Below are 113,826 nucleotides of genomic sequence, written 5' to 3'. Positions count from 1 at the left end.
GGATGACGTTGCGGTCGTGGAGCACATGGTTGTGCTTGAGATTGTGCAGCAGGGCGGCCGGGGCCGATTCCGGGTCGCTGGTCAGGAAGATCGCGGTGCCTGGAACCTGGGCCGGCGAATGTTCGCTCTTGCGCTCGATCGAGCTGACGAAGGAGGGGAGCGGAATATCGGTGTGGCGGGTCTTTTCCATCAGGATCGCGGTGCCGCGACGCCAGGTCCACATGATGACGGTGAAGGCGGTGGCGATCAGGATCGGGATATAACCGCCGTCGTGGATCTTCAAAAGGTTGGCGCCGAGGAAGATCAGTTCGAGCACGACCAGCGGCGCGAGCGCGATCACAGCGACCGGGAACGACCAGTTCCAGCGGGCACGAACGAATTCGAAGGCCATGATCGAGGTGACGACCATCGCACCGGTGACGGAGATGCCATAGGCGGTCGCCAGCGCATCCGAGGTCTTGAAACTCAGGACGAGGAAGATGACGCCGATGAACAGCACCGCATTGACCGACGGCACGAAGATCTGCCCGGTATTGGTTTCCGACGTGAAGAGGATTTCCATGCGCGGCAGGAAGCCAAGGTTGATGCCCTGACGCACCATCGAGAACGCGCCCGTGATGACCGCCTGGCTGGCGATGATCGTCGCGGCGGTCGCCAGGATGACGACCGGCAGCAGCGCCCATTGCGGAAACATCAGATAGAAGGGATCGGACATCGTCTCCGGCTTGCCGAGGACGAGAGCGCCCTGCCCGAGATAGTTCAGCGTCAGCGCCGGAAACACCAACGCGAACCAGGCCCACTGGATCGGGCGCCGGCCGAAATGGCCAAGATCGGCATAGAGCGCCTCTGCACCGGTCACCGTCAGGAAGACCGCGCCGAGCACGACGACGCCGTAAAAGCCCTCATGCAGCAGGAAGCTGACGGCATAATAGGGGTTGAAGGCGGCAAGGATGCCGAAATCGTCGGAGATATGGGAAATGCCGGCGGCGGCCATGACGATGAACCAGATGGCGGTGATCGGGCCGAAGAATCTGGCGACGGCGCCGGTGCCGCGCGATTGCACGACGAAGAGCAGCGCCAGGATCACCACCGAGATCGGCACGATATATTCCGCCAAACTCGGTGTGACGAGCTTCAGGCCCTCAACGGCCGAGAGTACCGACAGCGCCGGCGTGATCATCGCATCGCCGAGGAAGAGGGCAGCCCCCATCAGGCCGAGCAGCATCAGTATGGCGGTATGGCCGTTGGCGGTCTTCATCAGAAGAGCAAGCAGCGACAGCGTGCCGCCCTCGCCTTCGTTGTCGGCGCGCAGCAGAAACAGCACATATTTGATGGTGACGATGATCGTCAGCGCCCAGATCATCAGCGAGATCAAGCTGATGACCTCGAAACGGGTGACGCCGTCATGGGCGACGGGCTTCAGCGCCTCGCGAAAAGCATAGAGCGGGCTGGTGCCGATATCGCCGTAGACGACGCCGACGGAACCGAGCGCAAGATAGAACAGCTTCTTCGGCGTCATCTGGGATTCGTTCGGATGGCTCTCTGCGGACATGAAGTTGCAACAGGCTCCTCAGAGCCAGCCTTTCCAGCGGAAAAAGAAAAAGGGGATGACGGCTGATATCACCATCAGGGCCAGCGAATAAGGATAACCCGCGGCCCAGGCCAATTCCGGCATGACCTGAAAATTCATACCATAGATGGAGGCGACCAGTGTCGGCGGCAAGAACACCACCGAGGCAATCGAGAAAATCTTGATGATCGAATTCTGCTCGATGTTGATAAGACCGAGCGAAGCGTCGAGCAGGAAGGTGATGTTGCCTGCAACGAAGGCGGCATGCTCCGACAGCGACTGGATATCGCGCGAGAGAGTGCGGCAGAGTTCCTTCGTCTCGCGGTCCTGCTGGACCGCCGGGATCGTGTGAAAGAAGGTGAGCAGGCGGGACAGCGAACCGAGGCTGTCACGCACCTTGCTGATCATCCGGTGATAACCGGCGATATCGCGCAGCTTTTCCTCGAGGTAGTTCGAAGGCTTGCGCGTCTTCTTCGCCCGGTCGCCGAAGACATGCATCGACAGGATGTCGAGGCGCGCGACCGAGATTTCGAGAATCTCGGCGGTGCGGTCGACGATCGTCTCCAGCAGCTTGGCGAGAAGGGCAGCGCCGCTGCGCCAGTTTTCCGGCAGCCGGTGAAGGGCAGCGATGAACAGCGCAAAGGATTTGGGATGGGCATAGCGGATGGTAACCAGCCGGTTTCCGGCCAGGATGAAGGCGACATCGGTCAGCGTCGGCGCGTCGGTATCCGCCTTCCAGAGCAGCGAGGCGGTCATGAAGACGGCGTCGTTTTCGACGTAGAGACGGGCGGAGGGCTCGATATCCTTGAGATCATCACGGGTCGGAACCTCGATGCCGAGCACCTTCTCGACATAAAGCTCCTCGTCGCGGCTCGGCTCGATCATGTCGATCCAGACGACATCCTCGGGGAAGGATGCGGGATGCGACAGATCGCGAATCTCGACCGACCTGCAATTGGAACAGTAAGCGGTGATCACCGGCAGCCTTTCCATGCGGCCGCCAGCGCGGCAACGCGAGGGTCGCTCGTCCCAGGTCCCAGCGGAAGCGGATCAAAAAAGGTCATACAACTCCGGCTGCATCCAGCCTTAAAGGCCGGCATGCGCATTGTGCTCCACCGCATCGCAGCGATCAATCCTTTGATCGACAAGACAACTCCGAACTTGCAGGCGGGCCGAAATCTTCCAAACGAGGACGGCCGTCATTGAGCATCTGCAGCAAACGCCATCATGGCGCCGCGGCATATGCAGCAAAGCCGTGAAATAATCAAGACATCTTCCGTGAAGCGCGGCTTTTCACCACGTTGCCCCCACAATTTGGGGTACTGGCGGTCATGATTCGGACGCTAGGAGTGTCGCCCGGAGCAGCCGCACTGCTTGCGATGGCAGACCTATTCGAAGACGATCGACGGGGCGGCACGCTGGGTTTGGCCACCGAGCTGCTCCCAGACCTTGGTGGCGATGCCGCGATAGATGCCGGCAACGACGCCGTTCGGCTCGGAGGCGACAAGCGGCGTGCCGGCGTCGGAGGTCTCGCGAATATTCATCGTCAGCGGCACTTCGCCGAGGAAGGGCACACCGATGCGCTCGGCCTCCTTGCGGGCGCCGCCATGGCCGAAGATGTCATAGCGGGTGCCGGTATCCGGCGCGATGAAATAGCTCATATTCTCGACGATGCCGAGCACCGGCACTTCGACCTTGCGGAACATGTTGAGGCCCTTGCGGGCATCGATCAAAGCGAGGTCCTGCGGCGTCGAGACGATGACGGCGCCGGCAAGCGGCACCTGCTGGGCCATGGTCAGCTGCGCGTCGCCGGTGCCGGGCGGCATGTCGACGACGAGCACGTCGAGCTCGCCCCAGGCGACTTCGCGCAGCATCTGCAGGAGTGCCGACTGGACCATCGGACCGCGCCAGATCATCGCCGTCTCCTCGTCGACGAGGAAGCCCATCGACATGACCTTGAGGCCGTAATTCTCCATCGGATTGATGATGCGGCCGTCGATCTGGGTCGGACGGCCTGAAATTTTCAACAGCCGCGGCATCGAGGGACCATAGATATCGGCGTCGAGAATGCCGACGCGCAAACCGTTGGCGAGCAGGCCGAGCGCCAGGTTGACGGCCGTGGTCGACTTGCCGACCCCACCCTTGCCCGAGGCGACGGCGATGATGGCGCCGATGCCGGGGACGCCGATCTTGCCGGCCCGCGGCGGCTGTTGCTGCGGGGCGTGCGCGTGGCTACCGTGATCATGCCCGTGATGATCGTGGCCGGCATGTCCGTGCGGCGGGTTCGGCGCCGGGCGGGCCGCCGGAGCGGCGGCGGCCGCTTTCTTGTCTGCGGTCAGTGCGACCAGCGCGCCTTTGACACCAGGCATCGCCTTGACGACGCGCTCGGCGGCGAGCCGCATCGGCTCCAGCTCCTTGGCGCGATCGGCCGGAACGGTGATGGAGAAATAGACCTTGCCGTCGGAGATGAAGACGTCGGAAACCATGCCGAGCTCGACGATATCGTGCTCGAGATCCGGTCCACGCACGGTCTTCAGCGTTTCGAGAACCTGTTCCTTGGTGACGTCGGTCATTCCATCCTCACTGCTGCTTCTCTCAGACTAGAGCGCCGCGCGTCTTACAAGACGCACAAAGAGCGCTGTAGCACTTTGAATTACTGCATGATTTCAGCCTTCATCGATTCCGATCAAGACTGAAATCATGCAGTAGAGATAGTGGAGACGGACGCCTTCGCCAAACAAAATCATCGGCGGGAAAATCGATTTGCCGGCCTGCGAAAAGCGCCCCGGGGAGAATGGGCAATCCGTTGCGGCCATCAAGTCCGCCGGGCTTTCGCCCTGATGGCCGCAACGGTCTCCCCGAGAACCGGCGCAATCCGGGGCGAACTAGAGCAAGCCGACAAAAAGGCCAGCGAAAAATGACGAGGGAAGGCCAAATGGCGCGCAGCTGTGCAAGAGGCGGTGCCAAAACGCAACAACCGCCGCCGACACCGAAGGCTTGGGAAAAGCGGCATCGGCGTCGGACGGCAGTGTGCGGCCGCGCCATTTCCCTGGCGCTGGTCCAAGTCCCCTCTGGGCCTCTGGCAAAAGAGATGCAGAAAGCGTGCCAGACGGAAATCGGCGCAAATGGCACCGGCGCGGCGTGAGGATGGCCGGAAGCGGCCGGCATATGCTCACGCGCTGGGCGCCCGGCGACCAGCCGCTATGCCTTTTGCACCTTATTTGATCAGGCCGATCCGCAGCGCCTTGGCCACCGCCTGGGTGCGGTTGACCGTATCGAGCTTCTTGGTGGCACGGTTGAGATAGTGATTGACCGTGTGCTCGGAGAGGGTGAGGATTTCGGCGATTTCCGCACTGGTCTTGCCGGCCGCCGTCCAGTTGAGGCAATCGATTTCCCGGTCGGTTAGCGTATCCGTGATGCGTGTATCGAGGTTGCGGATCTCGGCGAGCCTGTCATAAACATGGATGGAGATGTAGCAGAGCTCTCGCATCTCCGCCGGGCTGAAGGGCTCGCGGTCGCCGGCGAAAGAGATGGCGCCGCGCACGCCGGATGGCTCATGCGTCGGGAAATAGGCGCCGCGCATCATCCTGAAACGTTCAAACAGCGAGGCGACGAGGATCGACTTACCGTCGTCGCGCGACCAGTTCTCGCGCGACATGTCGTAGAAAAAGGGCCGCGCCGATGTTCTGAGCCGCCTGAGAACCGGGCTGTTGACCAGCAGTCCCTCCTGGTCGTAGAGCGCCAGAAGCTCGGCCGGCCAGCTGGTGATGACGGTGCTGCCCTGGATATCCAGGGAGGTGATCGGCGGCAGGTTGAGAACCAGGAAGGCACGGCTGCGATAGGCTTCCGTCACACGTTTCAGGAACCGGAAAATATCGAACTGGGTCTTCAGGCCGGCTATTTCCTTGATGTAGTCGTCGTCTTCCTGGGATGTTTGCGACAAGGGTGCCATCACATTTCTTCATCTTCGGCGCAACGGCCGGTTCGATTGCTTCGGGGAATGACGATCGCTGATTGGATCACATGGAATCGGCCTCGCCGCAGAGGCGTTCGGCCGGTGAGTGGTTTTCGATTTCGCGGACTATTTACAGTTGTCGTGATTCGCCGGAAAATCTCAATATCGCCCTCATCATAAGCATGCTCTCCGATCGCATTTAGCGGCGCGGGCCGAGCCGAATGCGCATGTCGTCCATGATCCTCCCAGCTGCCAGCTGAACTGGAACGGACCACTGGCGCAGAAGTTCCATCGACAGACGGTAGGCCGGGCCGGTAATCGAAATGCCCCCGATAAAGGCCCGATCCTGCGACCATAGCGGGGCGGCGACACAGCGGATGCCGGCCTCATGCTCCTCGCGGTCGAAGGCATAGCCCTGGTCGGTGATCTCGCGGATTTCGGCAAGCAGCGTTTCTGCCGAGAGATGGGTCGAGGCGGTAAAGCGGGTGAAGTTCAGGCCGGCGAGAAGATCGGCGAGGAGATCGGCCGGAAGCAGGGAAAGGGCGGCCTTGCCGACGCCGGTGCAGTAACAGGGCGAGGCATTGCCGATCTGTGAATACATGCGCACCGGCTGACGGCCGTCGACCTTGTCGAGATAGATGATCGACTGGCCCCTCAAAACACCGAGATGCACCGTTTCGCCGGTCGCCTGCTGCAGATCGGCAAGGTGCGGCTCGGCAATCAGCCGGAATTCGTTGCGCGCCCAGCTGCGCGCGGCAAAATCGAGCAGGCGCAGGCCCGGCGCGTAACGGCCGTCGCCATCAAGCTCAAGCAGCCCTTCCTCCACCAGATGGCTCAACTGGCGATGCAAGGTGCCGCGCGGCTGGTCGGCAAGGGCCAGGATATCGGTGAAACGCAGCGGCGCGTCGGCATGGGTGACGAGATCGAGCAGAACCATCAGTTTGCCGAGCGTGCCGGTCTCGCGGGCCTGCGCCATGCTTTCGCCATTTGAATTCATCATCTCGTCCGCCCCTTGACAGCAAGGCCAGCATAATTCGATAATTCCATATAGTCAAATATAGTTCCAAATAATGGAACATCATAGGATATCAAAGGCGACGGCGATGCCAGCACAATTTCCGGAGTTCAGAGACCGAACCGTGCTGGTGACCGGCGGCGGATCGGGCATCGGTGCTGCGATCGTCGAAGGTTTCGCGCGCCAGGGCGCCAAGGTCTCCTTCATTGACATTGCCGAGGAAGCCGGCCGCGCGTTCGCCGAAAGGCTGTCGCGGGAGACGGCGCATCCGGTTTCCTTTCACCATGCCGACCTTCGCGACATCGAGGCGATCCGGCGCACCGTCGATACCGTCGTCGCCAATTCAGGGCCGATCCGCGTGCTTGTCAACAATGCCGCCTGGGACGACCGTCATGATTTCGACGCGGTGACCGAGGCCTATTGGGACAACAATCAGGCAGTCAACCTGCGGCATGTGTTCTTCACCTCCCAGGCAGCAGCGCCATCGATGCGGGCGGCCGGCGGCGGGGCGATCATCAATATGTCGTCGATCGCCTTCAAACTGAACATGGGCGGTTTTCCCGCCTATGCGGCGGCGAAAGCTGCAGTCGTCGGGCTGACGAAGAGCATGGCCGGCAGGCTGGGCCCGGAGAATATCCGCATCAACTGCATTTTGCCCGGCATGGTCGTCACCGAACGGCAGATGCAGCTTTGGCTGACCGAAGAGAGCGTCGCGCGTTCGGTCGAGCAGCAATGCCTGAAAGTCGCGCTCAAGCCCGACGCAATCGTCGGTCCCTGCCTGTTTCTTGCATCCGACTGCGCGGCGGGAATGACCGCCCAGTCCCTGATTGTCGATGGAGGCATTCTGTAATGGCTAATCCCGCTTATGTCGCGGTGGACTGGGGCACCAGCAGTTTTCGGCTCTGGCTGATCGGCAGGGACGGCAGCGTGCTTGCCGAGCGCCGCAGCGGCGAAGGCATGACGAGTGCGGCAAAAGCCGGCTTTTCCCAAGTGCTGGCAGGCCATCTCGCCGCCGTCGAGGCGCCCGAGAACCTGCCGGTGATCATCTGCGGCATGGCCGGTGCACGGCAGGGCTGGGTCGAGGCCGGTTATATCGACGTGCCGGCGCCGCTCGCCGCGATCCTGACTGCGGCAGTCTCCGTGCCGGGAGAAAGCCGCGACATCCGCATCCTGCCGGGGCTTGCCCAGCGGGATATGGCGACGCCCGACGTCATGCGCGGCGAGGAAACCCAGCTTCTCGGCGCGCTCGGCAACGCAAGCGCCGGCGCCCAGGCGGTCTGCATGCCCGGAACCCATTCGAAGTGGGTGCATGTGGGCGACGGCAAGGTCACCGGCTTTTCGACTTTCATGACCGGCGAACTGTTCGACGTCATCAGCAAACACACGATCCTTTCGCATGCCGTTGCCGGTGCTCAGGAGCAGCCGGCCGATGCGGCGGCCTTCGAAGCGGCGGTCTCCGCGGCTTTCGCGCGGCCCGCGCTTGCCTCCAATCTGCTCTTTACCGCCCGCTCGGGCCAGCTCCTGCACGGGATCTCGGCCGCATCAGCGCAGGCCCGGCTCTCCGGTACGCTGATCGGCCTCGAAATCGCCGGCGCGCTGCAGGATGCGGCCAACTCAGGCATCACGCTCGTCGCCTCCGGGCGCCTGCAGGCGCTCTATGAACAGGCCTTCAACACTCTTTCCCTTCCCTTCACCGCCATCGATGCGGACGCCGCCGTGCGCCGCGGGCTTTCGGCCGCCGCCGAAGCCATCTGGCCGAATTGAGAAAGCCGACACGATGAACCGTATCCCCTTCCCCGACATGAAGCGCCCGCTGATCGCCATCCTTCGCGGCATCCGGCCCGACGAGACCGAAAGCGTGGTTGGCGCCTTGATCGACAATGGCCTGACGGCGATCGAGATCCCGCTCAATTCGCCGGAGCCGTTCAAATCGATCGAGATCGCCGCCAAGATGGCGCCGCCCGAGGTGCTGATCGGCGCCGGCACGGTGCTGACGGTCGAGGCGGTCGACAGCCTGAATGCCGCCGGCGGCACGCTGCTCGTCACGCCGAATGTCGAGCCCGAGGTGATCATCCGGGCGCGCCAATACGGCATGGTGACGATGCCAGGCGTGTTTACGCCGACAGAGGCGCTCGCCGCAGCGCGGGCCGGCGCGACCGGTCTCAAATTCTTTCCGGCAAGCGTGCTCGGTCCCTCCGGCATCACGGCGATCCGGGCGATCCTGCCGCCGGAACTGACGATTGCCGCCGTCGGCGGCGTGTCGGACAAGAATTTCGGCGATTATACCAAGGCCGGCATCTTCGCCTTCGGTCTCGGCACCAGCCTCTACAAGCCGGGAATGACCGCATCAGAGGTTGCCGAGCGCGCCAAGGCGACCATTTACGCCTATGATGCAGCCATTGGGAGCGTGAGCGTATGACCGATATCTACGAGTTCGAGGGCAAGACCCTTTGCAACACCAATTCCGTTCTCGGCGAAGGCCCGACCTATGATCCGGACAGCAATACCGTCTGGTGGTTCAACATCCTCGGCAAGGAACTGCACGAGCTCAATCTTTCCACAGGCGCCAAAAAGGTGCATCCGCTGCCCGCCATGGCCAGCGTGCTCGCCCGTATCGACGCCGGCCGACAACTGATCGCGACGGAGGAAGGGCTTTTCGTCCGCGATGTGGCGAGCGGCAACCTGACCTTCTATGCCGCGCTCGAAAACGACAGGCCGGAGAACCGTTCGAACGACGGCCGCACCCATCCTTCCGGTGCGCTCTGGATCGGCACGATGAGCAAGCGGGCGGAAAACCAGGCCGGCGCCATCTATCACGTCGCTAGCGGCAAGGTAACGAAGATCTTCAATGGCATCAGCATCCCGAATTCAATCTGCTTCTCACCGGACGGCACGATCGGCTATTACACGGATTCCCGCCTCAACCGGCTGATGCGCGTCATGGTCGATCCGAACACCGGCATGCCCTCGGGCGAGCCGATCGTGCTGGTCGACAGCGCCGACGAGCCCGGCGACATCGACGGCTCGGTGGTCGATGCCGATGGCTATATCTGGAATTCCCGCTGGGGTGCCGGCGTCGTCGACCGCTACAATCCCGACGGGTTGCGCATCTCGCGCTACAAGGTTCCCGCCGTCCAGCCCTCCTGCCCCGCCTTCATCGGCGTCAATGCCGACCGGCTGGCAGTGACGACCGCCTGGGAGGGCCTCGATGAAGATGCCCGTTCTGCGCAGCCGAGCGCCGGCGCGCTGCTCGAACTCGGCATCGAGGTCAAAGGCGTGTTCGATCCGGTCTACGTGATCTGAAGACAGCTTGCCCGTAACAATCAGAGGCGCTTCCGGCCGGAGGCGCCTTTTCTCGTTCTGGTAGCGGTTGCGCGATAAATGTTCCGTGAAAATCGAGAAATTTTCCGTGTTTTCAACCGGAACCAATCGGCGCACCAGTCATTTTCCTTTCGAACCGGCGCGGCAATGACACAGAAATTGCTGCGTCAGCGACCACTCTAGGAACTGAAGGTAGGTTCGAAATGACACGCAAACTCTTGACGACCGTTGCCGCTGGCGCCCTGTTTGCCACGGCTTTCGCACCGGCGGCATTCTCGCAGGCGGCGCCGAAGCCGGCCGATCCGGCTGCGACGACACAGGCGGCTCCCGCCGATCCGGCAGCGCCGAAGCCGATGACCCCTGACGTCACCAAGCCCGCAGGCGATGCCGCACAGGCTCCGGCCGCAGCCCCGACGGCAGACACGGCGCAGGCCGGTTACATCACGGAGCAATCTCCCGACCAGGTCAGCGCTAATACCTATATCGGCCAGTCGGTCTATAACGGCAACAATGAAAGCATCGGCAGCGTCAACGACCTGATCCTCAAGAATGACGGCGGTTTCGTTGCTGCGATCGTCGGCGTCGGCGGCTTCCTCGGTATCGGCGAAAAGAACGTCGCCGTCCCGATGGAGAAGATCACCGTCGCCCAGAATACTCAGGACGGCAGCGTCAAGCTGACGACAAGCGAAACGGCTGAATCGCTGAAGGCCGCACCTGAGTTCAAGACGCTGGCCATGCAGTCGGCCGAAAAGGCTCCGGCTGCGACCGGCACCGACACCACGGCCACCGGCTCGACAACGCCGAAGTAAATTGGCGTTAAGACAGCCGGGCCAGAAAAACCGCGCGGTAGTATAGCGTAGGCGATGGCGCTCCTAGGGGCGCCATCGCTTTTTGCTATTGTCGGTCGTTGAGAAAACCGCTCACAGTTTTCGGCATCATGCATTATGCGCTGACACGTTCCGCCATGGATGAATCGTAATAGTTCTCGTGCAGGAAGCGCAGCGTGGCGATCCCGTCGGCCGGGCGGCCGAAGTGATAGCCCTGGCCCATGCCGCAGCCGAGCATGCGCAGCTTCACCGCCTCGGCATAATCCTCGATGCCCTCAGCCACGACTTCCAGCTCCAGGCCGTCGCACATGGTCAGGATCGCCTTGATGATGTGTTCGGAGGCGCGGTCGGAGTTGATGCGCGAAACGAAGGCGCGGTCGATCTTGATCTTGTCGAAGATGAAGTCGCGCAGGCGCCCGAGGCTCGACTGGCCGGTGCCGAAATCGTCGAGCGAAATACGCACGCCGGCGGCGCGCAGATCGGCGATGATGCGGTGGGCGGTATCGGCCGAACTCATCACCGCGGTCTCGGTGATCTCCAGCTCCAGGCGATGCGGATCGAAGCCGACGCGGCCGAGGATCGACAGGATGCTGCTGCTGGTGCCCGGATCCATCAGCTGCGCCGAGGAGAGATTGAACGACAGGAAGAGTTCGCGCGGCCAGGACAGGGCTGCTTCGGCGGCTTTGCGCAGCAGCGCTTCCGACAGCGCATCGATGAAGCCGCGTTCTTCGGCGAGCGGGACGAAGACGCCGGGCGAGACGAAGCCGAGATCGGGATCGTTCCAGCGCGCGAGCGCCTCGAAGCCGACCACCTGATTGTTGGAGAGCGAGACGATCGGCTGGAAATGCACGTCGATCGCGTCGGAGATGATGGCGTTTCTGAGCGCCTGCTCCAGCTGCGTGGCGCGCTTCATTTCCTGGGCGATCTCGCGCGAATAGACGGTGATCTGGCCACGGCCGCGGCGCTTGGAACGGTAGAGGGCAGTTTCGGCGCTCTTCAGCAGCTCCTCGCAGTCTTCTCCGGCGAACGGGTAGATGGCAAAGCCGAGGGAGGCGGAAAGACGGACGTTGCGGTCGCCGAGATCATAAGGGGCCGACAATACTTCGCGGATCATCTGGCCGAATTTCTCGGCACTCGCCCGCTCGAAGATCAGCGGCAGCACGAAGGCGAATTCATCTCCGTCGTGGCGGGTGACCAACGCGCCATCGGGAATGCAGGCCCTCAGGCGATGGGCGACCTGGCAAAGGATTTCATCCCCGGCAGCCGAGCCGAAGAGATCGTTGATCGGTTTGAAACTGTCGAGATTGGCGATGCCGATGGTGAAGGGCGCCGGGTCGCTGGCGCGCTCGGAAGAGATCTGCAGGACCTTGTCCCGCATGCGATTGCGGTTTCCCAATCCAGTGAGCGGATCGGTATAGGCCATCGCCTGAAGCTCATTCTGACCGACGGTCAAGAAAGCTGTGTCCGCCGATTTCATCATTCACCCGAGCTTTCCCGCGCCATGCAAAGAATGACCGGCATGTCTTAACAATTTGATAGTAAATCAGCAGGCATTGCCGCTAAAACCACCCCAGAATCCGGGAGTTGACCGGTGGTCCCGGCTAAAGTCGTTAATTTTTATGCCGTTGGCCGGAGCCGCTCACAGGTCCTGATGACATGCATCAGCCTCGCGCCCGCATGACCTCATCCAGCAGATGCCTCTGGAAGACCGCCTCGAGCATATCGGGGCTGACCGGTTTCATGATGACATCGTCCATGCCCGCCTTGACGCATTCGGCGCGGTCCCGTTCGAAGGCCTGGGTGAGGACGCCGATGATCGGGGTGTGGCTTGTCCCGCCGGTTTCTTCCATCTGCCGAATGAGGCGGGCGGCCTCGAAGCCGTTGAAGCCCGGCAGCGAAATATCCATCAGCACGATCTGCGGCCGGTGCTCGGCCCAGAGGCGCACGGCCTCATCGCCGGTCGCCGCGATCATATGGCGATAACCAAGGCCTTCGAGGATCTGCGAAAAAACGATCTGGTTGATATCATTGTCTTCGGCGACGAGAACCTGCAGGCCGACGACGTCGTCGGAGATGCTGATTTCCCAATCCGAATCCGCACCGGTGCCACCATTGCGGCTGTTGCGGTTGAAATGGCGGGCGATCTGGAAGGTCAGTTCGTTGGCGATCTGAAAACCGTCCATGACCAGCGCCGGGATGCCGTATTGCTCCGCAAGCTCGAGGCAGCGCATGCCCATCTGGTTGTCGATGATCAGGAGATCGAGCGAGATGCCGGAGGAGGTGGCGATTTCCAGGAAGTGTTCCTCCTCGTCCTCGCCGCGGACCGAGCAGGATTCGAAACCGTATTTCGACAGCGTCCGCAGCGCGGCGGTCTCAGCGGCAAGGTCGGACGTGACGACGAGGACCTTGCGGCCGGAAAAATTCTCCGGAACGATCGCTTCCATCGCCGCCGGCTCGCGGCGCTCGACCGCACTCGGCACCGGCACATAGGCGCGGCGATAGCTTTGATTGCTTGAGGTGGTGATCGCCGATGCCCGGCCGAACTCGTCGAGATCGGCGCCATCGCGCGGCAGATCCTGCATGGTCGACACGAGGAAATAGCGGCCCGGCTTGCCGATGCGGTGCTTGCGGCTGACGATGTCGCGCTCGATGCCGTCGCGGGAGATCTGCCGCTGGCGGGAGACGGACATCTCGCCGGTCTCCAGCACATGACGGTCGCTCTCTTCGAAGCGCTTGGCGATCTCGACGGAAAAAAGGTCGCTGCTCTTGCGCCCGAGCACCTCGTCGGCGGTCGTCTGATATTTCTCGCAGAAGGCGAGATTGACCGCGACATAGGTGAGGTTGCGGTCCTTGACGAAGAGCGGGAACGGCAGATTGTCGAGAATGTCCTCGGTGAGCTGCACCCGCTCCAGATCCGAGCGCCATTGCTCTTCGCGCTTCTTGTCCTCGGAAATATCGGAAATGATGGTGACGCCGTAACCGCCGGGCAGCCGGCGTTTGACGAAACGCACCCAGCTGTCGGCAGCATGACGCTCAACGGCATCGAAGCGCTCGCGCCAATGCGAGGCGATTTTCTGCGACAGCCAGTCCTCGCGGCTCAGCGAGCCGCGCTGCTTGACGTCATATTGCTGGCGAATGCCGGTGTCGTAAACCGCGCCGAGGAAATCGCGAAGCCGCGTGCCGGGCTTCAGCATCTCAGGCGGCAGCGGGAAAAATTCCAGCGTCTGGCGGCTGGCGAAGATCAGATGATCGTTCTTGTCATAGATGATGAAAGCTGACGAAAGGCTGTCGCACACGACATCGAAAAGCGCCGTCTGCAGATCGGCCCCGGCGGAAATCCCGTCGGTTTCCGATGATGTGTCCGCCTTATCGAAGCCGGCACTCATGCTGTTGCGTCCCACATCTGTTCGATTTCGAAAGCTTCCGGAGGTATTTGAATAGAAATGCCATTTTTATGTTAAAACCGGCTTAACACTAGTGATCCTCAAGTTGCGGGAGGCCCGGATCACGCTTTGGGAATGCCCATCGAACCCTCTTCCCTCCAGCCCGCGAATCCTCGAAAATAGCCCATGGCCATCAGACAGCTTTCCGAAACGCTCATAAACCAGATCGCCGCCGGCGAAGTCATCGAACGGCCGGCGAGCGCTGCCAAGGAACTGATCGAAAACGCGCTCGATGCGGGCGCGACGCGCATCGAGATCGCCACGGCAGGGGGCGGCAAGGCGTTGCTGCGGGTCAGCGACAACGGTTCGGGCATGGATGCGGCCGATCTGGAACTGGCGGTCAGGCGCCACTGCACCTCGAAACTATCGGAGACGCTGGAGGATATCCGCACGCTCGGTTTCCGCGGCGAGGCGCTGCCGTCGATCGGCTCGGTCGCAAGGCTCAGCATCGCCAGCCGCAGGCGCGACAGCGCCGGCGGCCACGAGATCGCCGTCAACGCCGGCAAGGTCGCGCATTTGCGCCCGGCCGCCGCCAATCCCGGGACGATCGTCGAAGTGCGCGATCTTTTTTTCGCGACCCCCGCCCGGCTCAAATTCCTGAAGACCGAGAAGGCCGAGGCCGGTGCCATTACCGAGATCGTCAAGCGCATGGCGATCGCCTTTCCCGCCGTGCGCTTCGTGCTGTCCGGCTCCGACCGCACGACGCTGGAATTTCCGGCGACCGGCGACGATCATCTAGCACGCATGGCGCAGGTGCTCGGCAAGGACTTCCGCGACAACGCCATTGCGCTCGACGCCGTGCGCGAGGAGATTTCGCTCACCGGCTTTGCCGGCGTGCCGACCTTCAATCGCGGCAACTCCGCCCATCAATATGCCTTCGTCAACGGCCGGCCGGTGCAGGACAAGCTGATCCTGTCGGCGATCCGCGGCGCCTATGCCGAAAACATCCCGTCAGGCCGTCATCCGGTGGCGGTGCTGTCGATTACCCTCGATCCCGCCCTCGTCGACGTCAACGTGCATCCGGCAAAATCCGACGTGCGCTTCCGCGACCCCGGCCTCGTGCGCGGCCTGATCGTCGGCGCCATCCGCGAGGCCCTGGCGCGCGACGGCAGTCGGGCGGCAACGACCGGGGCAAGCGACATGCTGCGCTCCTTCCGTCCCGGCTTCCAACCCTACGCGCAGCGGCCGCAGACGGCATGGTCGGCCGAGACCTCGCCTTCCCGTCCCTACCAGCCGGCAAACGGTTTCGGTGAACGGCCGCAGGCCTCCTTCGACGGGCTCTCGATGCCGACGGCGCGGGCCGAGGCCCAGTTTTCGCCGCAGTCGGCAGCAGCCGAGACGGCCTCGCCCGAAACAACCGGGCGCTATCCGCTCGGCGCGGCACGGGCGCAGATCCACGCCAACTACATCGTCGCTCAGACCGAGGACGGGCTCGTCATCGTCGACCAGCATGCCGCCCATGAGCGGCTGGTGTTCGAGGCGATGCGCAAGGCGCTGCATTCGAAGCGGCTGGCCTCGCAGGTGCTGCTCATCCCCGAAATCATCGATATTCCGGAAGAGGATTGCGACCGGCTGATGCAGCATGCGGCGGAACTTGCCGAACTCGGCCTGGCGATCGAGCGTTTCGGCCCCGGGGCGATTGCTGTGCGCGAGACGCCGGCCATGCTCGGCGAAGTCGATGCGCATGGGCTGATCCGCCAGCTTGCCGACGAGATTGCCGAATGGGACACGGCGTCGGGCCTGTCGGCCAAGCTCGAATATGTGGCGGCGACCATGGCCTGCCACGGATCGGTGCGCTCCGGGCGGCGACTGCGGCCGGAAGAAATGAACGCGCTGCTCAGGGAAATGGAAGTGACGCCCGGCTCCGGCCAGTGCAATCACGGCCGGCCGACCTATATCGAATTGAAGCTCAGCGATATCGAGCGGCTTTTCGGCAGAAGCTGAAAAAGCTGGAAAAGCCGCCTCTGCCGGAGTATGGCAAACGGATGAGAGGCTGCAGGGAACGGAGCGCATGAATTTGTTCGAAGGGCACGGAAACCGCGAGGCGAAGATCCGGTATCTCGATGGCGATTTCCAGATTCTCTCGCCCGGCTCCTATGTCGTCTGCGCGATGACGGGAAAACAGATCCCGCTCGACGAGCTGCGCTATTGGAGCGTCGCCCGCCAGGAACCCTATGCCGACGTGATCTCGGCAATCGAAGCCGACAAGCGCGCCGGCGTGCTGCCGAACCAGCGGCGTTAAAGCGCGGCCGCGTGCGAGGGGCCACAGGTCCGGCCCGCCCACGAAGGACGGGCCGTTAGCTAAGCACCAACAAGGTCGATATGCCCTCTCTACAAATTGCACAGAGAGGCAACGGTTTACTTGAATTGCGCCATATTCTCAGGCGTCACGAGCGCGGCCCCGGAATCGATCAAAGACTCCACCTTCTCTCCGCGAATCGATTTTACCAGCGCATCCACACCGAGTTCAGCCATCTTGGTGGGGAACTGCGCCACCGAAGCATCCTCGACTCCACTCTTCAGCGCCTCCTCTTCGCCGCAGCAAAAGTCGAAACCGACCAACACGATCTTGTCATTGGCAGTGCCGGAATTCTTGATTGCGCGTGCAGCGCCAGCAGCGGGCGGGCCGCAAGCGGCGTAAATGGCCTTGAGGTCCGGGTTCTTCGTCAGCAGATCTTCGGCGACACTGATCCCGAGTTCCTCGGTGCAGTTTGTTGCGCCTTTCCCGACGATCTTGACGTCAAGGCCCTGCAGCCCTTCAAGCATACCCTTCACACGGTCATCAAGCGCTGGCACACCGGGCACACCCTCGAGAATCCCGAGCGTATCGCCAGCTTTAAGAACCGTTTTGAGATATTCGCCGGCGATCTTGCCCGCGGCAAAATTATTGGTCGTGGCAAGCGCCGTCCTGCCTTTCCAATCCGGAATATTGTTATCCATCAGGACGACCTTGACGCCTGAAGCCACCGCCTTGTCCAGGGCCGTGGACACGGTGGGATCGACGGGCGTGAGCGCAATGCCCTGCACGCCTCGTGTCACCATGGACTCGATCTGTGCAATCTGGCCCTCGATGTCGGTTGCGGAGGTTCCCTGCCCGTAAATGATCTCGACGCCGGGATTTCTCTTTGCATAATCCTTGGCTGCGTTCTCCATTGTTGCGAAGAACGGTACCGGGAATTTGGTTATAAAGCCGAGCTTGATCGGCTCCTGCGCCAAGGACGGGACTACAGCGACAGCCAAAAGCGCAAGGGCTCCCAGCAGGGATTGCGGTTTCATCATAACACCTCCCATGTTTCGATCGCCCTCCTCTAGAGCGATCTCGTTGTCCACTGCCCTATCGAAGCAGCGATCTCCCCTAAGCCTCAGCGCCGACGATCATCGCGACAAGGTCCTGCTTGTTCGCTTGGGTTGGCTTCAGTTCACCCACCTTGCGACCCTGCCGCAGCACCACGGCCCGATCGGCAATTTCGACGACATGTTCCATATTGTGCGTGATTATGATCACGGCATTGCCTTCGGCTTTGAGCTGATTGACAAGGTCAAGAACCTGGCGAGACTCTCGGACGCCGAGGGCGGCCGTTGGTTCGTCAAGAATCACAAGCTTGCGTGCAAAAACAATGGCGCGCGCGACCGCAATCGCCTGTCGTTGTCCACCAGACATCAGCGCGACCGGCGCGTCGAACCGCGGCAGCTTCACCTTCAGGCGATCGATTACGCGCGCTGCCTCCCGCTTCATTACGCCCGTGTTGAGGAAGCGGAGCGGGCGCGGCAGCCAAGAAGGGAAAGAGATTTCTCGCCCGCAATAAAAATTCTGCACAGGGGTCAGGTTGTCGAAAAGCGCCAGATCCTGATAGACGATTTCGATGCCGGCGCGACGGGCCGCCGCCGTTGAATGGAGCAATACGGGAGCACCATCCACGAGGATCTCTCCTTCGTCGAGACTATGAAGCCCACTGATGCATTTGACGAGCGTCGACTTGCCGGCACCGTTGTCACCCAGCAGAGCCGTTACCTCCCCTGCATATGCATCAAAGCTTACATTTTTCAGGGCATGGATGGCGCCAAAGCGCTTCTGGGCATTTCGAACCGAAAGGACCGGTGGGGCGGATGCAGCGTTCATTGCACTCTCGCCGATTGAAGCACACGCGCGCGCGCCTCGAGGTGGTTACGAAGCACATCGGCCTCAACGGCGATGACGATGACGAGACCGATCGCGATCATTTGAAAGAACACATCGACGCCGAGAAGGTTAAGAGCGTTGCGGATGACGCCGATCAGCACGGCGCCGATCAGGGCGTGGCCGAGATGGCCTCGTCCGCCAAGGAAGCTGGCACCACCGATTATCACCGCCGCAATCGTGTCGAGTTCCAAGAGATTGCCATAGATCGGCGAGGCGGCACCGGTCCGTCCCGCCAGCAGCACCGCGCCGGCGCCGGCACAAAAGCCTGAGATAATGTAGGTCGAGAGCAGGACACCCTTTACCGGTATACCCATGCTTCTGGCGGCATTCGGCGAGCCGCCGACGGCATAGATCCATCGGCCACAGACCATTGCCTTCGTCAGGATCAGAAAAAGAAGCCCGAAGATCCCGACGACAAGGAAGGAATTGGGCACACCAAACGTCGTACCGCCACCGATCACAGTAATTGCTTCGGGCATCCCGCGCATAGTGGTGTGGCCAGGGGCCAATGCAAGTGCCAGACCACGGCAGATACTCAAGGTCGCAAGGGTAATAATGAAGGGATGTGGCAGCCGACCGTAGACAAACACCACGCCGTTTACCGCCCCGACAGCAGCACCCGCCAGCAACATGGCCATAATGACGGCGATCGAGGCATCAACCTGCTGGTAGATCAATCCGCCGATGACTGTCGCAAGCGCGAGATTCGAGCCGACAGACAGGTCGACACCGCGTGTCAGGATAACGAGCTGCTGCCCCATCGCCACAAGAGCGATCACCGCCGTCTGCGCCAGGATGTTCCCCAGGTTGCCGGGCTTCAGAAAAGCCGGCGTGATCAGACTGACGACCGCGATGAGGATAATGAGGATCAACAATGGGCCTAAGCTCAAAAGCTTCAGTCCTAATGTGATTCCAGATTGTCTCGGGTGGAAGGTTGCACCTTGCGAACCTCCCGGCCGGGACGAATTCTGAGGCAAAATCCCAGAGTCTTCCAAATTTCCCGAGCCTCCCTGGTTTTTTATACATAAGAAACATATGATACACGTACGTCAAATTGTTTCTTATGGATATCTAAACATGCCGGAAGTTGCGCAATGAGGATGGATACGACCTTTAAGCGGGCCTTTAATGATATGATCGATATCATTCGGGCATTCGATCTTGGAGAGGAATTGCCATCGGAAAACGCACTGCGCGCCCAGCTTGGCGTGAGCAGAACGACGGTGCGGAAGGTGCTGGCGGCGATGTCCGCACGTGGGATCATCGTATCCGAAGCGCATAGGCGGATTATACGGGAGCAGCCGCGGCAGATAGAGCGCTATCCGAAGGAAGAGACCTTAGCCATTTCGGAACAGTTCGAGACGAGTTTCATGGAATGGATGCTGCGCGGTGATGCCTGTCCGGGCACGGAAATCAATGAGGCTGAATTGGCTCGGAAATTCGGCGTCGCGACAACCATAGTCCGTGAGTTCCTCAATCGATTTCAGAAATATGGGCTGATCGAGAGGCGTCAGAATGCAGGCTGGGTTTTTAAAGGGTTCACCGCAAGTTTCGCACTCGAACTGTTCGAAATCAGAGAAATGTTCGAAATGCGCTCCGCACGTCTGTTCGCTACCCTGCCCGACAGCTCACCCATCTGGAAGCAGGTGCGTGCCGTACGAGCGGCGCATTTGGAACTGCTCGCGGATATCGATGCCCGGTTTCAGGATTTCTCGGAACTGGACAGCCGGTTCCATCGCCTGATTGTGGCTGTCGCGCCAAACCGTTTTATCGAAAGCTTCCAAGACGTGATCGCCATGGTCTTCCACTATCACTATCAGTGGAACAAGCGGGATGAACGCGCGCGCAATGAGGTCGCCATTGGGGAACATCTCGCGCTGATCGATGCCCTCGAAAGCCGCAACATCGCGTTGATCGATCACGCTTGTCGGTCGCATCTGACCTCCGCCCGCGAAACTTTGCTTCACTCGATCGTGTGACGACATTGCGATTGGGGGTAGGAGAAAGCCGGACGAAGCGGCGGACAAGAGGCCGTTGATCCATAGCCTCCGCAAACCAACGCGAGTTTGCAGCAGTCTTTTAGACCGGCTCAGCCTTTCCGGGACTCGCTTTAACGCCGGCCTTGATCTCACGCAGACGCCGCTCGCGGCAGGCAACGATCGCCCGGTCGATGATCAGGCTCGGGGCGAGGTGATCCTCGAACACCATGTCGACCTCGATCACCCGGCACTTTTCCGCGAGCTGTGCCGCCTTGCCGGGATGACCGGAGAGACGGACGAAATCCTTTGAGGTGGTGACGATCAGCAGGCCCTGACGCTCGGCGGTCGTCAGGATGTCGTCGATCTCGTCCTCGGTCAGGTGCTCGTGGTCGCCGAAGGATTTGGCGACGGTGATTTCGGCGCCGCGCGATTCGACCGTGCGGAAGAATTTGGCCGGATCGGCAATGCCGGCGAAGGCGAGCACCTTCATGCCGGTAAGCGTATTGTCGCCGCGCACTTTCAGCGCGGCGGTGAAATAGGGCTTTGCGGCGCGTGCCGCCATGCGGACGATCCTGTCGGCGGCATTGCCGCCGCCGACCTTCAACAGGGCGGTGGCCGAACGCAGCTGCTGGCCGATCGGGGCCCGCACCGGGCCGGCCGGCACGATATGGCCGTTGCCGAGGCCGCGGGTCGCGTCGATGACCAGCAGGGCATAGTCGATCGCCAGCCGGGCGCTCTGGAAACCGTCATCCATGATGATGAGATCGGCGCCCTCCGCCACCAGACGCTGAGCCCCGTCGACGCGCCTCCGCGAAATCACCGTCAGCGCCTCCCGGGCAAGCAGCAGCGGCTCATCGCCGACGGCAACCGCCCGGTGGTGATCGGGATCGACCACCGTCGTCACATCGAGAGAGCCGCCGTAACCGCGGCTGAGAAAGCCCGGTTTCAGCCCTTTCGCCTTGGCGGCGCGGGCAATGGTCAGCGCCGTCGGCGTCTTGCCGGCGCCGCCGACGGTGAAATTTCCGACGCAGATAACCGGAATGGCAACGGAGGCGCGGCGCCCATAGGCCATGCGGTGGCCGGCGATACGACCGTAGAGAAAGGAAACAGGCGCCAGCAGCCAGGCCCGCCAATCGGCTTTCCTCCACCAGAACGGCGGCGCTTCGGATATCATCTTGCCGTTCCGCTCCCCTGCCCGCCTTGCGGCAGCCAGCCCCTTGCTTTTCGACCGGCCGGATTGAGAAGCCAAAATCAATGAAAATGCAAGCCCTTACCCGTCAGGCAGGCTGCAGATCCGGCAGCAGCGTCTCGAGCGCGGTGATATCGTCGAGCACATGATCGGCGGCAGCGGCCAGCGAATCGCGCGAACCGGTGCCGGTCAGCACCGCGATCCTCAGCCCGGTTCCGGCATTCAGGCCCATGTGCAGATCGTGATTGTTGTCGCCGACCATCGCCACTTCCTCAGGCGAAAGACCGGTCGCGGCGCAGAAGCCGAACACCATGCCCGGTTCCGGCTTGACGCCGAAACCGCTGTCATATCCGGCGATATAATCGACATAGCGGGCGAAACCGAAACGTTCCGCCGTCTGGCGGATCGAGCGCTCATTGTCGCTGGAGGCGACGCCGAGCTTGAAGCCGCGCCGATGCAGCCTGGCGAAGAAGCCGGCGAGATCGGTTACCGGCACGGAAAATTCGGCGGCGTTGGAAAACAGCTCGTCGAGGCGAACCGTCAGTTCGACGACCTCGACCATCGACCCCGCGGCAACCAGGCCCTCGGCAATCTGGCGGGTATTGCCGGCCGCAAGCAGGCTGTCAGGCACGATATGGCCGGTTACCGGATCCATGCCGCAGGCCAACAGCAGCCGGTCGGCGAGAAGCGGATCGCCTTCAGCGGCGATACGGGCAAGTTCGCGGTTTACCGGCAGCCAGCTCTCGTCATAGTCGAGCAGCGTGCCGTCCTTGTCGAAGAGAATGCCTTTGATAAGGGACGCTGCCGCCATGCTTTATCCTCAGAGCTGGGCCACGGCCTTGGGCAGCAGCCGCGCCTTCACCGTCAGCGGATTGATATAGGGTTCCAGCCCCTTGACGGTCGCGGTCAGCGCACCGCGCATCTCGTGCACGGCGGTAATACCGGCCTCGATCATATTGCGGCGGGCTTCGTCATTGGTCAAAAGGTAATGCACGCCCTTCGCCAGCATTTCGGTATCGCGCACCATGCGGGCGCTGCCGCTGCGGGCAAGCTTCTGATAGGCATCGCGGAAATTCTGCACATGGCCGCCGGAGAGAACGGCGCAGCCGAGCATGGCGGGCTCAAGCGGGTTCTGGCCGCCTTCGGCAAACAGCGAGCGGCCGACGAAGGCGATTTCGGTCAGTCTTAAATAGAGGCCCATTTCGCCGATCGTATCGCCGAGGAAAATATCGACATCGGCCGACAGGACATCGTCGCGGGTGCGGCGAGCGACCTTCAGCCCCAGCTTGACCAGAGCCGCCTCGATCTCGTCGCAACGGTCGGGATGGCGTGGCACAATGATCGTCAGCTGACGATCGCGCTCCCTCAGCGCCCGATGAACGATGGCGGCGGCATTCTCCTCGCCGTCGAAGGTCGAGATCGCCGCCCAGGTCTTGCGGTCGCCGATCTGCTTCTTGTAGCGGGCGAGGACAGCGCTGTCATAGGGCGGTGCGTCGGTATCGACCTTCAGATTGCCCGAGGTGATGACGGGAACGGCGCCGAGATCGCGGAAACGTTCGGCATCGATATCCGACTGGGCGATGACGAGGGCGAGATTCTCGAACAAGGCTTCGGCGATTGCCGGCCGGCGGCGCCAGCGGGCAAAGGAACGATCCGACATGCGGGCATTGATCAGGATCTGCGGAATGCGGCGGCGGCCGAGTTCCAGCACCGTTGCCGGCCAGATCTCGGATTCGGCGATGATGGCGCAATCGGGCTGCCAATAATCGAGGAAGCGGCTGACCGAGGGCTTCAGGTCGAGCGGCACATATTGGTGGATCGCGTCATTGCCGAGGCGCTCGGCGGCGAGCCTCGCCGAGGTGATGGTGCCCGTGGTCAAGATGACATGGATGTCGCGGCGGCGGATTTCACGGATCAGCGGGATGACGGCATTGGTTTCACCGACGCTTGCGGCATGGAACCAGACGAGCGGGCCTTGCGGCCGGTTGGCGCTCGGATAGCCGAAGCGTTCCAGGCGGCGCGCCCGGTCTTCCTTGCCCTTGGCCGTGCGGTAGGTGATATAGAGGCCGACGACAGGAGAGGCCACGGTTCCCGCCAGACGGTATGCGCTCAGACCGAACCGAGCCATCCGGGAACTCATTGCGCCAGTCTCCGATCCAAGATCGACATCAAACCCATTCCCTCATTATCGTTGCGGCCGGAATGGCCGATGAATTTGTTCAGAATGCGTCAAACGATCCGGATCGACGGACGGCCGGTGCACGAAGCCCGGCGCGACGAACCGCAGGCCGCCGATACATGCCGCGGCCGATGGCCAAGTCAGCTGCCTCAGGCCTTTTCCTGCGGATCGAGCAAACGATGCATGTGGACGATGAAATAGCGCATATGCGCATTGTCGACCGTCTGCTGCGCTTTCGACTTCCAGGCCGTCAGCGCCGTGGCATAATCCGGGAAAATGCCGACGATATCGAGACCCTTCAGATCGCGGAACTGGACGTTGTCGAGGCTTTCCAGTTCGCCGCCAAAAACCAGATGCAAAAGCTGCTTCTTGTCACCGGAGTCAGTCATTTTTTGTTCTCTTTCTGCTATTCTCCTCCGCCACCCCATCTGCGGGATTTTGACGGAAACGTCAACTGTCTCGTCGTCCCGCAAAGGCCGCGAGAAACTCAGCGATGCGGGGCGTCGGTGCTGCGCAAAGGACGTTGTGGGTCACGTCGGCGCGATTGTAGACGATCGGCCTGCCGTCGAGATCGACGAGGCCACCGCCGGCGCAGCTCAGGATCAGATCGGCGGCGGCCAGATCCCAATCATGCGAATTGCTCTTGACGAAGGTGCCTTCGAGACGACCGTCCGCCACCATGGCGATGCGATAGGCAAGCGAGGGAATGTGTTTGTGGCGGCTGACCCGGTCGCGAAACTCCGGCGGAAAGGTCTTCAACAGGTCCTCGCCGACCGCAAGGCGGCTCGTCTCCTGCGGTCCTGCCGCGGATACGGTGAAGGGCACGCCGTTCTTCAGCGCCACGCCGCCATCGACGGCCTCATAGAGTTCCTCGAGCGCCGGGGCATAGAGCACGCCGGCGACCGGCCGGCCGCGATGAACGACCGCGACGCTGACGCACCAGAGCTTCTGTCCGCCGAGAAAGGCGCGCGTGCCGTCGATCGGGTCGATGATGAACAGCGTCTCATGCGAAAGGCGGCCGGCATCATCGTCGGTTTCCTCAGACAGCCAGCCATAATCCGGCCGGGCCTTGCGCAGAATGGTTTCGAGGGTCTTGTTGGCAGCGAAATCGGCGGCGCTGACGGGGGAGCGGTCGTCGTTTTTCCACCAGACCTCGGGAGACTGGTTGAAGAAACCGAAAGCGACCGCACCGGCCTCTTTCGCAGCATCGACGATCAGCGTGAGATCGCTCTGCCAACGGGGCTTTTCCCTATCGCTCATCCCGTCAAATCCGTCCAACTTTCGTTTGAGCATGATGTCTTCCGAAAAGCGCACACACTTTTCGGCATCATGCTTCTAGCGCCCTGCCAGCGTCATGCCTTCGATGGCGAAGGTCGGGGCCGCGACGCCGAACTTGCGGTCGATGTCGTTTGCCGGCGTCAGCCGCATGAACATGTCCTTGAGGTTCGAGGCGATCGTCACCTCTGAGACCGGGAAGGTCAGTTCGCCGTTCTCGATCCAGAAGCCGGTGGCGCCGCGGCTGTATTCGCCGGTGATCATATTGACGCCGTGGCCGATCAGCTCGGTGACATAAAAACCGTTGCCGACGCTGCGGATCAGTTCCTCCGGCGTGATGTCGCCGGGTTCAAGGGCAAGATTGGTGGAGGACGGCGAGACGGCAGTACCGCCGCGCACGCCGCGGCCGTTGGTCTGAAGGCCAAGTTCGCGCGCCGTCGAGGTCGACAGGAACCAGTGCTTCAAGACACCGTCCTCGATCATCACCATCCGCTCGCCCGATACGCCCTCGCCGTCAAAGGGCCGCGAGGAGGGGCCGCGCACGATCAACGGATCGTCGGTGATAGACAGCCCCGATTTCAGCACCTGCTGACCCATCCTGTCGCGCAGGAAGCTCGACTTACGGGCGACGGCGGCACCATTGATCGCGCCGGCGATATGGCCGACGAAGCCGCGGGCGACGCGCGGGTCGAAGATGACGGTGACATCCTTGCCGGTCGGCACCTGGCGCGGATTGATGCGCTTGATCACCCGTTCGCCGGCGCGGCGGCCGATGTCGGCGGGATCGTCGAGCTCGGCATAATAGAGCCGGCTGTCGAAATCATAATCGCGCTCCATGCCGGTGCCTTCGCCAGCGATGACGCTGACGGAATGGCCGAAACGCGAGGCCATGTAGCTGCCTTCGAAACCGTGCGAGGTGGCAAGAACCAAGCCGCCCATGCCGGCCGACGCACCGGCGCCGGAGGAATTGGTGACACCCTTGACCGCAAGGGCCGCGGCTTCGGCGGCAAGGCCTGCCTCGCGCAGCATCTCGGAGGAGACCTCGGTGGTATCGAGCAATTGCAGGTCGGGATAGGATTTCGCCAGGCTCGCCTCATCCGCGAGGCAAGCGAAAGGGTCTTCCGGCGAGACCTTGGCCATGGCGACGGCGCGTTCGGCCAGCGCCTGGAGATCGAAGCCCGGATTGGCCGAAACGCTGGCGACGCGCTTGCCGATGAAGACGCGCAGCGAAAAATCGTCGCTTTCGGAGGATTCCGTGCCCTCGACCTTGCCGAGGCGGACGCTGACCGATTGCGAGCGCGACCGGACGACGACGGCGTCGGCGGCATCGGCCCCTGCCTTCCTGGCCAGATCGATCAATTGACTTGCGCGGGAAAGAAGTGTCGAGGAATCGATTTCAGAGGACATGATTTGGCCTTTCCTTCGGCTTCCATTTATTGTGCACTCACCCAAGCATCAAGGCCGCCGCCGCCGATTCTTTGTCGGGGCTGCCGGCCTGTTCCCCGCCACCCGAAAGAAATCGCCCCGATGTCCGCGTCCAATGCCTTTTTTTCCGAAACGATCTTGCTGCTCGGCGGAGCGGTGGTCGCCGCACCGATCTTCAAGAAGCTCGGGCTCGGCACTGTGCTCGGCTATCTCGCCGCCGGCATCGTCATCGGGCCGGTTTTCCACGGCATTACCGACGGCGAACAGATCCTTGCCGTTGCCGAACTCGGCGTCGTCTTCCTGCTCTTCATCATCGGGCTGGAGCTGAAACCCAGCCGCCTCTGGCAGATGCGCCGCGACATTTTCGGCCTCGGCACGGCGCAGGTGGTGGTGACCGGCCTGGCGCTGACCGCGCTCGCCAGGTTTTCTGAAGTGCTCGACTGGCGCGGCAGCATCGTCGCCGGCTTTGGCCTGGCGCTGTCTTCGACAGCCTTCGCCATGCAGATCCTCGAGGGCGATGGCGACGTCAACACGAGGTATGGGCAGCGCTCCTTCTCGATGCTGCTGTTCCAGGACCTGGCGATCGTGCCGCTCTTGGCGCTGATCACCGTGCTCGACGGCGGCGGCAAGGGCAGCCCTGCGCCGCTCACCGATTTTGCGGTCGCCGTCGGCGCGGTCGCGGCGATGGTCGTCATGGGGCGCTACCTGCTGACGCCGCTCTTCCAGGTCATCGCCCGCACCGGTGCGCGCGAGGCGATGATCGCCGCCGCCCTCTTCGTCGTCATGGGGTCGGCAAGCCTGATGCAGCTTGCCGGGCTTTCGATGGCGATGGGCGCCTTCCTCTCCGGGGTGATGCTCGCCGAATCCTCCTATCGGCACGAGCTGGAGGCCGATATCGAGCCCTTCCGCGGCGTGCTGCTCGCCATCTTCTTCATCGCCGTCGGCCTGTCGCTGCAGCTCGACGTGCTTGCCGATAACGTGCTCTTCGTCATCGTCGCGGTGCCGATCATCATGGCGGTCAAGGCAATCATCATTTACGGGCTCTGCCGGATCTCCGGCTCTCCGCATGATGATGCGATCCGCATCGCCTTCCTGCTGCCGCAGGGCGGCGAATTCGGCTTCGTGCTGTTTACCGCGGCGGCGACCGTCGGGCTGATGTCGGCGAGCACGGCATCGCTGCTGGTTGCGATCGTCACGCTGTCCATGGCGCTGACGCCGATCGGCGCGGCCCTTTCGAAGCGTCTGCTCAGCGGCGACGAGCATGAGGAGCTGGACGAGGATTTCGAGGGCGCCGGCGCCGACGTGCTGATGGTCGGCTTTTCGCGTTTCGGCCAGATCGCCGCGCAGATCCTGCTTGCCGGCGGGCGCAGCGTCACCGTCATCGAATTTTCGGCGGACCGCATCCGACAGGCCTCCTCTTTCGGCTTCCGCATCTATTTCGGCGACGGCACCCGCAAGGACGTGCTGCGCTCGGCCGGCATCGACCGGGCAAAGATCGTGCTCGTCTGCACGCAGAAGAAGGAGGTCACCGACAAGGTGGTGGAGCTGGTGCAGGCGGACTATCCGCACACAAGGCTCTATGTGCGCTCCTACGACCGCATCCATTCGATCGAACTGCGCAACAAGGGCGTCGACTACGAACTGCGCGAAACGCTGGAATCCGGCCTGCTCTTCGGGCGGCGGACGCTGGAGGCACTCGGTGTTCCCGAGGTCGACGCCTATGAGATCGGCGAGGATATCCGCAAACGCGACGAGGCGCGCCTGGTGCTGCAGGTGTCCGAAGGGCTGCAGGCCGGCCGCGACATGCTGTTTTCCCACCCTGTCCGCCCCGAACCGCTGGTCAAGCCGAAACGCGCTGCCGATCCCTTCGAGGACGATCCGCTGGCGGGAACGGTGGATGCGACGGCAGAGGCGTAGATGAGCTGATTGCTGCGGCCCCGACGCTGCTGCCGATCGTCCGGCAGCAGCGCGCAGCTATTCCTTTCTCACCACTAATAACCGATGGTGAAGCGCGCCCGCTCGTGCGCGGGATTCTCGAGCTCGTCGACAAGCGCGACAGCATAGTCTTCGAAGGAGACCCAGCTGCGACCCTGCTCATCAAAAATGACGCTGTCGCCGCCGAGCCGGAACTTGCCGGTGCGCACACCGGGGTCAATAAACATGGGCGGGCTGAAATAGGTCCAGTTGATGTCGGATGCACGCAAGGCCGCGAAGGCCTTCATATGCGAAATCGCGATCGGCTCCAGCGCCTCCGGCCAATGGCCGGATTTCAAGACGGTCACGCCGGGGGCAAACTCGAGCGAACCTGCTCCGCCCACCACGACCAGTCGGGGGACGCCTGCCTTGCGCACGGCTGCGATCAACCGCTCCGCAACCCCGGCCAGTTGATCCGTATAGGTCACGTCGGAGAAAAAGCGGGGATCATCCTTTGGTGGACCAAAGGCGCTGACGACGGCATCCGTCCCGGCGATGATCTCCGCAATCCGATCGACACTGCTGAGATCGTCACGAACACGATCGATGCTGTTTGGAAGTTTGTCGGGATTGCGCGCGACGGCCGTGACCTGATGGCTACGGCTGATGAGCTCGCTGAGGACGGTGCGGCCAGCCTGACCGGTTGCAGCCAAGACAACGACTTTCATGGGGAAGGTTCCTTTTGATATTGCTCTGATGTTGTTGAGATACCGGGCGCTGACGTCGCCCAATGTTGGTGCCGGCCGCGTGGTCATTCCGCCGCGTGTGCGGCTTCCAGCTCCGGGTAATCGACGTAGCCGGCCGCACCGCCGCCATAGAATGTCGAGCGGTCATGGGAATTGAGCAGCGCTCCCAGCTTCAGCCGAAGGGGCAGGTCAGGATTGGCGATGAACTGGCGTCCGAAGGCGACGGCGTCGGCCCGGCCCGAACGAATGGTTTCTTCCGCCGACTCCCGGGTAAAACCGCCGGCCAGAATTAAGGTCTTGGGCCAGAAGGGGCGAAGCTGATCGACTGCCTGCGGGGCATCGATCTCCATTCCGGTGCCAGGGCGCGCCTCGATCAGGCTGACATAGGCGATGTCGAGTTCATTTAAGCGCGACAGGACATGGCTATAGAGCCCGATCGGATCGGAGTCGCCGACGTCATTATAGGTGCCGAAGGGCGACAGCCGGACGCCGACGCGATCGGAACCCCAGATTTCGACAACGGCTTTCGTGACATCCAGAAGCAGACGCGCACGGTTTTCGATCGCTCCGCCGTAAATGTCGGTGCGCTTGTTGGAGCGGTCGTGCAGGAACTGCTCAAGCAGATAGCCATTGGCGCCGTGCAGTTCGACGCCGTCAAAACCGGCGGCCATGGCGTTGCGCGCAGCCTGGCGGTAGCTCTCGACGATCTCGGGGATCTCGTCCAGCTCCAGTGCCCGCGGCGTCTCGTAGGGGACTTGCTTCCATTCGGGGGTCAGCGACGTCTGGTCGGTGATCGCGATCGGCGAAGGCGCGACCGGCAACACACCGTTCGGCTGGAAGCTGGCATGCGACGCGCGTCCGACGTGCCAGAGCTGCAGGAAGATGAGACCACCCTTGGCATGGACCGCATCGGTGACCTTCTTCCAGCCCCTGACCTGTTCAGCGGAATGGATGCCGGGTGTTGATGGATAGCCCTGTCCATACGGCGTGACCTGGGTGGCTTCGGCGATGATCAATCCGCCCGAAGAGGCGCGCTGACGGTAATATTCCGGCGCCAGCGCGTTTGGCACATTGCCCGCATCGGCACGCATGCGCGTCAGCGGCGCCATCACCACACGGTGAGCCAATTGATAGCACCCCAAATGAAGTGACGAGAAAAGTGAGGGCCGGTGCATCAGACATCCTTTGCATTAACGAAGCGCCCGAAAGCGCGAGAACTCGGTCCGGACGGTTTCCTCAGCCAGACGGCCCGATCGGGTTAATTTAATATGACCGGTCGTCTTTAATTAGTCAAGCAGGCTCGGTCGGAGAATCCGCGCCGATATCGACGCATGTTTTTTTGGGATGAAGCGGCAAATATTGAGGCAGCTGTCAGCGTTCGACCCCGCCCACCTTGACAAACGGCAAAACGCTGCCGAAATACAAGACGACCGGTCACACTTTAACACGGCAGATCCAAACAGATGGAAACGCAAACCAAAGCTGCCCGCCGCGGGCCCAAGCCAAACCCGAATACGCGGGATAATCTCATGCGTGTCGGGGTGCAAATGCTCCACGAAGCAGGGTACACAGCGACCGGGATCAAGGACATCGTCGACGCCGCGCATGTGCCCAAGGGCTCGTTCTATAATCACTTCGAAAGCAAAGAGGCCTTCGGAAAAGAGGTGGTCGACTTCTATTTCGATGGCGGCCTTGTCGAGCTGCGTGCGCGCCTTTGCGATGACAGCATTCCGCCGATCGATCGTCTGCGCGGCTATTTCGAAGAGAGGATTCGCGGCTTTCAGGCAACCGACTATGTGCGTGGCTGCATGCTCGGGAACCTCAGCCTCGAGGTCGCCGACCACAGCGTCTCTATTCGCGACCGACTCGCCGCGCATTTCGGGACATGGAGCGGTCTTTTCGAAGCATGCATTGCCGAAGCGCAGAGCGCAGGTGCCATCGGCAATCGGCTGCCTGCGCCGCTGCTTGCCGAATTCCTGCTCAACAGTTGGGAAGGCGCATTGCTGCGCATGCGCGTGGAGAAGAGCGATGAGCCGCTGAGAGCATTTGTCGAAGTCGCCTTCGGATCTCTCCTCATCTGACTGAAGAGGCCGTTACCTCTTCAGCCGCGCCTCGATCTCGCGGTCGAGAGCGAATTTCAGCTCGTCCTTGACGCCGATCGACATGGCCAGGACGTCGCGGGCCTTGAGGAAATCCATGACGCCGGTGCGGCCGACGGCCGGGCGCAGGAAGATGTGCGGCTGGCAGAGTTTCAGCTTCAGCGTGATCGCCGTCTGCATCATCAGCTGGCCGGAACCGAAGATGCTTTCCATGCGGTTCGGAATATGGGTGCCGTCGCCTTCCGGCGCGCCGACGACGTCGATGCCGATGACGATATCGGCAAGATCCATCAGCGGTTCATAGGGCACGGGATTGCTGATGCCGCCGTCGATCATCACGCGGCCGCGCAGGCGCACCGGCATGAAGACGGCGGGGATGGCTGAAGAGGCGGCGAGTGCCGGAAACAGCTCGCCCTCTTCGATGATGACTTCGTTCTGTCCGTAATAATCGGTGGTGATGACCTTCATCGGCACCAGCAGATCTTCGAAGCGGGCCGGCAGCTCGGCCGGCAGAAAGGCTTTGAGGATCCGCTCCAGATTGAACTGGCCGATGCGGATGCCCTTGGCCACCGCATCGCGCACCGTCGCCGGCCGCAGGCCCCAGATGCGGGCGACGACCGCCGTCTTGTTGCCGACGGTCGTCAGCGCATGTTCGCGGATTTCGGCTCCCGACATGCCGGCGGCCATGCCGGCCCCCATGATCGCGCCCATCGACGAACCCGATATCGCCACCGGGCGGATGCCGAGTTCGTCGAGCGTCTCGATGATATGGATATGGGCAAGTCCGCGCGCGCCGCCGCCGCCGAAAGCGACGGCGACCGTTGGAAGATCGCTGATCGCAGGCAGTTTCGGACTGATGATCTCTGCCTGCTGCACGCCCCGCCCCCGCTTATTGCGGTTGATACCGGAAGAAATGCACCCTCGTATCGCCAAAGATGCGGTTTTCGAGGAAAACATAGGAAGGATGCACGGATACGACAATATCGGCGCGTTCCTCGAGCACCGCGATCGCGCCGGGCCTGAGCCAGCCGCCCCCGGCCGCCGCCGCCATCGCCTTTTCGCCGAGACCCTTGCCATAGGGCGGGTCGGCAAACAGCACGTCGAAGGCTTCGAGATTGCCGACGCTGCCGAGATCGGTCGCATCGCGGCGCAGGATACGCGTGCGGCCGTGGAGGCCGAGCGCATCGATGTTTTCCCAGAGCAGCGCCCTGCCCTCGACGCTGTTTTCGACGAAGAGCGCGTGGCGACAGCCGCGTGAAACAGCTTCGAGCCCGACCGCGCCGGTTCCGGCAAAAAGGTCGAGGATCCGGGTGCCATCGACGCATTCCGGGTAAGCATGGCTCAATATATTGAACAGGCTCTCGCGCGTCCGGTCGGCAGTCGGCCGGATCTCGTTGGATTTTGGCACGGCGAGAGGCCGTCCGCGAAATTCACCGCCGACGATCCGCACCGCGCGTCATTCCCTTTCCTTTTCCACCACTTCTGGACGGCCCGCCCGCAGGCCTGTCGCCGCCTGGTCTTTCACCGCTTGGCTTGGCGCCTTTCGGCTTACCGGAAAAATTCTTCGGCCCGCCCGGCTTGGCACCGAAGCCCTTGCCGCGCGGCTTATCGCCAGAAGGCCTGCCGCCTGGGGACTTGTCGCCGAAGGTTTTTTCGCCACGCGGACGCTCGGAGCGGCCCTCACCGGCAAAACTTCTGGCTGCGCGCGGGCGCTCATCACCCTCCTCGCGCGGCCTGCGTTCACCCCGCGGCTTGTCGCCGAAGGGGCGGTCGCCACGTGAAGGACGATCCCCGAAAGGCCGGTCACCGCGCGGACGCTCCGAACGCGCCTCACCGGTGGAGGCCCTGGCGGCACGAGGACGTTCGTCCCCATCGCCACGCGGTTTGCGATCACCACGCGGCTTGTCGCCGAAGGGCCGGTCGCCACGCGAGGGACGATCACCGAAAGGCCGATCGCCGCGCGGACGCTCCGGCCGGCCTTCGCCGGCAGAGCTTCTGCTACGCGGACGTTCGCCCCCCCCTTCACGGGGGCGGCGGTCCCCGCGCGCCGGGCGGTCGCCAAAACCGCGGTCTTCGCGGGCAGGCCGATCCCCGAACGAGCGCTTGCGGCCTTCGCCCTCATCCTTGCGGTTGGGCTGCTCGCTCGAGCGGATCCATTCGCCGTCCTCTTCGCGCACGCGATTGATCTGCGTGCGCGGGCGATCCTCGATATGGTGGGAACCAGTGCCCTTTGCCGGCGCCTGCTCGCCGCGCCGGCGCGCGGTCTGCTCATTCTTGGCGGCTTTCGCCGCTGCCTTTTCACCGAGCGGCCGGGCACCCGGCGCCATCCAGACATTGGCGCTGCGGCGCTGGCCGAGCGGCTGGGGACGTTTCGGCTTGTCGTCGTCGAAGCGCCCGCCATCACGGCGGTCGTCATCTCTACGCCCGCCACCGCGGCGATCGTCGCGCTTGGTGTCGAGGCGGCTCAGCGCCCGTTCGCGCTTGTCTTCGTCGCGGCGCGGACGCTGCTCGCGCCTTTCCGGTACTGGGGCTTCGGCCTCTTCCTCGGCGGCGACGGCCGGCGCATTGTAGATCGGCGCATCGAAATTCGCCTTGGCTTCCTCGATCAGGCGCGGGCCAAGCTGGTCGCGAAGCGTGCGGCCGCGCACTTCGATGACATGGCCTTCCGGCAAGTCGCCGAGCTGGAACGGGCCGTAGGAGATGCGGATCAGACGGTTGACGTCGAGGCCGAGCGCGCCCATCACGTTCTTGATTTCGCGGTTCTTGCCTTCGCGAAGACCCATGGTGATCCAGACGTTCGAGCCCTGCGTGCGGTCGAGCGTCGCCTCGATCGAACCGTAGAGCACGCCGTCGACGGCGATGCCGTCCTTCAGCTTGTCGAGCGCGTCCTGATCGATGTCGCCATGGGCGCGGACACGGTAGCGGCGCAACCAGCCGGTGGCCGGCAGTTCGAGCGCGCGGGCAAGACCGCCGTCATTGGTCAGCAGCAGCAGGCCTTCGGTGTTGATATCGAGGCGGCCGATCGACATGACCCGCGGCAGTTCTTCCGGCAGGTTGTCGAAGACGGTCGCGCGGCCTTCGGGATCGGCATTGGTGGTCACCAGCCCGGCCGGCTTGTGGTAGAGCCACAGCCTGGTGCGCTCGATGCCGCGGATCGGCACGCCGTCGACCTCGATGCGATCGGTTAGCGTGACGTTGACGACCGGGGTATCGAGAACCGCGCCGTTCAGCGTCACGCGGCCTTCCATGATCATGCGTTCGATGTCGCGGCGGGAGGCGACGCCGGCGCGTGCCATCACCTTGGAAATGCGTTCGGCCTTGGCCTCGCCTTCGGTCTCGGCCGCGATTGCAGCCTTTGCCGGCTTCGTGCCGCCCGACTTCGCGCCGGCCTTCGGCCCGCTGTCGCGTGAAAAGGGCTTTGCGCCCGGGCGTTTTGGCTTGTCTTTGGGTGTCATTTGTTGTTTGCCTGCCTTTTGGGCCTGTCTATCAGGTCACGCATCTGCGGTTAAGTGGAAATTCTTGCGATCGTGAAGACAAATCGTTTCATGGAGATGGCGCTCGAAGAGGCACGCGCCGCCGGAGAACGCGGCGAGGTGCCGATCGGCGCCGTCGTCGTCATCGACGATATCGCGGTTTCGCGCTCGGGAAACCGCACGCGCGAGCTTAATGACGTGACCGCACATGCCGAAATCGCCGCGATCCGGCTGGCCTGCGAAGCACTCGGCCAGGAGCGTCTTGTCGGCGCCGATCTCTATGTGACGCTCGAGCCTTGCACCATGTGCGCGGCAGCCATCTCGTTTGCGCGTATCCGCAGGCTCTATTACGGCGCCGAGGACCCGAAAGGCGGCGGCGTCGACAATGGCGTGCGATTTTATACGCAGCCGACCTGCCACCACGCTCCGGAAGTCTATTCCGGCTTCAACGAGGTGCAATCGGCCGAGATATTGCGGACATTCTTTTCGCAAAAGAGAGAGGCGCCGTAATCTCTACAGCGCCTCGCGTCTATTCAGCCAGGCAAAGGAGACTATTGCAGGAAGTTCCACCACTGCTTGCCGCTGTTGGCGACCGCCGCATCCTTCTTGCGCTTCTTCTGCTTCTTGAGCTCGGGCTCGCCGACATCATCAAGCTTTGCCGGGTCGTCGACGGTGCGGTAGCCGGGCGGCGGATCGGAAATGTAGCGGCGCTGATCGACATAGGAGCCCTTCTGCAGGGCGCGGGCTTCGCGATAGGCCTTGGTCTGGGCTTCGGTCGTGCGCCGGCCGCCCTCGATGGCAGAGCTTGCGAGCGGCGAGCGGTAATTCGGATTGTCGGAGTTGGCGTCGGCTTCCCCGACCAGGCGGGCGCGGGTTTCCTCCGGCGATTCAATCCATTGCGGATTGTCCTTGTTGGCGACCGTCGCCTGCGGCGCGACGAGGGTTTCCCTCTGCGCCTGGGCCGGCAGCACCAGTGTCGGGCGCGGCGTGTATTTGACGCCCTTGTTTTTCGGGTCCGGCCCGGTCAGCGACACGGACTGACCGAGATCGTCGGTCAATTGCTCCATGGCTGTTTTGTCGGTGCCGTAGGTCGGGCTGCTGGCGCAGCTGGAGACCAGGGAGCATCCCGCCATGACAACAGACAGGCAGGCGCCCATACGGAACCAATGCGTTGCGAACATGAAAACCCTTCCAGCCACCGGTGCAATCGTTGCCCAACCGGACAACCGTCCCCCTGACGCAAAAATCCGGCCATTTTCAGGCAGCTTTTACCGGATGAACCGCGAAAACGCAATTCACCCGGCAAATATCTTCACGCGAGCCGGGCAAGCTCGCGAAGCGCGGCAGCGTCACGGGCAGAGACATCGGGATATTCGGGATCGGAGCCCACATCCCTGGTGATGCGCCAGGAGCGGGCGCATTTCTCGCCCTCGGCAAGCTTCGGCACGACGCTGACCAGAGGCACTTCGGCAAGGCGGAAGGCCTCCGCCGGGCCTTCGCCGGCCGCAATTTCGATGGCCGAGGTGATGCAGACTTCGGTGAAGTCCTGGCCTTCCAGCGCCTTCATCAGTTCCGGATCGGCGATGTGGACGACGGGAGCGGCTTCCAGCGAAGAGCCGATGCGCTTGTCCTTGCGCTCGATTTCCAGGGCGCCCGTGACAACCGAGCGGACGGCGCGGATCTTCTTCCACTTCTCGGCCAGGGCATCGTTACGCCATTCCTTTGCAACCGGGGCAAACTGCTCCAGATGCACGGAAACGGCAGACGGGTTGCGCGACAGCCAGGCCTCCTCGGTGGTGAAGGGCAGCATCGGCGCAAGCCACGTCACCATGCAATCGAAGATCTGGCGGATGACGTGCAGGCTGGCGCGCCGGCGCAGGCTCGACGGCGCGTCGCAATAGAGCGCATCCTTGCGGACATCGAAATAGAAGGCCGACAGCTCGACATTGGCAAAATCGATCAGCGCACGGGCGATCTTCTTGAAGTCGAAGGCATCGTAGTTCTCGCGCACCAGCTCGTCGAGTTCGGCAAGCCGGTGCAGCATCAGCTGCTCCAGTTCCGGCAGATCGGCAAGCAAGATCTCCTCGCCCTTGTCATGGGCAAGGGTGCCGAGCATCCAGCGGATGGTGTTGCGCAGCTTGCGATAGGCGTCGACATTGGTCTGGATGATCGTCTTGCCGACGCGCAGGTCGTCTGCATAATCCGAGGTCATCACCCAGAGGCGCAGGATATCGGCGCCGGCATCCTTCATCACTTCCTGCGGCGCCGTAACGTTGCCCTTCGACTTCGACATCTTCTCGCCCTTCTCGTCCATGGTGAAACCATGGGTGAGGACGGCGTTATAAGGCGCGCGGCCGCGGGTGGCAGCCGATTCCAAGAGCGAGGAATGGAACCAGCCGCGATGCTGGTCGGACCCTTCGAGATAGAGGTCGGCCGGCCACTTCAGGTCGGGGCGGTCCTCCAGCGTGAAGGTGTGCGTCGAGCCGGAATCGAACCAAACGTCGAGGATATCCATGACCTGCTTCCAGCGGGAATGGTCATGGTCGTTGCCGAGGAAACGCTCCTTGGCGCCATCGGCAAACCAGGCGTCGGCGCCCTCCTGTTCGAAGGCCTCGAGGATACGGGCGTTGACGGCTTCATCGACCAGGACCTCGCCCTCATCGTCGGCAAAGACAGCGATCGGCACGCCCCATGCTCTTTGACGGGAAAGAACCCAGTCCGGACGGCCCTCGATCATGGCGCGCAAGCGGTTCTGGCCGGCTGCGGGCACGAAACGCGTGTCGTCGATCGCCCCCAGCGCCCGCGAACGCAGCGTCGTGCCGTCGGCAAGGGTCTTGTCCATGTAGACGAACCATTGCGGCGTGTTGCGGAAGATCACCGGCTTCTTCGAGCGCCAGGAATGCGGATACTGGTGCTTCAGCCGGCCGCGGGCAAAGAGCGCGTTGCGTTCGATCAATGCCTTGATGACGCGGTCGTTGGCATCGCCCTTCTTGCCGTTGTCGTCGATGACGCGGGCGCCTTCGAAGCCGGGAGCGTCCGATGTGTAGAAGCCGCCGTCATCGACGGGGAACGGGATTTTGGAGTCGATGCCACGAGCCTCAAGCGTGCGGACGGCCGACATCCAGGCATCGAAGTCTTCGCGGCCGTGGCTGGGTGCCGTGTGCACGAAACCGGTACCGGCATCGTCGGTGACGTGATCGCCATCGAGCAATGGCACGGCGAATTCATAGCCGCCGTCCAGACCCTTGAAGGGATGCGCACAGGCCATCGCTGCGAAGTCGGCCGCAGAGACATCGCTCAGGCGCTTGTACTGCAGCTTTGACTTGGCGAAGGATTCCTCGGCCAGCTTGTCGGCAAAGATCAGCCTTTCGCCGGGACGCGGACCAAAATCGTTCTCGGCAGCCGTTACCTCGTAGAGACCGTAGGAGACACGCGCGGAAAAGGAGACCGCGCGATTGCCGGGGATCGTCCAGGGCGTCGTCGTCCAGATGACAACGAAGGCATCTTTGAGCGCAGCCGGACCTTCGACAACGGGGAATTTCACCCAGATCGTGTCGCTCTCGTAGTCCTGATACTCGACCTCGGCCTCGGCGAGCGCCGTGCGCTCGACGACCGACCACATGATCGGCTTGGAGCCGCGATAGAGCTGGCCGCTTGCGACGATCTTCAGGAGCTCGCCGGCGATGCGCGATTCCGCGTGGAAGTTCATCGTCGTATAGGGGTTGTCGAAGTCGCCCTCGATGCCGAGACGCTTGAACTCTTCCGCCTGGGTCTTGATCCAGCCGGTGGCGAATTCACGGCATTCCCGGCGGAACTCATTGACCGGGACCTCGTCCTTGTTCCTGCCCTTCTCGCGGTATTTCTCCTCGATCTTCCACTCGATCGGCAGGCCGTGGCAATCCCAGCCGGGCACGTAGTTGGCGTCGTAGCCGCGCATCTGGAACGAGCGGTTGATGACGTCCTTGAGGATCTTGTTCAGCGCGTGGCCGATGTGGATGTTGCCGTTGGCATAGGGCGGGCCGTCGTGCAGGACGAACTTTTCGCGGCCGGCGGCCGAAGCGCGCAGTTTCTTGTAGAGACCCATCTCCTGCCAGCGCTTGACCAGCTCCGGCTCCTTCTGCGGCAGGCCGGCGCGCATCGGGAAATCGGTTTCGGGCAAATAGAGGGTCTTCGAATAGTCGATCTTTTCGGCTGTGTCGGTCATATCGGGACAATCGTTTCTGGCGGCCCAGGAAGGGGCGCAACGGCGTGAAAAAGCTGGTGACGGAAGCGCTCATAGCCAAGCGCCAAAAACCCGGACCTCCCGGCCGCTTAGCGCGCGCGGAAGGCCGGGCCGATAATTCGCATCGTCATCGCCAGCCGAAATTTCGTCATAGCGCCGGTTCATAGGCGTTTTTGCCTGGAAAAGGAAGAGCAGAATTCGCGCTATGCGATCCCCCGTCGCGAGCGAAATTTTGTTTGCGATCGAAAAATCCCGTACCCAGCGCAGCCTCAGGAAAAGCAGAGCTTCCGGTCGAGTTCGCCCAAGGGCTGGACGCCCGACAGCAGCGCCCTCGCCTCTTCCTCGTCGCGCTTGATCTGGGCGACCAGCGGATCAAGGCCGTCGAATTTCAGTTCGGGTCTTAGATAGCCGAAGAAGGAGACGGCGCAGCGCTGGCCGTAGAGGTCGCCGCTGAAGTCGAAAAGATAGGTTTCGAGCAGCGGCGCGCCGTTTTCCGTCACCGTCGGGCGGCGGCCGTAGCTGGCGACGGCGTCGTGCAGCGTGCCGTCCTGGCGGCGGAAGCGGACGGCGTAGATGCCGGCGGCAAGTTCGACCTCCGGCGGCAGGCGCATGTTGGCGGTGGGAAAACCGAGCTGCCGTCCGAGCTTTTCGCCGTCGATCACCTCGGCCTCGACCGTATAGCGGTAGCCCAGCATGCCGGCAACTTCGCTGACGCTGCCTTCTTTCAGCAGCGCGCGGATATGGCTCGACGAGACGACATCGGCGTTTTCATCGCGGAAGGCATCGATCAGAGTGACACCGAAGCCATAGGTCTGGCCGGCGTTCATCAGGAAGGCGGGACCGCCCTCGCGGCCGCGGCCGAAATGGAAATCGAAGCCGGTGACGACTTCCGAGGCGCCGAGCCAATCCTTGAGGATCGAATGGATGAAATCATCGGCCGAACGCTGCGAGAACTCGTAATCGAAGGGGTATTCGATCACCGCGTTGAACCCCAGCGTTTCCAGGATGCGCGCCTTCAGCGGCGCGGGCGTCAGGCGGAAGACCGGGGTCTCGGGCCGGAAGACCGTGCGCGGATGCGGTTCGAATGTCAGCACCAAAGCCGGAATGCCGCGCGCCTTGGAGATTTCGAGCGCGCGGTTGAGCACCGACTGATGGCCGCGGTGCACGCCGTCGAAATTACCGATGGCAATGACGCCGCCCTTGAGATGGGCGGGCAAGGGTTCCCGGGTTTCATTGCGGTGGAAGACGGTCATCGGCTGGCTTCTCTTTATGCAAGTCTCTATGCAAGGCGGGGCATCCACCACTTCGGCGCGGCGTTTTCCCGATCGAGATAGGCGTTGAGGATCGCCTCGTCGGTCTCGCCGTTCAAGGTGTATTCCCGGGCGTGGATACCGCCGCTGATGTAGAGAAGGTCGAGGCCGTAATTCAAGGCGCCGCGCACGTCCGTCGGCATGCCGTCGCCGATCGCCAGCACGCGGTCGACGGGGAAATCGCCGCGAAGCTCGCGGGCAGCGGCCAGCGTTGCCTCATAGATCGGCCGGTGCGGTTTTCCGGCGATGCGGGTGCTGCCGCCAAGCTGCTCGTAATAGGCGGCCATGGCGCCGGCGCAGGGAATGATGCGATGGCCGCGCTCGACGACGAGGTCGGGATTGGCGCAGATCATCGGCACCTCGCGGGATTTGAACTCCAGAAGCATGTCGGTGTAATCCTCCGGCTTCTGGGTCTCATCGTCGAAGAAGCCGGTGCAGACGAGCGATTGCGCTTCGCCTGCCGGCCGGCGCTCGACGTCGAGACCGTCGAGCAGCGGGCTGTCACGCTCGGGGCCAAGCAGAAAGACCGTCTTCGGCCCTTCGGCGATCAGCCGGCGGGTTACGTCGCCAGAGGTGACGATCCGGTCATAGGCGCTGTCGGGAACGCCGATCTGGCGCAGCTGCTCGACGACCTGCCACGAAAGGCGCGGCGAATTGGTGATGAGGACGACGGCGACGCCGCCGGCGCGCGCCGCTTCAAGGGCAGCGGCCGCCTTCGGAAAAGGATCGACGCCATTGTGAACGACGCCCCAGACATCGCAGAGCACCACGTCATAGTGAGCTGTGATTTCCGAGAAGTTTTCTATCCGCCTGGCCATTCCGATTTCCCGATTTGCTTCAGTCACCGGTGACATTGCAAAGGCGCAAGGCGATGGCAAGGAATTTTCTTTGTCGTCCGCCCAGCGTGCCGGTTTCGGCGGCAATCTGCGTAATTCTCCGGCCTCTTCACAATTCGGGCACAAAAATTCGTGATTGCTCTCATTGACTCCTTTCGGAGCCATCCCTAAATGCTCGTCGCTAGCACTCACCGCAAGGGAGTGCTAACATCTATCCATGTGGGCCGCTCCGGCCCGCGAATGTCATTCGATCGAGGGATTAGACAATGGCAAGCACCAACTTCCGCCCCCTTCACGACCGCGTCGTTGTTCGCCGCGTTGAGTCCGAAGCCAAGACCAAGGGTGGCATCATCATTCCCGATACCGCCAAGGAAAAGCCGCAGGAAGGCGAGATCGTCGCCGTCGGTTCCGGCGCTCGTGACGAGTCCGGCAAGGTCGTCGCACTCGACGTCAAGGCTGGCGACCGCATCCTGTTCGGCAAGTGGTCCGGCACCGAAGTCAAGATCGACGGCGAAGACCTTCTGATCATGAAGGAAGCCGACATTATGGGCATCATCGGCTGATCAGCCGCTGGCCTTTCCGACGTAGCCGACGGGTCTAGAACCCGGACACTCGAATTGAGGAGTTTCAATCATGGCATCTAAAGAAATCAAGTTTGGTCGTACCGCGCGCGAAAAGATGCTGCGTGGCGTCGACATTCTCGCCGATGCAGTCAAGGTAACGCTCGGCCCGAAGGGCCGTAACGTCATCATCGACAAGTCCTTCGGCGCTCCGCGCATCACCAAGGACGGCGTTTCCGTCGCCAAGGAAATCGAACTCGAAGACAAGTTCGAAAACATGGGCGCTCAGATGGTCCGCGAAGTTGCTTCGAAGACCAACGACATCGCCGGCGACGGCACCACGACTGCAACCGTTCTGGCCCAGGCGATCGTTCGCGAAGGCAACAAGGCCGTTGCAGCCGGCATGAACCCGATGGACCTGAAGCGCGGTATCGACCTCGCTGTGGCCGACGTCGTGAAGGATCTCCAGGCCAAGGCCAAGAAGATCTCCACCTCTGAAGAAGTTGCACAGGTCGGCACGATCTCGGCAAACGGCGACAAGCAGGTCGGTCTCGACATTGCCGAAGCCATGCAGAAGGTCGGCAACGAAGGCGTCATCACGGTTGAAGAAGCCAAGACCGCCGAAACCGAACTCGAAGTTGTCGAAGGCATGCAGTTCGACCGCGGCTACCTCAGCCCCTACTTCGTGACCAACCCGGAAAAGATGATCGCCGACCTCGAAGACGTCTTCATTCTCCTTCACGAGAAGAAGCTCTCGAACCTGCAGTCGATGCTCCCGGTTCTCGAAGCTGTCGTCCAGACCGGCAAGCCGCTCCTGATCATCGCTGAAGACGTCGAAGGCGAAGCTCTTGCGACCCTCGTCGTCAACAAGCTGCGCGGCGGCCTCAAGATCGCTGCCGTCAAGGCGCCTGGCTTCGGCGACCGCCGCAAGGCCATGCTCGAAGACATCGCCATCCTGACCGGCGGCACCGTGATCTCCGAAGACCTCGGCATCAAGCTCGAATCCGTCACGCTCGACATGCTCGGCCGTGCGAAGAAGGTTTCGATCTCCAAGGAAAACACCACGATCGTCGACGGTTCGGGCGCCAAGTCCGACATCGAAGGCCGTGTTGCCCAGATCAAGGCCCAGATCGAAGAAACCACCTCCGACTACGACCGCGAGAAGCTGCAGGAACGTCTTGCCAAGCTCGCTGGCGGCGTTGCCGTCATCCGCGTCGGCGGCTCGACGGAAGTCGAAGTGAAGGAAAAGAAGGACCGCATCGACGACGCCCTCAACGCGACGCGCGCTGCCGTTCAGGAAGGCATCGTCCCCGGCGGCGGTATCGCTCTCCTGCGCTCCTCCACGAAGATCACCGTCAAGGGTGCAAACGACGACCAGGAAGCCGGCATCAACATCGTTCGCCGCGCCCTGCAGTCGCTCGTTCGTCAGATCGCTGAAAACGCAGGCGACGAAGCCTCGATCGTTGTCGGCAAGGTCCTCGACAAGAATGAAGACAACTACGGCTACAACGCCCAGACGTCCGAATTCGGCGACATGATCGCCATGGGTATCGTCGACCCGCTCAAGGTCGTTCGCACGGCACTGCAGAACGCTGCTTCTGTTGCATCGCTGCTGATCACCACCGAAGCCATGATCGCCGAACTGCCGAAGAAAGAATCGGCTGGCGGCGGCATGCCGGGCGGCATGGGCGGCATGGGCGGAATGGACATGATGTGATAGGCTAAAGGCCTTTCACAGCATCGTTCATAAATCCGCCCATCATCTAAGATGGTTCAGCGCGTCAAGCGCGCTGAACTGGCGGAATGGACATGATGTGATAGGCGAAAGCCGTCACTGACATCCATTCCGGTACATCCGGAATAGGAGGGCGGCCTTCGGGTCGCCCTTTTCTTTTGCGCCCATTTCTTGTCTCTGGCGATTCGGTCAGTTGTGCGCAATTTCATGGCGCATCGCCCGCTTCCGTCCGGGAAGCTTTCGCGAAGCTTGCGTTGCCACGCTTTTTTAGGCCGCCGGTCTCGGCGGGAGATTGCGGTGTTGCGGCACCATTTCTCACCTCATATCGCGTGGAACCGCATCCAAAACCCGCTAAATTGAGGTTTCGGCGCTGCTTCCCCGCTCGATAGGCTGAGGATACCGGCATCCCAGGAAAAATGCCGATCCGACCACCCCTTAAAAAGCCGTTGCCGTTTGTTCAAAAGCTCCTATAAATCCGCGCTGCAATTGAAGCGCGCCCACAAACGAGCGCGAGAGACGTTCCGCGGGCCCGTTGGCCCGGGCAACGATCGTCGGTAAAAAGCACGGGCATCATGCCCGCTGCTGCGTGATCCTGTTTTTGTGTTTACCGAGCGTGCGGCGGAGGAGCTGCATCCGAACGGGGGAACGCCTTGTTTAAGATCGCCAAAGCCAATGCAGCCGTACCTTTGACACCCGGCTCGCTTGAACATCACAATCAAAATGACGAGATGGTGGCTCAGTTTTCGATTTCCGAGGCCTGGACCGGAGATTTGTCGAGCGGCATGCTCCGCCTCGGCGAATGGAGCGCGATGCTGCACGGCCTCTCCGCACGGGACTGCGGGCTCTTGAGCCTGATCCGCTGCTATGACAGCAAGGACCGCGGCCACATCCTGGAACTGTTCGAGCAGGCGGCGACGCTCTGCTCCTCCTTCTGTTTTTCGACGACGATCATCATGCCGAACGGCTTGCGCCAGCCGCTCTTCTGCATGGGCGAGTCGAACGGGCTCGAGGAAAAATACAGCGGCAGCATGGTCGGCGTCTTTATCTTTCCGCGCTTCAAGCTCGAAGGCGCAAGACAGATCACAAGTCCGCGATAAGACCACCAATGCAGAGCAAAAGGCCGTCCGCGAGGACGGCCTTTGTGTTTTCCGGCGATGCGTTACTCCGGCTTAACCGGAATGTTCAGCCCCTTCTCGCTGGCCGGGCGGGCGATGCAGCGCTGCAGCCAGTCCATCACGGCGGGGAAATTCGCATAGTCGAGAATCTCGCGGCCGCCATAAAAAATATCGGCGCCGCGAACCCAGGTGAAAGTGGTGATGTCGGCGATCGTATACTGATCGCCCATGATCCACTGCCGACCCTTCAGCCGGCCTTCGAGCACGCCGAGCAGCCGCTTGGATTCGTCGCGGTAGCGCTCCACCGGATAGGAATTGTTGGCAACCTTGTCGGCGGCGAATTTGTGGAAATGGCCGAACTGGCCGAACATCGGGCCGATCCCGGCCATCTGGAAAAACACCCACTGAATGCATTCGTAGCGGCCGGCGGCATCCGCAGGGATGAGCTTGCCGGTCTTTTCCGCGAGATAAAGCAGGATGGCGCCGGATTCGAAAAGACCGATCGGTTTGCCATCGGGCCCGTTGGGATCGATGATCGCCGGAATGCGGCCGTTCGGGTTGAGGGATTCGAATTCGGGCGACTTCTGCTCATTGGCGGCAAAGGAAATATAATGCGGCTCATAGGCGAGCCCGAGCTCCTCGAGGGCGACCGATACCTTCACCCCATTCGGGGTCTGCAGGGAATAGAGCTGGATGATGTCGGGATTTTTCGCCGGCCAGCGCTTCGTGATCGGAAATGCGGACAAATCTGCCATCGGATTCTCCTTGTTGGGCGCCGACCATAAGAGGCCGGGTGCGGCAAAGGCAAGCGGCTGTCCGCAGGATATCGTTCCATATTATTGAACGAACTGTCCCCGTTCGTTTATCTTTCCATAACGAAGGAAAAAGGCGACATAGGAGGCATCCGAGGTCCACACGGTGCCGGGGCACCAAGATCTCCAGAGTCATTCAAACGGAGACAGCATCCATGTCGAACGCCATTATCCTGATTGCCCGCATTCTTCTGTCTTTCATGTTCGTCCTGTCCGGCTTCATGAAACTAACCGATCCTGCCGGTACTGCGGGCATGATCGCCGGTGCCGGCCTGCCCGCAGCAACCCTGTTGGCCTATGTCGCAGGCCTCTTCGAACTGCTCGCCGGCCTTGCCGTTCTCACAGGCTTCCAGGTCCGCATTGCCGGATGGCTGCTCGCGGGCTTCTGCGTCTTCACGGCCGTTGCCTTCCATCTGCCCTACGCAAGTGGCGCGGAGCTCGTGAACATCCTCAACCAGATCATGGTCATGAAGAACATCACGCTGGCCGGCGCGTACATATTGCTCGCCACGGTCGGTGCCGGTGCCTATTCGATTGACGCCCGCCGCGGCGCCTATGCGGCTGCCTGATCCAACAGACATCCTCCCAGACATGCAGAACCCGCCGTCATTGAATTGACGGCGGGTTTTCTTATGCATTCAATGATCGCTAGATCAGAGGGCGGCGCGCACCGCGTCGATAATCGCCTGCACGACCGGCGCATCGACGTGGCTCTCCTTGCGGGCGCGCACCAGGCAGGCCTGCGAATGCAGGATGACGCCGTCCTGGAGCACCTTCAGGTGGTTGGCGCGCAGCGTCGAGCCGGTAGAGGTGATATCGACGATGATATCGGCCGAGCCGGAGGCGGGAGCGCCCTCGGTGGCACCGAGGCTTTCGACGATACGATAGAGCTGAATGCCGTGCTGGCTCGAAAAGAACTGCTGGGTCAGCCGCCAGTATTTGGTGGCGATGGCCAGGCGCCTGGAGTGGCGGGCGCGGAAATCGGCAGCGACATCGCCGAGATCGGCCATGGTCTCGACATCCAGCCAGATTTCCGGCACGGCGACGACGACATCGGCATGGCCGAAGCCGAGGCGGGCGCAGAATTCGACGCGCTTATCCACCTCGGAAAAACCTTCCCGCATCAGATCCTCGCCGGTGACGCCGAAATCGACGGTGCCGTTGCCGAGTTCGCGGGAGATTTCGGAAGCCGAGAGGAAGGCCACCTCGACATCGTCCCAGCCTTCGACGCGGCCGCGATAGGAGCGGTCGTTGCCGACAGCCGTGATCGGCATGCCGGCCCGTTCGAAGATCGCCGAAGCATCGTCCTTCATCCGGCCCTTGGAGGGAAGCGCGATGGTGATGGTCATACGGCTGCCCTTTCGGTTTCGATGCGGTCGAGCCAGAAGGAGAAGCCGACGGCCGGAATGCGGTCCGTCGCACCGAGGAAGGTCAGGAGTTTATCGAAGCGGCCGCCGCCGGCCAGAACCGCGGCCGATCCTTCAACCGTCACCTCGAAGACGAGGCCGGTGTAATAGTCGAGCGGCCGTCCGAAGGCGGCGCGGTAATCGAGGCAGGAAAGATCGACGCCGGCATCGGCAAGGGCGGCGACCCGGCCGTTGAAGCGGGAGAGCGCATTGCCGAGTTTCAGGCCGGCAGCATCGGCAAAACCGGCCAGTGCTGCGGACGCATTGACGAGCGGCACGTCGAGCGACAGGAACTCTTCCAGCACGTGGAAAGCCGCGTCGTCGAGGCGCGTTTCGGAGAGGATTAGCTTTTCCTTGAGCCGCCGGGCAATCTCCAGCGGCGAGCGGCCGGCATTGGTCGAATAACCCGTCGCCTGCATTTCCTGCTCGAGATGGGAGACCAGCGCCTGCTCGTCGCCTGATGCGACAAGCTTGGCGATATCGTCATCCAGCCCGGTGACGAATTGCGGACTGACGAGACCGGCCAGCAGCGCTTCGAGCTGCGTCATGTTGCCGAAGGCGTGGATCAGCCGCTTCTGCCAGCCGAGCGGCAGGCCGAGCGCCTGGACGACCGCCTCGAACACTGCTTGGTCGCCCAGCGTCACCGACAGGCGCCGGCCTGGCAGCAGGCGGGCGAGAATGCCGGTGGCATCGCCGATGGCGCGGGCGTCGGCGCTCGGTATGTTGATATCACCGAGATCCTCGATGCCGGCCTGATAGAATTCATTGGCGCCGTCGCGGCGCTGGCGGAACACTTCGCCGAGATAGGCGTAGCGCTTCGGCGTGCCGGTCGCCGTCTCAATGTGGCGTAGACAGACGGGGATGGTGAATTCCGGACGCAGGCAGAGGCTGGCGCCGGTTTCGCTCTCCGTCATGAAGATGCGGCGGCGCAGATCCTCGCCGGCGATATCGAGGAAAGGCTCGGCGGGCTGAATGACCGGCGTGTCGATGCGCTCGACCTTGCGGGCGTCGAACTCGGCCAGCAGGTCACTGGCAAATTCGGGGAGGTTGATCAGGGGCATGCCGCACTCCAAACGGTAGGCGAAGGGCGTGCCGGAAGGCACCCCCCTCTGCCCTGCCGGGCATCTCCCCCACAAGGGGGGAGATCGGCAAGAGGCGCGGGCCTCCCACGATATTGGGCGTGCGTTAAATGATTTCGGCCATTTGCGACGTTTGACTGGAGCAAGTGGCCGCTCCTATCCGATCTCCCCCCTTGTGGGGGAGATGCCCGGCAGGGCAGAGGGGGGTATGCCTCAGACATCGCCGCCCGCCCTCTTCCGATCCTCCGCCTGCGCCGCAAGAATCTCCCTCACCTTGGCGACGAGGTCGGCTTCCGGCACGGTCTCCTGCGCCACGCGGGCTTCGCGCCAGCTGGCATTGTCCTCGATCTCGCCGGAGAGCCGCTTGCCCTCGATCAGATCCTTGATCTGCACCACGCCGGTTGCGCGCTCATCGCCGCCCTGGATGATGGCGACGGGGCAGCCGCGGCGGTCGGCATATTTCAGTTGGTTGCCGAATTTCTTCCAGTTGCCCTGGAACATCTCGGCGCGGATGCCGGCGGTGCGGAGTTGCTGCGTCATCTTCTGATAACGGCCCATCGCCTCGACATCGCCGTCCATGACGGTCACCAGCACCGGCTCGATCACGTCGCTGGCGCCGAGCTTGCCGAGGTTCTTCAGCGCCGTCATCAGCCGGGAGACGCCGATCGAAAAGCCAGTGGCCGGCACCGGCTGGCCCATGAAGCGGGAGACCAGGCCATCATAACGGCCGCCGCCGCCGACCGAACCGAAGACGACCTTTTCGCCCTTCTCATTGGTGACGTCGAAGCTCAGTTCGGCCTCATAGACCGGGCCGGTATAATATTCGAGGCCGCGGACGATGGAGGGATCGATCTTGATGCGATCGGCGCCGTAGCCGGCGCTCGCAACCAGCGCACCGATGAAGTTCAGCTCCTCGACGCCTTCGGCGCCCTTTGAGGTTCCGGCAACGAGTTCGGCCAGGCGCGAAGCGCTTTCGGCATAGTCCTTGATGCCGACGAAGAACAGCACCTTGTCGATCTGCGCCTGGTCGAGGCCGGCGCCCTTGGTGAAGTCGCCGGATTCATCCTTGCGGCCGGGGCCGAGCAGCAGGGCCACGCCCTCCGGGCCGAACTTGTCGAGCTTGTCGATGGCGCGCAGCACGTTGAGCCGCTGGCCGGCCTTGTCGTCGCCGCCGAGGCCGATCGCCTCGAGCACGCCGTCCAGGACCTTGCGGTTGTTGACGCGGACGACATAGTCGCCGCGCTTGATGCCGAGAGCCTCAAGCGTATCGGCCATCATCATGCACATTTCGGCATCGGCCTGAACACCCGGCGCACCGACGGTATCGGCATCGAACTGCATGAACTGGCGGAAGCGGCCCGGGCCCGGCTTCTCGTTGCGGAAGACGTAACCGGCGCGATAGGTGCGGTAGGGAAGCTGGATCTCGTTGAAATTCTCGGCGACATGACGGGCAAGCGGCGCCGTCAGGTCGTAACGCAGCGACATCCATTGCTCGTCGTCGTCCTGCAGCGAGAAGACGCCCTCGTTCGGCCGGTCGCTGTCAGGCAGGAACTTGCCGAGTGCGTCGGTATATTCGAACTGCGGCGTTTCGAGCGGGTCGAAACCATAATGCTCATAGACTTCCCTGATCTTTGCCGTCATCTCGTTGACGGCGCGGATATCGCCGGCCGTCCGGTCGACGAAGCCGCGCGGCAGGCGGGCCTTGAGCTTTTGCGGTTTCTTCTGCTTGTCGTTCATTTCCGGGAATTCCGCTGACTGTGACAGTGGCGGTTTCCTAGCGGATTGGGCGGGGAGCGGCAAGGGCGAAGGGTCTTGATGTGGCTGCCAGAATCGATTGAACAGGGTATTCATCCGAAACGCGGGATATGCATCATGATCGCTGAAGCGCTTCTCTATGCCGCGACATGGCCGCTGACCGGCAAGGCGTATCGAAAGTTCATCCGCTATTCCGTCAATCTCTGGTCACGGGCCGGGCGCTGCGCCGGCGAATGGGCCGAGCATGAAACGATGAGCCGGAATGCGATCCGCGCGGCGACGGCCGATCTCCGGCAGAAGCGGACCGCCGTCGTACTCGGCTCCGGCCTGTTGCGGGACGTGCCGATCACGGAACTGGCAGGCGCATTCGATACCGTCGTTCTGGTCGATCTCGTTCATCTCGCCTCGGTGCGCCTGTGGCTTGGGGCCAAAGGCTATCGCAATGTCAGGCTGATCGAGCGCGATCTCTCCGGCTATGACGACCTTGCCGCCGGCAAAGAGCCCGAACCCCTCGGCTTCCTGCGCTCGGTGCCCTATCTCGATTTCGTGGTTTCGGCCAATCTGCTGTCGCAGATCGGCCGCGGCGTCAAACGCCGCTGCGAGGCCGAGGCCGGCCGCATGCCTGAAGATACCGTGGAAAGGCTGATTGCGGCGCATCTGGCCGGGCTTTCGGGGCTCTCCTGCCGCAACTGCCTGGTGAGCGACATCGCCTATGCCGTCATCGACCGCAACGGCAAGACACATGAAGAGGCCGAGCTGCTGCACGGCGTCCCGGCACCGCCGTCGAAAGCAGCCTGGATATGGCCGGTGGCGCCGCTTGGCGAGGCGAGCCGGGATTACCGGATCGAGCACAAGGTGATTGCCGCCTGGTGAGACACGAGGCCGTGACTGACGGCTTGGATTGCCGCCGGCATTCCCCTATATGAAACAGCATGCGCACGCTCGCCCTCATCACGATGGTTCTCGGCTGGCTGGTCTACAGCGCCATGTCCGCATGGGCGGGCTGCCCGGCCTGCGCGTCGATGAATGCGCCGGTCGCAGTCGATAACGGCAGCATGCACCACGAGATGGCTGGCATGAAAATGCCAGAGGGAACAAGCCATGCCGCTCCCTTGAAAGAGCCCTGCACCGGCGGCGACGCTGCGCATATGCCGCTTTGCGCCGCCTGTCTTCTGCTGCCGCCCACGGTGACGGTCATGGATGGCGGAAAATCCGTTTTCGGCTATCCCGCCCCTGCGCTTGCTCGCGCCCTGGATGACAAGCGGCCTGCTCCCCAGGCACCCCCTCCCCGACTGTCCTGACTTCAATCCATGCCGATCAGGTGGCGCTGCTGCCTGGAAGACCTATTGTCAGACAGAGGAAGGAACTCTCATGTCTTTGAAAATCATCACGCTTACCGCAATGCTCGCCATCATCGCCGTCCCCACCCTTGCCGAAGACATGTCCATGGACATGAGCAAGCCGATGGGCAGTCACGATGCGGCAAGCCACGCCTTCAGCGAGGCGAACACCAAGATGCATAAGGATATGATGATCAAGTATAGCGGCGATGCCGATGTGGATTTCGTCCGCGGCATGATCCCGCACCATCAGGGCGCGATCGACATGGCGAAGATCGAGCTCCAATACGGCAAGGATGCCGAAATCCGCAAACTCGCCGAAGGGGTGATCAAGGCGCAGGAAGCCGAGATCGCCGAGATGAACGCCTGGCTCAAGGCCCACGGCAAGTAAGTATCCCGAACCAGTGCAGCGGATATCCGGCACAGGTCCCCGGCTGTCCGGTTCGCGCCATGGCCGCCCCTCACCCTAACCCTCTCCCCGTAAACGGGGCGAGGGGACGTGCCACGCGAGACGTCCGCGAGGGACGGCGAGGTCGCGGCATGGTCCCTTCGCCCCGCAGGCGGGGAGAGGTGGCGGCAGCCGGATGAGGGGCTGCTCTCGGCGATCTCAGCCCTTCGGCTCGAAATCGACCGGCCGGCGGCCGGCGCCCTGCCGCGACAGCATCCAGCCCGGATATTCGGGAGCAAGGGCGCTGACCTCGTCGAGCTTCGTCATATCGTCCCCATCGAGCTTCAGCTTGACGGCGGCCAGGTTCTGGTCGAGCTGGTCGACATGCTTGGCGCCGATGATCACCGTGGTGACGAAAGGCTTGGCGAGGATGTAGGCGAGCGCCACGGTGGCGACGCTGACGCCGTGCTTTTCGGCGACCTCGCGCATGACGGCGACGCAGGCCCAGGCCTTGTCCTTGTCGACCGGCGGGAAGTCGAAACTGGCGCGGCGGCCCTCGCCGTTGCCGGGCGCGCCGGGACCGTATTTACCGGACAGGAGACCGCCGGCGAGCGGCGACCAGACCATCAGCCCGAGCTTCTCCTCCTGCATCATCGGCACGATGTCGCGTTCGAGATCGCGGCCGGCGATGGAATAATAGGCCTGCACCGTCTCGAAACGGGCAAAGCCACGGCGTTCGGAGAGGCCGAGCGCCTTGGAAATGCGCCAGGCCTGCCAGTTGGAGACGCCGATGTAACGCACGAGGCCGCGGGAAACGAGATCGTCGAAGGCGCGCAGCGTCTCCTCGATCGGCGTCACCGTATCGGTCGCGTGGATCTGATAGAGGTCGATATGATCGGTCTGCAGACGCTTCAGGCTCGCCTCGACCGAATCCATGATGTGGCCGCGCGAGGCGCCGCGGTCGTTCGGCTTGTCGCCCATGACGCCATAGACCTTGGTGGCGATGACGACGTCCTTGCGGGGCACGTCGAGGTTCTTCAGCGCCTGGCCGAGCAGCCTTTCGGACTCGCCGGCAGAGTAGACATCGGCGGTGTCGATGAAATTGACGCCAGAGGCAAGCGAGCGCTCGACGATCCGGTCGGCGGCATTCTGGTCGACATCGGCGATGGCGCCCCACATGGTGCCCTGTTTGGCTTCGCCGAAGGTCATGGTGCCCAGGCAGATTTCCGAGACGAAAAGTCCCGTATTTCCGAGTTGATTGTAACGCATGGTCGAAAAAATCCTTTGTGTCTGCCGCAAGAGGGGCTTGCGAACCGCTGAACTTCATTTTTTGATTATTGGCCTGCGCGCGTGACAGGCACAGCCGTGGCTGGCTGCAAGGTGAGGCGATTTTCATGTAGTGCGGCGGCGAGGCTTTTCAACGCCGCGCCCTTGTCTCAACAGCCTTGTCTCGACACAGCCCTTGTCTCGACACAGGCGAGCGATAGATTGCCGGCGATATTTCAAGAACAGGATGATTTTCGGCCGGGTCGGTCTAAAATCTGAATCCTGTTCTCAATTTTAGAGTTAGAACATGATGTTGTTCGAAAACCGCTCACACTTTTCGGCATCATGCTCAAAGGTACGCATATGACGACGCGACCACTGACCACGATCGGCTTCGATGCAGACGACACGCTCTGGCAGAACGAACAATATTACCGGCTGACGGAAGCGCATTTCACCGGGCTTCTTGCCGATTTCGCCGAAGGACCGAAGATTTCCGAGCGGCTGCTGGAAGCCGAGAAGCGCAACCTTCGCCATTACGGCTTCGGCATCAAGGGTTTTACGCTATCGATGATCGAGACGGCGATCGAGATCACCGAAGGCAAGGTTCCCGCCGGCGTGATCGCCAAGATCCTCGATACCGGCCGCGATCTTCTTTCCCATCCGGTCGAGACCATGCCGCATGTGCGCGACACGCTGGAAGCGCTTTCCGGCAAATATCTGCTGGTGATGATCACCAAGGGCGACCTGTTCGACCAGGAGCGCAAGCTCGCCCAGTCCGGGCTCGGCGACTTCTTCGATGCCGTCGAGATCGTCTCCGACAAGACGGCCGTCACCTATCGCCGCATCTTCGCCAAGGTCGGCGATGGGCCGGAACGGGCGATGATGGTCGGCAATTCGCTGAAATCGGACATCGTGCCGGCGATCGCCGCCGGCAGCTACGGCGTCTTCGTGCCGCACGAACTCACCTGGGTGCTGGAACATGTGGACGAACCGACGGAGGCGCCGCGCTTCCGCAAGATCGGCCATCTCGGCGAATTGCGCGATCTGATCGACCGGCTGGCTTGAGGCAGGACGCCCGCCTTATTGCTGTTTGGCAGGCGCCTTGGGAAAGAGCGACGGGCGTTCCGGCTCGGCCGGCGGCTGCGGCTGTTTCGGGGCAGCCGCCAAAGGCTCGATCAGGATGCTGAAGGGGGCACCGAGGCCGCGGCGCGGCGACACCTTGGAATAATAGGGACGCAGCAGCCAGGTGGTGTTTTCCTTGACCGTCGTCTCGAAGCTCATGCCGTCCTCGTCGGTGCCGAAGAAGGCCTCGTCATCCGGTTTCGACAGGTCGAAGATCGCCAGGAAGGCGAATTTGCTCTTGGTGGCAAAGTCGATCTTGATGTGCTGGCCGGCGCGCACCGGCAGCGTGTAGACGTGACCGTTGCCGAACTTCGTCCAGCCCTTCAACTGCATGGTGACGGCCGGGAATTGCAGCTTCTCCAGCTTTTCACCGGGATCGAGCTGCGGCGTCTGCGCCAGAGCGGGGACCGTCAGGAGAAAGAGGGCAGCGGCGGCGATCAATGTTCTCACGGATGCATCTTCTTTCATGGTCGGACCAAAACGGCGCGCATCGCCTCGACCTCGGGCCGGCAGAAGCAGCCCTCCAGATGATCGTTGACGAGGCCCATCGCCTGCATGAAAGCATAAACTGTGGTCGGGCCGACAAAGGTCCAGCCGCGTTTCTTCAGATCCTTGGAAATGATCGTCGAGGTCGGCGTCGTCGGATTGGCGACGATATGCTCGCGATCGACCACTCCAGGCCGCTCGTTATGACCTGGTTCGTAACGCCAGAAATAATGGGCGAGCGAACCGAATTCGTCTCTCAGCGCGATGGCGCGCCTGGCATTGTTGATGGTGGAGACGATCTTGCCGCGATGGCGGATGATGCCGGCATCGGCAAGGCAGCGGGTGACGTCCTCGTCACCGAACAGGGCGACCTTTTCGAAATCGAAGCCGGAAAAGGCGGCGCGGAAATTCTCGCGCTTGCGCAGGATGGTCAGCCAGGAAAGGCCGGATTGGAAGCCTTCGAGGCAGATCTTCTCGAAGAGGCGGATATCATTGGTGACAGGGCGGCCCCATTCCTCGTCATGATATCTCATATAATCCGGCAGATTGGCGTGCCAGTGGCAGCGGCTCCTGCCATCCTCGCCGATGATGATGCCTGTCTCGCTCATGTCCGCTTCATTCCCGGGCCCGTCTGTTTGCCGGTCCGCTTGGTTTTCCGGTCATGATTCCGGCTTTACCATTTGCAAACCGTCTTTCCAAACCGAACGGTAACCCTGACGAAAAGTTTATCCGGCCGGTCGGGTTTTCATGATTCGATCTTTACCATTCGCTGGCGGATTGGATGGCAGCGTCTTTCCCGGGCGGGATATCTCCGCCTGGGCGGATGTCTCCGCCAGCGCATTTTCGGCCATTTGTAGAGAGTCCGTCCGATGATGAAACAGCTTGTTCTTGCCGCAGCCCTGTTCGGCATATGCTCCACGGCCGCCCTTGCAGACGACCGCTACGCCACCCGTCCGCCCGTCGTGCTCAGCCCCGATCTGACGGCGCCCTGGATCAACCAGCTCGGCGGCGGCACGGTTCGCCCCGTCGTCTATCAGCGGCCGGTCGTCCAGTTGCAGCAGCGTGGGCTTTTCCAGCGCCGCGTCATCCGCCAGGCGCCGCAAGTCGCACCGCAGACCGTTTCGGCGATCAACCCGGGCATCCCTGCGATCCGTCATCCGATCGAGCCGCAATTCCTGCCGCAGATGGTCGATTACGACACTGAGGAAAAACCCGGCACGATCGTCATCGATACCAACAACCGCTTCCTCTATCTGGTGATGGACGGCGGAAAGGCGCGGCGCTACGGCGTCGGCGTCGGCAAGCCCGGCTTCGAATGGGCCGGCGCCCACAAGATCACCCGCAAACAGGAATGGCCGGACTGGACGCCGCCTTCGGAAATGATCAGCCGCGAAGCCGCCAAGGGCCACTACCTGCCGGCGCGCATGGACGGCGGCGCGGAAAACCCGCTCGGCGCCCGCGCCATGTATCTCGGCTCGACGCTTTACCGCATCCACGGCACCAACGCGCCCTGGTCGATCGGCAGCGCCGTCTCCTCCGGTTGCATCCGCCTGCGCAACGAAGATGTCGTCGACCTCTATGACCGCGTCCGCGTCGGAACCCGCGTCGTCGTCATGTAACGACACATAAATTATCTTGGAAGCCGCAAGAACAGGCGGCTTCCCTCCCCGAAATTGCTTTATCAGGCCGGGCCGATCTTGTATCGGGCAGAAGTTCATGTAGCTTCAGGCAGATTTGCTTGAGGGGAATCGATCATGATCAAATTGATGCCAGGTCTGGCCGCGGCCGGACTTGTCCTGTCCTTGATGTCTGCATCCGCCTTTGCCGCGCCTGCCGGCTCCGACAACACACAGCGTCCGGCGCAAGTCGTGCGTGTGGCGCAGATGCCAAAATATGTGAAGCCGGAATTCAAGCGCAAGAAAGTGCGGCTGGTGACGACGGAAGCAGCCGGCACCGTCATTATCGATACCAACAACAAGTATCTCTACCTCATCGAGGGCAACAACCGCGCCACCCGCTACGGCATCGGCGTCGGCCGCGACGGCTTCGGCTGGTCGGGCGTCGTCAAGATCGGCCGCAAGGCGGAATGGCCGGCATGGACGCCGCCGGCCGAGATGCGCCGCCGCGAAGCCGCCAAGGGACACATCATTCCCGCTTTCCAGGAAGGCGGCGAGGACAATCCGCTCGGTGCGCGCGCCATGTATCTCTACCAGGGCGGCCGCGACACCATCTTCCGCATCCACGGCACCAACCAGCCCTGGACGATCGGCCTCAACATGTCCTCCGGCTGCATCCGGATGATGAACGAAGACGTGACGCATCTTTACGATCGCGCGCCTGTCGGCACCAAGGTGATCGTTATCGGCCCCGGCAACAAGCAGGGCAAGGTCGCGTTCGAGGACCGCGGCATCGACGTGCTGCGCACGCTTTTCGGCGGCTGAGCAACACTTTAGAAAAAAATGAAAGGCGCTTTTCGTGGCCCCTTTCATTTCTCTTAGACATTGCGGCGGAAAGCTGGCACAGCTGCCGCAAGGTCGACTCATTTGCAATATCGGGGCTATTTCAATGACATCTGCGCTGCGTTCCTCAGCTTCCCTGCTTGCGGGCATTGCGTTTTTCACGATCTGTTCGGCAGCCTCCGTCTCGGCGGAAGACCTGCAATTCTCCATCTACGGCGGCTATCAGACGGCGCCGCACAGCGGCGTCGATCTCTCCGACGGCACGCATTTCACCGCCGGCTGGGAAGGCAAGTCCTTCGGCAGCCCGCCTTACTACGGCGGCCGCGTCACCTGGTGGCTCGAGAATTTCAACAAGCCGAACTGGGGTATTTCGCTCGATTATACCCATGACAAGGTCTATGCCGACGACGATACGCTCGCCAAGACCGGCTGGTCGCATTTCGAATTCACCGACGGCCTGAACCTCTTGACGGTCAACGGGCTCTATCGCTTCCAGGATCCGAGCCGCCGTTGGACGCCTTATCTCGGCGCCGGTGTCGGCGTGAACATTCCGCATGTCGAAGTGATTCGTCCCGAAGGCAAGACCTGGGCTTATGAGTTCGGCGGCGTAACGCTGCAGGCCCAGGCCGGCGTCGACTTCAAGGTGACCGATCGCTGGTCGACCTTCGTCGAATACAAGGGCACCTATTCGCGCGTCGACGTTCCGATCGACAGCGGCGTGGACCTGAAGACCAACATCTTCACCAATGCCGTCAATGTCGGCGTTTCGTTCCACTGGTAATGAAATCAGTAGAGCGGTCCAGCTTTTGGGGCCGCTCTATTTTTTTGCTAAGCGCAATTCCGGACGGAAAACCGCTTTATTTCGTGCCGCAGCTGACCTTGCCTTCGACGGCATAGGGTTTTTCACCGCCTTCGATCGTCAGCGAATAGGTGCCGCTGAAATTTGCCGCCGGCTTGCCGCGTTCGCCGGCAACCACGACCAGATCCAGCGTTGCTCCGCCGGTGTCATCCTCACCGCCGTCGAAGACCTCCATCAGCAGATCGCCATCGCGCGACCAATGGTTGGTCAGATGCTGCGATTCGAAAACACGCTTTCCGAACACGGTCGATTGGGCCGGATCCTTGACAACAAGCGCGCCGCGGAAATGGTTGAGCTTGTGGCCGGCTCCGCTTTCGAAACCGCTCTCGAGCGTGAAGCGCGCTTCCTTGTCATCGGCGGAACAGAAAAAACGGCTGTCGGCATGGGCGGCGCCCGCCGAGCCGAGCAGTCCCGCAAATACGATCATTCCCCGCCACATCGTCTAAACTCCCGAGACCGGCCCGACAGGCCTTTCACGTCAACCTAACGACAAACCTGTTAATTTTTCCGGCACAGCGCCGCCATAGGCCCAATCGAGCAGCTCGACCGTATGCAGGATCGGCATGGCGGTGCCGGTGGCGATCTGGGTGATGCAGCCGATATTGCCGGTGGCGATGATGTCGGCCTTGGTGGCTTCGATGTTTTTGACCTTGCGTGCCTTCAGCGCGGCCGAGATCTCCGGCTGCATGATATTGTAGGTGCCGGCCGAACCGCAGCAGAGATGGCCTTCGGCGGGATCGCGCACGGTAAAACCCGCCGCTTTCAGCAATTGCTTCGGGGCGAGCGTGATGCGCTGGCCGTGCTGCATGGAACAGGCGGAGTGATAGGCGACGGTGATGCCCTTCGGCGTGTGCGCCGGCAGGTCGAGGGTTGCGAGATATTCGGTGATGTCTTTGGCAAGGCCCGAAACCCTCGCCGCCTTTGCGGCATAGGCGGGATCGAGGCGCAGCATATGGCCGTAATCCTTGATCGTCGTGCCGCAGCCCGAGGCGGTGATGATGATCGCGTCGAGCCCCTGCCCGTCGATTTCGCGCGTCCAGAGATCGACATTGGTCCGCGCACTGGCGAGCGCCTGTTCGGCACGGCCCATGTGATGAACCAGCGAACCGCAGCAGACCTCGCCCTCCGGCAGCACGACCTCGACGCCGAGCCGGGTCAAAAGCCGGATCGCCGCCGCGTTGATACCGGGATCGAGCACCGGCTGAGCGCAGCCGGAAAGCATCGCCACCCGGCCGCGCCGTTCGGTTTCGGGCAGATAGCTGCCGGGTTTTGCAAAGGGTGAAGCGGCGGGGATGCGGCGCGGCGCAAGCGCCAGCATGGCGGCGAAGGGTTTCAGCGCGGGCCCCCGCATCAGCCCGGCGAAGGGCCTGCCGAGGCGGGCGAGATTGAGCGCCAGGCGGAAGCGGCCGGGATAGGGCAGCACGGCGGCAAGGATCGCCCGCGTCAGCCGGTTCATCAACGGGCGCCTGTAGGTCTTTTCGATATGGGCGCGGGCGTGATCGACCAGATGCATGTAGTCGACGCCGGAGGGACAGGTGGTGACGCAGGCAAGGCAGGATAGACAGCGGTCGATATGGGTAACGACCTCGGCATCGGCCGGCCGGCCGTTTTCCAGCATGTCCTTGATCAGGTAGATGCGGCCGCGTGGACTGTCGAGCTCATTGCCGAGCGTCACATAGGTGGGACAGGTGGCGGTGCAGAAACCGCAATGGACACATTTGCGCAGAATCTGCTCGGATTCGGCGACATCAGGGTCGAGGAGTTGGGTGGGGGTGAAGTTGGTTTGCATCTAGCTGGGCCTCCGCTTCGGGGGCGTTGTGCCTAGGGCACCCCCCTCTGTCCTGCCGGACATCTCCCCCACAAGGGGGGAGATCGGATCGGGGTGATGGCTTCCCCAAACAACTGGGCTACTGCAACTCCGATAGAACGGCGAGGGAGCAATGGTCCAACCTCTTGCCGATCTCCCCCCTTGTGGGGGAGATGTCCGGCAGGACAGAGGGGGGTGACCCAGACGCAAACTCATCTTCTCACCCCATCTTCCCCGGATTGAAAATCCCGGCCGGATCGAACTTCTCCTTCACCCGCCGCGACAGCATCGCCACCGCCTCGGGCTCGGGATGAAAGGCCGCGGTTGCCGCCCTCGCCTGCTCTGGTGCGCGGATCAGCGTCGCATGGCCGCCGCCGAGCGCCTTGATGTAGCGGCGGACGAGCTCGCCTTCGGGGCCGGCTTCCATGCGCAGCCAGACGAGACCACCCTGCCAATCATAAAATGCGTCGACGCCGGCTTCGAGGCGAAGGGCTGCGACCAGTTGGTGACCGGTGCCGGGGGCGACCGAGACGCGCCAGACCGGCCGCGTCGTGCCGTCGGCATAGGGCAGCACATCGCGGATTTCCTCCCAGAGCCGGCGGCTTTCCGGCTCGTCCAGCCGCGTCACCGTTGCGAAGGCCGACATTGCAGCCGCAAGTTTTTCCAAGCGTACATCAACCGAGCCGGCTAGGCCTTCGATGCGCAGCATCGTCGCTTCGCCCTCGGGCAATTTGCCGGCGAGGAATTTCCAGGTCACCGTCAGCGGCAGATGGGCGGCGGCCGAGACTTCGACCGGCAGCGCCATCGCCGCCGCCATGGCGTTTGCCGCCTCGGCGTCGTTGAGGCCCGACAGAACCACGGTGCGCTCGGTCTTCGGACGCGGCGGCACCCGGAAGGTGACTTCGGTGAGGAAACCCAGCGTGCCGTGCGAGCCGGCGATCAGCTTGACGAGATCGAGGCCGGTGACATTCTTCATCACCCGGCCGCCGGCCTTGATGATCTCGCCCCTGCCGTTGACGAAGCGCACACCGAGCAGGCTGTCGCGGGCAGCCCCCGCAATGAGCCGGCGCGGGCCGGAGACATTGGCGGCAAAGACGCCGCCGATCGTCGGCTCGCCCGATGTGCCCATGACAGGGCGATGATCCATCGGCTCGAAAGCGAGCATCTGGCCGCTGTCGGAAAGTGCTGCCTCGACCTCGGCGAGCGGCGTGCCCGATCGCACGGTCATGACCATTTCGCCGGGATTGTAGGCAACGATGCCGGCAAGCGCGGTCGAGCGCAGCCGGTCTTCTGATGCAACGGCGTTGCCGAAGCCCGCGCGGCTATCGCCGCCGCAGATAGCGAGCGGCCGGCCGCTTTCGGCATGGGCGTGGACGATCGCCGCCGCCTCTTCCTCGCTTGTCGGCGTCAGATCGATCATGCGGCGGGGCGCCCTTCAAGCGGGAAGACCTTGGACGGATTGAGCAACCAGCCGGGATCGAAGGCGGCGCGCGCCGCCATCTGCTGGGCGAGATCGGTCTCGGAATATTGGTGGCGCATCAGGTCGCGTTTCTCGATGCCGACGCCGTGTTCGCCGGTCAGGCAGCCGCCGGCGTCGACACAGAGCTTGAGGATATCGTTGCCGGCGGCCTCGGCGCGGGCGGCATCCTCGGGATCGTTGGCGTTGAACAGGATCAGCGGATGCATATTGCCGTCGCCGGCATGGAAGACGTTGGCGACACGCAGGCCGTAATGGTCGATGATCTCGGCAGTTCTCTTCAGCACATGAGACAGCTGGCTGAGTGGCACGGTGCCGTCCATGCAGATATAATCGGCGATGCGGCCGGTGGCGCCGAAGGCGGATTTGCGGCCCTTCCAGATCAGCGCCGCTTCGGTGGCCGACTGGCATTCGCGCACCGTCTTGACGCCATGCCGGCGGGCGATTTCGACGATGTCTTTCAGCGTCGCGTCCATTTCCGCTTCCGAGCCTTCGACCTCGACGATCAGCAGCGCGCCGACATCGAGGGGATAACCGGCATGGGCAAAGGCTTCGCAGATCTCGATTGCCGGCTTGTCCATGAATTCGATCGCGACGGGGATGATGCCGGCGGCGATGACATCGGCAACACAGGCGCCGGCCTCTTCCGACGCTTCGAAGCCGAAGAGCACGGGGCGCGCGCCTTCCGGCTTGGCGATCAGCCGCACCGTCGCCTCGGTGACGATGCCGAGTTGGCCTTCATGGCCGCAAACGAGGCCGAGCAGATCGTAACCCGCCGCATCCAGCGCCTTGCCGCCAAGCTCGATCACCGTGCCGTCGACCAGCACCATCCTGACGCCGAGCAGATTGTTGGTGGTGACGCCATATTTCAGGCAATGGGCGCCGCCGGAATTCATGCCGATATTGCCGCCGATGGTGCAGGCAAGCTGCGAACTCGGATCAGGCGCGTAGAAAAAGCCGTCCGCCGAGACGGACTCTGAAATATTGAGATTGGTGACACCGGCCTGCACCACGGCAACGCGATTGGGCAGATCGACCTCGAGGATGCGGTTCATCTTCGACAGGCCGAGCACGACGGCATCTTCCTGCGGAATGGCGCCACCCGAAAGCGAGGTGCCGGCGCCGCGCGGCACGACGGGAATGCCGTAGCGGTGGCAATAACGCATGACCGCCGAAACCTCAGCCGTGCTGCGCGGCAGGGCGACGGCGAGCGGCAGGCGGCGATAGGACACGAAAGCGTCGGTCTCGAAGGGAACCAGTTCGCGCGCCTCATGCACCAGGCATTCCGGCGGCAGAAGATCGGTGAGATCGGCGACGATCTGGGCTCGGCGGGCGAGAACATCGGCGCGGGGTTTGAGAAACGATATGGCGTCGGACATGGCGTTCTCCCTAGCCCCTTTCATCGGGAAAATGACGACAGGAACCGGCCGCGAACCTCCTGCCGCCGATAAATCGGCTTAGCACTTTCCCGAAACCGGCGCAAATGCTAAGCACTTATGCCAAAAGGGGAAAAAATCGAAAACCGCATGACCAATCTGGGCGATCTCGAAATCTTTGCCAAGGTCGTTTCGACGGGCAGCATGTCGCTTGCCGGGCGGGCACTCGGCTTTTCCCCGGCCGTCGTCTCCAAGCGGATCAAGCGGCTGGAGGACCGGCTCGGCACCAGGCTTTTGCAGCGCACGACGCGGCAGATCTCGCTGACGGAAGCCGGCCAGGGCTTCTACGACCGGGTGCTTGGCATCCTCGCCGGGCTGGAAGAGGCGGAATTCTACATTTCCGGCCGCTCGGCACAGATGCACGGGACGCTGAAGATCTCGGCACCGACCTCGTTCGGGCGCATGCACATCGCGCCGCATCTGCAGGCGTTCATGGAGGCGCATCCGGAGCTTGCGATCAACCTGGTGCTGACCGATGAATTCAGCGACATCGTCGGCGGCGGTTTCGATCTGGCGATCCGCATTGCCGAACTCACCGATTCCAGCCTCGTCGCCCGGCGGCTGGCGCCGGTGCGCCGGCTGCTCTGCGCCTCGCCGGATTATCTCGCGGAACACGGCGAGCCTGGACATATCGACGATTTGAAACATCATCGCTGCCTGCCGGCGCACAACGGCGACACCTGGCGGCTGAACGGGCCGGACGGAATGATCAGCCTGCGGCCGGAAGGCATGTTGGTCACCAACTCCAGCGAGGTAATCCGCGAGGCGGTCATCTCAGGCCTCGGGATCGCGCTGCGCTCGACCTGGGATATCGGCGAGGAACTCAAGGCCGGCAAGCTGGTGCAGGTGCTGCCCGCCTATGAGGGCTCGCACAATGTGGCGCTCTCTGCCGTCTATCCCAGCCGGCAATTCCTGCCGGCCAAGGTCAGGCTGTTCATCGACTATCTCGCCGAGCTTTACGGACCTGTCCCCTATTGGGAGCGCTGACGGCACACCTAACTAAATGACGCGATGTCGCCTCAAAAGGCCCCTCACATATTTCAGATCATACTCCCCCGCCGGTTCAGTGCGCCAATCTCTCGATGACAAGATCCAGCAGGGCGCGCAGCCGCGCCAGGCGCTTCATGTCGCGGTGATAGCCGACCCAGGTGTCGCGGCCGGGCGGCGCCTCGCCAAGATCCACCAATTCAATAGCAGCAAGGGAATCGCCGAGCGGCCGTGGCAGGACGGCCAGCCCCGCTCCATTGGCACAAAGCGTCGCCTGAACATCGCGGCTGTTGCTGCGCATGACAATTTCGGCCCGCGGCAAGAGGCGCTGCAGCCACCCGGCATCCGGCATGTCGCCGAAAGCTTGGTCCATGGTGACGAGGCGGGCGCCCACCCCGTCAAATGCCCTCGGGTGCGGCGCGCCGCGACGAATGTAAAGGCCGTATTTAATATGGATAAGCTTGCGGGATATGATCTCCGCTTCCGTAAAGGGCTGAATACGAAAAACGAGGTCGGCTTCTCGTCGTGGCAGGCTGAGGAGCCGGCTGTCGGTCAATAGTTCGACCACCACCTTGGGATGGAGTTGCGAGAATTCCGCCAGCACCGGCGAAAGCACATGCACGCCGAACCAGTCGGACGATGACAGCCTGAGAAAACCACCGAGCTGGCGGCTGCCACCGGCAAGGATGCGCTCCATAGCAAGCGTCTCCTCCTCGATGCGTTCAGCACCGGCGAGCACGGCCGCACCTTCCTCGGTCAGCACGAAGCCCTCAGTCGTGCGCTGAAATAACGTCTGCCCAACAGACGCTTCCAGGGAACGCAACCGACGGCCCATCGTCGGCTGCGTCAGACCGAGGCTGCGGGCTGCTGCGCCAAGCGTTCCGAACCGCGCGATCGCCAGAAAAATCTTCAGGTCGCTCCATTCCATCGCTCGTATCCATCAAACAAAAATGCATGGGCTTCAGTCTTTTTCGTCTATTTTCATTCGCGTTTCAATGAGCGATCTTTCTTCCGGAAAAACCCGTTGCCACCGTGGACGCTGCACTGCGAACGAAGGAGAGTTGCATGTCGAGACAATCAACGATGAAAGTGATGTTGGCGGAATCGCCGAATTCGCCATTGCGGATCGCCGATGTTCCAAAGCCTATGCCGGGCGAAGGCCAGGTCCTGGTGCGTATCTTGGCGAGCGGTGTCAATCCGCTGGACCTGAAGATCAGAGCCGGCAAAGCGGCCCATGCACGCCACCCGCTTCCGGCCGTGCTTGGTATCGATATGGCCGGCATCGTTGAAGAGGTCGGACCTGGCGTCGGCGGTTTCCGTCGAGGCGACGCGGTTTACGGCATGACCGGCGGCGTTGGCGGCGTTCAGGGATCGCTTGCCGAATTCGCAGCCGTCGACGCCGCACTGTTGGCTCCGAAGCCGCAGAACCTTTCTATGCGCGAGGCGGCAGCATTGCCGCTGATCGCAATTACCGCCTGGGAAGGGCTCGTCGACCGCGCCGGCGTGAGAGCCGATCACAAGGTGCTCGTGCTGGGCGGTGGCGGTGTCGGTCATATCGTCGCGCAGATCGCCAAGGCCGTCGGGGCGGAGGTCTATGTCGTCGATGGCGCTTCGAAAGTGGACTATCTCGCCGGTCTTGGTGCAACGCCGATCGATCGTGCCGCAGAGACGGTGGAAACCTATGTCGCCAGATATACCGGTGGCAAGGGTTTCGATCTGATCTACGATACGGTCGGCGGCCAGGGGCTCGATACTGCGTTCCGGGCCGTCAGCCGGTTCGGCCATGTCGTGAGCTGCCTTGGCTGGGGAAATCACGCGCTGGCGCCGCTCTCCTTTAAGGCGGCGACCTATTCCGGGGTTTTCACGCTGCTGCCGCTTCTGAGCGGCGAAGGACGCCCACATCACGGCGAGATTATGCGGGAAATGACGAAACTGGTCGAGGCCGGCAAGGTGATGCCGAGGCTCGACCCGCACCACGTCACATTTGACGATACCGACGTGGCATATCGGCTGATCGAAAACCGGCAGGCGGACGGGAAAGTCGTCGTCGAGATCGACCGATCTCACCTTGCCGAATGACTGGAACAGGATGATTTGAGGCCCCGGTCGGCCTTAAATCTAATCCTTTGCTAAATCAGAGAGTGGCGCGTGCTGTCGTCTGAAAACACTCACATTTTTCGGAATCATCCTCAACGCGCCAGATCAAGATAAGCATTGGCCACCATCGCGTCGATATCGCCGGGAACCGGCACGACGCAGGCTTCGGGCCCGGCCTCGCCCCTGGCGATGCGTTCCAGGCAGCGGGCCTGCAGGGTGAAGCCGAGATCCATCGATTCGACCGTGTTGCCGAGCGGCCGCGGGCCGGCGAGATTGGCCATGTGGCCACCGCCCAGCACATGGAAAGCGCGGCCGTCCCTCAGATGGAAAGTCTCGATATGATCGGCCTCGTAGCGATCGATGCCGATGACGTCGGGATGGCGGCGGAAGGCTTCGACATCGATCTCATGGGGGAAATGGCCGCCATTCATCAGGATCGCGCCGTCCTTGACGAGCGGCAGGTCGCCTGCGGTGACGATGCCGGCAAACCCGGTGACGGTGACGATTATATCGGCCGAGCGGATTGCCGCCTCGCGCAGCGGCGTGGCGAAACCATCGAGATGGGCTTCGAGTGTCGTCACGGCATCGATATCGACGACGCTGACGGTGGAAAAAGCGTTGCGAAAACAGGCGGCCGTGCCCTTGCCGCAGGCGCCGTAGCCGAACACCGTCACACGTTTGCCGTTGGTCGAGCGGTTGGTGAAGCGCAAATAGCTTTCAAACAGGCTCTGTCCGACGGCATGCCTGTTTTCGGCGAACTGCTTGATCGGGCTGTCGTTGATGACGAGGATCGGCATAGCGAGGCGCTCGCGCAGCTGCAGCAGGCGGGTGCGGCCCGAGGTGGTTTCCTCGGTGCCGCCACGGAGATCGGCATAGGGTTTTTCCGCCGCGATGGCGAAAAGATCGCCGCCATTGTCGAGCAGCAGGTCCGGCCTTTCGGCAATCACCGCTTCGAGGCTCTGATGATGGGCGGCCGGATCTGTCGTCTGCGTGGCGAAGACCGTAAAACCCTGCGAACGCAGAAATTCGACCGTCAAAGGCTGGGTGCTGTTGAGATTGCCGGTGCAGACGAGACGCGCCCCGCCGGCGCGAAGCGTCATCAAGAGCGCCACCGTTTTCGGCTCCAGATGGATGCCGGTGCCGATCGACAGGCCCGCGAAGGGCCGCGTTCGCTCGAATTCGGCTGCGGTTGCCTTCAGCAGCCGGCAGCTGCCGCCGATCCAGTCGATGCGCGTCGCGGTCTTTTCCATCACTTCATCCCTGTTGCCGATACTCGAACAATTTTAGCGAAGCGACAGGGCGGCGAATATGGAGGTTATTCTGGCGAAAGGGCAGAAAATCTGCCCTTTCAGCTCGGCCTCCCGCAGCGGCGCAGCCAGCCGGACAAAGCTGAGAAAGCCGGACGTTTTGCGTCCGGCGTGCGGCAGCAGAGGCTGTAGCCGGACGGCCGGGCGATGAAACCATAGGGCGCGACCAGCTGCCCGCGCTGAAGATCGTCCTCGATCGAGGCGCGCGGCGCAAGGGCGATGCCGAGCCCGGAGCGGGCGGCACCGAGCGCCAGCAGCAGATCCTCGAATTCTTGGACGCGGGAAAAGGCGACCGGCGGCGTGCCGCTTTCGGCAAACCATTCGTCCCAGAGTTTCGGAACGCTGCGGCTCGCAAGCATGGTGAGTCGGCCCATCGCCGCCGGGCTCTCCGAGAGCGTCGCTGCGAGCGCCGGCGTTGCGACCGGACCGAACTCATCCTCCATGAAACGCACAGCGGTCACGCCGGCGGCCGGCCGGTATTCGCCGCCCATGATCACCGCGTCCAGTTCCGGGTGCATCAGCAGCGGTTCGACGACGCTCATCGGCACGATATCGACCGCCGTATCGCCGAGGCTTGCCTGCATGTCGGCAACACGCGGCATCAGCCACCAGACCGCGAAGGCGGAGGGTACGCCGAGCCGGATGCGGCCCGGCCCGGTGCCCGAGAGCTCGCAAGCGGCGCGTTGCAGAATGTCGAAAGCTGCGCCCGATGCTTCGGCGAAAGCGCTCGCCTCTGCGGTCGGGACCAGCCTGCGGCCATCGCGAACAAAAAGCTTGCGGCCGAAGTGGCCCTCCAGCGTGGCGATCTGCTGGCGCACGGCGCCGCGCACCACCTTCAGCTCTTCGGCGGCCTTGAGGATGCTGCCGTGACGGCAGACGGCCTCGAAGGCGCGGATGGCGTTGAGTGGTGGAAGACGCATGATTACCACAAGCACAAATGATAGTGGATCACTTGATCTTGCCATTGAACGAAAGGCAAGTCCGCGCCATATTGTACACCTGTGCAATGTGACGCATTCGAGACAGGGCATGACGGATTTTCCGAACCTGTCCGGCCTCGATTCCCCTATGTACGGCGATCGAATCGTGTTCGGATCGTCCCGTCGCTCTTTTGGATTGTGTAGGCTTTTCGTGATACACGTATATGAGTGATTCCTAACGACCCCTTGGAAGGTGACCCGACAATTGACTCTTCTCGCCCGATTGGCATCCGATGTGCAACTGATGTTCCGGCGTCCGCCGCGACAGCAATATGGTGCGATCTGCTACCGGGTGAAAAAGAAGAGCGGTGACGTCGAGGTGCTTTTGATGACGAGCCGCGATACCGGCCGCTGGGTCATTCCCAAGGGCTGGCCGATGACGGGCAAATGCGCCCATGAGGTCGCCGCACAGGAAGCCCTTGAGGAGGCCGGCGTCCGCGGCGCGGTCGAGAAGGACACGCTCGGCGCTTACAGCTATTCGAAAGTGCTGCGCGACGGCGTGCAGGTGGTCTGCAAGGTGCAGGTCTATGCGCTCGAAGTCACCGACATGGCGAAGAACTTCAAGGAAAAGGGCGAACGCACCATCGAATGGGTCTCGTTCGACGAGGCGGCCGGGCGCGTGCGCGAGCCGGAGCTTCGTGGCCTGCTGCTCGCCTTCAAGCGGGTGATGACGGAAAGACTTGCGTCCCCACGGGCCAAACAGGTCCCGGAGGCCAAGCAGATTTCGGCGGCCAAACAGATTTCGACGAAATGAATCCTGCCATCTTGCTGTGCTAGAAAAGCAGCGTAGAAGCAGATTTCATATCTCGGAAAAAGAATGCCGCCACGTCCCACAGTCCTCACGAAACGCACGCTCGACAAGGATCTCGACAAGATCACCCATGCCGAGGACGCCGCGAAGCATGTCCTGCGGCGGCTGGTGGCACCTGGCCTCGGCCTGATCTTCGTCGGTCTGGCCATGTTGTTTGCCGGTGTCTATGTGTTCGACCAGCCGGGAGCGGTGCTCGTCGTGGCGGCGGCCGCCCTTGCCGGCTATATGGCGATGAACATCGGTGCCAATGACGTGACCAACAATGTGGGCGCCGCTGTCGGCGCCCGCGCCATGACGATGGGCCAGGCGCTTGTTATCGCCGCGATTTTCGAGGTTCTCGGCGCCACCATCGCCGGCGGCGAAGTCGTCAGGACGATTTCCTCGAATATCGTCGACACCGTCCGGGTGCCGCAGGCATTGCTCGGCTGGATCATGATGGCGGCGCTGATGGCGGCAGCCCTCTGGATCAATCTCGCCACCTGGATGAACGCGCCGGTTTCCACCACCCATGCGATCGTCGGGGCGGTGATCGGTGCCGGCATCGCAGCCGTCGGGCCGGAGCCGGTGAACTGGCAGGTGATGCTGGAAATCACCTCGAGCTGGATGACCTCGCCGCTGATCGGCGGACTGATCGCGGCCGGGCTGCTTTATCTCGTCAAGACCCTCATCATTTACCGCGACGACAAGATCGCGGCGGCTCAGCGCTGGGTGCCGGTGCTGGTCGCAGTAATGGCCGGCGGCTTCACGGCCTATATGGTGCTGCAGCTGTCGCCCACCGGCAAATTTCCGGCCTTGACCATCATCCTCATCGGCATCGGCAGCGGGCTGGTCAGCTGGCTTGCCGCCCGGCCGCTCGTTCTTGCCCAGGCGCGGGACCTCGAAAACCGCAACAGTTCGCTGCGGGTGCTGTTCCGGCTGCCGCTCATCGGCTCGGCGGCGCTGCTGTCCTTCGCGCATGGCGCAAACGACGTTTCGAACGCGGTCGGGCCGCTTTCGGCGATCGTCCACTCGGTCGGCATCGGCGGCGGTGACGGTGTTGGCCATCCGCCGCTCTGGGTGATGCTGATCGGCGCCTTCGGCATTTCCGTCGGCCTGCTGCTGTTCGGGCCGCGCCTCATCCGCCTGGTCGGCGAGGAGATCACCAAGCTCAATCCGATGCGGGCCTATTGCGTCGCGCTGTCGACCGCCTTCACCGTCATCGTCGCCTCCTGGCTCGGCCTGCCGGTCAGCACCACCCATATTGCCGTCGGCTCCGTCTTCGGCGTCGGCTTCTTCCGCGAATGGTATACCCGCCATTCGAAGCGCCGCATCGCCTATATCAGGCGCAGGGCCGAGAGCTTCGATATCGACGAGCCGGAGGATCCGAACATCCACGAGACGCGGCGGCGCTATCTCGTGCGCCGCTCGCATTTCATGACGATCATCGCCGCCTGGATCGTCACGGTGCCGGTTTCGGCAGCGCTTGCGGCAGTGATTTATTGGGTTATGTTCGCGCTCTTCGTCTGAAACCCGCGAGTTTTAAATGCGCGCCAATTTCCGCATGCAACGGCTTTTCGTCGACGCGCCGCTTTCCAGCGGCGCCGCCCTCGAGGCGAATGCCGACCAGTTCAACTATCTCGCCAATGTGCTGAGGATGGAGGAAGGCGGGGAGGTCCTGCTCTTCAACGGCCGCGACGGCGAGTGGAAGGCGACCCTCACCTTCCCCACCCGCAAACGCATTCAGCTGACGGCAATCGAAGAGACGCGGCCGCAGCCGGCACCCTGCGACCTGCATTATCTCTTTGCGCCGCTCAAGGTCGGCCGCATGGATTATCTCGTGCAGAAGGCCGTGGAAATGGGCGCCGGCCTGCTGCAGCCGGTCATGACCCAGCACGTCCAGGGCAAGATCACCAATCTCGACAAGCTGCGCGCCAATGTCGTCGAGGCGGCGGAGCAGTGCGGCGTTCTCGGCATTCCCGATGTGGCCGAGCCGGTGCGGCTTCTCGACCTGCTCGACCGCTGGCCGAAAGAGCGGCGTATCATCTATTGCGACGAGGGAGATGCCGGGCAAAACCCGCTGCCGGTGCTGTCGGCGATCCGGGAAAGGCACCTCGCGCTGCTCGTCGGGCCGGAAGGCGGCTTTTCCGAGGAAGAGCGGGCGCGGCTTCGAAGCCTCGATTTCGTCACCGCCATTCCGCTCGGACCGCGCATCCTGCGCGCCGATACGGCAGCCGTTGCGGCGCTGGCGGTGGTGCAGGCAGCGATCGGCGACTGGAGCTGACAAGAAAAACGGGTGGACATGGAAATTGCTGTTATTTTTTTGATGCGTCATTGAAAGAATTTCACTTGCAACATACGTGACTTGGGTCCTAATCAGCCTTCCAGCTGCCCGGCCCCCTGGGCGCCTTTTTTGAATACAGGTACCCCGCATGGCCCGCGACACCACCGACCAGACACCGCTCTCTTCGGTTCAGGATCTGACCGATTATATCGCCGCCGGCAACAAGCCGCGGGAGCGCTTTCGGATCGGCACCGAACACGAGAAATTCGCCTTCTTCCGCGCCGACAACAGCCCGGTTCCCTATTTCGGCGACGCCAGCATTTCCGCCCTTTTGACCGGCCTGCAGGCGAAAAGCGGCTGGGAACCGATCATGGACGGCGGCAACATCATCGGCCTGGCCGAGCAGAGCGGCATGGGCGCGATCTCGATCGAGCCCGGCGGCCAGTTCGAACTGTCCGGCGCGCCGCTGGAAACGATCCACGAAACCTGCAGGGAATCGAACCAGCATCTGGCGACGCTGCGCGAAATCGCCGAGCCGATGGGCATCCGCTTCCTCGGCATCGGCGGCAGTCCGAAATGGACCTATGCGGAAACCCCGCAGATGCCGAAATCGCGCTACGAGATCATGACCCGCTATATGCCGAAGGTCGGCAGCCAGGGTCTCGACATGATGTACCGCACCTGTACGATCCAGGTGAATCTCGATTTTTCCTCTGAAGACGACATGCGCAAGAAAATGCGCGTTTCGATGAAGCTGCAATCGCTGGCGACCGCCCTCTTTGCATCCTCGCCCTTCACCGAGGGCAAGCCGAACGGGCTGCTCTCCTGGCGCGGCGATATCTGGCGCGACACCGACAACCGGCGCTCGGGCCTGCTCGATTTCACCTTCCGCGACGATTTCGGCTTCCGCGACTATGCCGAATGGGCGCTCGACGTGCCGATGTATTTCATCGTCCGCGACGGCCGCTATCACGACTGTACCCATGTCACTTTCCGCCAGTTCATGAACGGCGCGCTGAAGGGTGAGGTCGCCGATCCGGCGCCGACGATGGGCGACTGGACGAACCATCTTTCGACGCTCTTCCCCGACGTGCGGCTGAAGCGTTTCCTCGAAATGCGCGGCGCCGACGGCGGCCCGTGGCGGCGCATCTGTGCCTTGCCGGCCTTCTGGGTCGGCCTGCTTTACGACGATGCCGCACTCGACGCCGCCGACCAGTTGACAAAGGATTGGAGCTTTGCCGAGATCGGCGCGCTGCGCGATGCCGTTCCGTCGCAGGGGCTGAAGGCCGAGTTTCGCGGACACCCGCTCTTCGACATGGCGCGCGAAGTGGTCGGCATTTCAAGGGCCGGCCTCAAGGCGCGCGGCGAGCTCAACCGGGAAGGCCAGGACGAGACGATCTTCCTGGCGCCGCTCGACGAGGTGCTCGCCAAGAAGGCGACGCTCGCCGAGGATCTGCTGTCGCTCTATCACGGCCGGTGGAACGGTTCCGTCGAACCGGTGTTCGAGGACTATCAATACTGAGCCTGCCCGGGTCTTCGCCAGCTCGGAAAACCACCCGGCAGTTTGCAGGTACGGCTTTAAGTTCTTATAGCAAAAAGCCGTTTGCACATTTCCTTTTCCGGATATAGTGGCGTGACACGCGTCACGACTCGGGGAAAGGGACCTCCATGCTGCCACTCTTCGACATGATGATGCAGGCGCAGAACGGCGCGGCGATGGAAGCGATCGCCCGCCAGTTCAACCTCGCGCAGGAACAGGCGACCAAGGCGATGGCGGCGCTGATGCCGGCTTTCTCAGCCGGCCTGAAGCGCAGCACCAGCAACCCTTATGATTTCGTCGGGCTGATGCAGGCCGTCTCCTCCGGCAATTATGCGCGCTATTTCGAGGATATGAACCGGGCCTTCACGCCGGAGGGCATTTCCGACGGCAACAATATCCTTGCCCAGCTTTTCGGCTCGAAAGAGGTTTCGCGGGCGGTCGCCGCCCAGGCCGCACAGATGACCGGCATCGGCCAGGATATCTACAAGCGGATGCTGCCGGTGCTGGCCGATACGCTGATGGGCGGGCTCTTCAAGCAGACGACCGGCCAGATGGCTTCGCCGATCAATCCCTTCGTCAATACGGCGATGGGCGAGACCATCCAGCAATGGCTTGAGAGTACCGGCTTCGCGCCGAAGCCGAAGGCCGCGCAGCCGAGCATCTTCGACAATCCCTTCACGCAGGCGATGCAGCAGATGTTTTCGGTGCCGAAGGCCGAACCGGCACCTCAGCCGAACCCGTTCCTCGACAACCCCTTCGCCAAGGCCTTCCAGGAGATGATGGCCGGGCTTGGGCAACCGGCGGCGGCCAAGCAACCGGCTGCCAAGACGCAAGAAGCGCCGAAGGAAGAGGCGCCGAAAGAAGAAGCGAAAGCCACTGCCGACAGCTATACCGAGATCCTGAACGCCATGTTCGACAGCGGGCTGGAAGTGCAGAAGACCTACCAGAGAAACCTGGAAGCGATCTTCGAAACCTACCGGCCGAAGCCGCCTGAAACCAAGGCATAAAAAAACCCGGAGATGGCTTGGGAAAAGCCGGTCTCCGGGTCAAGCGGCAGGGCTATTGGCTATCACCCTGCGGGGAAACTCGACGCTCCTATTCGTTGTAGGAGCGGAAGAGCTGCAGGCGCCAGCGATTGCGCGCCGAGCGCGTCAGATGTTCCGACGGGTCCTCGAAAAACGTCGATGCCACGAACGCAGAGGTCAGGTCGGCCCTGCTTAGGCCGATATCCCTCAGCTGACTGTCATTCAGATCGTGCAGCGTGTTGATCTCCATGCGATTGCGGAACCCGCGAAAGAGGGAGACCAGCGGAGCGAGGCCTGCGACCAGACGCTGGAAAAGCGTCGGGGCGAGCTTGCCGCAGTCGAGTTCTGTTGTCCGGTTTGTCATAAGCATCGAACTCTCCTTTCTCGAGGGCCGCAACAACCCACCCCTCCCGCGAGGTCGTGCGGGAAGGGATAAGGCTGAATTCTGCTTGGACAGGCAGGGCGTCTGTCCTTCACTTTGCTTGATTTGCATCCCGAAGATGCCAAAGAGCTATTGATCAGTCCAACGAATGTTTCTAATGATTATCATCAGCTATCTTTATGGGTGACACAATGTCCGCGCCTCTTGATCTCGACCAGTTGCAGACTTTCATCGCCATCGTCGATTCCGGCAGCTTCACCAAGGCCGCCGACAGGGTCTACAAGACCCAATCGGCCGTTTCCATGCAGATGCGCCGTCTCGAAGAGCGCATCGGCAAGCAGCTGTTCATCAAGGACGGACGCGGCAACCGGCTGACGGTCGAGGGTGAAAAACTGCTCAACTATGCCCGGCGCATTATCCGTCTCAACAATGAGGCGATCGCCGCCTTCGACGACAACAGGCTGGAGGGCACGCTGCGCATCGGCACGCCTGACGATTATGCCGACCGCTACATGCCAGAAATCATCGGCCGCTTCGCCAAGACGCATCCGAATGTCGAGCTCTACATCGTCTGCGAGCCCTCGGTGGACTTGGCCGAGCGCATGCACAAGGGCGAGCTCGATATCGCGCTCGTCACCCACAATCCGCGCGAGCGCATGTCAGATGTGGTGAGAACCGAGCCGCTCTGCTGGGTGGGGTCGGCCAACCATCCGATCCGCGACGACGCGCCGGTACCGCTTGCCGTCGGCCGGCGTGATTGCCAATGGCGCCAGCTTGCCTGCTCGGCGCTCGATGCGGTGGGGCGTGAACACCAGATCCTGTTCACCAGCTGGTCCTGCACCGTCGTTGCCGCTGCCGTGCTTGCCGGCATGGCGGTCTCGGTGATGCCGGAATCGGCGCTGCGGACCGGCATGAAGGTGCTGAGCCAGGCGGACGGCTTTCCGGCGCTGCCGCCGGTGCAGATCGGCATCATGAAGCGGCCGGGGGTTTCTCTCTCGCTGATGAACGCGATCACCGCGCATATCACCGCCTGCCTCGACAACATCACGCCTGCCGTCGTCGACGACACGCTGGAAGCCGATGTCAAATCTGCCCAGGCACGCCTTTATCCACGGCTGAAGGCCGCCAATATGGTGCCGAGCTGGTAAGGGGTAAGAGGTAACAGCCCTCAGGCGGCGCGCTTCGCGGTCGCGGCGAAAAGGGAGGCGCGGATGACGCGTTTCCACTCATCGAGCATGCGTCGCGCCAGGGCCTTGTCGCTGACGGCGACAAGCCGGATGACGGCGCCGATCAGGTGGCTGAACAGGTAAGTGCGCGCATACATTTCTTCGTCGCAAAGTTCGGGCGCCAGCCGCCGCACGGCATCATAAAAGATGCCGGCGACGCGGCCGCTATGTTCGATGTTCAGCTGCAGCAGATCCTGGTCGGTCTCCGTTCCCATCCAGACGCCGAGATAGACGGGATCATCATGGTAGGACTCGTAATACCAGTCGATGATGTCGCAGACGAGGTCGAGCGCCTGATCGAGCGTCTGCACGTCGGCAAACATCGCCGCCGTCTTCGCCTGGATTGCCGAGGCGTGTTGGTCGAACAGAGCTTTGACGATCGCCGCCTTTTCGGGAAAATACTGGTAGACCGAGCCGATCGGCACTTTGGCGGCAACGGCAAGTTCCGTCATCCGCATGGCGCTGACGCCCTTTTCGGCAATGATCTTGGCGGCGGCGGCAAGAATGACGTCCAGCCTCTGGATACTGCGCTCCTGCTTCGGCTTCCTGCGCAAGCCGATCCGATCCATGCTTTCCACGCCCATGTCGTTCCCGTTCTTATTGTTCGCGCGGGCAGGCATCATGCCAAATCAGCGCGTCGGGCGGGTATGACATTGCAGGCCTTCATCAGTCGTAAATGAAAACGCTCGCATTTTAACGACCGGCAAAGCCGTGCGAAATCAGGCCTCTAGATCATATCATGCCAATTGATTAGCGGCGGAAAGACCTGAAATAGTTGTAGGATTCTTTGGCCGCAGAGATATCCATGCCGCGGCCCGAGACGAGTGACAATGCCGTCCGCTCGGGCGCGCCTGACGAGGCTCCTCGCGTCCTCAGCCCATCGCCATCCATGAGGCGAGCCAGACCCACATCGCTCCCAACACCAGGTATCCGGCGGCAAAGAGCGGGCTGCGGTAGCGCAGGTCGTTGCTGGTGACATGGACCGCGGCATGGGCGTACCGTAGGGCGACGAAGAGCCAGGCGAGGCCGACAGCGACGATATTGTCGGCCTCGGTGACATAGAGAAGAATACAGCAGGCGTAGAACAGCACGGGCAATTCGAACTGATTGGCAAGGCAGTTCTTGACGACGAGGCTTTCGGCCGGCTCGCCGCGATTTTCGCGGTAATCCGATTTCGCGACGCTGCCGGCGCGGACCATTTTTCCGCGCCGCTGCCCAAGAAGCGCATAAAGACCGTATACCAGCGCCACATGGGCAAGGAGTGGCCAAAAGATTTCATAGCCGGTCATTTCGGCACTTCCTTTTCCGCTTTCGCATGTCGCGAGGAGCATTAGCGGAAAGGTTCAGCGGATGCCAGGGGCGGCTTGCCGCTGGCATCCGCAAAGCCGGTATTGTCTTTACACCTGGGCGCTGCCGCCATCGACGAAGAGTTCGGCACCGGTGACGAAGCTGGAATCATCCGAGGCGAGGAAGAGTGCGGCAGCGGCAACCTCCTCGGCACGGCCAACCCTGCCCATTGGTACCTGGGCCGCCAACGCATCGAGCAAACCCTGCTGGTGGGCTGGATCCTTACCCGCCAATTCGACCAGTCCGGTCGTTTCCGTCGGGCCAGGACTGAGCGTGTTGATCCGAATGCCGCGATCCTTCAGGTCGAGGATCCAGTTGCGCGCAAAGCTGCGCAAGGCGGCTTTCGATGCGGCGTAGACGCTGAAGGCGGGTGTGCCGCCCGAGCCTGCTGTTGATCCTGTCAAGATGACCGATGCTCCTCGCGAGAGCAGCGGCAAGGCCTTCTGCACCGTAAAGAGAACCCCCTTCACGTTTCGATCGAATGTGTCGTCATACTGCTCTTCCGTGATTTCGCCGAGGGGCAACATGGAGCCGCCACCTGCGTTGACGAAGAGCACGTCAACTCTCCCGGCCTCAGCCTTCACCTCCTCATAGAGGCGATCGAGGTCAGCGAGGTTGGCTGAATCCGCCTGGATCCCCACAACCCCGCCGCCGATTTCAGCGACTGCCGCATCGAGAACGTCCTTGCGGCGGCCGGTGATGAAGACCCGTGCGCCCTCAGCCACGAAGCGCTTCGCTGCGGCAAGGCCGATCCCGGACGTGGCGCCAGTGATAACTGCAATCTTCGCATTCAGTCGTTGTGTCATTGTCGTCTCCTTTAGCTCGACTGAAGCTGAGATATGGACGAGGGTATCCTTTCGGAATAGAAAGAATTGAAAGCCATTGTTTCAGGAATGAAATGAACAAATTTCCCGATTTCGAGGGACTGGCGATGTTCGCAAAGGTCGCCGAGGAGCGTTCTTTCGTTCGGGCTGCGCAGACGCTCGGCGTGTCGGTGCCGACGGTTTCGCGGGCCGTAAGCCGTCTTGAGCAGAGGCTGGGCGCAAGGCTCTTCAACCGCACCTCTCGACAACTCGCTTTGACCGATTTCGGCCTGCGACTGGTCGACAGCGCCGCGCGGATCTATGCCGAGGCCGAAATGGCAGAGGACGCCGCCCGGGAGCTTGCCACCCGACCGAAGGGGCTGATCAGGCTTGCAGCGCCGATGGACTTCGGGACACGCTGGCTGGCCCCGATCCTGCCTGACTTTTTCCAGCTCTTTCCGGAAATTTCCATCGACCTGCACATGAGCGATGCTGTCGTCGATATCGTGGGAGACGGCTTCGATGCGGCACTCAGAATCGCGGTACTGCCGGATTCGTCATTGGTCGCGCGCAGGCTGGCGCCGGTGGATCGGTTCATTCTCGCGGCACCCGCATACCTTAAACAGTACGGCTTGCCGCAACATCCCCGCGAGCTAACGGCTCACCATTGCCTCGGATACGCCTACAGGGCGCGACAGGATGTCTGGCGCCTGCGCAATAGCGAAGGCAAAGAGGAGGTCATCTCACCAAGCGGCTCTCTCAGGGCCACCAATTCGCAAGCATTGGTGCCAATGGCGCTACGGGGCCTCGGGATCGTCGAACTACCCGAGTTTCTCGCGCATGACTATCTCGTCGATGGCCAGTTGACGCCAATCCTTCCCGACTGGACGCTGCCGACCGGCGCACTGTATTTCGTCACACCTTCAGCTCGGAGCCGGCCAGCGAAGGTCGAGGTCCTTGCCGATTTCATGATGGCGAGACTGTCAAATCCGATTTGGCGGAGGAGGAGCTGACGCCGCCTCAATCCCGGCCTGGCGACAGCCAACGGGCGATGGCAAGCCTGACAAGGACGATGGACGAGATGGCGAGGCTCGCGAATTTCAGCCTTGTCATCCATGGCAGCAGTTGCGCGGCAAGGCCTGCGGAAGGACTGTCGCCGAAGGCGATCAGGCTCGCAATGTTCTCGCCGTAGTCGGCGATGCCGTAGACGAAGGGCAGCAGATAGATCGCCTGGCCGACGAGCGGATGCGATCGTCCGAACCACGCAGCGAGAGGGCCAAGCTTGAGCAAGGCGAGAAACAGCAGCGCCGTCAACAAGGCAGGAAAGATCAGTTCCGGCCCGAAATACATGGCGCGGAGCAGCTTCGCCGCCGTCTCGTTCTGATCGAGCAGCGTCTGCATGTGGAAGACGGCCGCTTCATCGTAACCGGCGAAATAGGTATCGAGCACCGCCTGCCCGGTTTCATGCTTGAAGGGAACGACGAAGCCAAAGGTCGTCCAGGCGAGCACGGCAAGGCAGAGGGCAGCGAGCAGCGCGACGATCCAAAGGGGAATCCCGCTGCCCGCCTTCATGATCAGAGGCCGGCGCCCGGATAGTTCGGGCTCTCGCGGGTGATCGTCACGTCATGGGCATGGCTTTCGCGAAGTCCGGCGCCAGAGATGCGGACGAACGTCGCCCGCTCTTGGAAATCCTTCAGGTCCTTGCCGCCGACATAACCCATGGCCGCCTTGAGACCGCCGGCGAGCTGGTGGACGACGGCCGAGACCGGTCCCTTGTAGGGAACCTGACCCTCGATACCCTCCGGCACGAGCTTCAGCGTGTCGCGCACCTCAGCCTGGAAATAACGGTCGGCGGAACCGCGGGCCATGGCGCCGACGGAGCCCATGCCGCGATAGGCTTTGAAGGAACGGCCCTGGTAAAGATAGACCTCGCCCGGGCTCTCATCGGTGCCGGCCAGCAGCGAGCCGATCATGACGGCGGAAGCGCCGGCGGCGATCGCCTTGGCAAGATCGCCGGAAAATTTGATGCCGCCATCGGCGATGACGGGCACGTCCTGAGCCTGCGCTGCCTGAACCGCCGACATGATGGCGGCAAGCTGGGGAACGCCGACGCCGGCGACGATGCGCGTCGTGCAGATCGAGCCCGGGCCAATCCCGACCTTGACGGCATCGGCACCGGCATCGATCAGCGCCCGGGTACCGTCATAGGTGGCGACATTGCCGGCCATGATGCGCACCGAGTTGGACAGCTTCTTGACGCGGGTGACGGCATCCAGCACACGCTGCGAATGGCCATGGGCGGTATCGACGACCAGCAGGTCGACGCCGGCCTCGATCAGCCGTTCGGCGCGCTCGAAGCCGTCATCGCCGACGCTAATGGCAGCGGCAGCGCGAAGCCTGCCCTGCGCATCCTTGGAGGCGTTCGGGTTCAGCTGCGACTTCTCGATATCCTTGACGGTGATCAGGCCGACGCAGCGGCCTTCGGTATCGACGACCAGCAGCTTCTCGATCCGGTGTGAATGCAGCAGGCGCTTGGCCTCCTGCTGATCGACGCTCTCCTTGACGGTGACCAGATTGTCCTTGGTCATCAGCTCGTGGATCTTCTGCTCCGGATCGGAGGCGAAGCGCACGTCGCGGTTGGTCAGGATGCCGACGAGGCGGCCCGACTTCTCGACGACCGGGATACCGGAAATGCCGTGTGATTTCATCAGGCCGAGTGCTTCGGCAAGCTTTGCCTCCGGACCGATGGTGACCGGGTTGACGACCATGCCGCTTTCGAACTTCTTAACCTGGCGGACTTCTTCGGCCTGCTCGACCGGCGTCAGGTTGCGGTGGATGACGCCGAGGCCGCCGGCCTGGGCCATGGCGATCGCCAGACGGCTTTCGGTGACGGTATCCATGGCCGAAGACAGGATCGGGATGTTGAGCTCGAAGTCCCGGGCGATGCGGGTCGCGATATTCGTCTGGCCGGGCATGACCTCGGAGTGGCCGGGCTGCAGCAGCACGTCGTCGAAGGTAAGCGCGTCCGCGCCGGTTGCCGTTTCAATGATGCGTGCCATGGCCAAATTCCTTCATTTAAGAAAATGCAACCTGGCCCGGAAACGAATCGTCCGCCCCGGCGGTGTGCATGGGATTGCTTGGAAGTTGGCGAGGGCTGGTAACACGTCTATGACAGGAAGGAAATAGCAAAAAGCCCGGCCTGTCCGCCGGGCTCGTCATGGGTGCCATGCGCCTGGAGCAACGCCATGGTTTCCCCAGGTCGCGGAGATGGCCTATCCCTTTGTTTTCACCCTTCGTTCTGCTGGAACGGCTCCATATCAGATGTCGAACTGATAGGTCTTCGGCACGAACCGGTAGCCGCCATCCTGCTTCTCGGCAAAACCGACCGCCGGGAACGGCATGTGGTAGCCGAGGAAGGCGATCTTCTCGGTCGCGATCATGTCGAAAACCTTGCGGCGGCTGGCGGCTGCCTGCGTCTTGTCCATGTCGAAACGGACCTCCCAATCCGGGCGCAGCAGCGACAGGATGTAATGATTGGCCGTATCGCCGGTAAGAACGAGGCGTTTGCCCTCGGATTCGACGTGGAAGACCATATGTCCCGGCGAGTGGCCGGCCGCCAGCATCGCGGTGACGCCGGGGGCGAAGCTGTCGCCATCCTTGATGAAGGTCGTCTTTTCGGCAAGCGGCGCCACATTGGCGAGCACCGCCTTGTGGCTAGCCTCGGCCGGCGTGCCCTCGCGCGATTTGTTTGACCAGAAATCATACTCGGCCTGGCCGATGACATAGCGGGCATTCCTGAAAGCAGGCGCGCCATTCTCCATCAGGCCGCCGATATGGTCGCCGTGCAGATGGGTCAACGCAACGATCGTGACGTCGTCGGCAGAATATCCAGCCGCTTTCAGGCCTTGAACAAGCTTGCCGCTGCCCCTTGCGCGGCCGCTCTCGCCAAAGCCGGTATCGACGAGAATGACATCCGAACCGGTATCGACAAGGGCCGGCGTATAGCCGTTCAGCAACTTATCGGCGGGCAGGAAGTTTGCTGTCAGCAACGCTTTGACCGTTTCCGGATCCTGATTGGTGCCGTAGGTTTCATAAGGTTTTTCGGAGATGTTGATGCCGTCGCGCACTGCGGTAAATTTATAGGAACCGAGCTTGAACTGATTGATTTCGGCTAAAGGCGTTACATCCATATTTCTGCTTTCTCCAATCGTGGCCGCTTCGGCCTTCTCTTTCAAAATTGCCGGTGCCGCCAGCAGGCCAAGCCCTGCTGCGAAAAACGTACGCCGCTTCAGTTGCGTCGAAATTGCCATATATCCCTTCCCCCAAGCCGTGTGGTGTGTCGCCGCGCGCCCGATCTCGTTTCCCGCCGGATTTTTTGTCTTGGCGGCGTCGACATAGGACAATGTTGGCAGGCGACGTTGTCGGACAAGCGGTCTCACGCAGACGTGAAGCAAACATGGCATCGAACCCGATTTGAGCATTGGCAGGCCCCTGAAGTGGGACTAAACAGCACGGGCCTTCCGGCTTCCATCCGCGCCCATCAAGGCTCCCGCCTATGAACCGCATCGTCCCGCTGATCCTCGCCGTCGCTCTTTTCATGGAACAGATGGACTCCACCGTGATCTCGACGGCGCTGCCGGCAATTGCGGCGGATCTCAATGTCGGGCCGATCACGCTGAAGCTGGCGCTGACCTCCTATATGGTGGCGCTGGCGGTGTTTATCCCGGTCAGCGGCTGGATGGCCGATAGATTCGGCGCCAAGAAAATCTTCCGGCTTGCCATCTCGGTCTTCGTCATCGGCTCGATTTTCTGCGCCGTCTCGTCCAATCTCGTCGAATTCGTGTTTGCCCGCTTCCTGCAGGGCATGGGCGGCGCGATGATGACGCCGGTCGGCCGTCTGGTGCTGGTGCGCACGACGAAGCGTAGCGATCTGGTCTCGGCCATGGCGCTGCTCACCATCCCGGCGCTGGTCGGCCCGCTCACCGGCCCGCCGCTCGGCGGCTTCATCACCACCTATTTCAGCTGGCACTGGATCTTCCTGATCAACGTGCCGGTCGGCATCATCGGCATCTGGCTGGCGACGATCTTCCTGCCGAAGGTCGAGGCGACGGCGCCGCCGAAGCTTGATTTCACCGGCTTCGTGCTCACCTCGCTTTCGGCCGCGGGCGTGGTCTTCGGCCTGTCGGTGGTCAGCCTGCCAGCCCTGCCGCCGATCATCGGCGTCACCGCCACCGCGATCGGCCTCATCTGCGGCTTCCTCTATATCAGCCATGCCAGGCGCCACCCGGCGCCGATTCTCAACCTCGGCCTGTTCAAGAACCCGACCTTCCGGGCCTCGACCCTCGGCGGCACGCTCTTTCGCATCTGCGTCGGCGCCATGCCCTTCCTGACGCCGCTGATGCTGCAGCTCGGTTTCGGGCTGACACCGTTTCAATCCGGCCTGATCACCTTTGCCGGCGCCATCGGGGCGATCACCACCAAGTTCATGGCAAAGCGGGTCTTTGCCGCTGCCGGCTTCCGCACGACGCTGCTTTGCGCCGCCATGGTGACGACCCTCGTGACCATCGTCACCGGCCTGTTCACGCCGACAACGCCGCATCTGGTCATCATCGGCGTACTATTGCTCGGCGGCTTCTCCCGCTCCTTCATGTTCACCGGCGTCAATGCGCTTGCCTTCGCCGATATCGACGATGCCGAGGCGAGCCAAGCGACATCGATGAGCTCGGTGATGCAGCAGGTCAGCCTGGCGCTCGGTGTCGCGGTCGCCGCCGCAATCCTGGAAAGCTCGATCTATATCCGGGGCGAAGCGCTGCAAGTCGCCGATTTCCACCTTGCCTTCTATATCATCGCCGGACTGACCGTCATCGCCACCATTCCCTTCCTCAGAATGGACCGCAATGCCGGCGCACTCGTTTCCGGCCATCGCGCGAAGGCAGTGACGGTATCGACTGTTGAAGCCGAGCAGACGATGATGAAATAGGCTCAAGGGGGTACAGCGTTCCTTGCGCGCCTCAAAAGGACGCGCGGAGCTGTCGTTCCAAAGCGCGTCGCGATCTTTCAGATTCGTTCCTTGCGCTTTAGCAGGCCGCTGAAAATCGTTTTGCGTTACCGCGCAGCTTGGGCGTGGGTTTGATTTCAACCGGATTGCCGGTAAACCTGCGCTGATCGCGAGGATTTCACCGGTCATCATGGGCTTTTAGCTCCCTCAAGACAGACTTCTCCCGTCGGTCCGATCAATTTGGGAAGGCGGATGATGTTGTAAGCGGCAAGGGCGAATGTGAAGGTCGCCTTCACCTTGTCCAATCCGCGCACCTTGAGCTGCGCCAATCCGGCCGTCGTCTTGACCCAGCCGAAGACTTCCTCGATCCGCTTCGGCAGCGCAGGCTGACCGCATAACCGGCACTTTGCGCCACCTCCGGCGGCACCACCGTCTTGCGCACCTTGCCCGTCTTGCTCACCGTCCCATTGATCGCCACATGCGGCACGATCTTGCGCGCCTTCAGTCCCTCGACGAAGGCCTCCGCGTCGTAACCCTTGTCGGCGCCCAGCGTCGCTCCTCCGCCAAGGCGCTTGCTCAGCGCCTTCGCCGCATCCCGCTCACCCGTGCCGGTCGCATGCGTCACCGCGCCGTCGACCACAAGCCCGTTGCGGTTCTCCATCAGTGCGTGCCCCAGATAGGCTAACCGGCTCTCCTGGCCATTGGCCTTGCGGTACAGACGCGCATCCGGATCCGTCGTCGAGGCATGTGTCTTGTTCCAGTGCTTCTCCTTGCGAAAGTTGCGCTCGCCGTTGCGGCCATCCTCCGGCGGCTCATCCGAGCCGTCCTTGGCCCGGAAGCTCTTTATCGAGGCAAACGCCTTCAGCATCGTCCCGTCGACCGAAAAATGCTCCGCACTCAACAGCCGCTTGACCGCAGGCTGCGAAAGCAACGTCGACAGGAAACCCTGGGCAACCTCCGTCGTCAGCAGCCGGTCCCGGTTCTTTGAAAACGACGAGGCATCCCAGACCGCATCGTCGATGCCAAGCCCGACGAACCAGCGGAACAAAAGGTCGAACTCCAGCCGTTCCATCAGTTGGCGCTCCGAGCGGATCGAATAGAGCATCTGCAGCAGCACTGCCCGCAGCATCCGTTCCGGCGCAATCGATGGCCGACCGGTCTTGGCATACAGCGCCGCAAACGACCCATCAAACGCCACAAGCGAAGTGTTCACCAGATCGCGCATCGCCCGAAGCGGATGCCCGGCCGGCACCCGGGCCTCAAGATCGACATACGAAAACAGAGACCCCGTCCGATCATCCCCGCCGCGCATCAAAATTCCCTCAACATCTTGAAAGATGGAATCATTTGTCCAGCCTAAAAGCCAGCGGGTTTTTCAGCAGCCTGCTAGCTCTTTGTTTTTACGCATGTCGTTGCCGCAAAAGCGCTTCGCGCTTTGCCTGGGAAAACCGCGGCACACTTTTGCGCGACGTGCTCTATTCCGGATTTTCGCAGACGGCAGAGAGCTTGTTGCCGTCGAGATCGCGCACATAAGCGGCATAGAAATGGGCGTGGTAGGGGCGCAGGCCCGGCGCGCCTTCATCGACGCCGCCTGCCGCAATCGCAGCAGCATGGAAAGCATCGACGGACGCCCGGGTTTCGGCCGCCAGCGCGACCATGGCGCCGTTGCCTGATGTCGCCCGGCGGCAATTGAAGGGCGTCACCACCCAGAAGCGGCAGCGCGTATCGCTATCGTGGGAATAGCCGATTTCCTCTTCCGAATAATGCTGGCGGCGATAACCGAGCAAAGGCAGCACGGCATCGTAAAACTGTCCTGCACGATAAAGGTCATTGGTTCCGAGCGTGATGTACAGAAGCATGGGATCAGCAGTTCAACTCTTAAGACCGTCATCATCAGCCCGGACTGGCCCAAGATCAAGCTTTCTCAGCGTCACCTTCGGCCTTGCGTCCCTTGAAGCCCTTGGCCAGCCGCCCATGTGCAAGACCGTCAGCTCGAAACAACGGGCGCAAAGAGTGTGCTGCCTCGATCCGTGCAGATTAGGGCGACTATATAGGCGAAGATCGGATCGAGAGCCTTCTGGTTAAACATGATGCCAAAGCTGCCGGTTATGACGTAGCTGCTGAAGAGCAGAAGAGCGAGCGCTATCGCCAGATCGCGGCCCGGCCCGGCTTCTTTTCTCCAAGCGCCGATCACAGGGGTGAGCAGCATTAATGAAAGCGCCGCGATACCGAAAACGCCGGCATCGATTCCCGCGGTCAGAAAACCGTTGTGGACATGCGAGAAGGACAGCTGCGGCCTTATGTTCTCGGGCAGCTCTGCCAAAACCGAAGTCATCCGGTTTTGCGGGCCGTAACCAGTCAACGGGTCCTTACTGATTGCCGATAGTGCACCTTTGTACAAAGCGAACCTCGCGCTGAGCGAGGTGATCTCACCGTCGCTGCGTTCGAGCGACGTCAGATTTTTCTGAAGCTCCTGAATGCGATGAAATACCGGGACGCTTCCTAAGGCAACAAGGCCCACAAACAGCAAGGCGCCGGTAATGGCGAGGCTGCGCAAGCTCAGATGGAAGCCGCGATTGCGAAAAAACCAGAGGAAGATGACGACATGGACGGGAATGACTAGCCAAGCCGAGCGCGTTCCCGACAGCAGAACGCAGCCGAGACCGGCGGCATATCCCAAAATCGCAATCCTTTGCTCCACGCTTTTGGGAGATTGAAGGTTGAGGAGTGCAATGCCGCCGAAGAGAATGCCTATGATCCCGAGAAGGGCAGCGTTCGTAGTCCCGCCCTCCGCTCGGTCCATAAGAAACGCGATCTGCAGGAGACTGAGCAGAAAAGTAGCGATCATGCCGATCCCTGCGCCGAGGATGAAGAGCGGTACGAGACGGCCATCGGGAGATTGGCGCATCCGCGGCAATACCAACCAGATCGAAAAGAATGGAAGGAGCCGGAGTATCCACTGCAATTCTTCGGAGTAAGGTGGATTGATGAATATGCTCACGATCATCACCAGTGGGTAGATGGACATACCGATGGCAACCAGCCGGTCGGATCTCGACAGGTTCAAGGCAAGGCGACCTGTCGCCAGAGAGTAGGCGCCCCACAGCATCGACGCGAGGAGGATGAAGGCGTTAAAATTCGGCGAAAGTCCTGGTAGAATTGCAAAGAGAAAGACAGCGATGCCGTTGTTGCGGTCGTGTGCACTTACCGCCCCATTCCCGGGATAAAGCGCCTCTATGATGAGTTGTTTGAAATATTTCATTTAACCGGCCTGACCCTATCGGTGCTGACTCGCTAAGGATCGCGAAGTCGGCTGTCAAGCCGCGATAAGGGCGAAATCCATGGCCTTATTCAATGCGGCATTCAGGCAACAGCGTTACGAGTCGTCATAGCCCTATCTAAACGATGGTCAACGATACGACGCAAGGAGTTGATCGGCAGAAAAACACGGCTGAGGTGCAGGCTGATTTGCTCTCTGATCGGCATGGCTTGCATGCGAGACACCGTTCTTCGAGCGCGGTTAACAGCTATCCTTCCCGGAGGACACGACCGAATGCACCGCTAGGGCAGGCATATCGACTTGAGATATCCGGATCTACTTAGGATCGCCATCATCGGACAAGAGTGGCCCGAAGATCACGCTTGCTGTTTAGCTTCGGCCTTGCGCCCTTTGAACCCCTTGGCGAGTAGAAACATCTCGACCGATTCGGCGCGTGAGGCATTCGGCTTGACATGGACGACCTGGCGGAAGTTCTGCTTCAGCATGGCAAGTAGCTCACGCTCGGTGCCGCCCTGAAAGGTCTTAGTGAGGAAATGTCCGCCCTCCCCTAACACCTCGACGGCAAATTGCGCCGCGACTTCGCAGAGATGCATGGTGCGCAAATGGTCGGTGCGGTGGTGTCCGGTGGTTGGTGCCGCCATATCGGAGATGACGAGATCGGGCGTGCCGCCGACGGCTTCCAGCAGCTTTTCCGGCGCCGTGGGATCGAGGAAATCGAGCTGCAGGATCTTGACGCCGGGCAACTGGGCCATTTCAAGAAAGTCGATCGCGGCCACACGGATATCCTCATCGGTCGAGCCGGTGACCTTGGCGGCGATCTGCGACCAGCTGCCGGGTGCGGCACCCAGATCGATGATGCGCTGGGCGCCGCGCAGGATATGGTGCTTCTCGTCGATCTCCAAAAGCTTGAAGGCGGCGCGGGCGCGATAGCCCTCCAGCTGGGCGCGCTGGACATAGGGATCGTTGATGTGGCGCTGCAGCCATTGGCGGGAGGAGGCCTTCATCTTCTTGTTCTTGACGCGCTGGCCGAGCTTGCGGCCGGTGCGGTTTCCCGCGATCGGTGCCTTGGTCATGCGTTCTCCTTATCTAGCCCGCTGGCCGCGGCGGTTGCGGTTGCGTCGCCACACGCCGTCATCGGCCATCATGTCGGTGAGCAGGCCTTCCCTCAAGCCGCGATCGGCGACCCGCATGCGCGGGCTCGGCCAGCGGCGGCGGATCGCCTCGAGGATGGCGCAGCCGGCGAGCACCAGATCGGCCCGATCCGGCCCGATGCAGGGATTGGCGGCACGGCTTTCGAAATTCCAGGAGAGCAGTTTTGCCTGCATGGCGGAGACCTCGTCGTCGGACAGCCAGATGCCGTCGACCTTGCGCCGGTCATAGCGCGGCAGGTCGAGATGGACGCCGGCAAGCGTCGTCACCGTGCCCGATGTGCCGATCAGATGGAAGTCGCCGGTCTGCGCGACCTCGATCTCCGGGCAATCGAAGCCTTCGAGCATGCCGCCAACTTCGCGCACCATGCCTTCGAAAGCTTCTGGCGTGACGTCGCGCCCGCCATGACGCTCCGACAGCGTCACGACGCCGACCGGCAGCGAGGTCCAGTGGGTGATGTGATTGGCAAGGCGACTGAAACGATTGTCGCCGATGCGGATGACCGCGATCTCCGACGAGCCGCCGCCGATATCGAAGAGGACGACGGAACGGGTCTCACGCCCGACCAGCGAGGAGCAGCCGGAGACGGCGAGCCGCGCTTCGGTCTCGCGATCGATGATCTCGAGCGCGAGACCGGTCTCGGCAACGACACGGCTGAGGAACTCCTCACCATTGACCGCCTGGCGGCAGGCTTCGGTGGCGATCAGCCGCATGCGGCGAATCTCTCGGTTTCTGAGCTTGGAGGCGCAGATCCTCAGCGCTTCGATCGCCCTTTCCATCGCCTCGTCGGACAGACGGCCGCTGGCCGCCAGGCCTTCGCCAAGGCGCACAATGCGGGAAAAGGCGTCGACCACCCGGAATTGCCCGGGGCGGGTCGGCTGAGCGATGAGAAGACGGCAATTGTTGGTGCCGAGATCGAGAGCGGCATAGAGTTCGTCCGGCCACGCATGTTCGCCGGCCTGGCGATCGCCTTGATAGCCGGAATGGGCATGGCCATCCTGGCGCCCCCTGCGGCCGGCATTTGCGCCGTTCTGCGCCTCGCGCGGCTCGGCGCGTTGCACCGTCTCTTCGGCGCGGCTTTCCTGCTGCGGTGGGGAAGGTTTTGCCGCCGTCAGCGGCCGACCCTGAAGGCCGCGCTTGCCGCGATGTTTGCGGCGGTTACGCCGGCTTGTCGTCTGCTCGCCTTCGGACCGGGCGACATTGCCCGCCGCTCGCGCCTGCTCCGTCGCTTGAGGATGAGATGAACCGTCCTGCGCAACGCCTTGGCCGCCACGGCGGCGACGCTTTCGCTTGCGGGCCGGATTTCCGGCCGCATCTTCCATCGGGCGCGCAGACTGTCCGGTATTGCCGGAAAGTGCATGCGAAGCGGGATGAGCCGCGTTGCGGGATTGCCCACCACGCTCGCCCTTGCGGCGCCTGGACTTCTTGCCGTCCTTGCGCCCTGCCGCCGACGCCCCGTCAAATTGCGGCTTTGCGCCGCCTTCGGGGTCTTCCACGTTGTTTTTCCACCGCGCCGCGCAACTCCCTGAGGTATGCAGCAGGCGCTCGTTCGATTTTTGCGTTGCGGCAAGAATATCAGCGCCCGCCAAAATCACCAAATTCTTTTTTGGGAGAGGGATTTGGGGATCGCTTCACCGCTTCGCGACAGCATCGAATTTTTTCAAAACGGGTATTTGCAATCCGCTCGCTTTTGGTTATAAGCGCCGCACAGCAGCCAAGCCATGCTTCGGCGGCACTTGCTGGGGAATAGTTCAATGGTAGAACGACGGACTCTGACTCCGTTAATCTTGGTTCGAGTCCAGGTTCCCCAGCCAAACCTAAGCAAAACCCCTTATTTCCTTGATTTTCCAGTCGTGCCGGATATCGTTTTTGGCATCATCGGCGCCCCGATATCCTCCTCTGGACCTTCGGCGCTGGCAATGCCAAACCTTTCCTGTCGATCGATCTTTTCATCGGCTGGAACGGCATCCTGCCCTCGCCGTCTGCTTGGTCGGCAGAACTCTTTTTTTGAAACCCAGACCCTCGGCCCGCACGAACACATGTTGTGAATTGTCGGTTGCTTATTGCGCCGCCTTGGACTTCGGTTCTTTGTCACCCTGCCAGAGCGGCAGGCCGACTTCTTCCGAGACCAGCGGATCAGCTGTGTAGATGGGATAGCCTTGCCCGAGCAGCCTTATGAGGATTTCCCGGTCGAAACGGGTATGTTTGCGGGTCAGATTAGCGCTGTTGTATATGTGGCCGTTCGAATGAGGATTGATGCCGGTTATGATGACCGCACTGGCGTCGTTGTATAACGCAAACAACACTGCGACCATTCCGTTCGAGCACTTCGTTTCGGCATCGAGCTCAAGATTCACCAGACCGGCGGCTTTGTGCATCAGCGCTATGCGCTGATAGCGGCCCACGAGATGGAGATCCCGGTAGCAATAGCTGAACGAGTTCAGATTGTTTTTCACGCGCGCCTGGCGTTTCTGACCCCGCCGCCAGGTGAGAACGTAGAGAGCGCCGGTGCGGTGCCCGGTGAGAACGCGCCTTGTCTCCACGGCTGCCGTATTGCCGCCCTGGAGCTCGTTGAAGCCCATCAGGGTGATGTCGGGCGCATCGATGCCCCAGGCATGGACAGCTATTTGCGAGGCGTTCACGGAAATGATACGATATGTTTCGTCGAAGCCGACGGGCTTGTGGGAAACAGGTGCCGATCCGACTACCACGACAGGGCCGGCAAATGGTACACTGGCTTTCGGAGGCTTCGGCCTTGTCACGATATATCTGATGCGGCGGTAGATGATTTTATGCATCTGCGCAAGCAAATTTGGCATTCGAAGAATCACTCCAGCTCATGCTAGTCTGAATTATCTCAAAGTAAGAGGTGAATCGGCCCCAAGAATCTGAGAACTGCTTTTGCAACAAACATTATCAGACGGGAAGACGGGGTCCGATGCAACTACACTGTATCTCCACACAGCTCGAATTTGAAGGCTTCGACGGTCACAAAGTTGTGGCTGGTTTCGATGGCGGCGCGATCACCTGCCGGCGCGCCTTTTCCTTCGCCATGTCGACAAAGTCATTGGCCTGCTCGAGCAAATGGCGGCGTGCTTTGTTAACGCCGCGCTGCGGCTTGCACGGTCAACACTGTGCGCACGCTGGTCGGGCAGCACATCGCGGCGATCGCCTTGGAATACGAGGACGTCGACGACCATGACATGCTGCGCCATGACCCAGTCCTCCGGCTTCTCTCGCAGAGCCTGACGCCGAAGCGGCGCGACTGTTCGGTTCTGGCCGGCCTTAAACCGGCTGGAGGACGGCTCCGTGGGCAGCCGACGTTCTATCATAAGATCGGTTATAGGGCTACGCTGGAAACCTTATTTGTCGAGCTGTTCTAGAGGCCTACGCTAAGCCGCGAGTCGAGATCGTGTTCGATCTCGACGGCACCGACGATCCGCTGCAGCCACCAGGAGGGTCCGGTTCTCTCACGGGGTATTACAGATTGCCACTCCTATCTGCCGCTTTACATGTTCTGTGGCCGCCACGTGCTTATCGGCGAAGCTGCAGCGTTCCAACATCGACGCCAGCGCCGGATCGGTCGCGAAATTGATCGCATCGTTGGGCAGTTTCGCGAGAGATGGCCGAACGTGCGCCATCCTGCGCGCCGATTTCGGCTTCCCGCGCGACGACTGATGGACTGGTGCGAGACCAACAAGGTCGACACGGCAATCGAAAGCTTCAGCGGCAACACGGTCGGCGCACAACCAGCAACTCGGCGGTAACTTCTGAGTTTGCCTGCGACGACGGCGACCTGGAGCGAAGAGTAGCGATATTTTTGAGCTGGGTGTTGCCGAGATCGCTGACGGAGCGATCGAGCCTCGCCCTGACCTCACGGTAGGCGTCCTCGGACAGGCAAATGGCGCTCTGCGCTGCAATGCGCTCCAAACGCGAGGCGATGTCCATGCCCTCGCCCATCAGGTGCCGTCGCTCTCGTCGACAGACTGATGCCGATCCGGGCCTCGATGCGGCGGTCCTGCGCCACGGCAGCATTGCGCTCGACCATACCGTTCTGCACCTGTATGGCGCAGCGCACGGCATCGACCAGTACCCCGTCACCTGTGCGTTTGATAACGCGCCGTTTACAGGGCGATGGTCGGATCGATCAGGCCACCGCTCAGTGACCGCAACCTCGCACGCCGCGGCCAGAATTGCGGCCAATTTACGATTCTCCCTCATAGGGCGGTCTCCTCTTGCCCAGGATAGTGGGACGACAGAGGGCGACAGGCAACTTTTCGCTTCTGCTCAGAGCGATCTACGAATGGGCCGACGTGCGGGCCAGACAATGACAGCTCTGCAGGACTTTCGGCCTTTCAACGTAGTCGTTCCGAAAGCCTATTGAGGATCAAAATCTGCGCGTTGCTCGCCGTCACCGCCCGAGGCGTGCATTTTCCACTGCGCCGACTCAGGTGGCCGCCCTACTCGCTGCCCTCTTTCGGCATTCAAACAGAGCATGGACTATGAGCTCGGGCGACAAGGCGCCAGCACGGCCTCCTCGGCAATCGTTTCCATGGGAATCCCCAGAGCCTTTGAGCGGAGTGTCAGACCGTTGGACCCGATCTATTCTCGTACTCGAGAAACCAAGCGTAAGTGGTCTTGACGCCCTCTTCAAACGAAATACGCGGTTTCCAGCCCATGGCATGCAACTTCTGATTGCTCATCAACTTTCGCGGCGTGCCGTCGGGTTTGGAAAGATCATGAATGATCTCACCCTCGTAGCCTACAACGCGGCACACCAAACGCGTCAGCTCGATAATTTCGAGATCTGTACCCGAGCCGACATTGACGTGCTGTGAGCCCGAATATGCTTTGAGCAGAAACACCAAGGCATCCGCGCAATCGTCGACGTGAAGAAATTCCCGGCGCGGGGTTCCTGTGCCCCAGACCACCATGTGCGGGTCCTTGCGAAGTTTCGCGGCATGCGCCTTCCGGATTAGCGCGGGAAGAACATGACTGGAATTCAGATCGAAATTATCGCCCGGGCCGTATAAATTGGTCGGCATGGCCGAAATGTAATCGCGGCCGTACTGCTTACGATAGGCTTCCGCGAGCTTGATGCCGGCGATCTTGGCGATCGCGTACCATTCATTGGTCGGCTCGAGCGCACCGGTCAACAAAGCCTCTTCGGGAATAGGCTGCGGGGCGAGCTTGGGATAAATGCAGCTTGAGCCCAGGAACACCAGCCGGTCTACTCCCCCCCGGTGGGCGGCTTCAAAGATGTTCGCCTCAATGATCAGATTGTCATAAATGAATTCTGCCGGATAACTGTCATTGGCGAGGATGCCCCCAACCTTGGCAGCGGCGAGAATGATCGCGTCGGGTCGGTTTGCTTCAACGAATTTTTCGACCTCGTCTTGCCGCTTCAAATCGACCTCACAGCGCGTGGCCGTGATAATTTTGCAATCTTCGGATTGAAGCCTGCGCACGAGAGCAGTGCCGACCATACCGCGATGACCGGCAACCCAGATCTTCTTGTTGGACAAGTCGTACACTTAGATCTCTTTCCGGCTGTTTTGCGCCTTCCAGTGCTTGACATCTTCGCGCACCATTTCAGCGGCGAGCTCGCGAACCGGGGTCTTATGCCGCCAGCCCAGCTTCTGGCGTGCCTTGGTCGGATCACCCAGCAGAAGATCGACTTCCGTCGGACGGAAATACCGCGGGTCGATTTCCACAAGGCAGGCACCGGACGCAGAGTCATAACCCTTTTCGTCGACGCCGGACCCCTTCCATTCCAAAGCAATGCCCACGTCGGCAAAAGCCCACTCCACAAACTGGCGGACACTCGTCGTCTCACCCGTCGCCAAGACGTAGTCATCCGGCTTGTCCTGCTGCAGCATCCGCCACATGCCTTCGACATATTCACGCGCGTGGCCCCAATCGCGCTTGGCGTCCAGATTGCCGAGGAAAAGCTTATCCTGCCGCCCCAGATGGATGGCAGCCACCGCCATAGTGATCTTGCGCGTGACGAAGGTTTCGCCGCGAAGCGGGCTTTCGTGATTGAAAAGAATGCCGTTCGACGCATGCATGCCATAGGCCTCGCGATAATTCACGACGATCCAGTAGGCATAAAGCTTGGCCGCGGCATAGGGAGAACGCGGGTAAAAGGGCGTCTTCTCGTTCTGCGGCACTTCCTGCACAAGACCGTAGAGTTCCGAGGTCGATGCCTGGTAGAACCGGGTCTTTTCCTCGAGCCCCAGGATGCGGATCGCTTCGAGCAACCTCAACGTCCCGACGCCATCGGCATCCGCCGTATATTCAGGCGTTTCGAAGCTGACACCCACATGGCTTTGTGCGGCCAGATTGTAGATTTCATCGGGCTGCGTCTGCTGCACGATCCGCAGCAGGTTGGTCGAGTCGATCATATCGCCATAGTGGAGAATGAAGCGAGGATGTGTCTCATGCGGGTCCTGGTAAATATGCTCGATGCGGCCGGTATTAAAAGACGACGACCGCCGCTTGATACCGTGCACCGTATAGCCCTTGCTCAGAAGCAATTCGGCCAAATAGGCACCATCTTGACCAGTCACTCCCGTAATAAGCGCGGTTTTTGTCATCTTTTCACATCGTCTTTCGATACAATCTTCGGATCGTGTTTATGGAAACGGCCGAACGAGTGCAACCCCGTACACCCAAGCCCGTTAAGCGACTTGCGCATTATAGCTCTCTGCGGTTGAAGCGGAACCGGCACTAATCTGATCGAATATGCCCTCTTCGATCCAGCCATAGTAACGCCGTCCCTGTCGTGCGCGAAAACAAGGAGATCAATAACGAAAATCCTGTATGTCCCCCCACCAAGGAAGCCGCCTGCACGACTGCGCGGCGTTGTTGATGCCGAGCTCAATGACAATGAGACTTTACGGCCTTCGCCTCGTGCGACAGCCGGCGGCAACTATTTGATTTATGCGCTGCTGGCAGTGGTGCCCGGCGCACCGCTGGGTTAAGGGCCTAAGCAAGGCTGGCGCTGCCGCTCTTGCCGGGAGTGGGTCGGTTCATTAAGTTTCGATTCACGCAATGCTTGTATTGGAAAGATCGGCTGGATTGGTGGGGCGTCTAGATGACATGCAAAATAATTGCCACGTCCATTTTGGGTGTCTGTGTCTTAGCCACAGTGTTTGCCAGAGCGAGTGATCCCTATGTGGCCTCGGCCTGGCCGGAGATCCACGCCCCCAAGACCAGTCGGCTGGCGCCAATGTCTACGCCCTGATCCTTATAGTCAGCGCCGTCGTGGGCTTCCCTTGTAGCAATCACGCATCCTTCGCGTATCCCAGGCACAAAACGGCCATTGCTTCAAGTTTCCTCGCTAGTTGTTCGCCCGTCTGCGGGTCCGATGCACCCTCCGAACTTCGCGCACTTGATTCGCAGTCCTGGTAAGAGCACCAGCGGAATCCTCCCGCACTCTCACGCAAATAGGGCTGGAGCTCTATTGCATCCGATTAACCAGCGGGGAGAGGCATGGCCCTATTCCGTACGGTGCAGGGCGAATACCTCAACGCCGCCGAAAATCACTACGGAGACCGGAGTGAAGCGACCTCTAGATGCTTGATCCCAGGTTTTGACGGGGCATCCTTGTCGTCCGAATCAAAGGATGCGCCGTGGGCCAGGTTCTTCATGGGAGCGCCACGACGACAGAGGCAGTCCGTCGAGCGATACAACATAGTCAAGAGAGCCTGAGGACGCTTTCGAAGCGTTACGGGATCAATCAGAAGACCGTCGCCAAGTGGCGGAAGCGGTCCTCTGTTGCGGACCTTCCGACCGGCCCGAAAGAGCCGAGATCGACAGTGCTCTCCGTCGAGGAGGAGGCTGTTATCGTTGCCTTTCGCCGGTATACGCTGCTGCCGCTCGATGACTGCCTCTATGCGTTGCAGCCGACGATCCCGCATCTGACACGGTCGTCGCTGCACCGCTGTCTGCAGCGTCACGGCATCGGCCGCCTGCCGGATGTCGACGGCGACAGGCCGGCGAAGAAGAAGTTCAAGAGCTACCCGATCGGCTACTTCCACATCGACATTGCCGAGGTGCGCACCGAACAGGGTAAGCTGCATATGTTCGTTGCCATCGATCGCACGTCAAAGTTTGCCTTCGTCGAACTGCACGAGAAGGCCACCACCGCCATCTCGCGCGAGTTCCTCCTACGCTTGATTGCAGCCGTCCCCTACAAGATCCACACCGTGCTCACCGACAACGGGATCCAGTTCACTACGCCCGGCGCTGGAGGGTCCGCTGTGCCGCTGATCAAAGAAGCGATCGCCAATGGCGAACGTTTCTGGGCCCATGCCTTCGAATACACATGCGCCACCAATGATATCGAGCACCGCACCACCAAGGTAAAGCATCCATGGACCAACGGTCAGGTTGAGAGAATGAACCGAACCATCAAGGATGCCACAGTCAGACGCTTCTACTATGAAAGCCACGACCAACTACGCCAGCATCTTGCCGACTTCGTCGCCGCTTACAATTTCGGCCGCAGGCTCAAGACCCTCAAGGGCCTCACACCTTACGAGTTCATCTGCAAGGCATGGGCTTCACAGCCCGAACGCTTTACCCTCGATCCGCTCCAGCAAATGCCGGGACTAAACATCTAATTTGCGACCTTTTTGAAAGACAGGGCGGGCAGCGCGCGCCAGATCACAAAACCCTTGGGGCAGACTTCAAGGGCCGGCATTCGCAATGAGGAGAGCAAGAGGCGAGGGCATGCCTCCCGCCCCTGGCGTGCAATGCCTGCCAGGGACACGGTTCGCCGATTGATCGGCTGCGGCGTCACCTTGGGTTTGGACGACTGCTTTCGTGCCGATACGATCCTTTCCAAAATCCGTTTCAAAACGCCCCTGCCCGCACGTCCGTGATAGGAGAGCATGTGGCAGGAGTCCGCACTGGGACTTCCGATGTTCGTCTCAACCTCGCAAGACGGCCCTCACCGGCCGCTTACGTTCGAACTTTGGATGCGGCAAAAGGATGTTGTCGGCGAATGGGAGCCAGCAGACGACGTGGACCAAGGGGCATCACCTATAAAAAACCAGGTGGGAGAATGGCCTGCTTTGGTCCCACATCGACGAGAATATGGTGCTGCGTTAAATAGCACACAAAAACAGGTTTAGCCGTTGAATGTCATCTCAAGCTACATCCGGCAGTCCTTGAGGAGATTGAGCGTGCCAATCGAGAAGGTGCGGAAGACCTTGGTTTCCGATTATTTCAGTTGCGCTCGTTGCAGAAAGCGACAAGAAGGTGGTTGTCTGTTGATCTGCGAGACGCTGGTAAGCAATGCCTGAAAATTCTCCCTCTGAGACATCGCGCTCACGATGGTTGTTGGTGCCGATGCAAGCGCTCGTCGCCCCTTTGCTGGCGATGCCGCGGGTTGCCAAACGCGCTCTGGCATTGCTGGTGGATTCCAGCTTTTGTGTTCTGACGATCTGGCTGGCCTATTGCTTCCGGCTGAATGAATGGACGGTGCTGACCGGCGTGCAGTGGTTGCCGGTTTTCGTTTCGCTGTGCATGGCACTCCCCATCTTCATCGTCATGGGCATGTATCGGGCGATCTTCCGTTATGCCAATCTGGCCGCGTTCATCACCGTTTTAAAGGCGATTGCGATCTACGGCTTCGCCTTCATGACGATATTTACGGCTCTCAGCGTGCCTGGTGTCCCGAGAACCGTCGGCATTCTCCAGCCTTTCCTGCTGCTGATTGGGATCGGTCTGTCGCGGCTCGGTATCCGCTATTGGCTCGGAGATGCCTACCAGCGAATCCTTCACAAGAATATGCTCGCCAAGGTCCTGATCTATGGGGCTGGCAAGGCCGGGCGGCAACTGGCGGCTGCCCTGACGAACAGCGCCGAACTCAACGTCGTCGGCTATCTGGATGATGATCCGCGCCTCAAGGGTGGCGTCATGGGTGGCTTGCGGATCTATGACCCCTCGGATCTTCCGGTGCTTGCCGAAACCCTTGGCGTGCACAATGTGCTTCTTGCTTTGCCGTCTGCCTCCCGGCAGCGACGCAACGAAATCCTGGAGCATATCCGCAAAGCCAGGGTGAATGTTCGTACTTTGCCGGATCTCACGGCGCTCGCTCAGGGACGTGTCGCCGTCTCCGACATTCGTGAGCTGGAGATCGAAGATCTGCTGGGGAGAGAAGCGGTCGCGCCGCGGCAGGAATTGCTCGACAAGGCGATGCGCAACAAGGTGGTGATGGTGACGGGCGCCGGCGGCTCGATCGGCGGCGAGTTATGCCGCCAGGTTCTGCGCAATGCGCCTTCCAGCCTGATCCTCCTCGATCAGAACGAGTTTGCGCTTTATAATATCGATGCCGAATTGCGGAAGCTCGCCGAACTCTACGAGCATGAAAATCTGCAGATCGTTCCGATCCTCTGTTCCGTCCGCGATCAGGACCGCGTGGAGCATATCATCCAGAGCTGGCGGCCGCAGACGCTTTATCATGCCGCCGCCTACAAGCATGTGCCGCTTGTCGAACATAATGCCGTGGAAGGCATCAAGAACAACGTCATGGGTACGCTTGTTGCGGCGCGCGCGGCGCGTAAATACGGCGTCTCGAATTTCGTGCTGATCAGTACGGATAAGGCCGTGCGTCCGACAAATGTGATGGGCGCCAGCAAGAGGCTGGCGGAGATGGTTCTGCAGGCGCTCGCCGCAGAATCGGCAACCGACAGACTGCGAACGAATTTTTCCATGGTCCGCTTCGGAAACGTCCTCGGCTCCTCCGGATCCGTCGTGCCGCTTTTCAGGCAGCAGATCAAGGAAGGCGGCCCCGTTACGCTGACGCATCGTGAGATAACCCGCTATTTCATGACCATTTCGGAAGCCTCGCAGCTCGTTATCCAGGCCGGCGCGATGGGCGAGGGCGGCGATGTTTTCCTGCTCGATATGGGAGAACCCGTTCGCATCGCCGACCTTGCCCGCAAGATGGTGGAGCTGTCCGGGCTGAGCGTCCGCGACGACAACAGCCCCGAAGGGGATATCGAGCTTTCCGTGACCGGTCTCAGGCCCGGCGAGAAGCTCTATGAAGAACTGCTGATCGGGGATAATCCGGAAACAACCGAACATCCCCGGATCATGAAGGCGCGTGAGGATTTCCTGTCCTGGCCGGAGCTTTTGAAAAGGCTCAACTCGCTCAACGCGGCATTGGATCGGAACGATATGGCCGCTGCACGTGCGATATTGGCCGAGCTTGTTTCGGGCTATTCGTCGACGGGTGAGGTCTCGGATCTGGCATTCACCGGCGCCGAAACCAATACGGCCGCCTGAAGAGGTCAACGGCCAGCCTCAAGCTGGGGAGAATCAGCTTTGGACGACGGGCGCAAAACCGGTGCTGCCTAAGGCACCCGCGCATCTCTCAATGGCGGTTCCTGGCAACAGCAGCGGCTGTGCAAACAAAGGCAGGGCGGTATTCCCGCTTCAGTTCCCGAAAATGGGGCATCAAATTAAACTGTTTTTCTGACATTCAGATACGATTGAATATTGAGAAATAGTTGAAATTTGTTTCCGGTGACTTGGACAGGATGTTCGAACTCGTGAAGCGATACAATGTAGATATCTCGTTTGCCATTTTATCTACAGTCGGCCTTCTAATGTCCACGACAATCGTTTTTGGCGCAGGCAGCATATCGAACACATCGGTGCAAACGGCATCGAGGTATTTGGTTCCACCTATTTCCAACGCGGGTCCGTCGATAAGTACAAAATCTGCATCCACTGACGGGCGATCAACATACGATGCCGTCTTCTTTTCAATATCGATATGTTTTTCCCGCACGTATGGTGTTACGAACTCGCTCACACCAAAAGCTGTCAGCATCGACAATGTATTGCGGAGCCATTCACTGCTTTCATCAATTGTCACGAACTTCGCCTTGCTCCGAGCCGCGTAATGGGCGAAAATAACTGTCGAAGAACCGCTCCCAAGTTCGAGAATCGACATTGGCCTTTCGGCCTCAAGCAATCGGTTGAGCGAAACGAGTTTGTAAGCCTGCATTTTCGGAGCCAGTCCGCCGCCAGAGTGGAACGATGCCAGCACCTCATCGGCGAACCGGTATTCTTCTGGCGCAGCCGCCCTGTCTTCGGAAATCAACCGTTCGAATTTGGTGGAGTTGGTCAAACCAAACCTGTTTGCCACATTACGCAGAATTCCCAACGTCATATCCTCTATAGGTTCTATTGTCAGTGCTTTTCATAGAGTGCGATCAGCTCGCCATCTACCCTATTGGCCTATTGAGAAACGCAGCTACAAACTGCGGTATGCGTGACGCAATTTTTATAGGTATGAACATGACGTTAACCTGGAGTTGATTCTTCCTGCAAGCTCGATAGGCTTCCAGATTTCCCTTGAGAACTCCTGATAGTGAGTTATTAGATGTCCCCCCGGTGCGCATCTTCACCCAAACATCCTCGTAATATTGCGCTTGGATTCTGAATTTTGCCATAAGCCTCATGCATAGCTCGAAATCCGCTTGGCGTGGGAAGGCTAGATCAAAGCCTCCCGACCGATTGAGAATGTCACGGCGGACATAAAATGTCGGGTGCGCCGGCATCCAACCTTTCTCGAACAGCCCCTCGTGGTAGGGCTGGGAACGCCACATCCTTGTGATTTTCTGAGTATCGCACTTATCGACGTAGTCAAGATCAGCATAGCAAGCATCGACACTAGTGTCAGCCATTATGCCTGCAATTCTGGTAAGAACCTCATCATGTGCATAGAAATCGTCCGAGTTCAAAAATCCGACAACATCACCTTCAGCAAGCGCGATGCCCTTATTCATCGCATCATAAATTCCCCCATCCGGCTCCGAAACGACCTTGGTTCCGGCGGGGGAAAGAGTTTTGATTTTTGCGAGTGTGTCGTCTGTCGATGCCCCATCCACAATGATTTGTTCCCAATCGGTATAGACTTGGCGACGCACGGATTGCATGTTGTCAACGATGAAAGGCGAGGAGTTGAAAGTCGGTGTGATAATGGAAATCTTCAGAGCCATCTCCGCTGCGAAACCTTTTAATTTTTGCCAAGAAACCAGCCTGCAGTTCGCTTTACGCCATCCTGCATGGAGAAGGGCAACGGCCCACAGATTTTTTTCGTCTCTGACATGTCAAACTGATATTCGGTAAGAATATTATTGAGGCGAAACGAATTGAAGGGGAAACGCTTGATCCCGAGAGCATTAAGTCCATCGCCTACCTTCGCAATAAGAGTGGAAACGCTTTTGGGTAGGGTTATGATCCTACCTCCTCCAAGCGTGCCCGCCAACAGTGTGGTCCATTCTCGAAGAGACAGAGGTGCATAATCGGCGATATAGAATGTCCTGCCGTCGATTTGCTCCGAAGCGGCTTCCAGAAATTTGCCGTATTGGTAAATGGCGTTTCCGACATAGCCGTAGGATTTAAAGAGTGGCGCTCGACCCACGTGGAAATACCTGCCGCGTTTGAGCGCATGCAGAAGTCGTTGATAGTGGGGAGACATTCCTTCCCCCCAAATTGTCGTCGGGCGTAGAATGCACCAGGTTATCCCGTGAAGATCTGAATTTCGGACGATTTGTTCGCCCCGCACCTTGCTCTCGCCATACAGCGTGTTCGGTCTGTAATCCTCTTCGCATCGGGGGATATACCCTACTTTGCATACTAGCTGGGACGACGTGAAAAGAACCCGGTCCACCGTCCCCGCGGCCTTAACCGCATCGATAAGGTTTCTAACGCCATTGATATTGACGTCATAACCTTCAATATTCACCTTTTCGTCCAAGTCTGTCCTCGCGGCCAAGTGTATGACGGCATCTGGTCTGATGTCGGTAAACAGGTGGATTAATCGTTCCCGATCCAGCAGATTGCACTGGTGACCGGCTTCAAATTCAGGAGGATTGTCGACGGATTTATCCAAGGCGATTACGTCATAATCTCGCAGCAGAAGATAACGCACCAAGCTTCTGCCTATAAAGCCACTGCTACCGGTGACGATGACTTTTGGTTTCATCTCTTGAACCTTCGTAGGACATCAAGGGTCATATTGCTTGCCTTCTGCCATGAATATTTTTCATAATTGAGCTTGCCCCTACCAACGAGTGCCTCTGCCTCGGCCTTCTCTGAGACTTTCGAAAGGGCTATCGCTATTTCAGAAGCACTATTTTGATCTACGAACAAAGCGCCGTCTCCGGCAACCTCCGGCATCGAGGAGGATTGTGATGTCACAACAGGGCAGCCAAGTTCTTGTGCCTCCAGAATGGGAATTCCAAATCCCTCATAAAGGGAGGCAAAAACCAGGGCGGCGCTATTGCGATAAAGATCTGAAAGGGAAGCGTCTGGCAATCGTCCGGCCAGGATTACGCCTGGAATTTTAGAAGCATATTCCGCTATTTCCTGCCCCACGTTGCTTCCAACATGGCCAACAAGTACAAGTTTGTTTGCAGAATTATTGCCAACTGTTGCGCGGTAAGCGCTGTATGCTTTCAATATCGTGTATGGATTCTTGATCTTCTTGAAAAAACCAACACAATGGAAATATTTCCCAGCCTCCAATCCAAGGCGCTCAAGAATGGCGCCGCCTTCGTTCATTACTGAAAGATGAGACCCCGCCTCATGGATGACATGAATTTGGTGGTGATCAATCTGGCAGAGCCGTTTGAGATCAGTGGCCGTGCTTGCAGACACGGTGATCAAAGAATTTCTAGATCTCAAAGACAAAGGGATAAAAACCCGCCAGTATAGACTGCGCAGGTGCCCAATTTCGCCCGGATATAACCACGCAAAAGCATCATGAACAGTGATCACTTGGCGTTTTGTCAGAAGTGCACTTCCAACGTATCCAGGAGCGAAGAGTGCGTCGAAACTGGAGAGGCCGACGAGCGGCAGCCATAACTGCTCATAGAAAACCCGCCAACCGACCCGCTTTGCCCTTTGCAGAATTACGGCTCGAAACCAAGGACGGTCGCCTGCCCACCAAGGCGGCAACTGATTGCAGTAGAATATGAACTCGCAGCCACTAGGTTGGTTTTCATACCAGGGCCTTACGATGTTCGTGACGTAAGTCTCGGTACCCGCATTAATACCCCATCGCACGAAAAGCGCGTTAATCGCATATCTCACTACCACTAGATCCTGCTTTTGAACCGACGGTCAGGTGATCGGTCTTCCACGTCCGCCTTCAGTGGAAACAGCGTCAACCGAGTTATCAGGCCCAGAACGAGCACAAAATAGAAAGAACCTATCCAGGATTTAAATATTTCGCTGGTCAGACATTCAAGTGCGATGAAAGCCATCATGGCGAAGGCTTCGATGTTCGCCTTTATGAGTGCCAGGCCGTCAGGGCCGAATAGTCGCACGGAAAGCACCGACACATGGATCATCAGAGGTAATACTCCGAGAGCTCCTAGTTCGAGAACGGTCTTCAGGGCACTGCTCTCGGTCCCGAAATCCTCCAATCCGAAGGACACGGGGATCTGGGTAAGCATTGCGGGTCCATAGCCGAAAATCGGCGCCCACCAGTTTTCCATTAAAAGACTTATTGACGCCGAATAGCGCTCCAACCTTCCTATGTTGCCGCTATCGGACAATTCGAACGCGGAGCCGACGAAATTGAGGTTCACTTCGCCCAATCGATCCAATACAACGACGCTAACAATAATAAGGGCCGCGACGAGCATGACATTCACAATATTTGTGACCCGGGATAAATATCGTAAGACGGTGACTGTGATCGCTGCCATGCAAAGATAAAGAAGCGGCGCCCTGATCGCTGTCGCGTAAAGCGCCATCACAATAAGATAAAAACAGAGCACAATTAAGACCTTTTGTGTTAGAGACCGGTATAGGCGCAAGGCTGCAAGGGCTGCCAGTGCGCCGCAACCTAGCTGCAGTCCCAAAACGGCAAGACTGAATGAAATTCCATAGCGGCGCTCCACCGAGGGCCCAATGGTCACGAACTTTATGAGTGCTTGACCGGACAGAAGTTCATACAATGCCACAGACGCATGAAGGAGCGCAGAAAAGAGAAAAAGGTTGATGATCACTTTGAAAAGAAATCGCGGCGATTGTTTTTGTGTCCAAAGGAAAAGTCCCAGCCACAGGCCATATGACAGAAATCCCCAAACAAAGCCCGTTGGACCGACCATCAGCATATTTCGCACGCCGCTTGCCAAAAGTATCAAGGAAAAAAGACTGCTCACCAGCGTGATCGAGGATGTATCGCATCTAAACAGGTTCCACGGTAGATAAAACAGTACCATCAACACCGGTATCAGTGCCCACAAATTAAGGACCGCCAATTTTCCAGCGAATACCTGCAGAACAAAATTGAGGTTGAGACAGAGCGCAATGACAAACAGCAAGAATGCGAAAGAGTTTTTGCTTAGGGCCACTGACGCCACCTTATTTGAAGGCAAGTTTTGCGAGAGTGTCGAACTGTGCAGAGGCTATTGCTCGAGCGCGGATGACACTTGGACCATAGATCTCAGTTGTAACAGCGTTCAATTTCGTCATGACAAGCTCTACGAGCTGCACCGGGGTGAAGTTCATTCTCAAATAGCTTTCATCACCTAATATTTTCATGAAGGCATCCATTTTACCAGCACGGGACAGGCATACGAATGGCGTCATCTGGCATGTGGCAAATATCAAGGGATGCATTCTGGAGCTTACCAGGCAATCAGCGGCGGTAATTATCTCAATTAGTTGCGCGACAGATAGAGAGGCGGGCGGAGCCCAACGCGTCCTTTTGGATGTATGTAGGAGTCCCTTGTTGAAGATATCGCTATCATAGCCTTCTTGGGAATCCGATACAGCATAAATGACCTCGACCCCCGCTTCGTTCAGCTTTTTCACAGACGCGTTAAGCTGTTCAATATAGGCCATCGAATGGAACTTATCGTTGGACGGCATCACAACGACAATTTTAGACGAAGATTCAATGTCGAATCGCCGACAGAGTTGGCAGCGGGCCTCTTCCTTGTCAATTCGTTCTCCAAGAAATGCGGGGTCGGCGGACAAAAGGATATCTGCACCTGGAGCAAGAGCCTTTAGACGCTGGAGTGATCCTTCATCCCTAACACTGAAAAAATCGGCTCCGAGCGCAATTCGGCGCATCGCGAAACGTCCGAGCGACGATAGCCCCTCGCTGACTCCAACGCCTACGGCCGCAAATTTCTTTCGGAAAATCTTTGCCAACAAATAAAGCTGAAAATTTGTCGCGAGATGCCCCCACAACGGATTTGCGAGGCGCGGTTCCGAAAATTGTTCCCCTCCGCCGATCACCACTACATCAGACTTCCACAGCGTCCCCACTACAGAGAGATTCAGTCCTCGCAGATTGAGTCTCTGAACGAATTCGATCTTCCTCCCCGTCGATTTTACAAAGCAACGGGCATCAATTCCTGCAAGATGGACTACTCCGCCGTGTCGCTCGATCTGATTCAAAATCTCTAGAGCGATCGCGTCATCACCAAGATTGCCACTGCCGTAAGGGCCGCTGACAAGGTATCTTGGAGATATCATTGGGCTTTCCTTCACTAGCTGTTATCCCCTGATTAGCGCCTCGCATTCTCACGCATTAAGATATATATCTCGGGAGGTCAAACTACCGACACGCGTAACACTCGTGTAGCCGTGTCACGCTTGCCATGAGATGCTTGCGTGAGCTATCAAGCCCTAATTCCGTCGAGAAGGTCCGAACGAGATTAGGTTCGCCCCAGCATCTCCGCGGATTTCGCCGAGGTAATGCAATTCGACTTGGAAGAACGCTTTGAAGATTGAAGAATCCCCAATTGGCCACGGCTTCCCATGTTTCGTAATCGGGGAAGTGGCCCAGGCCCACGATGGAAGTCTCGGTGCCGCCCATGCCTATATCGACGCCGTCGCAAGATCTGGCGCAAATGCTGTCAAGTTCCAAACCCATATAGCGAAGGCGGAGTCGACCCCTGACGAAAAATTCCGTGTGAGGGTTTTTCCACAGGATGCCAACCGTTACGACTACTGGCGCCGCATGGAATTTTCTAGTGAGCAGTGGGCAGGCCTCTTTGATCATGCGCGACAGAGAAGCTTGATATTTCTATCAACACCGTTTTCCTTTGAAGCCGTGGAGCTGCTGGACAGACTTGGCGTTCCTGCCTGGAAGGTAGGATCTGGGGAGGTCGGCAATCTTCCGATGCTGAAGATGATGGCGCGAACCGGAAAACCCGTCCTTCTGTCGAGCGGAATGTCGAGCTGGTCGGATCTGGACGACGCCTTTTCGGTCGTAAGAAACCATGGTGCGGAGATTGCGATGTTCCAATGCACCACGGCTTATCCGTGTCCGCCTGAGAAGATCGGCTTGAACCTAATCAGCGATATGAAATCGCGATATGGCGTGCCCGTGGGCCTGTCAGATCATAGCGGCACCATTTATCCCAGTCTGTCGGCGGTGACGCTCGGTGCGAACTTGATAGAGGTGCATACGGTCTTCTCCAAGGAGTGTTTCGGGCCTGATGTGCCCGCCTCTGTCACGACGGAGGAACTCCGGCAGCTCGTTGACGGCATTCGTTTCACGGAAGTCATGATGCTCGCTCCGGTTGATAAGGATGTCGAGGCTCGTGACAAAAAGGAATTGAGCATTCTTTTCGGCAAGAGTTTGTATTGCAAGACGGACCTGCAGAAGGGGCACAAATTGCATCTCCGGGACATTGCATTGAAAAAGCCGGGAACGGGAATGCCCGCCCGAATGCTTGACGGAGTTGTAGGCAAGATACTCAAACGCGATTATCGCGCCGATGAGCAATTGAAAGAGAGTGATTTAGATGGTTGAGTCAGTTCGCAGAGTTTGCGTAGTGCTGGTGGATCGAGCAAATTACGGGCGGATGCATCCTGTAATGCGCGCGATACAGGCAGATCCCGACCTTGAACTTCTTACCGTATGCGCGGGCACCATGTTGCTCGAGCGTTTCGGTCAGGCCGAGAAAATTGTTAGTGCTGATGGCTTCAAGATTGACGGTCGGGTGTTTCTGGAAGTCGAAGGCTCTATCCCGGCAACCATGGCGAAAAGCATCGGTTTGGGCGTGATAGAATTCTCGACCGAATTTCAGCGTCTTCAGCCCGATATGGTGCTGCTGATCGGGGATCGTTACGAAGCTCTCGCCGCTGCGATTGCCGCCGCTTATATGAACATCCCTCTCGCTCATATTCAGGGCGGCGAGGTTTCCGGCTCGATCGACGAAAGCGCACGTCACGCGATTACAAAGTTCGCCCACCTACATTTTCCCTCGACGAAGCGATCCGCGGAGTTCATCATGAGAATGGGTGAGAGGCCTGACACCGTTTTCAATGTCGGCTGTCCGTCAGGTGACTATATCAGGTCTCTTGACACGAGTTTGCCCGCCGACGTGTTCGCGAAGACTGGAGTAGGTGGCCCGCTAAGTGCCAATAGCCCATTCTTTCTCGTGATATATCATCCGGTGACAACGCATTTCGGCAGTGAGCGGCAACAGATTCAGCAACTTATAGATGCGCTGGCCGAACTGGCCCAACCAACTCTCTGGATCTGGCCGAATATCGATGCGGGTGCCGATGACATATCCAAAGCTTTGCGGACTTATCGCGAGCATAACAGGGCTGACTGGCTGCACCTTGTTAAAAACCTCGATCCGATAACGTTCCAAAAGTGTCTTAAGAAGACGATATGCGCTATCGGAAACTCATCGAGCTTCATCAGAGACAGCACCTTTTCCGGAACACCCGTTGTACTGGTGGGAGCAAGGCAGACCGGCCGGGAACACGGCGGAAATCTGATCGCTGTCCCACCCCAGAAACGATCGATCACGGATGCCATCAGGTCCCAGGTCGCACACGGACGCTATCCAGTTTCCAACCTCTATGGTGATGGCGAAGCAAGCATGCGCATGATCGAGAAGATCAAGAGTTTCGAGCCCTACCGGCAAAAAATGCTGCACTATGTCTCAGAAAACTAACACCCTAATCCTTGAGCCCGAAAACTACAGTCCTCATGCTTTGGCAACCTACCGGCAGATGGGTAAGGTTTGGTTGACACAGGCGGAATCCGAGGGAGAAGTGTCGATCATCGTTGTTCGGCTGGCTTATAGGATAGATCGAAAATTGCTCGATCGCTTCCCGTCGCTGCGCGCAGTGATTTCACCTACAACCGGCCTCACGCACATCGACGTGGAAGAGTGCCGCTGCCGCGGCATCGAGGTGATCTCGCTGGCAGCGTGTCGGGATGCGATCAACAATGTCACATCGACCGCCGAACTTGCTCTGGGGCTTATGATAGCGCTGTTGCGGGCGGTCCCATCTGCCTTGAGAGACGTGGTCGGAAATGGCAACTGGAATAGAAATAATTTTCGATCTAGACAGCTGTCACGGATGACCTTGGGGATTATAGGTCTTGGCCGAATCGGAGGACATATGGCGCGCTATGCGAAGGCGCTATCCATGGAGATTGTCGCATATGATCCGCATCAGCCGCAGGAGAGATTTGCTGAACTGGGTGCCCTCAGATCGGATTTGATTCCTCTGTTGAAGCAGGCCGACATCATATCCATCCATGCATCGCTGACGGAAGCAAATCAGGGTTTTCTCGGGAATTCGGAAATTGCTGCGATGCGTTCTCATGCCCTTGTCATCAACACAGCGCGTGGCGGACTGATCGATGAAGCTGCTCTCGCTGACGCTCTTCGAAACGGACAGCTAGGGGGTGTTGCCGTCGATGTTTTGCGGGACGAAGACGAGGGCGTGGATTGGATAGCGGAGTCCCCTTTGGTCAAAGCTGCAAAAGACGGCTTCAATGTGCTGATCACTCCTCATATCGGAGGCTGTACCTCCGACGCGATGCATGTCACAGAGGAAAGTATCGCGGATGTGGCATTTAGAAAGTTTGGCGGCTGACGTGGAAAAAAAGGTTCTTGGATTGCTTCCGGCGCGGGGCGGGTCGCGGGGAATACCTGGAAAGAACGTGCGACCGCTGAACGGCCGCCCCCTGATTGGTTGGGCGGGAGAGGCGCTTATTGCATCTTCATCCGTGCGCCGCGCCATCTGTAGTACAGATGACGATGAGATCGCGCGAGCAGCGGCGGCAAGTGGGCTGGAAGTGCCGTGGATACGCCCAGCGGAAATTTCGCAAGACACCAGCCTTGTCGTGGACGTGATCCTACATGCGCTGGATGCCTTAGCAAGAGAAGGTGATTCAGACTACGACTACGTCGCGCTCGTGCAGGCGACCAGTCCCACGGTCACGGCAGGTGATATTGATGCCGCTGTAGCAATAGCAATCGCCAAGCAAGCGGATACGGTGGTAACCGGCTTTCACGCCGGTCAACGGCACCCAGCAACAATGTTTTCCCTTTCGGCAGACGACGAGGTGACATGGTTGCTGGACGCAGAGCAACGAATGTCACGTAGGCAGGATTTGCCTGACTATTTCATCCGAACCGGGCTTGTCTATGTGATCAGCACGGAAACTCTTATTCAGCGGCGGTCGATTTATGGAGAGCGCGTATTCTGCCTCGTCGTCTCTGAGGAGCGGGCGCTGACCATCGACGAAGAACGTGATTTCCAGATGGCAGAATTTCTTTTGAGGAGATAACTCATGGCCGAATATCGTGGCGACGGCGACAGCTTCGAACGTAATTGGAGTTCCGCGAAGGAGGCTCACTACCTGCACTGGACTGGTGGCGAACCTGAAAATCAGATCCAGCTGGCCTTCCGTCAACATTGGAGGACTTTCCAGGAGCTACTACCGGCAAACCTCGCTGGCAAACGGGTTCTCGAAGTCGGCTGCGGGCGCGGATCTTTAAGCGCATATTTTGCCGATGCCGGTTGGGATTGCACCCTCCTCGATATTTCCCCGGCTGCGATCAGTCTTGCGCGTGCTGCATTCAGTGCACACGGGCTGAACGCAAGATTCGAGGTTGGCGATTGCCTCGACATGCCCTTCGAGACAGGCGCTTATGATCTGGTGTTCTCCATTGGCCTCCTGGAGCATTTTGAGGAGATCGAAAGCGCCATAGCCGAGCAAGTGCGGATTCTCGCCCCAAATGGTCTGTTCATCGGCTATGTCGTTCCACATATCCCCGAGAACGTGCAGAAGGACTATGGATGGATTTGCGATATTCTTCGAGCGATTCTACCGTTAACGCCTTCTGAGGCGAAAACGCCGCTTTTTAGATCCGATGAGCTGTCTCCACCCTATCTTGCTGCGATGGGGGCCGCGGGTTTGAAGAATGTCGGCGCCAGCGGGACATATCCACTTCCGATGATCAGCAATTCTCCTGATTTTCCCTTTACGCTGCTGCCGCCAGATGCCGAACATGCTCTCGTGAAGCATTTCGAAATGGTTCTTAAAAGGCGGCATCAGCAGACAGGCAAGAATCCCTGGCTTTGCAAGGAAGGAGATGGTCAGGCATTCCTCGTGTGGGGACAAAAGGCCTGACCGCGGCCGTCCCGATCTCCCTTGCGTGCGGTGCTCGAACTTGGAATGAGGAACAATGTGAGCGTTTCGTCGAATGCGATCACCGTGCTGGCGAGCACGCTTATAAACTATAATGCCGTCGAGCCGACGCTGCAGAGGCTAGAGGATGCAGGCGTGGAGACGATTCTTTTCGTTCCGGACCGATACAGGGAATTTGTCGAACAACGGCTGAGATGGACGGCTTCACGGACACGCAGCTACAATGAATTAGTCGCCAAGGCGCGGATAATGCGTCTTGCGCACCGATATACAGAGTTGCTTGTTGCCGGACCTGGATTTTCCGAAACCTATCGTTTTCGAGAATGGGATCCGGCCTGTTCCAAAGCCGGACCTGCTGGGATTTCTCTTCGATTGAGATCGGCATTCCCCAGCGCACGCAGACGGGATGTCAATGCCCATCTTGAACGCCTCTATGGTCCCTTCGTGCCGAAGGTTTTTCCGAGCAACAGGATACTGGTAGTCACTCGGTCGGATGTCCGTCATCTTTTGTGCCACCCCGATCTTGATGTCGTATCCTTGATGGAAAGCTGGGATCACCCACCGAAAGCGCCAATGGGCTATCGTTCGGATACGGCCTTCGTCTGGAATCGCGCGCTCGAAAGAGATTGGCGTGAATTCCAGGGCGATGAGGATATTCGTATCGGCTATCCCTTCAAGCTGAGATATGTTTTGGAGGGGCATCAAAAGCAAACCGCTGGCAAGAATGCTGTGCTTTACCCTGCATCCTTCAGCAAGAGATCGGACCCGACTTTTTTCGCTGCTGAACTGCGGTTGCTCAAGCTTATAAGCGAAGCCACTAGAAAATTGGGTGTCGAACTGATCGTCAAGCCGAAACCGAATGGCATGCGTGGCGAATTCGACTATCTGCTCGACGAGGGCACCCACGTCAGCGTTGCCGGTTACAAGGATAATGACGGTTCCACCGGGTATTTTCTAGACGAGCAATACAATGCGGAGAGATTGGAACTCCTGTCTCGCTGTTTTGCCGTTATCAACTTGGGGACAACCTTCGCAATTGACGCTGCGGCGGCTCGAATCCCGATCATTCAATTGCGGTTAAACGACCAAGCTAGATTTCCCGAGCTTACGCAAGCAAACCGGTGGGTGCATCTCGACAGGCATTTCTTCAGCAAACCGGAACTTCTATGCAGGATTTCGGCAGGTGATCATCCTGTCGACAAGATAGCGAATTCTATAAAAAATACAGATCAGGCGCAGTCATTTTGCAACTATCTATTTGAATGGATTTCCCCCGAGCAAACTGCTGAGGAAGCAATTGGCCATATCGCCCGGCGGCTATTTCAATGAACCCTGAAAAACTAAACGCAGGCGAAAGGGTTCGCCGCAGTTTGGCGCGTCTCGGAGAGGGAAACGACTCGTCGGTCATCATTTCAAACAGCCTGCGGTTTGCGCTCGCAAGTGTCCTTGCCCAACTTTTTCCGCTTCTATCCCTACCTCTGATGATGAAGACGCTGACCGCTCAGGAGTGGGGTTTCTACACGATTCTCGTCCAGACCGGGTCACTCATGCAGGTTTTCGGGACGACTCTGTTCTCGCAATCGTTGCTACACTTCTACGCGGCAACGGATGAGGCTGATCGCCACAAGTTGATATGGACTACCGTGTTGGGAGGAGCTTTCACGCAGGCCGGTCTCTTGGGTCTGCTGTGGATTTTTCGCGCTTCCACCATCCGCGCATTTTTTCCGAATGTCGATATCCCAATAGATCCCGCCTTTACCTGGGCGATTTTCTGGTGGCTTTTTGCAACATTCCGGACGCTGCTGATGACCGTTGCCAAGGTTCAGGAGAGACCTTGGCAAGTGCTGCAACTTACCGGTCTGTATGGCGTCATCCTGCTGCCTGGGCTGGCCTTAGTAGTTTGGGCAGACCTAGGCCTTGTTGGCGCGCTGCAGGTGCTGATAGCAGCTGAATTTATAGGTGCACTTGTCAACATTCTTTTGACCTCACGTGAGTTCAAAATTTCCTTCGACGTGAAAAGTCTTCGCCGAGGGGTCTATTTCTCTCTTCCTCTGCTACCTAGTTCTCTGATGACATCGTTGCTGCTCAATGCGGATCGGATCGTTCTCAGCCGGTTTGCCAGCCTATCGTTTCAAGGCCATTATGCGCTTGGATCAATGGTGGGAAGTGGAATGGCGGTCGTTGTCACGTCCTTTTGGTCATCATATTCCGCGCGCGTGCTGGCGGTGAAATCCAGTCGCGGCATCTATTTTGCAGCTCAAACGGGCAAGGAAACGATGCATCTTGGCGTCAAGATTCTTGCGTTACCCGTGATCGGCCTGTGTTTGGTGGGATGGCCATTGTTTTATCTCATCACAAATGATCACGATCAGCTTGCGACAGCCGTAGCAGCGTCAATAGGCGTAGCGACAGGACATTTCTGTCGCTTTTTGACTCTGCCTGCGCAACATTCCCTATTCATGCAGTCCCGAACATATACCATACTCTCACTGAGCGCGTGTACGCTTGCAGTAATGTTCATCGCGAGCCTGGCGCTAATTTTCGTTCTTGGTCCTATCGCTGTGGCTTTCGCCTTTGCCACGGCCCATATTCTAATGGCGGTTCCGTATTACAAGACCGCCGGTTTTGGTACTCATGTCGATTTTCCACAATCTGCGATCTTATATGGGGGCGCTGTTATCGCTGCAGCGATCGTCGCGGTTGTCATGCTTTCAAGCTCCTAGCTGTTTAGTCCCGGGACTTGATGGATGGGATCGATGATGAATCGATCCGGCTCCAAAGTCCATCGTTTGCAGATGAACTCGTAAGGCGTGAGGCCCTTTAGAGCGGGATGATTTTAGGTGGAATCGCAATTGGGATTCCCTTTTGGACGCAAATCAGATTCATCCTTCAGGCCGGTAAGGAGGCCGGTCTGGATGGCGAGACCTTTTTCGAATGATCTGCGAGAGTGTCAATCGGCGTCCAAAAATCACCCCTTATCGGCGTCCAATTTTGGCTCTGACTCATTTTTGATGCAGTCGTAGTGATGCTGCGATGCTGGTTTCCACAAAGGAATCAGCATGATGAGAACGAAGCTCTGCGCTTCTGATTTGGTACCGGCTGGCTTCGTTGCTGAACGCATTACGCGCGTCGGCGATGAGACCTGCATCCTGCTTTCCCCAACCAGCGCAACGGCGGCTTGCCCAGCGTGCGGACGAATGTCTCGAATGGTCCGAAGTCGCTATCGCCGCCAGGTCGCGGACCTTCCCCTATCAGGAAGGCGCGTCAGGCTTCTCGTGCGCACTCGTAGGTTCGCTTGCGATGCCGTGTTTTGTGGGAGACAGATATTCGCGGAGCGGTTCGGCAATGTACTGGCGCCTTACGCCAGCCGAACCGGACGCCTCGAGCATGTTGTCCATCACTTGGCCCTCGCGCTTGGTGGACGCCCGGCGGCGCGTTTTGCCCAGCGTCTGATGCTTCCCGTCAGCAACGACACCTTGCTACGCGTCATCCGCAGGCAAGGCCTTCCGCCGTTAACCCCACCCTCGTTGATTGGTATCGATGATTGGGCCTGGCGTCGGAATCATCGCTACGGCACGATCGTGTGTGATCTGGAACGGCGGCGGCCGCTCAGTCTGCTGCCAGACCGCGAGCCAGCGACGGCGGAGGCTTGGCTGCGGCAGAACCCCCAGGTCCAAATCGTTGCCCGCGACCGTGGCGGCGCTTACGGGCTGGCGGCCGCAAGGGCTTTGCCTGATGCAGTGCAGGTCGCTGATCGATGCCATTTGATGGAGAATGCCAGCCGAGCATTCCTGGACGCGGTCCGCAAATCGATGCGGCAAATCCGCAAGACGCTTGGCACAACGCGCGTCGATCCGAAGCTGCTGACTGCGGCCGAACGCCTTCAATACGAAGGCTATCTCCGACGGGAACAGACCAACGCGGCCATAATGGCGCTGGCAAAGGACGGCATGACGATCAAGGAAATCGTGCGCCGCACTCGTCATAGCCGCGGCTTGGTGCGCCAGGTGCTCAGAGTGTTGATTTCCACTGAGAGCTGACCCGGCGCAGCTAGATATTTCCATTGAGAATTGACCCATGTTTCAACCGTCCCTCGCATGTTTTCAGCG

The 113,826-nt window shown here is 60.5% G+C and carries 101 protein-coding genes, 1 tRNA gene and 6 pseudogenes (1 of these 108 only partly in view); 45 read left to right on the top strand and 63 right to left on the bottom strand.

All coding sequences use genetic code 11. The features are described from left to right. The 6 genes from FHX14_RS22815 to FHX14_RS22790 all read right to left on the bottom strand — a co-directional run. Positions 1–1,552, bottom strand: partial view of a potassium transporter Kup gene (locus tag FHX14_RS22815; RefSeq protein WP_003588247.1) — the 5' portion only. Its footprint begins 347 nt before the window's first position; only the first 1,552 of its 1,899 coding nucleotides appear in the window; the start codon lies at positions 1,550–1,552; its stop codon lies off the left edge, out of view. Between the two features lie 18 nt (positions 1,553–1,570). Continuing rightward, positions 1,571–2,548, bottom strand: coding sequence for a magnesium transporter CorA family protein (locus tag FHX14_RS22810; protein WP_041671661.1), 978 nt, complete (start codon positions 2,546–2,548; stop codon positions 1,571–1,573). Positions 2,549–2,958: 410 nt separating this feature from the next. Beyond that, a complete protein-coding gene (locus tag FHX14_RS22805) occupies positions 2,959–4,143 on the bottom strand; it encodes an Mrp/NBP35 family ATP-binding protein (RefSeq protein ID WP_054181426.1) in 1,185 nt (394 codons plus the stop codon). A gap of 93 nt (positions 4,144–4,236) precedes the next feature. Next, positions 4,237–4,386, bottom strand: coding sequence for a hypothetical protein (locus FHX14_RS22800; RefSeq protein WP_156339774.1), 150 nt, complete (start codon positions 4,384–4,386; stop codon positions 4,237–4,239). Between the two features lie 401 nt (positions 4,387–4,787). Beyond that, on the bottom strand, positions 4,788–5,522 hold the full coding sequence (locus FHX14_RS22795; RefSeq protein ID WP_003588256.1) for a LuxR family transcriptional regulator: 735 nt from the start codon (positions 5,520–5,522) through the stop codon (positions 4,788–4,790). A 202-nt stretch (positions 5,523–5,724) separates the two neighbouring features. Continuing rightward, complete coding sequence (locus FHX14_RS22790) at positions 5,725–6,522, bottom strand: IclR family transcriptional regulator (protein WP_184379036.1); 798 nt, start codon at positions 6,520–6,522, stop codon at positions 5,725–5,727. A gap of 106 nt (positions 6,523–6,628) precedes the next feature. Between FHX14_RS22790 and FHX14_RS22785 the strand changes: the two genes are divergently transcribed. From FHX14_RS22785 to FHX14_RS22765, 5 genes are all read left to right on the top strand, one after another. Then, complete coding sequence (locus FHX14_RS22785; protein WP_184378851.1) at positions 6,629–7,390, top strand: SDR family oxidoreductase; 762 nt, start codon at positions 6,629–6,631, stop codon at positions 7,388–7,390. Further along, positions 7,390–8,304 carry a 2-dehydro-3-deoxygalactonokinase gene (locus tag FHX14_RS22780; RefSeq protein WP_184378849.1) on the top strand — a complete coding sequence of 305 codons (915 nt, stop codon included), beginning with the start codon at positions 7,390–7,392 and terminating at the stop codon, positions 8,302–8,304. Before FHX14_RS22785 ends, FHX14_RS22780 begins: the two co-directional genes overlap by 1 nt. A gap of 13 nt (positions 8,305–8,317) precedes the next feature. Beyond that, on the top strand, positions 8,318–8,959 hold the full coding sequence (locus FHX14_RS22775; protein ID WP_003588262.1) for a 2-dehydro-3-deoxy-6-phosphogalactonate aldolase: 642 nt from the start codon (positions 8,318–8,320) through the stop codon (positions 8,957–8,959). Then, positions 8,956–9,843 carry an SMP-30/gluconolactonase/LRE family protein gene (locus tag FHX14_RS22770; RefSeq protein WP_184378847.1) on the top strand — a complete coding sequence of 296 codons (888 nt, stop codon included), beginning with the start codon at positions 8,956–8,958 and terminating at the stop codon, positions 9,841–9,843. The genes FHX14_RS22775 and FHX14_RS22770 overlap by 4 nt, the downstream gene beginning before the upstream one ends. A gap of 221 nt (positions 9,844–10,064) precedes the next feature. Continuing rightward, complete coding sequence (locus FHX14_RS22765; protein WP_184378845.1) at positions 10,065–10,670, top strand: PRC-barrel domain-containing protein; 606 nt, start codon at positions 10,065–10,067, stop codon at positions 10,668–10,670. A 133-nt stretch (positions 10,671–10,803) separates the two neighbouring features. On the opposite strand, the gene FHX14_RS22760 is transcribed toward FHX14_RS22765, so the two are convergent. Together FHX14_RS22760 and FHX14_RS22755 are read right to left on the bottom strand one after the other, a co-directional pair. Beyond that, a complete protein-coding gene (locus FHX14_RS22760) occupies positions 10,804–12,168 on the bottom strand; it encodes an EAL domain-containing protein (RefSeq protein ID WP_184378843.1) in 1,365 nt (454 codons plus the stop codon). A 181-nt stretch (positions 12,169–12,349) separates the two neighbouring features. Then, a complete protein-coding gene (locus FHX14_RS22755; protein ID WP_184378841.1) occupies positions 12,350–14,074 on the bottom strand; it encodes a response regulator in 1,725 nt (574 codons plus the stop codon). A gap of 183 nt (positions 14,075–14,257) precedes the next feature. Between FHX14_RS22755 and mutL the strand changes: the two genes are divergently transcribed. Both mutL and FHX14_RS22745 read left to right on the top strand, forming a co-directional pair. Further along, entirely contained in the window at positions 14,258–16,075 is a 1,818-nt protein-coding gene (gene mutL, locus FHX14_RS22750) for a DNA mismatch repair endonuclease MutL (RefSeq protein ID WP_184378839.1), read from the top strand. A 67-nt stretch (positions 16,076–16,142) separates the two neighbouring features. Continuing rightward, positions 16,143–16,373: a DUF2093 domain-containing protein gene (locus tag FHX14_RS22745; protein ID WP_003588271.1), complete on the top strand. Its 231-nt coding sequence runs from the start codon at positions 16,143–16,145 to the stop codon at positions 16,371–16,373. Positions 16,374–16,489: 116 nt separating this feature from the next. Here FHX14_RS22745 and FHX14_RS22740 read toward each other — a convergent pair whose 3' ends face one another. From FHX14_RS22740 to FHX14_RS22730, 3 genes are all read right to left on the bottom strand, one after another. Continuing rightward, positions 16,490–17,407 (bottom strand): sugar ABC transporter substrate-binding protein, encoded by a 918-nt coding sequence (locus FHX14_RS22740; RefSeq protein ID WP_003588272.1) that lies wholly within the window; start codon positions 17,405–17,407, stop codon positions 16,490–16,492. Between the two features lie 79 nt (positions 17,408–17,486). Then, complete coding sequence (locus tag FHX14_RS22735) at positions 17,487–18,251, bottom strand: ATP-binding cassette domain-containing protein (protein ID WP_184378837.1); 765 nt, start codon at positions 18,249–18,251, stop codon at positions 17,487–17,489. Beyond that, positions 18,248–19,306: an ABC transporter permease gene (locus FHX14_RS22730; protein WP_172643252.1), complete on the bottom strand. Its 1,059-nt coding sequence runs from the start codon at positions 19,304–19,306 to the stop codon at positions 18,248–18,250. The genes FHX14_RS22735 and FHX14_RS22730 overlap by 4 nt, the downstream gene beginning before the upstream one ends. A 99-nt stretch (positions 19,307–19,405) precedes the next feature. On the opposite strand from FHX14_RS22730, the gene FHX14_RS22725 reads away from it, so the two are divergent. Further along, complete coding sequence (locus tag FHX14_RS22725; protein WP_184378835.1) at positions 19,406–20,290, top strand: GntR family transcriptional regulator; 885 nt, start codon at positions 19,406–19,408, stop codon at positions 20,288–20,290. Between the two features lie 100 nt (positions 20,291–20,390). Here the strand turns inward: FHX14_RS22725 and lpxK are convergent, their stop codons facing one another. The 6 genes from lpxK to FHX14_RS22695 all read right to left on the bottom strand — a co-directional run bounded on the left by lpxK (position 20,391) and on the right by FHX14_RS22695 (position 26,340). Then, positions 20,391–21,464 (bottom strand): tetraacyldisaccharide 4'-kinase, encoded by a 1,074-nt coding sequence (gene lpxK, locus FHX14_RS22720; protein WP_184378833.1) that lies wholly within the window; start codon positions 21,462–21,464, stop codon positions 20,391–20,393. 103 nt (positions 21,465–21,567) lie between these two features. Further along, positions 21,568–22,290, bottom strand: a complete 723-nt coding sequence (locus tag FHX14_RS22715; protein ID WP_184378831.1) for an HAD family hydrolase — start codon at positions 22,288–22,290, stop codon at positions 21,568–21,570. Positions 22,291–22,299: 9 nt separating this feature from the next. Beyond that, complete coding sequence (gene waaA, locus FHX14_RS22710) at positions 22,300–23,619, bottom strand: lipid IV(A) 3-deoxy-D-manno-octulosonic acid transferase (RefSeq protein ID WP_003588278.1); 1,320 nt, start codon at positions 23,617–23,619, stop codon at positions 22,300–22,302. Between the two features lie 188 nt (positions 23,620–23,807). After that, entirely contained in the window at positions 23,808–24,047 is a 240-nt protein-coding gene (locus tag FHX14_RS22705; protein ID WP_012556727.1) for a DUF4170 domain-containing protein, read from the bottom strand. A gap of 61 nt (positions 24,048–24,108) precedes the next feature. Beyond that, positions 24,109–24,918 carry a 3'(2'),5'-bisphosphate nucleotidase CysQ gene (locus tag FHX14_RS22700; RefSeq protein WP_184378829.1) on the bottom strand — a complete coding sequence of 270 codons (810 nt, stop codon included), beginning with the start codon at positions 24,916–24,918 and terminating at the stop codon, positions 24,109–24,111. Between the two features lie 75 nt (positions 24,919–24,993). After that, positions 24,994–26,340, bottom strand: a complete 1,347-nt coding sequence (locus FHX14_RS22695; RefSeq protein ID WP_184378827.1) for a TldD/PmbA family protein — start codon at positions 26,338–26,340, stop codon at positions 24,994–24,996. Positions 26,341–26,460: 120 nt separating this feature from the next. On the opposite strand from FHX14_RS22695, the gene FHX14_RS22690 reads away from it, so the two are divergent. Beyond that, positions 26,461–28,275: a monovalent cation:proton antiporter-2 (CPA2) family protein gene (locus FHX14_RS22690; protein ID WP_184378825.1), complete on the top strand. Its 1,815-nt coding sequence runs from the start codon at positions 26,461–26,463 to the stop codon at positions 28,273–28,275. Between the two features lie 74 nt (positions 28,276–28,349). Here FHX14_RS22690 and FHX14_RS22685 read toward each other — a convergent pair whose 3' ends face one another. Both FHX14_RS22685 and FHX14_RS22680 read right to left on the bottom strand, forming a co-directional pair. Continuing rightward, positions 28,350–29,000: an NAD(P)H-binding protein gene (locus FHX14_RS22685; protein WP_184378823.1), complete on the bottom strand. Its 651-nt coding sequence runs from the start codon at positions 28,998–29,000 to the stop codon at positions 28,350–28,352. An 83-nt stretch (positions 29,001–29,083) separates the two neighbouring features. Continuing rightward, on the bottom strand, positions 29,084–30,193 hold the full coding sequence (locus FHX14_RS22680) for an alkene reductase (protein WP_184378821.1): 1,110 nt from the start codon (positions 30,191–30,193) through the stop codon (positions 29,084–29,086). A 288-nt stretch (positions 30,194–30,481) separates the two neighbouring features. Here FHX14_RS22680 and FHX14_RS22675 point away from each other — a divergent pair, with 288 nt between their 5' ends. Continuing rightward, positions 30,482–31,099 carry a TetR/AcrR family transcriptional regulator gene (locus tag FHX14_RS22675; RefSeq protein ID WP_184378819.1) on the top strand — a complete coding sequence of 206 codons (618 nt, stop codon included), beginning with the start codon at positions 30,482–30,484 and terminating at the stop codon, positions 31,097–31,099. Between the two features lie 12 nt (positions 31,100–31,111). Here the strand turns inward: FHX14_RS22675 and FHX14_RS22670 are convergent, their stop codons facing one another. Genes FHX14_RS22670 through FHX14_RS22660 form a run of 3 tightly spaced genes read right to left on the bottom strand, consistent with a single transcriptional unit; the run spans position 31,112 to position 34,572 of the window. After that, complete coding sequence (locus FHX14_RS22670) at positions 31,112–31,993, bottom strand: patatin-like phospholipase family protein (protein WP_179611535.1); 882 nt, start codon at positions 31,991–31,993, stop codon at positions 31,112–31,114. A 13-nt stretch (positions 31,994–32,006) separates the two neighbouring features. Beyond that, the gene (gene rsmD / locus FHX14_RS22665; protein WP_012556719.1) at positions 32,007–32,567 is read right to left on the bottom strand and encodes a 16S rRNA (guanine(966)-N(2))-methyltransferase RsmD; all 561 of its coding nucleotides are present in this window, start codon (positions 32,565–32,567) and stop codon (positions 32,007–32,009) included. After that, a complete protein-coding gene (locus FHX14_RS22660; protein WP_184378817.1) occupies positions 32,548–34,572 on the bottom strand; it encodes a pseudouridine synthase in 2,025 nt (674 codons plus the stop codon). Before FHX14_RS22660 ends, rsmD begins: the two co-directional genes overlap by 20 nt. A 90-nt stretch (positions 34,573–34,662) precedes the next feature. On the opposite strand from FHX14_RS22660, the gene FHX14_RS22655 reads away from it, so the two are divergent. Further along, positions 34,663–35,100, top strand: a complete 438-nt coding sequence (locus FHX14_RS22655; protein ID WP_126911565.1) for a nucleoside deaminase — start codon at positions 34,663–34,665, stop codon at positions 35,098–35,100. Between the two features lie 41 nt (positions 35,101–35,141). Here the strand turns inward: FHX14_RS22655 and FHX14_RS22650 are convergent, their stop codons facing one another. The 4 genes from FHX14_RS22650 to FHX14_RS22635 all read right to left on the bottom strand — a co-directional run bounded on the left by FHX14_RS22650 (position 35,142) and on the right by FHX14_RS22635 (position 40,940). Continuing rightward, complete coding sequence (locus tag FHX14_RS22650; protein ID WP_003588295.1) at positions 35,142–35,771, bottom strand: hypothetical protein; 630 nt, start codon at positions 35,769–35,771, stop codon at positions 35,142–35,144. Positions 35,772–35,902: 131 nt separating this feature from the next. After that, positions 35,903–38,794: an isoleucine--tRNA ligase gene (ileS, locus tag FHX14_RS22645; protein ID WP_184378815.1), complete on the bottom strand. Its 2,892-nt coding sequence runs from the start codon at positions 38,792–38,794 to the stop codon at positions 35,903–35,905. Positions 38,795–39,081: 287 nt separating this feature from the next. Beyond that, positions 39,082–40,065 (bottom strand): bifunctional riboflavin kinase/FAD synthetase, encoded by a 984-nt coding sequence (locus tag FHX14_RS22640; RefSeq protein ID WP_003588298.1) that lies wholly within the window; start codon positions 40,063–40,065, stop codon positions 39,082–39,084. 26 nt (positions 40,066–40,091) lie between these two features. Then, positions 40,092–40,940 carry a TIGR01459 family HAD-type hydrolase gene (locus FHX14_RS22635; RefSeq protein WP_184378813.1) on the bottom strand — a complete coding sequence of 283 codons (849 nt, stop codon included), beginning with the start codon at positions 40,938–40,940 and terminating at the stop codon, positions 40,092–40,094. Positions 40,941–41,224: 284 nt separating this feature from the next. On the opposite strand from FHX14_RS22635, the gene groES reads away from it, so the two are divergent. The 3 genes from groES to FHX14_RS22620 all read left to right on the top strand — a co-directional run bounded on the left by groES (position 41,225) and on the right by FHX14_RS22620 (position 44,350). Next, a complete protein-coding gene (groES, locus tag FHX14_RS22630) occupies positions 41,225–41,521 on the top strand; it encodes a co-chaperone GroES (protein ID WP_003545797.1) in 297 nt (98 codons plus the stop codon). A gap of 70 nt (positions 41,522–41,591) precedes the next feature. After that, on the top strand, positions 41,592–43,235 hold the full coding sequence (gene groL / locus FHX14_RS22625) for a chaperonin GroEL (RefSeq protein WP_003584509.1): 1,644 nt from the start codon (positions 41,592–41,594) through the stop codon (positions 43,233–43,235). 668 nt (positions 43,236–43,903) lie between these two features. After that, complete coding sequence (locus tag FHX14_RS22620) at positions 43,904–44,350, top strand: hypothetical protein (protein WP_097623992.1); 447 nt, start codon at positions 43,904–43,906, stop codon at positions 44,348–44,350. Positions 44,351–44,412: 62 nt separating this feature from the next. Here the strand turns inward: FHX14_RS22620 and FHX14_RS22615 are convergent, their stop codons facing one another. Further along, positions 44,413–45,123 carry a glutathione binding-like protein gene (locus tag FHX14_RS22615; RefSeq protein WP_184378811.1) on the bottom strand — a complete coding sequence of 237 codons (711 nt, stop codon included), beginning with the start codon at positions 45,121–45,123 and terminating at the stop codon, positions 44,413–44,415. 212 nt (positions 45,124–45,335) lie between these two features. Here FHX14_RS22615 and FHX14_RS22610 point away from each other — a divergent pair, with 212 nt between their 5' ends. Beyond that, positions 45,336–45,749 carry a DoxX family protein gene (locus FHX14_RS22610; RefSeq protein WP_012556712.1) on the top strand — a complete coding sequence of 138 codons (414 nt, stop codon included), beginning with the start codon at positions 45,336–45,338 and terminating at the stop codon, positions 45,747–45,749. A gap of 84 nt (positions 45,750–45,833) precedes the next feature. Here the strand turns inward: FHX14_RS22610 and hisG are convergent, their stop codons facing one another. The 3 genes from hisG to hisS form a co-directional block, all read right to left on the bottom strand. Beyond that, the gene (gene hisG, locus FHX14_RS22605; protein ID WP_054181414.1) at positions 45,834–46,529 is read right to left on the bottom strand and encodes an ATP phosphoribosyltransferase; all 696 of its coding nucleotides are present in this window, start codon (positions 46,527–46,529) and stop codon (positions 45,834–45,836) included. Beyond that, entirely contained in the window at positions 46,526–47,647 is a 1,122-nt protein-coding gene (locus tag FHX14_RS22600) for an ATP phosphoribosyltransferase regulatory subunit (RefSeq protein WP_184378809.1), read from the bottom strand. Before FHX14_RS22600 ends, hisG begins: the two co-directional genes overlap by 4 nt. 231 nt (positions 47,648–47,878) lie before the next feature. Continuing rightward, on the bottom strand, positions 47,879–49,402 hold the full coding sequence (hisS, locus tag FHX14_RS22595) for a histidine--tRNA ligase (protein WP_054181413.1): 1,524 nt from the start codon (positions 49,400–49,402) through the stop codon (positions 47,879–47,881). 135 nt (positions 49,403–49,537) lie between these two features. Here hisS and FHX14_RS22590 point away from each other — a divergent pair, with 135 nt between their 5' ends. From FHX14_RS22590 to FHX14_RS22580, 3 genes are all read left to right on the top strand, one after another. Then, on the top strand, positions 49,538–50,293 hold the full coding sequence (locus tag FHX14_RS22590; RefSeq protein WP_184378807.1) for a hypothetical protein: 756 nt from the start codon (positions 49,538–49,540) through the stop codon (positions 50,291–50,293). Positions 50,294–50,352: 59 nt separating this feature from the next. After that, positions 50,353–50,721 carry a hypothetical protein gene (locus FHX14_RS22585; protein ID WP_184378805.1) on the top strand — a complete coding sequence of 123 codons (369 nt, stop codon included), beginning with the start codon at positions 50,353–50,355 and terminating at the stop codon, positions 50,719–50,721. Positions 50,722–50,791: 70 nt separating this feature from the next. Further along, entirely contained in the window at positions 50,792–51,151 is a 360-nt protein-coding gene (locus tag FHX14_RS22580; protein ID WP_184378803.1) for a DUF305 domain-containing protein, read from the top strand. Positions 51,152–51,367: 216 nt separating this feature from the next. On the opposite strand, the gene FHX14_RS22575 is transcribed toward FHX14_RS22580, so the two are convergent. Then, complete coding sequence (locus FHX14_RS22575) at positions 51,368–52,417, bottom strand: aldo/keto reductase (protein ID WP_012556705.1); 1,050 nt, start codon at positions 52,415–52,417, stop codon at positions 51,368–51,370. A 360-nt stretch (positions 52,418–52,777) separates the two neighbouring features. Here FHX14_RS22575 and FHX14_RS22570 point away from each other — a divergent pair, with 360 nt between their 5' ends. After that, positions 52,778–53,482, top strand: coding sequence for an HAD family hydrolase (locus tag FHX14_RS22570; RefSeq protein ID WP_003588314.1), 705 nt, complete (start codon positions 52,778–52,780; stop codon positions 53,480–53,482). 15 nt (positions 53,483–53,497) lie between these two features. On the opposite strand, the gene FHX14_RS22565 is transcribed toward FHX14_RS22570, so the two are convergent. Continuing rightward, complete coding sequence (locus FHX14_RS22565) at positions 53,498–54,007, bottom strand: hypothetical protein (RefSeq protein ID WP_184378801.1); 510 nt, start codon at positions 54,005–54,007, stop codon at positions 53,498–53,500. Further along, a complete protein-coding gene (locus FHX14_RS22560; RefSeq protein ID WP_003588316.1) occupies positions 54,004–54,633 on the bottom strand; it encodes a DNA-3-methyladenine glycosylase I in 630 nt (209 codons plus the stop codon). The genes FHX14_RS22565 and FHX14_RS22560 overlap by 4 nt, the downstream gene beginning before the upstream one ends. Before the next feature lie 261 nt (positions 54,634–54,894). On the opposite strand from FHX14_RS22560, the gene FHX14_RS22555 reads away from it, so the two are divergent. From FHX14_RS22555 to FHX14_RS22545, 3 genes are all read left to right on the top strand, one after another. Then, positions 54,895–55,644 carry a L,D-transpeptidase gene (locus FHX14_RS22555; protein WP_012556702.1) on the top strand — a complete coding sequence of 250 codons (750 nt, stop codon included), beginning with the start codon at positions 54,895–54,897 and terminating at the stop codon, positions 55,642–55,644. Positions 55,645–55,779: 135 nt separating this feature from the next. Continuing rightward, positions 55,780–56,466, top strand: coding sequence for a L,D-transpeptidase (locus FHX14_RS22550; protein WP_003588319.1), 687 nt, complete (start codon positions 55,780–55,782; stop codon positions 56,464–56,466). Positions 56,467–56,590: 124 nt separating this feature from the next. After that, on the top strand, positions 56,591–57,265 hold the full coding sequence (locus FHX14_RS22545) for an outer membrane beta-barrel protein (RefSeq protein ID WP_003588322.1): 675 nt from the start codon (positions 56,591–56,593) through the stop codon (positions 57,263–57,265). Positions 57,266–57,341: 76 nt separating this feature from the next. Here the strand turns inward: FHX14_RS22545 and FHX14_RS22540 are convergent, their stop codons facing one another. The 4 genes from FHX14_RS22540 to FHX14_RS22525 form a co-directional block, all read right to left on the bottom strand. Then, positions 57,342–57,782: a hypothetical protein gene (locus FHX14_RS22540; RefSeq protein ID WP_184378799.1), complete on the bottom strand. Its 441-nt coding sequence runs from the start codon at positions 57,780–57,782 to the stop codon at positions 57,342–57,344. A gap of 39 nt (positions 57,783–57,821) precedes the next feature. After that, a complete protein-coding gene (gene glcF / locus FHX14_RS22535) occupies positions 57,822–59,132 on the bottom strand; it encodes a glycolate oxidase subunit GlcF (protein WP_184378797.1) in 1,311 nt (436 codons plus the stop codon). A 238-nt stretch (positions 59,133–59,370) separates the two neighbouring features. Continuing rightward, complete coding sequence (glcE, locus tag FHX14_RS22530; RefSeq protein ID WP_184378795.1) at positions 59,371–60,570, bottom strand: glycolate oxidase subunit GlcE; 1,200 nt, start codon at positions 60,568–60,570, stop codon at positions 59,371–59,373. Continuing rightward, positions 60,567–62,006, bottom strand: coding sequence for an FAD-linked oxidase C-terminal domain-containing protein (locus FHX14_RS22525; RefSeq protein ID WP_184378793.1), 1,440 nt, complete (start codon positions 62,004–62,006; stop codon positions 60,567–60,569). Before FHX14_RS22525 ends, glcE begins: the two co-directional genes overlap by 4 nt. 147 nt (positions 62,007–62,153) lie before the next feature. Between FHX14_RS22525 and FHX14_RS22520 the strand changes: the two genes are divergently transcribed. After that, positions 62,154–63,050, top strand: coding sequence for a LysR family transcriptional regulator (locus FHX14_RS22520; protein WP_184378791.1), 897 nt, complete (start codon positions 62,154–62,156; stop codon positions 63,048–63,050). A 76-nt stretch (positions 63,051–63,126) separates the two neighbouring features. Here the strand turns inward: FHX14_RS22520 and FHX14_RS22515 are convergent, their stop codons facing one another. Continuing rightward, complete coding sequence (locus FHX14_RS22515; protein ID WP_183693768.1) at positions 63,127–63,978, bottom strand: LysR family transcriptional regulator; 852 nt, start codon at positions 63,976–63,978, stop codon at positions 63,127–63,129. Positions 63,979–64,115: 137 nt separating this feature from the next. On the opposite strand from FHX14_RS22515, the gene FHX14_RS22510 reads away from it, so the two are divergent. Further along, positions 64,116–65,129: a zinc-dependent alcohol dehydrogenase family protein gene (locus FHX14_RS22510; RefSeq protein WP_184378789.1), complete on the top strand. Its 1,014-nt coding sequence runs from the start codon at positions 64,116–64,118 to the stop codon at positions 65,127–65,129. A 110-nt stretch (positions 65,130–65,239) separates the two neighbouring features. On the opposite strand, the gene FHX14_RS22505 is transcribed toward FHX14_RS22510, so the two are convergent. Then, the gene (locus FHX14_RS22505; RefSeq protein ID WP_184378787.1) at positions 65,240–66,397 is read right to left on the bottom strand and encodes an adenosylhomocysteinase; all 1,158 of its coding nucleotides are present in this window, start codon (positions 66,395–66,397) and stop codon (positions 65,240–65,242) included. A gap of 98 nt (positions 66,398–66,495) precedes the next feature. Further along, on the bottom strand, positions 66,496–67,374 hold the full coding sequence (locus FHX14_RS22500; RefSeq protein WP_184378785.1) for a LysR substrate-binding domain-containing protein: 879 nt from the start codon (positions 67,372–67,374) through the stop codon (positions 66,496–66,498). A gap of 265 nt (positions 67,375–67,639) precedes the next feature. Between FHX14_RS22500 and FHX14_RS22495 the strand changes: the two genes are divergently transcribed. The 5 genes from FHX14_RS22495 to FHX14_RS22475 all read left to right on the top strand — a co-directional run bounded on the left by FHX14_RS22495 (position 67,640) and on the right by FHX14_RS22475 (position 73,052). Then, positions 67,640–68,188 carry an NUDIX hydrolase gene (locus FHX14_RS22495; RefSeq protein ID WP_184378783.1) on the top strand — a complete coding sequence of 183 codons (549 nt, stop codon included), beginning with the start codon at positions 67,640–67,642 and terminating at the stop codon, positions 68,186–68,188. Positions 68,189–68,251: 63 nt separating this feature from the next. After that, positions 68,252–69,751 carry an inorganic phosphate transporter gene (locus FHX14_RS22490; RefSeq protein WP_184378781.1) on the top strand — a complete coding sequence of 500 codons (1,500 nt, stop codon included), beginning with the start codon at positions 68,252–68,254 and terminating at the stop codon, positions 69,749–69,751. A 16-nt stretch (positions 69,752–69,767) separates the two neighbouring features. Continuing rightward, positions 69,768–70,505 carry a 16S rRNA (uracil(1498)-N(3))-methyltransferase gene (locus FHX14_RS22485; protein WP_012556691.1) on the top strand — a complete coding sequence of 246 codons (738 nt, stop codon included), beginning with the start codon at positions 69,768–69,770 and terminating at the stop codon, positions 70,503–70,505. 148 nt (positions 70,506–70,653) lie between these two features. Then, complete coding sequence (locus FHX14_RS22480; protein WP_184378779.1) at positions 70,654–72,027, top strand: glutamate--cysteine ligase; 1,374 nt, start codon at positions 70,654–70,656, stop codon at positions 72,025–72,027. A gap of 146 nt (positions 72,028–72,173) precedes the next feature. Beyond that, complete coding sequence (locus tag FHX14_RS22475; RefSeq protein ID WP_012556689.1) at positions 72,174–73,052, top strand: DUF937 domain-containing protein; 879 nt, start codon at positions 72,174–72,176, stop codon at positions 73,050–73,052. Between the two features lie 88 nt (positions 73,053–73,140). Here FHX14_RS22475 and FHX14_RS22470 read toward each other — a convergent pair whose 3' ends face one another. After that, positions 73,141–73,440: a DUF1127 domain-containing protein gene (locus FHX14_RS22470; protein ID WP_184378778.1), complete on the bottom strand. Its 300-nt coding sequence runs from the start codon at positions 73,438–73,440 to the stop codon at positions 73,141–73,143. A 203-nt stretch (positions 73,441–73,643) separates the two neighbouring features. Here FHX14_RS22470 and FHX14_RS22465 point away from each other — a divergent pair, with 203 nt between their 5' ends. Further along, on the top strand, positions 73,644–74,600 hold the full coding sequence (locus tag FHX14_RS22465) for a LysR substrate-binding domain-containing protein (RefSeq protein WP_003588350.1): 957 nt from the start codon (positions 73,644–73,646) through the stop codon (positions 74,598–74,600). A gap of 20 nt (positions 74,601–74,620) precedes the next feature. Here FHX14_RS22465 and FHX14_RS22460 read toward each other — a convergent pair whose 3' ends face one another. The 3 genes from FHX14_RS22460 to FHX14_RS22450 all read right to left on the bottom strand — a co-directional run bounded on the left by FHX14_RS22460 (position 74,621) and on the right by FHX14_RS22450 (position 76,831). Beyond that, on the bottom strand, positions 74,621–75,262 hold the full coding sequence (locus FHX14_RS22460) for a TetR family transcriptional regulator (protein WP_246713429.1): 642 nt from the start codon (positions 75,260–75,262) through the stop codon (positions 74,621–74,623). Between the two features lie 288 nt (positions 75,263–75,550). Continuing rightward, positions 75,551–75,967 carry an MAPEG family protein gene (locus FHX14_RS22455; RefSeq protein WP_184378776.1) on the bottom strand — a complete coding sequence of 139 codons (417 nt, stop codon included), beginning with the start codon at positions 75,965–75,967 and terminating at the stop codon, positions 75,551–75,553. Positions 75,968–76,075: 108 nt separating this feature from the next. Further along, a complete protein-coding gene (locus FHX14_RS22450; RefSeq protein ID WP_183693737.1) occupies positions 76,076–76,831 on the bottom strand; it encodes an SDR family oxidoreductase in 756 nt (251 codons plus the stop codon). A 92-nt stretch (positions 76,832–76,923) separates the two neighbouring features. Between FHX14_RS22450 and FHX14_RS22445 the strand changes: the two genes are divergently transcribed. After that, complete coding sequence (locus FHX14_RS22445) at positions 76,924–77,841, top strand: LysR family transcriptional regulator (RefSeq protein WP_184378774.1); 918 nt, start codon at positions 76,924–76,926, stop codon at positions 77,839–77,841. Positions 77,842–77,848: 7 nt separating this feature from the next. Here the strand turns inward: FHX14_RS22445 and FHX14_RS22440 are convergent, their stop codons facing one another. From FHX14_RS22440 to FHX14_RS22430, 3 genes are all read right to left on the bottom strand, one after another. Next, entirely contained in the window at positions 77,849–78,400 is a 552-nt protein-coding gene (locus FHX14_RS22440; RefSeq protein ID WP_183693729.1) for a hypothetical protein, read from the bottom strand. A 2-nt stretch (positions 78,401–78,402) separates the two neighbouring features. Further along, the gene (gene guaB, locus FHX14_RS22435) at positions 78,403–79,887 is read right to left on the bottom strand and encodes an IMP dehydrogenase (protein WP_003588358.1); all 1,485 of its coding nucleotides are present in this window, start codon (positions 79,885–79,887) and stop codon (positions 78,403–78,405) included. Between the two features lie 258 nt (positions 79,888–80,145). Further along, positions 80,146–81,138 carry an MBL fold metallo-hydrolase gene (locus tag FHX14_RS22430; protein ID WP_184378772.1) on the bottom strand — a complete coding sequence of 331 codons (993 nt, stop codon included), beginning with the start codon at positions 81,136–81,138 and terminating at the stop codon, positions 80,146–80,148. 245 nt (positions 81,139–81,383) lie between these two features. Here FHX14_RS22430 and FHX14_RS22425 point away from each other — a divergent pair, with 245 nt between their 5' ends. Further along, positions 81,384–82,808, top strand: coding sequence for a DHA2 family efflux MFS transporter permease subunit (locus FHX14_RS22425; protein ID WP_184378770.1), 1,425 nt, complete (start codon positions 81,384–81,386; stop codon positions 82,806–82,808). A gap of 206 nt (positions 82,809–83,014) precedes the next feature. Here the strand turns inward: FHX14_RS22425 and FHX14_RS22420 are convergent. The 5 genes and pseudogenes from FHX14_RS22420 to FHX14_RS22400 all read right to left on the bottom strand — a co-directional run bounded on the left by FHX14_RS22420 (position 83,015) and on the right by FHX14_RS22400 (position 88,751). Beyond that, positions 83,015–84,138, bottom strand: a pseudogene (locus FHX14_RS22420) (IS5 family transposase). Between the two features lie 163 nt (positions 84,139–84,301). Further along, positions 84,302–84,685, bottom strand: coding sequence for a VOC family protein (locus FHX14_RS22415; protein ID WP_184378768.1), 384 nt, complete (start codon positions 84,683–84,685; stop codon positions 84,302–84,304). Between the two features lie 128 nt (positions 84,686–84,813). Further along, positions 84,814–86,088, bottom strand: coding sequence for an O-antigen ligase family protein (locus tag FHX14_RS22410; protein WP_184378766.1), 1,275 nt, complete (start codon positions 86,086–86,088; stop codon positions 84,814–84,816). Between the two features lie 374 nt (positions 86,089–86,462). Then, positions 86,463–87,179 carry an RlmE family RNA methyltransferase gene (locus tag FHX14_RS22405; RefSeq protein ID WP_184378764.1) on the bottom strand — a complete coding sequence of 239 codons (717 nt, stop codon included), beginning with the start codon at positions 87,177–87,179 and terminating at the stop codon, positions 86,463–86,465. Between the two features lie 9 nt (positions 87,180–87,188). Beyond that, a complete protein-coding gene (locus FHX14_RS22400; protein ID WP_184378762.1) occupies positions 87,189–88,751 on the bottom strand; it encodes an exopolyphosphatase in 1,563 nt (520 codons plus the stop codon). A 244-nt stretch (positions 88,752–88,995) separates the two neighbouring features. Between FHX14_RS22400 and FHX14_RS22395 the strand changes: the two genes are divergently transcribed. Further along, a tRNA-Gln gene (locus tag FHX14_RS22395) sits at positions 88,996–89,069 on the top strand. A 246-nt stretch (positions 89,070–89,315) separates the two neighbouring features. On the opposite strand, the gene FHX14_RS22390 is transcribed toward FHX14_RS22395, so the two are convergent. After that, complete coding sequence (locus FHX14_RS22390; protein ID WP_184378760.1) at positions 89,316–90,074, bottom strand: membrane-anchored protein; 759 nt, start codon at positions 90,072–90,074, stop codon at positions 89,316–89,318. A gap of 119 nt (positions 90,075–90,193) precedes the next feature. Here FHX14_RS22390 and FHX14_RS33115 point away from each other — a divergent pair. Continuing rightward, positions 90,194–90,962 (top strand): annotated as a pseudogene (locus FHX14_RS33115) (transposase); the annotation flags it as partial. Positions 90,963–91,065: 103 nt separating this feature from the next. Here the strand turns inward: FHX14_RS33115 and FHX14_RS22380 are convergent. From FHX14_RS22380 to gmd, 3 genes and pseudogenes are all read right to left on the bottom strand, one after another. Continuing rightward, positions 91,066–91,476, bottom strand: a pseudogene (locus FHX14_RS22380) (adenylate/guanylate cyclase domain-containing protein); the annotation flags it as partial. Positions 91,477–91,838: 362 nt separating this feature from the next. Next, entirely contained in the window at positions 91,839–92,789 is a 951-nt protein-coding gene (locus FHX14_RS22375) for a GDP-L-fucose synthase (RefSeq protein ID WP_348649263.1), read from the bottom strand. Then, positions 92,790–93,851, bottom strand: coding sequence for a GDP-mannose 4,6-dehydratase (gene gmd, locus FHX14_RS22370; RefSeq protein WP_184378756.1), 1,062 nt, complete (start codon positions 93,849–93,851; stop codon positions 92,790–92,792). It abuts the gene before it with no gap. A 1,038-nt stretch (positions 93,852–94,889) separates the two neighbouring features. Here gmd and FHX14_RS22365 point away from each other — a divergent pair. Together FHX14_RS22365 and FHX14_RS22360 are read left to right on the top strand one after the other, a co-directional pair. Then, positions 94,890–95,882 (top strand): IS481 family transposase, encoded by a 993-nt coding sequence (locus tag FHX14_RS22365; RefSeq protein WP_184378754.1) that lies wholly within the window; start codon positions 94,890–94,892, stop codon positions 95,880–95,882. Positions 95,883–96,558: 676 nt separating this feature from the next. Further along, positions 96,559–98,553, top strand: a complete 1,995-nt coding sequence (locus FHX14_RS22360; RefSeq protein WP_184378752.1) for a nucleoside-diphosphate sugar epimerase/dehydratase — start codon at positions 96,559–96,561, stop codon at positions 98,551–98,553. 196 nt (positions 98,554–98,749) lie between these two features. Here the strand turns inward: FHX14_RS22360 and FHX14_RS22355 are convergent, their stop codons facing one another. The 6 genes from FHX14_RS22355 to FHX14_RS22330 all read right to left on the bottom strand — a co-directional run bounded on the left by FHX14_RS22355 (position 98,750) and on the right by FHX14_RS22330 (position 104,778). Continuing rightward, entirely contained in the window at positions 98,750–99,439 is a 690-nt protein-coding gene (locus tag FHX14_RS22355) for a hypothetical protein (RefSeq protein WP_184378750.1), read from the bottom strand. Positions 99,440–99,500: 61 nt separating this feature from the next. Further along, a complete protein-coding gene (locus FHX14_RS22350) occupies positions 99,501–100,277 on the bottom strand; it encodes a glycosyltransferase family 2 protein (RefSeq protein ID WP_210301114.1) in 777 nt (258 codons plus the stop codon). 17 nt (positions 100,278–100,294) lie between these two features. After that, the gene (locus tag FHX14_RS22345) at positions 100,295–101,266 is read right to left on the bottom strand and encodes an NAD(P)-dependent oxidoreductase (protein WP_184378748.1); all 972 of its coding nucleotides are present in this window, start codon (positions 101,264–101,266) and stop codon (positions 100,295–100,297) included. Next, positions 101,263–102,375 (bottom strand): glycosyltransferase family 1 protein, encoded by a 1,113-nt coding sequence (locus FHX14_RS33480; RefSeq protein ID WP_184378746.1) that lies wholly within the window; start codon positions 102,373–102,375, stop codon positions 101,263–101,265. Before FHX14_RS33480 ends, FHX14_RS22345 begins: the two co-directional genes overlap by 4 nt. A gap of 5 nt (positions 102,376–102,380) precedes the next feature. Next, complete coding sequence (locus FHX14_RS33105) at positions 102,381–103,646, bottom strand: O-antigen ligase family protein (protein WP_184378744.1); 1,266 nt, start codon at positions 103,644–103,646, stop codon at positions 102,381–102,383. 10 nt (positions 103,647–103,656) lie between these two features. After that, positions 103,657–104,778, bottom strand: coding sequence for a polysaccharide pyruvyl transferase family protein (locus FHX14_RS22330; RefSeq protein ID WP_184378742.1), 1,122 nt, complete (start codon positions 104,776–104,778; stop codon positions 103,657–103,659). A gap of 247 nt (positions 104,779–105,025) precedes the next feature. On the opposite strand from FHX14_RS22330, the gene FHX14_RS22325 reads away from it, so the two are divergent. Genes FHX14_RS22325 through FHX14_RS22295 form a run of 7 tightly spaced genes read left to right on the top strand, consistent with a single transcriptional unit; the run spans position 105,026 to position 112,440 of the window. Next, positions 105,026–106,063 (top strand): N-acetylneuraminate synthase family protein, encoded by a 1,038-nt coding sequence (locus tag FHX14_RS22325; RefSeq protein WP_210301113.1) that lies wholly within the window; start codon positions 105,026–105,028, stop codon positions 106,061–106,063. Continuing rightward, positions 106,056–107,222, top strand: a complete 1,167-nt coding sequence (gene neuC / locus FHX14_RS22320) for a UDP-N-acetylglucosamine 2-epimerase (protein WP_184378740.1) — start codon at positions 106,056–106,058, stop codon at positions 107,220–107,222. Before FHX14_RS22325 ends, neuC begins: the two co-directional genes overlap by 8 nt. Next, entirely contained in the window at positions 107,206–108,156 is a 951-nt protein-coding gene (locus FHX14_RS22315) for an NAD(P)-dependent oxidoreductase (RefSeq protein WP_184378738.1), read from the top strand. The genes neuC and FHX14_RS22315 overlap by 17 nt, the downstream gene beginning before the upstream one ends. Next, positions 108,128–108,853, top strand: a complete 726-nt coding sequence (locus tag FHX14_RS22310; RefSeq protein WP_184378736.1) for an acylneuraminate cytidylyltransferase family protein — start codon at positions 108,128–108,130, stop codon at positions 108,851–108,853. The genes FHX14_RS22315 and FHX14_RS22310 overlap by 29 nt, the downstream gene beginning before the upstream one ends. Before the next feature lie 3 nt (positions 108,854–108,856). Then, complete coding sequence (locus tag FHX14_RS22305) at positions 108,857–109,699, top strand: class I SAM-dependent methyltransferase (RefSeq protein WP_184378734.1); 843 nt, start codon at positions 108,857–108,859, stop codon at positions 109,697–109,699. Between the two features lie 57 nt (positions 109,700–109,756). Further along, positions 109,757–111,046, top strand: a complete 1,290-nt coding sequence (locus FHX14_RS22300; RefSeq protein WP_184378732.1) for a hypothetical protein — start codon at positions 109,757–109,759, stop codon at positions 111,044–111,046. Beyond that, entirely contained in the window at positions 111,043–112,440 is a 1,398-nt protein-coding gene (locus tag FHX14_RS22295) for a lipopolysaccharide biosynthesis protein (RefSeq protein WP_184378730.1), read from the top strand. The genes FHX14_RS22300 and FHX14_RS22295 overlap by 4 nt, the downstream gene beginning before the upstream one ends. Here FHX14_RS22295 and FHX14_RS22290 read toward each other — a convergent pair. After that, positions 112,437–112,541 (bottom strand): annotated as a pseudogene (locus tag FHX14_RS22290) (IS481 family transposase); the annotation flags it as partial. The gene FHX14_RS22295 and the pseudogene FHX14_RS22290 overlap by 4 nt on opposite strands. Positions 112,542–112,547: 6 nt before the next feature. Between FHX14_RS22290 and FHX14_RS22285 the strand changes: the two are divergent. Together FHX14_RS22285 and FHX14_RS22280 are read left to right on the top strand one after the other, a co-directional pair. Next, positions 112,548–112,665 (top strand): annotated as a pseudogene (locus tag FHX14_RS22285) (IS630 family transposase); the annotation flags it as partial. 114 nt (positions 112,666–112,779) lie between these two features. Further along, positions 112,780–113,733: pseudogene (locus FHX14_RS22280) on the top strand (ISL3 family transposase); the annotation flags it as partial. Between the last annotated feature and the right edge of the window lie 93 nt (positions 113,734–113,826).

This window comes from Rhizobium sp. BK619 (assembly GCF_014195245.1).
GTDB classification, from domain to species: Bacteria; Pseudomonadota; Alphaproteobacteria; order Rhizobiales; family Rhizobiaceae; genus Rhizobium; species Rhizobium acidisoli.
Note: the sequence above shows the minus strand (reverse complement) of the source record. Positions and strands in the feature narration are given on the sequence as shown.

Excerpts from the sequence above, each read along its gene's own strand:
- FHX14_RS22790 (WP_184379036.1), bottom strand. The coding sequence starts at position 6,522 with ATGAATTCAAATGGCGAAAGCATGGCGCAGGCCCGCGAGACCGGCACG.
- FHX14_RS22655 (WP_126911565.1), top strand. The coding sequence starts at position 34,663 with ATGGAGATGGCGCTCGAAGAGGCACGCGCCGCCGGAGAACGCGGCGAG.
- FHX14_RS22590 (WP_184378807.1), top strand. The coding sequence starts at position 49,538 with ATGATCGCTGAAGCGCTTCTCTATGCCGCGACATGGCCGCTGACCGGC.
- FHX14_RS22455 (WP_184378776.1), bottom strand. The coding sequence starts at position 75,967 with ATGACCGGCTATGAAATCTTTTGGCCACTCCTTGCCCATGTGGCGCTG.
- FHX14_RS22555 (WP_012556702.1), top strand. The coding sequence starts at position 54,895 with ATGATGAAACAGCTTGTTCTTGCCGCAGCCCTGTTCGGCATATGCTCC.
- FHX14_RS22740 (WP_003588272.1), bottom strand. The coding sequence starts at position 17,407 with ATGAAACCGCAATCCCTGCTGGGAGCCCTTGCGCTTTTGGCTGTCGCT.
- FHX14_RS22735 (WP_184378837.1), bottom strand. The coding sequence starts at position 18,251 with ATGAACGCTGCATCCGCCCCACCGGTCCTTTCGGTTCGAAATGCCCAG.
- FHX14_RS22775 (WP_003588262.1), top strand. The coding sequence starts at position 8,318 with ATGAACCGTATCCCCTTCCCCGACATGAAGCGCCCGCTGATCGCCATC.
- FHX14_RS22690 (WP_184378825.1), top strand. The coding sequence starts at position 26,461 with ATGTCCGCGTCCAATGCCTTTTTTTCCGAAACGATCTTGCTGCTCGGC.
- mutL (WP_184378839.1), top strand. The coding sequence starts at position 14,258 with ATGGCCATCAGACAGCTTTCCGAAACGCTCATAAACCAGATCGCCGCC.
- FHX14_RS22545 (WP_003588322.1), top strand. The coding sequence starts at position 56,591 with ATGACATCTGCGCTGCGTTCCTCAGCTTCCCTGCTTGCGGGCATTGCG.
- FHX14_RS22715 (WP_184378831.1), bottom strand. The coding sequence starts at position 22,290 with ATGGCGGCAGCGTCCCTTATCAAAGGCATTCTCTTCGACAAGGACGGC.
- FHX14_RS22785 (WP_184378851.1), top strand. The coding sequence starts at position 6,629 with ATGCCAGCACAATTTCCGGAGTTCAGAGACCGAACCGTGCTGGTGACC.
- FHX14_RS22425 (WP_184378770.1), top strand. The coding sequence starts at position 81,384 with ATGAACCGCATCGTCCCGCTGATCCTCGCCGTCGCTCTTTTCATGGAA.
- FHX14_RS22460 (WP_246713429.1), bottom strand. The coding sequence starts at position 75,262 with ATGGGCGTGGAAAGCATGGATCGGATCGGCTTGCGCAGGAAGCCGAAG.
- glcF (WP_184378797.1), bottom strand. The coding sequence starts at position 59,132 with ATGCAAACCAACTTCACCCCCACCCAACTCCTCGACCCTGATGTCGCC.
- FHX14_RS22410 (WP_184378766.1), bottom strand. The coding sequence starts at position 86,088 with ATGAAATATTTCAAACAACTCATCATAGAGGCGCTTTATCCCGGGAAT.
- FHX14_RS22445 (WP_184378774.1), top strand. The coding sequence starts at position 76,924 with ATGAACAAATTTCCCGATTTCGAGGGACTGGCGATGTTCGCAAAGGTC.
- FHX14_RS22295 (WP_184378730.1), top strand. The coding sequence starts at position 111,043 with ATGAACCCTGAAAAACTAAACGCAGGCGAAAGGGTTCGCCGCAGTTTG.
- FHX14_RS22450 (WP_183693737.1), bottom strand. The coding sequence starts at position 76,831 with ATGACACAACGACTGAATGCGAAGATTGCAGTTATCACTGGCGCCACG.
- FHX14_RS22575 (WP_012556705.1), bottom strand. The coding sequence starts at position 52,417 with ATGCGTTACAATCAACTCGGAAATACGGGACTTTTCGTCTCGGAAATC.
- FHX14_RS22475 (WP_012556689.1), top strand. The coding sequence starts at position 72,174 with ATGCTGCCACTCTTCGACATGATGATGCAGGCGCAGAACGGCGCGGCG.
- FHX14_RS22500 (WP_184378785.1), bottom strand. The coding sequence starts at position 67,374 with ATGCGTCTTCCACCACTCAACGCCATCCGCGCCTTCGAGGCCGTCTGC.
- FHX14_RS22570 (WP_003588314.1), top strand. The coding sequence starts at position 52,778 with ATGACGACGCGACCACTGACCACGATCGGCTTCGATGCAGACGACACG.
- FHX14_RS22440 (WP_183693729.1), bottom strand. The coding sequence starts at position 78,400 with ATGAAGGCGGGCAGCGGGATTCCCCTTTGGATCGTCGCGCTGCTCGCT.
- hisG (WP_054181414.1), bottom strand. The coding sequence starts at position 46,529 with ATGACCATCACCATCGCGCTTCCCTCCAAGGGCCGGATGAAGGACGAT.
- FHX14_RS22610 (WP_012556712.1), top strand. The coding sequence starts at position 45,336 with ATGTCGAACGCCATTATCCTGATTGCCCGCATTCTTCTGTCTTTCATG.
- FHX14_RS22310 (WP_184378736.1), top strand. The coding sequence starts at position 108,128 with ATGTGGCATTTAGAAAGTTTGGCGGCTGACGTGGAAAAAAAGGTTCTT.
- FHX14_RS22705 (WP_012556727.1), bottom strand. The coding sequence starts at position 24,047 with ATGACTGACTCCGGTGACAAGAAGCAGCTTTTGCATCTGGTTTTTGGC.
- FHX14_RS22430 (WP_184378772.1), bottom strand. The coding sequence starts at position 81,138 with ATGGCAATTTCGACGCAACTGAAGCGGCGTACGTTTTTCGCAGCAGGG.
- FHX14_RS22490 (WP_184378781.1), top strand. The coding sequence starts at position 68,252 with ATGCCGCCACGTCCCACAGTCCTCACGAAACGCACGCTCGACAAGGAT.
- FHX14_RS22725 (WP_184378835.1), top strand. The coding sequence starts at position 19,406 with ATGAGGATGGATACGACCTTTAAGCGGGCCTTTAATGATATGATCGAT.
- FHX14_RS22485 (WP_012556691.1), top strand. The coding sequence starts at position 69,768 with ATGCGCGCCAATTTCCGCATGCAACGGCTTTTCGTCGACGCGCCGCTT.
- FHX14_RS22560 (WP_003588316.1), bottom strand. The coding sequence starts at position 54,633 with ATGAGCGAGACAGGCATCATCATCGGCGAGGATGGCAGGAGCCGCTGC.
- FHX14_RS22795 (WP_003588256.1), bottom strand. The coding sequence starts at position 5,522 with ATGGCACCCTTGTCGCAAACATCCCAGGAAGACGACGACTACATCAAG.
- FHX14_RS22515 (WP_183693768.1), bottom strand. The coding sequence starts at position 63,978 with ATGGAATGGAGCGACCTGAAGATTTTTCTGGCGATCGCGCGGTTCGGA.
- FHX14_RS22635 (WP_184378813.1), bottom strand. The coding sequence starts at position 40,940 with ATGGCCAGGCGGATAGAAAACTTCTCGGAAATCACAGCTCACTATGAC.
- groL (WP_003584509.1), top strand. The coding sequence starts at position 41,592 with ATGGCATCTAAAGAAATCAAGTTTGGTCGTACCGCGCGCGAAAAGATG.
- FHX14_RS22470 (WP_184378778.1), bottom strand. The coding sequence starts at position 73,440 with ATGCTTATGACAAACCGGACAACAGAACTCGACTGCGGCAAGCTCGCC.
- FHX14_RS22745 (WP_003588271.1), top strand. The coding sequence starts at position 16,143 with ATGAATTTGTTCGAAGGGCACGGAAACCGCGAGGCGAAGATCCGGTAT.
- FHX14_RS22700 (WP_184378829.1), bottom strand. The coding sequence starts at position 24,918 with ATGAGCGATAGGGAAAAGCCCCGTTGGCAGAGCGATCTCACGCTGATC.
- FHX14_RS22520 (WP_184378791.1), top strand. The coding sequence starts at position 62,154 with ATGACCAATCTGGGCGATCTCGAAATCTTTGCCAAGGTCGTTTCGACG.
- FHX14_RS22350 (WP_210301114.1), bottom strand. The coding sequence starts at position 100,277 with ATGGCTCTGAAGATTTCCATTATCACACCGACTTTCAACTCCTCGCCT.
- FHX14_RS22680 (WP_184378821.1), bottom strand. The coding sequence starts at position 30,193 with ATGCACCGGCCCTCACTTTTCTCGTCACTTCATTTGGGGTGCTATCAA.
- FHX14_RS22415 (WP_184378768.1), bottom strand. The coding sequence starts at position 84,685 with ATGCTTCTGTACATCACGCTCGGAACCAATGACCTTTATCGTGCAGGA.
- ileS (WP_184378815.1), bottom strand. The coding sequence starts at position 38,794 with ATGACCGACACAGCCGAAAAGATCGACTATTCGAAGACCCTCTATTTG.
- FHX14_RS22770 (WP_184378847.1), top strand. The coding sequence starts at position 8,956 with ATGACCGATATCTACGAGTTCGAGGGCAAGACCCTTTGCAACACCAAT.
- guaB (WP_003588358.1), bottom strand. The coding sequence starts at position 79,887 with ATGGCACGCATCATTGAAACGGCAACCGGCGCGGACGCGCTTACCTTC.
- FHX14_RS22465 (WP_003588350.1), top strand. The coding sequence starts at position 73,644 with ATGTCCGCGCCTCTTGATCTCGACCAGTTGCAGACTTTCATCGCCATC.
- FHX14_RS22755 (WP_184378841.1), bottom strand. The coding sequence starts at position 14,074 with ATGAGTGCCGGCTTCGATAAGGCGGACACATCATCGGAAACCGACGGG.
- groES (WP_003545797.1), top strand. The coding sequence starts at position 41,225 with ATGGCAAGCACCAACTTCCGCCCCCTTCACGACCGCGTCGTTGTTCGC.
- FHX14_RS22615 (WP_184378811.1), bottom strand. The coding sequence starts at position 45,123 with ATGGCAGATTTGTCCGCATTTCCGATCACGAAGCGCTGGCCGGCGAAA.
- FHX14_RS22405 (WP_184378764.1), bottom strand. The coding sequence starts at position 87,179 with ATGACCAAGGCACCGATCGCGGGAAACCGCACCGGCCGCAAGCTCGGC.
- FHX14_RS22315 (WP_184378738.1), top strand. The coding sequence starts at position 107,206 with ATGTCTCAGAAAACTAACACCCTAATCCTTGAGCCCGAAAACTACAGT.
- FHX14_RS22390 (WP_184378760.1), bottom strand. The coding sequence starts at position 90,074 with ATGCCAAATTTGCTTGCGCAGATGCATAAAATCATCTACCGCCGCATC.
- FHX14_RS22565 (WP_184378801.1), bottom strand. The coding sequence starts at position 54,007 with ATGAAAGAAGATGCATCCGTGAGAACATTGATCGCCGCCGCTGCCCTC.
- FHX14_RS22525 (WP_184378793.1), bottom strand. The coding sequence starts at position 62,006 with ATGTCCGACGCCATATCGTTTCTCAAACCCCGCGCCGATGTTCTCGCC.
- FHX14_RS22800 (WP_156339774.1), bottom strand. The coding sequence starts at position 4,386 with ATGGCCGCAACGGATTGCCCATTCTCCCCGGGGCGCTTTTCGCAGGCC.
- FHX14_RS22480 (WP_184378779.1), top strand. The coding sequence starts at position 70,654 with ATGGCCCGCGACACCACCGACCAGACACCGCTCTCTTCGGTTCAGGAT.
- FHX14_RS22695 (WP_184378827.1), bottom strand. The coding sequence starts at position 26,340 with ATGTCCTCTGAAATCGATTCCTCGACACTTCTTTCCCGCGCAAGTCAA.
- FHX14_RS22805 (WP_054181426.1), bottom strand. The coding sequence starts at position 4,143 with ATGACCGACGTCACCAAGGAACAGGTTCTCGAAACGCTGAAGACCGTG.
- waaA (WP_003588278.1), bottom strand. The coding sequence starts at position 23,619 with ATGAGTTCCCGGATGGCTCGGTTCGGTCTGAGCGCATACCGTCTGGCG.
- glcE (WP_184378795.1), bottom strand. The coding sequence starts at position 60,570 with ATGATCGATCTGACGCCGACAAGCGAGGAAGAGGCGGCGGCGATCGTC.
- FHX14_RS22550 (WP_003588319.1), top strand. The coding sequence starts at position 55,780 with ATGATCAAATTGATGCCAGGTCTGGCCGCGGCCGGACTTGTCCTGTCC.
- FHX14_RS22345 (WP_184378748.1), bottom strand. The coding sequence starts at position 101,266 with ATGAAACCAAAAGTCATCGTCACCGGTAGCAGTGGCTTTATAGGCAGA.
- FHX14_RS22760 (WP_184378843.1), bottom strand. The coding sequence starts at position 12,168 with ATGATGAAATCGGCGGACACAGCTTTCTTGACCGTCGGTCAGAATGAG.
- FHX14_RS22585 (WP_184378805.1), top strand. The coding sequence starts at position 50,353 with ATGCGCACGCTCGCCCTCATCACGATGGTTCTCGGCTGGCTGGTCTAC.
- FHX14_RS22765 (WP_184378845.1), top strand. The coding sequence starts at position 10,065 with ATGACACGCAAACTCTTGACGACCGTTGCCGCTGGCGCCCTGTTTGCC.
- neuC (WP_184378740.1), top strand. The coding sequence starts at position 106,056 with ATGGTTGAGTCAGTTCGCAGAGTTTGCGTAGTGCTGGTGGATCGAGCA.
- FHX14_RS22650 (WP_003588295.1), bottom strand. The coding sequence starts at position 35,771 with ATGTTCGCAACGCATTGGTTCCGTATGGGCGCCTGCCTGTCTGTTGTC.
- FHX14_RS22510 (WP_184378789.1), top strand. The coding sequence starts at position 64,116 with ATGTCGAGACAATCAACGATGAAAGTGATGTTGGCGGAATCGCCGAAT.
- FHX14_RS22305 (WP_184378734.1), top strand. The coding sequence starts at position 108,857 with ATGGCCGAATATCGTGGCGACGGCGACAGCTTCGAACGTAATTGGAGT.
- FHX14_RS22330 (WP_184378742.1), bottom strand. The coding sequence starts at position 104,778 with ATGATATCTCCAAGATACCTTGTCAGCGGCCCTTACGGCAGTGGCAAT.
- FHX14_RS22360 (WP_184378752.1), top strand. The coding sequence starts at position 96,559 with ATGCCTGAAAATTCTCCCTCTGAGACATCGCGCTCACGATGGTTGTTG.
- FHX14_RS22640 (WP_003588298.1), bottom strand. The coding sequence starts at position 40,065 with ATGACCGTCTTCCACCGCAATGAAACCCGGGAACCCTTGCCCGCCCAT.
- FHX14_RS22660 (WP_184378817.1), bottom strand. The coding sequence starts at position 34,572 with ATGACACCCAAAGACAAGCCAAAACGCCCGGGCGCAAAGCCCTTTTCA.
- FHX14_RS22540 (WP_184378799.1), bottom strand. The coding sequence starts at position 57,782 with ATGTGGCGGGGAATGATCGTATTTGCGGGACTGCTCGGCTCGGCGGGC.
- FHX14_RS22675 (WP_184378819.1), top strand. The coding sequence starts at position 30,482 with ATGGAAACGCAAACCAAAGCTGCCCGCCGCGGGCCCAAGCCAAACCCG.
- gmd (WP_184378756.1), bottom strand. The coding sequence starts at position 93,851 with ATGACAAAAACCGCGCTTATTACGGGAGTGACTGGTCAAGATGGTGCC.
- FHX14_RS22505 (WP_184378787.1), bottom strand. The coding sequence starts at position 66,397 with ATGGAAAAGACCGCGACGCGCATCGACTGGATCGGCGGCAGCTGCCGG.
- hisS (WP_054181413.1), bottom strand. The coding sequence starts at position 49,402 with ATGAACGACAAGCAGAAGAAACCGCAAAAGCTCAAGGCCCGCCTGCCG.
- lpxK (WP_184378833.1), bottom strand. The coding sequence starts at position 21,464 with ATGATATCCGAAGCGCCGCCGTTCTGGTGGAGGAAAGCCGATTGGCGG.
- FHX14_RS22685 (WP_184378823.1), bottom strand. The coding sequence starts at position 29,000 with ATGAAAGTCGTTGTCTTGGCTGCAACCGGTCAGGCTGGCCGCACCGTC.
- FHX14_RS22580 (WP_184378803.1), top strand. The coding sequence starts at position 50,792 with ATGTCTTTGAAAATCATCACGCTTACCGCAATGCTCGCCATCATCGCC.
- FHX14_RS22780 (WP_184378849.1), top strand. The coding sequence starts at position 7,390 with ATGGCTAATCCCGCTTATGTCGCGGTGGACTGGGGCACCAGCAGTTTT.
- FHX14_RS22600 (WP_184378809.1), bottom strand. The coding sequence starts at position 47,647 with ATGCCCCTGATCAACCTCCCCGAATTTGCCAGTGACCTGCTGGCCGAG.